The organism is Ornithinibacillus californiensis (assembly GCF_001038485.1).
Lineage (GTDB): Bacteria > Bacillota > Bacilli > Bacillales > Amphibacillaceae > Ornithinibacillus > Ornithinibacillus californiensis.
This window is the reverse complement of sequence record NZ_LDUE01000068.1, coordinates 1-83,485: the sequence shown is the minus strand read 5'-3', so window position 1 is coordinate 83,485 and position 83,485 is coordinate 1. Positions and strand designations below refer to the sequence as shown.

Sequence of the window (83,485 nt, the reverse complement as noted above, 5' to 3'; positions counted from 1 at the left end):
CAACATACTTAAACCTGATTCAAAAATGAAAGTGAAGAAGCTCGGTTTTTGATACGGATTCAATGATCCCTGAGGCTGATCGAGCTTTCTTTCACTTCTCACTATAACTCTAAAAAGAAAAATAGTGGGCAAAATCATCCGTCGATGATCTTACCCACTAATCTTAGTATGTTTTTTTGTCTAAAATTTAATTTTGAAAATTCATAATCTCATCAAAAAGTGTTCCCAAAAGTTCTAAGATAATATATAATCGGAATAATTTTTAAAGGCGTTGGGGGGATAGAGGTGGAGGATTGCTTTATTTGTAATAAGCATGCAGGAGTGGTTGAAACTGCAGGAGTGACGATTTATGAAGATGAATTGGTCTATGTTGGCCATATCGATAAGAACGGTGAGCCAAACTATTTAGGACATATTATGATTGATTTAAAAAGGCATGCATCGACACTCGGTGATATGACAATAGAAGAAGCAGAAAGATTTGGCTTAACGATGGCACGAGTGAGCAAAGCATTAATGCAATCTGAAGGAGCCGAACACGTTTATTCATTAGTATCAGGAAACTCAGTTCCCCATCTACATATGCATTTAGTTGCTCGCTATCCCAATACACCAGAAGATTATTGGGGACCGATGGCTGTTTATGATTGAGAAGATGCTCCAATGGGTAATAACAGAGAAGTAGTCCATCTTTGTAATCGAATGAAAGAATACTTGGAGAGTAAGTGATGGAAAGTCTAAGGAATGTTACCGAATTCTCTTGGGTGGGCAGTCAACAAGATTATGTAGACCAAATTAGCATACAAATGGTAAATCAAGTAGCAGTTGGACGTTTCGGTGGTAATTCAAGTGCGGGACAATATAAGAATGAAGATGGCTGCTTAGTTTGGCTAGATAATCAGGCTAATTGGGAATTTGTTGTCTTGTTAGATGCACATAATTCTGCGGAAAGCGCTGAATTAGTAATAGAGTTATTAAATAAAAATAAATCACGTATCCAGAATCTATTAACTAAATCGTATGAACAAACCATAATCCAAATCGAATCTTTGATAGTTAGTTTATTTAAAGATGAGGAATTCCTATTGAATTGTAGTAAAGTTCAAGGTGAAACAGCATGTTTAATTATTCTTCGAAAGGACAAATATCTTTGGTGGTTTTCCATTGGGGATTGTATATCGCATTTATTTCATCCAGAGCTTGCCAGACTTGGTCAGTATCAATTGAATCAACGGCAGTTCTTTGAATGGGTAGGTCAAGTAAATACATTTGCCCAACCTATTCCTTGCTATAGCACTGGTAGAAGGGAACTTCGTAAAGGTAGAAATAAGATCCTGCTAACAACAGATGGATTAATTGAATGTCCTAATGAACTATTTTCATCACCCTCGATGATATATGAGACAATGGATTCTAGTAAACTTAATGAGGGTATTGTGAAGTTACTTGAAACAATAAAAAATAATAATGTAAGAGATAGCACAACCATTATTTCTTGGGATGTAATTATTACGGATGAAGTGACAATCCCAAGTAATGTTTAGTAAAATTTGTACTACAAATATTGTTTAAGTCTTGAGTAATTTGAAAATAATAGACCAAAAATAAAGGAGCTTACTAAAGCTCCTTTATTTTTTCAACAGTATTATTCTATTTAATTAGCTGCATGCATTTAAAGAATTTTAACTTCTAGTTAGATCCTTGTGCAATTTGCTCTAAATTACCATTTTTGTCCATTCGAAATGCAGGAGCTTTAAATGATCCTTGATCTTCTAACACGGTCATCTTTCTTGCACGGTCCATAATTTGAACAAATACCTTGTAATCTTCTTGTATAGTAACTAGCTCTCTTTTAGTTTCAGCTAATTCTTTTTCTAGTTTAGTAATTTGTTCTTTTAACATTGTGTTTTCTTTTTGTGCATGATCAAGAGATACTTTTGATTGATTAGAAGCATAATAGTCTTTTTTTAGCTGTCCTAGAAACTGAATAACTGTTTCTAAAGTAATTGTAGAAGCAACAGCGCCTGTACTATTATTTTCTTCTTCTGGTGGTACAGTTTCGTAGTTTGGTTGAAACGTAACAATAGACGGTCGACTTGCTTTCTTTACTTTTTCAAGTGCCCGTTTCTTTTCTTTACGTTGTCTTTTTGCTAAATCGATAGCATTAATATACTTTTTCCGAATTTCTGCATTCCAGCGAAACCCGCAAGCTGCTGAGGTGCGGTTTAATTTATCGCCAACTTCCTCAAAAGCGTTTAATTGTGTACTACCTTCTCTGATATGACGTAATACAGTTTCTGCGAGTAATAGGTCATCCTCGTGTGACCAAGCATCCTGTCTTACTTTAGTCATGTTCGTTTCATCTCCTTTTTCAGTAACTACTTAATGAATCAATAGATTTAATAACTAGTATTTTTTGTTCATAAAAAGTCAGTTCATTAGATAGACAGTTAAACTCGACTCTTTTGGTAATTTCCTTTTCAATAGTTTAGACGGTAGATGCTATTTTTATACGTTTGAGAAATATAAAATTTGTAGTAAATTTATTGGAAGGGGGGAGTTAGTTTGATTAAAAAAACTAGGCACCAAATAGGTTACCTAGTTTTCTAATAAAATTTGATAGCAGATACAGTTAAGAAAGTAATTTCTTCTATAGACTCTTTTTCTCTTTTAATATTTTTTCATACACTTGTTTCATAGCTTGTTCAAACTTTCCTGTGTCCTTTGGTTTATAGTATTGTTTGTTTTTTATTGAGTCTGGTAAATATTGTTGGTTTACCCAACCACCAGGATAATCGTGGGGATATTTATAATCGACCCCTCTACCTAAGCTGCTTGCTCCCTGGTAATGAGAATCCTTAAGATGATTTGGAATTTCTCCGCTTTTTCCACTACGGATATCTGCTAATGCCGAATCAAGTGCACGATAAGCAGAATTTGACTTAGGTGATAAGCATAATTCTACAATAGCTACTGAAAGAGGGATCCTTGCTTCAGGAAAGCCTAATCGCTCTGCAGCTTGTACCGCTGCTACCGCGCGAGGACCAGCTTGTGGATTTGCAAGCCCAATATCCTCATATGCAATGACAATCATTCTTCTAGCTATAGAATCCAAGTCGCCAGCCTCAATTAATCTACCTAAATAGTGAAGAGCACCATCAACGTCACTACCTCGTATTGATTTTTGAAAAGCTGACAATACATCGTAATGAGCATCTCCATCTTTGTCATGGGAAAAGCTTTTACGCTGCATACATTCTTCAGCAACTTCTAAATCTATCACTATTTCATTATTCGTATTCTTAGGAGTAGATGCAACGGCGAGTTCTAGTCCATTTAGTGCGGAGCGCATATCACCGGCTGAGCTACTAGACAAATGGTTTAAGGCTTCTTCAGTAAGAATAATCTCCTCATTTCCATAACCATTCTCCATATCAGTTATTGCTCTTTGGATTGCTTTTTTAACGTCAATGGGAGTTAAAGCTTTCAGTTCAAATATATGGCAGCGACTTCGAATGGCTGGATTAATAGCGTGGTAGGGATTACTCGTTGTACATCCAATCATCGTAATTAGGTTACTTTCTAGATGAGGAAGGAGAAAATCTTGTTTAGCTTTATCCAGTCGATGAACCTCATCTAAAATTAGCACCAAAGAACCGGACATTTTCGCTTCTTCCACGACAATTTCCATATCCTTTTTCTTATCCACAACAGCATTCAGTGTTCTAACTTGAAGCTTTAGGGTCTTTGCTAAAGCTGTTGCCATTGAGGTTTTCCCCGTACCTGGAGGACCGTAAAGAATCATGGATGCAAGCTTACCAGCCTTAACCATTCTAGATAATATTTTTCCTTCTCCAACTAAATGAGCTTGTCCAATAATTTCATTAATATGTGTTGGCCTCATTCGATAGGCGAGTGGTTGATGTTTCATATTCATCGTCCTTTAGGTAAAATAATAGTTTGATAATCTTAGCCTAAGCGTGATTCGTAAAAAATGCAAGAAGACTAACTTCATGCTATAATACCATGTATTTTAAAGTTAACGGTGATAATGGTATAGTTAATATAGAAATAATACGATTGTTTCGTACGGATAAGAGGAGTAAATAAGATGAAAATATCTACAAAAGGTCGTTATGGACTTACCATCATGTTGGAATTAGCACGTAATTACGGGGAAGGACCGATACCATTAAAAACAATTGCAAAGGAAAATAACTTATCAGAACATTATTTAGAACAATTAGCCGCACCTCTCAGGAATGCTGGGTTAATTAAAAGTGTTCGCGGTGCATACGGTGGGTATATCTTACCTAATGAACCTAAGGAGATTAGCGCTGGAGACATTATTCGAGTTCTTGAAGGTCCAATTGCTTTAGTAGAAGGTATTGAGGATGAAGAGCCCGCAAAGCAGGCGCTATGGAGACGAGTAACAGAAGCGATTAAAAATGTTCTTGATACAACTACATTAGAAGATCTTATTAATCACGAGAAAGATGATCCGTTAGAAGGATACATGTTTTACATTTAACGGTCTGGTGTTAGAAAGGAAGAAGATAGAATGGAGCATATTTATTTAGACCATGCTGCAACTACACCTATGCATAAGAAGGTAGTGGAAGCAATGGTTCCAATTTATGAAGATGTATTTGGTAACCCGTCTAGTGTTCACTCTTTTGGAAGAAAAGCAAGACAGTTGCTAGATGAATCTAGAAGTGTTTTGGCTCACAGCATTCAAGCGAATGAAAAAGATATTATTTTTACAAGTGGTGGGACAGAGGCAGACAACCTTGCCTTAATAGGTATTGCAAGAGCGAATAAGCACAAGGGAAATCATATTATTACGACGACTATTGAGCATCATGCAACCCTTCATACTGCGGAATACTTGGAAAAAGAAGGGTTTGAAGTAACCTATCTTCCAGTATACAAGGATGGCAGAGTATCCATTGAAGACTTAGAAAGTGCCCTCACAGATCGTACGATTTTAGTATCCGTAATGTATGTGAATAATGAGACGGGAATCATCCAACCGATAAAAGAGATTGGGGATGTTCTGAAAAGTCATCAAGCCTACTTCCATACCGATGCAGTTCAAGCATATGGAACATTGAGATTAGATGTGAAAGAACTTGGAGTTGATTTACTATCTACTTCTGCCCACAAAATAAACGGTCCTAAAGGGATTGGTTTTTTATATGCTAAGGAAGGGATAAAGCTTAATGCCCTGCAATTTGGTGGAGAGCAGGAGCGTAAACGTAGGCCAGGTACGGAAAATGTAGTAGGTGTCTTCGGATTCAAGACAGCTGTTGAACTAATGCTTGAAGAAAGGGAAAAACGGAATACTAACTATGAGCATTTTAAACAGCAGTTTCTTCAAGTATTAGATGAAGAAGGAATCGAATTTAATGTGAATGGTGATCTTTCAAACACTATTCCTTCTATAGTAAATATAAGTTTTCCAGGAACAAACGTAGAAAAATTACTAGCAAATTTTGATTTGTCAGGTGTAGCAGCTTCAAGCGGAAGTGCTTGTACGGCAGGATCTGTAGAGCCGTCTCATGTGTTATCAGCAATTTATGGTGAAAATAATCCTTGTACAACGAACTCGATACGCTTTAGTTTTGGTTCGGCTAACACGAATGAGAATGTTGTAGATGCTGCACATCGAATTACAAAAATAATAAAGCGATTAGTAAAGTAAGGTGGTAATGATGAAAGATAACAAAGATATACGTGTAGTAGTAGGAATGAGTGGTGGAGTTGACTCGTCAGTAGCAGCATTGCTCTTGAAGGAACAAGGCTATGATGTAGTCGGCATATTTATGAAAAACTGGGATGATACAGATGAATTTGGCGTATGTACAGCAACAGAAGATTTTGAAGATGTTGTTCGAGTATGTAATCAGCTAGATATTCCGTATTACTCTGTAAACTTTGAAAAACAATACTGGGATAAAGTATTTACGTATTTCCTAGATGAATATAAGGCTGGGAGAACTCCTAACCCAGATGTCATGTGTAATAAGGAAATTAAATTTAAAGCCTTCCTAGATTATGCGGTTGATTTGGGCGCTGATTACCTTGCAACTGGGCACTACGCTCAAGTGCGAGAGAACAATGGAAAATATGAAATGCTACGTGGGATAGATTCCAATAAAGATCAAACGTATTTTCTAAATCAACTCACTAGTGACATCTTAGAAAAAGTAATGTTCCCATTAGGTCACTTACCAAAATCTAAAGTGCGAGAGATTGCAATGGAACATGGATTAGCGACGGCAACGAAGAAGGATAGTACTGGAATTTGCTTTATCGGTGAACGGAATTTCAAGGAGTTCTTAAGTGAATATTTGCCTGCACAACCAGGTCAAATGCAAACGCTTGATGGTGAAGTGAAGGGTAAGCATGATGGTCTAATGTACTATACAATTGGACAACGACAAGGACTTGGTATTGGTGGTTCTGGTGATCCATGGTTCGTCGTAGGTAAGAATTTAAAAGATAATATCTTGTATGTAGAACAAGGATTCAGTAATGATTATTTGTTCTCAGATGAATTAGTTGCAACAGATATGAACTGGATTAACCCAGAAGATATTAAAGATACATTTACTTGTACAGCTAAATTCCGCTATCGTCAGGATGACAGTGGTGTGACCGTAAATGTTTTAGAAGACGGTACTGTAAGAGTAGTATTTGATGAAAGTCAACGTGCCATTACACCAGGTCAAGCAGTCGTATTTTATGATGGTGAAGTATGCCTTGGTGGGGGAACGATTGATAAGATAATCAAACAGAATCACGTATTAGATTATGTAGGATAAGCAAGGTTTTTCTAAAGGAGTAAGAAAATGAATAAAATTGCAGAAGCAGTAGAGTTAATGAAGGATAATAAGTATGAGGAAGCTGCGGATCTATTTAATGAATATATAGAAGAAAATCCAAATGATCCAGTTGGGTTTATCAATTTTGGTAATCTTTTATTACATCTAAGTGATCATGATAGAGCTGTTAATTTTTTTGAAAAAGCGATCACACTAGATAGCAAAGCAGCTACAGCTTTTTATGGATTAGGTAATGTTTATTATGAAAGAGAAGATTTCCCAAAGGCACAACAAAACTTTTTAGAGGCAATTAAACATGGGTTAGAGGAAGCTGACGTCTATTTTATGCTCGGTATGTCGCACCAAAATCAGCAACAATTTAAGCTTGCTCTACCATACTTATTACGAGCAAGTGAGTTAACACCAAGTGATGAAGAAGTCCTCTTTCAATATGGTCTGGCATTAGCACAAAGTGATTTACTAACTGATGCAAAGAAAGTGTTTGAATTAGTTATAGAATTAAACGTTAAACATAGTGATGCGTTATATAATCTAGGAGTTATCGCCATGTTTGAAGAAGATGCGACTAGTGCGATAAATTATTTTAATCAAGCATTAGAATATAATCCTGACCATGTATTAGCAGCCAATGGGAAGCGGGTAGTAGAAGAAGCATTACACTAGTAGTTCGAGAATTGTGAGGGTATTTAGCATGGACAATGGGCAAAAAATAGCAGTAGAAGAGAATTACGTTAAGGGTGAGCTACTTTACACCATTTTTCATAATGATGTAGAGCATTTTTCCATTGCAAAAGTAAAAGTACTAGATACTAATGTAACCTTTGAAGAGAAGGAAATAGTAGTAAAGGGTTATTTTTCACAATTACAGGAAGGAACTGTTTATAAGTTTCTTGGGCAACTAGAAAAGCACCCGAAGTATGGACAACAATATAACGTAACTTCGTATCAGACCTTTCTACCAGATACCAAAGATGGTTTAATTGCTTACCTATCTAGTGACTTGTTCTATGGAATCGGAAAGAGGACGGCCAAAAAAGTTGTTGACTATTTAGGTGAATCAGTAGTTTCAAAAATCTTAAACGATCCTAATGTCTTGGATAATGTCCCCGGTTTAAAAAAGGAATCTATAGCAACTATCGTTAAGACCATTCATGAAAATCAAGGTTTTGAACATGTTGTCGTTCATTTGTCTAAATATAATATTGGGTTAAAGATAGCCCAAAAAGTATATGTTCAATATAAAGATGAAGCAATTAATATACTACAAGACGACCCTTACCGTTTTGTATTTGATATTGAAGGATTCGGGTTTCAAACAGCAGACGAAATTGCCAAGAAGAATGGTATCTCTTTATCCAGTCCTAACCGAATTGGGGCTGGATGTATTTACATATTGCAAAAGAGTGTTCAGGATGGCCATGTATTCTTACCATTAGATCAGTGTCTTGCAGAAATTGGATCCTTATTAAGAGGTCCAGGACAAGAATTAACACAGGAAGAAATCTCAGCTGTTCTTGAAGAGTTAAACAAAGAAAAGAAAGTCATTTTGTATAACGGAAATGTCTATCTACCTACACTTTACTATGCTGAAGATGGCTTTGCTTCCAGTATTAAGCGACTTATTTCAAGTGACATGGAGGATGAGACTACTTTAGCAGATTTGATGAAGATAATTGGCAAAATAGAAGAAGAAGAAATTCTAAGTTATGGAAAAGAACAATTTGCAGCAATCGAGCAAGCATTAAAGTCAAAGCTAATGATCTTAACAGGTGGACCAGGCACAGGAAAAACGACAGTTATAAAAGGTATCATTAAGGCATATGCAGCCATCCATAAAGTTTCCATTGATCCAGATGATTATCAATACAAAAAGGATTTCCCCTTTGTATTAACAGCCCCTACAGGTAGAGCAGCAAAAAGGTTAACTGAATCTACAGGCTTACCAGCTTTAACTATTCACCGATTGCTAGGATGGAATGGTAGTGATGGATTCGAAAAAGATGAACATGAGCAGTTAAATGGTAAGTATCTAATCATTGATGAGTTTTCTATGGTTGATATTTGGCTAGCAAATAACCTATTTAAGGCTATTCCAACCGATATGCAAGTTTTAATTGTTGGGGATGAAGACCAGCTTCCTTCAGTCGGACCAGGACAGGTATTAACGGATTTATTGGAAAACCAACAAATACAAAAAGTAAGCCTTCATGAAGTGTATAGACAAAAAGAAGGATCGAAAATCATTCAACTTGCCCATGGTATAAAAAATGAGACATTTTCTACTGATTTTTTAACCAATGATAAGGATTTCAGCTTTATTAATTGTCGCGAGCATCAGGTGGTTGAGGTTATTACAAAAGTATTTGAAAAAGCCTTAAACAAAGGACTTGATGTTAAAGATATTCAAGTATTAGCTCCGATGTATAAGTCTCAGGCAGGAATTACTGCTATTAATCATGCGCTTCAAGAATTAATCAATCCTAGAAGTAAAGGTAAAAGGGAAGTTAAAACAGCCGATGGTGTATTCCGAATAGGTGATAAAGTCATACAGCTTGTCAATCAACCAGAAGATCAAGTGTTTAATGGTGATATAGGTGAAGTAGTTGCTATTTTTCGAGAGAATGAGAATACAGAAAATGTGGAGCAATTGGTAGTTTCCTTTGATGAACGGGAAGTTGTATATGAGCGGAAAGACTATATTAATTTAATGCTAGCATATTGTATTTCTATTCATAAATCACAAGGAAGTGAATTTCCAATTGTAATCCTTCCGGTTGTATCTGCTTATCATCGAATGCTAAGAAAAAATCTACTATACACAGGGATTACTAGAGGGCAGAAGTCACTAATTCTATGTGGAGAGAAGCAGAGTTTCTATCACGGGATACAAACAATTGATACAAATAAACGCTACACCTCGCTGAAGGAGTTATTGGCAGAGCGACTTGAAAATCTAGATATTCAAGTTGATCATTCGCTAGATGAAGAAGATGAAATTTCTCCTTATGATTTCATGTGATTAGGTATATTTTGGGATAATCGGGAAACTATAACATAATACTAATATTATTTATCAGGAGAGATTAGTATTCATGTTAATGCGATGTCCTAATTGTAGCAGCAAAGATATAGGGAAAATAGGATCACAACAATTCTATTGTTGGAATTGCTTCGTAGAAATGTCTGTATCTGGAAACGAATTAACCGTTCACCAAGTTGAGGCTGATGGTAGCTTAAGTTCACTTAATGATTTATTTACAGAGGAAGAGAGAAAACTAGAATGGTAACCCTTTTGTTTTGGACTTGAATATTCATCACTTAAGGGGTGTATCGAATGCTTCCTCAAAATAAATCAAATAATTTTCTCTATTGGATTATCACTGGAATATTTGTATTTCTGTTTATCTATTTGTTAGTAAAGCTTTTTCCATATTATAAAGCTTTTTTTTCTTTTCTTTGGCATTTAACGGCACCTTTTTTAATTGCTTGTATCATAGCTTACTTATTGTATCCTATTGTCCAAAAGATTCATCAATACAACATTCCTAGAAGTATAGCGATACTATTTATTTACTTATTCTTTTTCGGTGGTGTAGGTTATTTGATCTATCGGGTATATCCAGCTGCAGTGGTGCAATTAAGGGATTTAGACGAATATCTACCACAATTAGTAGCGATGTACCAAGATATCATCTATCAGTTATATGCGTCTACCTCGTTTTTACCTGAAACCGTACATGATAAAATTGATGAAACTATTCGGTCCATCGAGCTTTCTATTGACACGTTGATTGGACAATTAATTGGTGGCGTAACAAAGATTATTGACTTTATAGTGATCATAACAGTAATTCCTGTCCTTGTATTTTATTTTCTAAAGGATTATGAGAAGATTAAAGGATACGTAAAAAATTCACTTCCTAAGAAATATAGGAAATCTTCTAGTAACCTAGTCCATGCAATTGATGAGGGATTAGGTGGTTATATTCGGGGGCAGTTATTAGTCTGTTTGTTTGTTGCTATTACAAGCTACATTACCTTTCAATTTTTAGGGTTGAAGTATGCTCTTTTATTAGCAATATTTATGGGCCTGATGAATATTATTCCATACTTTGGTCCAATTATTGGGGCTGTGCCAGCAGTACTAATTGCTTTGACAATATCGGGGAAAATGGTTCTTTTCGTTTTAATTGGCGTTTTTGTCATTCAATTAATAGAAAGTAATCTCTTATCACCATATATTGTTGGTAGAAGTATTAGAATCCACCCTGTTGCCATTATCTTTGCGCTTTTGCTTGGTGGTAAGTTAGGTGGTGTATTAGGGATGGTACTTGCTGTCCCCACACTAACCATCCTAAGGGTAATTATCAAACATAGTTGGATTATGATTAGACAAAATTGACTTTTTGAATAAAGTTAACTATAATATCGCTATCAATAGTATTTAACACGATGAAGGCACTGAGTACGTGGCAATCGATTTGTAGAGAGAGATTTCCTTAGGCTGAAAGAAATCTTAAATTAGAACCATGGAAAGCTATGCCTGAGTACGGCTAATTCCCGTCGGTTTCAAACCGTTATCATGCTGAAGGTGATGGATAAACAGTCCATAATAAGGGTGGTACCGCGATTAATCTCGTCCCTGCAATGTTGCAGAGAGGGGATTTTTTTATTTGCTAATTTTCTTCTTTAAAAGGAATTAGTAGGTAGTTCACTGAGTTAGGACGCTTTATTAAAAGTAATAGCTGTAAACAAAAAAGGAGGATATAGCATGAAAAAATTAACATCTGCTCAAATTAGACAAATGTACTTGGACTTCTTTCAAGAAAAGGGACATAAGGTGGAGCCAAGTGCATCATTAGTTCCACAAGATGATCCAACTTTATTATGGATAAATAGTGGGGTTGCAACATTAAAAAAGTACTTTGATGGCCGTGTAATACCAGAAAATCCACGTATCGTAAATGCACAAAAGTCTATTCGCACAAATGATATTGAAAACGTAGGATACACTGCTAGACACCATACTTTCTTTGAAATGTTAGGTAATTTCTCCATTGGCGATTATTTCAAAAAAGAAGCGATTGAGTTTGCTTGGGAATTTCTAACGAGTGATAAATGGTTAGGTTTAGATCCAGAAAAATTATCAGTAACAGTACACCCTGAAGATGATGAAGCATATGATATGTGGTTAAATGACATTAAACTTCCTAAGGAAAGAATTATCCGTTTAGAAGAAAACTTCTGGGATATTGGTGAAGGTCCAAGTGGTCCTAATACTGAAATTTTCTATGATCGTGGAGAAAGTTATGGTAACAACCAAGATGACCCAGAATTATATCCTGGTGGTGAAAACGATAGATACTTAGAAATATGGAACCTAGTATTTTCCCAATTTAACCATAATCCAGATGACACGTATACACCACTACCGAAGAAAAATATTGATACGGGCATGGGATTAGAACGGATTGTATCTGTTATTCAAGATGTACCTACGAACTTTGAAACAGATTTATTTATGCCTATTATAAAGAAAACGGAACAATTAACTAACGTGAAATATGGGGCAGATAAAGCGAGTGATACCGCTTATAAAGTTATTGCCGATCATATTAGAACGGTAAGTTTTGCTATAAGTGATGGGGCATTACCTTCTAATGATGGAAGAGGATATGTTCTAAGACGTTTAATTCGTCGTGCAGTCCGTTTTGCAAAGGAAATCGGCATAGAAAAGCCATTTATGTTTGAACTAGTTTCAACAGTTGGTGAAATAATGAAAGATTTTTACCCAACGGTTCTAAAACAACATGACTTTATCCAAAATATCATAAAGGTAGAAGAAGAAAGATTCCATGAAACACTGAATGATGGGCTAGATATTCTTACTTCTATTATTGAAAAAGAAAAAGCTAAAAAATCCACTGTTTTTCCTGGTGAAGAAGTATTCCGACTTTATGACACATACGGATTTCCTAAAGAATTAACCGCAGAATATGTAGAGGAACTAGGATTTACGGTTGATGAGGAAGGCTATGAACTAGAAATGGAAAAACAACGAGAGCGTGCAAGAAGTGCTCGACAAAAAGTAGATTCCATGCATGTTCAGGATGAGGTATTAGGTAAACTAGACATTGTTAGTGAGTTTATTGGCTACGAAACATTAGAGGTTGATACACAAATAGTAGCTATGATAAGAGATGGCGAACTGGTAGATAGTGCAAAAAAAGGAGAAGAAGTGTTAGTCTTTCTTAAAGAAACACCGTTTTACGCAGAAAGTGGTGGTCAAGTTGCTGACCAAGGAACTATCTCTAGTTCAACCGCAACTGTATCAGTGAAGGATGTTAAAAAGTCTCCTAAAGGACAAAATATTCAACGTGTACTTGTCGAAGATGGTGAATTACTGGTAAAAGATACGGTGAGAGCAATCGTAGAGATCGATTCTCGTAATTTAATCATTAAGAATCATACAGCAACCCATTTATTACATCAAGCTTTGAAGGATGTACTTGGTACGCATGTAAACCAAGCAGGTTCTTTAGTAGCACCAGATCGCTTGCGCTTTGACTTCTCACACTTTAGCGCAGTCTCAGCAGATGAGCTAAATCAAATAGAGAAGATTGTTAATGAAAAGATTTGGGAGTCTATTTCACTAGATATTAGCTACAAGAGTTTGTCTGAAGCAAAAGAAATGGGAGCAATGGCTCTCTTCGGTGAGAAATATGGAGAGGTCGTTCGTGTCGTTCAAATTGGTGGGTATAGCCTTGAATTATGTGGTGGATGTCATGTTCGTAATACATCAGAGATCGGTTTATTTAAGATTGTGTCTGAAGGTGGTATTGGTGCAGGAACTCGCCGTATTGAGGCTGTGACTAGTAAACAAGCATATGCATTCTTATCAGACAAAGTAAATCTACTACAGCAGACAGCTCAACTTGTAAAAGTTAGTGATGATAAGGTACCAGAGCGAATCGAGTCACTCTTCCAAGAGATTAAATCATTACAAAAGGAAAATGAGTCGTTAAGTGCTAAGCTTTCAAATCTAGAAGCATCATCTATTATTGACCAAGTAGTAGAAATCGCAGGGGTATCAGTCCTAGCACAGAAAGTAAATGTGAAGGATATGAACCAATTGAGAACAATGGTAGATGAGTTGAAACAAAAACTTGGTTCTGCGATAATCTTGTTAGCTACAGAAAGTGACAATAAGGTTCAGCTTGCAGCTGGTGTATCTAAAGATTTAATTGATAGAGGTTTACATGCTGGTAACTTAATTAAACGAGCTGCACAGCTTTGCGGTGGCGGTGGCGGTGGACGCCCAGACATGGCACAAGCAGGTGGTAAAGATGCTAGTAAAATTAAAGACGCTTTAGAGTTTACGAAAGAATATGTAGAGACTAACTTAAAAGGATAAGCCAACCACTTATCTTGAACTGTATATATTATACTAAGTTGATTGTTTTAAGTTTTTATAAAGAAATTAAACAAACAATATACTCTGAGCGGTTCAAATAGACGGAAAGCGGAGTGTATTTGAACCGCGGTCTGGATACAGGAACTAAAACTCTGTAATATATTTCTAAAATATTATATTAAATCTTTTAAACATGTTAGAATGTATATAGAAACAAATTGTGGAATGAGGTGTCGTGATGAGTTCAATCGATAAAACAATGAAATTCAACTTTTCAGAAGAGCCATTTGATCGAGATATTAAGGAAATTCTGATGACTGTCCATGAGGCACTTCAAGAAAAAGGCTATAATCCAATTAACCAAATCGTCGGATATTTATTATCGGGTGACCCTGCTTATATCCCTAGATATAAAGATGCTAGAAATCTAATTCGCAGAATTGAACGTGATGAAGTGATTGAAGAATTAGTTAAATATTATTTGGAACAGCAGTATAAAGGTCAATAAATGAAAATAATGGGTTTAGATGTTGGCTCTAAAACAATTGGAGTCGCAGTAAGTGATGAATTGGGATGGACAGCTCAAGGCATAACAACGATTAAATGGGATGAAAAAGATATCCAATCTGCAGATAGTCAATTAAAACAAATCATAGAAGAGCATAATATTGAAAAAGCTGTCATTGGGTTACCAAAAAATATGAACGGTACGATAGGAGAACGTGGTGAAGCATCTATGCGTTTCGCAGAACATATAGAAAAGACACACAATCTCCAAACCGTTTTATGGGATGAACGTTTAACGACTATGGCTGCAGAAAGAGTATTACTAGAAGCGGATGTTAGTCGTAAAAAACGTAAAAAGGTAATTGATAAAATGGCAGCAATGATGATATTACAAGGCTATCTTGATCAAAAGTGAAAAGGAGAATTAAATTATGGCAATTGAAGAAAAAGAACGCATTATCATTCCAGACGAAAATGGTGAAGAGCATTTATTTGAGGTATTATTTACTTTCGATGTAGATGACACAGGAAATTCTTACATTGCAGTAGTGCCGGCTGAGCAGCAAGATGACGAGGAAGTAGAAGTTTATGCTTTCCGTTATGATGAAAAAGAAGACGGAGATATTACTTTATTTGCAATTGAATCCGATGAAGAATGGGAAATTGTAGAAGAAATGCTCAATACGCTTGCAGAAGAAGAGGAATTAAACGATTAGCATTATTTTATTCCGATGAGGTTGGGACATAACTCAATCAAGGGTAGTAAAAGACGAACAAGCACTACATTAGCCCCGGAAATATACGGAGACTCCTGTGGGAGGATAGGCATAGGTGAGACCCCGCAAGAGCGTTAGCTCTGAGGAGGCTCACCAGCCGCCCACGGAAAGCGCAGTATATTTCTGGGGCGAGTTATGTGCACTAACAAAATGTTCGATTTTACCTTTGATAGAAATACATTTGTCCCAATCTCTTTTCTTTTGGACTAAAAGGTATTCATATAATAACTTACAAAGATAAGAAAAGGAATTATATAATGCCCTGTTATATTCAAGTAGATTAATCCTAGCGTATCTTGTCTTTTTTTAGTATAATATACCGGATGAGAGGGGGACGATGAATGGCATCAGGTAAAGATAAAGGAAACTTTAAAGATAATTTAATTGCTAGAGGAGAAGAAGCGAGAACTGTTCGTAAAATAGTAGCAATAGTTCTTATCACTCTTATAATTATCCTTGCGGTCAGTGGTATCTCTGGTTATAAGTATGTAAAATCGGCTCTACAACCAGTAGAACCAGGAAATGAGCAAGGTATAGAAATAGAAATTCCTTTAGGTTCTTCCACATCAAGTATTGCTGAAATACTAGAGGAAAATAACTTAATTAAAGATTCGATGATTTTTCGTTTCTATATTAAATTTAAGAATGAATCTGGTTTTCAAGCAGGTAACTATACATTTACTAAATCAATGACCTTTGATGAAATTATAGAATCCCTTAAAAGTGGTCGAATTATTAAAGAACCAGTACTTCGCGTAACGATTCCAGAAGGTTTAACAATTGAGGAAATCGCAGCTATTTACGCAGAAAAATTGCCGATAACAGAAGAGGAATTTCTAGATAAGGTAACTGATCCTAACTATATCAATCAGTTAATCGAACAATATTCTATCTTAACAGAGGATATTCTAAATCCTGAACTTAGATATGCACTGGAAGGTTATTTATTTGCTGCTACGTACGATTTCTATCAAGAAGATCCTTCCGTTGAAGTAGTGATAGAAAATATGTTGAATAAGTCTCAAGCGGTTCTATGGAAGTATATCGATGGTATCAATGAAAGTGGATTGACTATCCATGAGGCTGCAACAATGGCCTCTATTGTCGAAAAGGAAGCTGTTACAGAAGATCAGCGTAAAAAAATTGCGGGGATATTTTACAATCGTCTAGATATTGGTATGCCTCTTCAAACAGACCCGACGGTATTATATGCAATTGGTGGTCATAAAGAAAAGGTGTTATTGTCGGATTTAGAAGTAGAGTCTCCTTTTAATACCTATCATATAAATGGCTTACCTATTGGGCCTATTTCTAATTTCTCAGAAAGCGCATTAGAATCTTCCATAAACCCAGAAGAAACCGCGTTTTTGTATTTCTTACATGATGGGGAAGGGAACATTTATTACTCGGAAACCTTAGAAGAACATAATGCTTATAAAAATCAATATATCAATTAGACAAAGAGGGAGTGTGAATTGTTTTTCACATTTCCCGTTTTTTTGAATTAAATTGGTAAAGACTAGTTATCCTAATAGGATGAGTATAAAAAGAGGGCTAATGATGGAAGAATACTTAACTAACTACTTAATGAAACATCTACCAAGTACAGAACAGTGGGTTAAGGAACTCGAAACCCAGGCGAAAGAAGACCATATACCAATTATGGATCCAGTTGGGATTAATTTTCTTATGCAATTAATTCGGCTTAATAAACCAGGAAAAATTTTAGAAATAGGAGCTGCGATTGGTTATTCTGCATTAAGAATGAACGAAGCAAATCCAGATGCAAGTATTACAACGATTGAGAAAGACGACATAAGATACCAACAAGCTGTTAAGAATATAGCAAATCTCAAAAAAGAATCTAAGATTGAAATCATCCATGGGGATGCTCTAGAAGTGATAAGCAAACTAGGTGAGGATAATCAAACATACAATTGTATCTTTATTGATGCAGCCAAAGGTCAATACAAACGTTTTTTCGAATTATCAATGCCTTTATTAGAAGAAAATGGCATTATTATTTCTGATAATGTATTATTTAGAGGCTATGTCTTAGATCCAAACTTTGAACAGCCACGATATAAAAAGATGGTGGATAAAATAAGGGCATATAATGAATGGCTGGCTAATCATCCAAGCTTTATCACAACAATATTACCTATTGGTGATGGGGTTGCAATTAGTTATAAAAAATAGAAAAGAGGTTGCAAGATGCAAGACAAACCAGTAGTAATTGGGGTTGCGGGTGGAAGTGGAAGTGGAAAGACATCTGTAACAAAATCAATCTGCCAGCGATTTACTGATAAGACAATTCTTGTTATTGAACAAGATTATTATTATAAAGACCAAAGTCATTTACCATTTGAGGAGCGCCTACAGACAAATTATGACCACCCGCTCGCTTTTGATAATGATCTACTCATCAAACATATACATGACCTTTTAGATCATAAACCTATCGATAAACCAGTCTATGACTATAAAGTTCATAATCGCTCTAAGGAAGTTATAAAAGTAGAACCAAAGGATGTTATAATCCTAGAAGGAATCTTAATTCTAGAAGATCCGCGTTTAGTTGATTTAATGGATATAAAGGTGTTTGTAGATACAGACGCTGACTTAAGGATTATTAGAAGGTTATTAAGAGACATTAAAGATCGAGGAAGAACGTTAGATTCAGTTATTGATCAGTACCTAAATGCTGTACGACCAATGCACTTACAATTTATTGAGCCAACCAAGCGATATGCTGATATCATTATTCCTGAAGGTGGAGAAAATCATGTTGCCATCGACTTAATGGCGACAAAAATTGCAGATATCTTGTCAAAAAATAAAGATAAATAGTTTAATCAAAAGTATTGAAAATTAAAATAAAATCTGCCATAGTTATGGTTAGTATACTTTTTAGTTGATGCTGGAGTATTCCTCATCGAAAAATAGTGTTATTTGAAGCAGTAGATAGACAAAGGAGTGTTTTTATGGCTGTTGAAAAAAGTTATTATATGACACAAGAGGGGAAAGAGAAGTTAGAACAAGAACTTCTTTTCTTAAAAACGGAAAGAAGACAAGAAGTTGTTGAAAGAATTAAAGTAGCAAGAGGATTCGGTGACTTATCCGAGAACTCTGAATACGACGCTGCAAAAGATGAACAAGCTTTTGTAGAATCCCGCATTGCACAAGTAGAAAAAATGATTCGTAATGCAGTAATTATTGAACATGATAATGACAATCCAAATATGGTTTCATTAGGTAAATCAGTTACCTTCCAAGAGCTACCAGACGGAGAAGAAGAAACGTATACAATCGTAGGAAGTGCTGAGGCTGACCCATTCGAAGGTAAAATCTCCAACGATTCTCCAATGGCAAAAAGTTTATTAGGCCATGAAATAGGAGAAAAAGTAGGAGTAGTTACTCCTGGTGGAGAGATTCAAGTAAAAATATTAAAAGTAGAGTAGTAAAAGTGAAAGCGGAGTGATAACTCCGCTTTTTTAATATTATTTAATAATTACTGGAATTGGATGATTATTGCTTGTACTTATTCTCATATTTAATAGTAATGAATATATCAATAAAATGAAACATGATAGTAATTAAAGGATATTATTCCTAGCATATAAATTATGGTAATATAATAAGGTATACATAGGGAGGGGAAGATAGAATGAGTGATTTTGATAGATATACTCGTGTAAACAAATTTGAGAAAAGACGTAAAAACACCAAATTAATGACTGTATTACTAATTGCAGCAAGCTTCCTTGTTATTCTATTATTAGGTTTATGGATATTTGGTCCAGAGGACGAACCTACTGATTCTAATGAAATTGCTAGCTCTGATAATACGAATAGTGAAGATAATAATGAGGAAGAGACAGACGTTGCATCGGAAGAAGAATCTACGCAAACGGAAGAGAGTTCTTCACAAACAGAAGAAAGTAATAGTGGCGTAACAGATGAGAGTAACAATGAAACAGAAACAAATGAAAGTACAGATAGCCAAAATGTGGAAACCGAAGTAGCAGATCCTGCAGGGGAAGATGATAATGTCATCGAGGCTTATACAGCTGAATGGCAACCAATCGGTACAGAGCAAGAAGGTCCACACACTACACAATTTGATACGGAGTCTCAAGATTGGTTAGAAATGGAGCAAGCAATCAGAGTAGCAACAGGTCTTACAGAACAAGATATGATTACTTGGTTTATTGGAAATGGTGGACATCAAAAAGCGATAGGTACTGTAACTAATAAGGCAGAAACAGAAATATATCGAGTTTATTTAAGTTGGGTTGATAATGAAGGGTGGCAACCTACATTAGTAGAACTATTAAAAGAAAACGATAAAAAATAAGTTTTACTTGACGTTTAGGAGGAATTACAACATGACGATTGGTATCATCGGTGCAATGGATGAGGAAATTGAAATCATAAAAGAAGAGATGAAAGACAAAGAAGAAACATCTATAGCAAATTGTCTATTCATAAAAGGAAAATTACAAGACAAAGAAGTCGTACTTTTGAAGTCGGGAATAGGTAAAGTAAATGCCGCTATGGCAACAACTATATTAATGGAGCAATTTACACCTGAATACGTCATAAATACAGGCTCAGCAGGTGGTTTTTCTGAGAAACTTGAAGTTGGAGATATAGTCGTATCTACAGATGTCGTACACCATGATGTGGATGTAACTGCTTTTGATTACGAGTATGGACAAGTACCTGGAATGCCAGCTACATTCAAATCTGAACCTTCGCTAGTTGAGAAAGCAATGAAGGCAATCGAACAATTAGATGTTAATGGAGAAGTTGGCTTAATTGCGACAGGAGATTCTTTTATGGAAGATCCTAAACGGGTGAATGAAGTACGTGAAAAATTCCCTTCTATGATTGCAGCCGAGATGGAGGCTGCTGCTATCGCTCAAGTCTGTTTTCAGTATAAGTGTCCGTTTGTTGTGGTTCGAGCACTGTCTGATATAGCTGGCAAAGAATCATCCATATCCTTTGATGCATTTCTTGGTAAAGCTGCACAAAATTCATCTAGACTAATCTTTCATATGCTGAAAAACTGATTCCAAAACGAAAAGAGGCCGGGACATAACTAAATCAAAGGGATATAAAAACGAACAAAGACCATATTAGCCCCGGAAATATACGGAGACTCCTGTGGGAGGATAGGCATCGGTGAGACCCCGCAAGAGCGATAGCTCTGAGGAGACTCACCAGCCGCCCACGGAAAGCGAAGTATATATCCGGGGCGGGTTATGTGCACTAATGATAATGTTCGGATTTACCTTGGATAGAATTACTTTTGTCCCGGTCTCTTTATTTATATACAATCAACCTTTACGTTCATTTCGATAATACTCATGGAAAACCTTCATCAGAGCCCTTTTCTCGATTCGTGATACATAACTTCTAGATATATTAAGTTTTTTTGCAATCTCCCGTTGAGTCATTTCTTTTTTATTATTCAATCCGTAGCGATAAATGATTACCTCTCGCTCGCGTTTATCTAGAATTGAAAAATAATCCTGCATCTTTTCTATTTCCATATTTAATTGGATATATTCAATCACATTTTCATTTTCAGCTTCTAAAATGTCAATAAGACTAATCTCGTTACCCTCTTTATCCTGACCGATAGGATCATGTAGTGATACATCTTTTTTAACCTTTTTCAAAGCACGCAAATGCATCAAAATTTCGTTCTCTATACACCTTGCAGCATATGTTGCAAGTTTGGTACCTTTTCCAACAGAAAAACTCTCAATTCCCTTGATTAAGCCGATTGTACCGATGGAGATTAAGTCTTCCATATCTTCCCCAGTATTTTCAAACTTTTTTACGATATGAGCAACTAACCTTAAATTATGTTCAATTAATTTGTTTCTTGCTTCCTCACTACCGTTTTGCATTTCCTCAATGTATTTCGCTTCGTCCTCTGAAGATAGGGGCTGTGGAAAGGCGTGATTCTTTACATAGGAAACAAAGAATAGTGCTTCCTTTATTAGCAATGCAAGGACACTCATTATTCCGGACAAACACATACACCTCCTGACTAGGCTGGGCTATAGCCTATATAAACACACTATGTCACTTGGGCGTGTCTTGTGTCTGTCCTTCTAAACAAATACAAGCAATAAATTTAAAAAAGACGTCTCCGATAGGAATCCATCAGAGACGTCGATATGATTTATTGTTGTTTTTGCATTGCTTCTTCGTATGCATCTGTTCGATTCTTAGTTAATGGTTTTACCCCACTATTATGAGCAGCTCTACCAATCATATGAGCGGATACGGGAGCAGTTACCATAATAAATAATATTCCTATTAACAATTTACCGCTAACAATATCCTCTTTAACATATAAGAAAATAAATGCTGCGATTAGAATACTGGAAACACCCAGGGTAGAGGCTTTCGTTGCTGCATGTAATCTCGTATATATATCTGGAAAGCGAATAATTCCAATGGATGCAGACAGCGTGATAAATGATCCGAAAAGCAATAATAAGATGATACTAATATTAGCAAGTAGTTCAATCCATGTCCCTGTCAATAATAACACCCTTTTCTACATATTTTGCCGTTGCGAGTGTTCCTAGAAATCCGAGAATCCCTACTAATAAGGCAACATCGTTTAAATATGGCGTGGAAAGGTATATCGCTACCAGCCCCGTTAATGCCATTAAGTTAATTCCTATTGTGTCAAGGCCAACCGCACGATCGGGATTCGTTGGCCCTTTAAATGTACGATAAAGAAGTAACACAAGCGAGATTCCAATTGAAATAGAACATATTATCAACGTATATCTTAATATAGCTTCAGTAAGTTGAATGGCTTCTGTCATCTATCTGGTCACCTCCAGGATAGCTTTTTCAAAGCTATCCTTAATTTCTTTCACCGACTTGTCAACTTCATCGATATCCATTGCATGAATGTAAAGCACATCATTTTTGTCGGATACTGCAACAGATAGTGTACCAGGTGTAAGTGAAATTAAATGGGCTAATAATGTAATTCCCCAGTTACTCTTCACTTCTAATGGTAAAGCAAAAATCCCTGGTTCAATTTCTGGTTTTGGCGTATAAACCAATTTGAGTATACTTAAATTGGATAATAATAATTCTTTAACAAACAAGAGGATCAACTTAAAAATTTTAACTATTCGTATTCCATAAAATCTACCTGGAATAAAACGATTTAGTAGAAGTACTAAAAGAATTCCCCAAATATATCCCGCAATGAAGCTTGCAAATGTATATGATTCACTAAGGAACATCCACATGATTGCAATGATTAAATTAATAATTATTTGAAATGCCATGGCCCATTACTCCTTTAACACAGAATCAATATAAATTTGAGGATCTAATAAATACTCCGCAATTCCTTCGATGGAAGGATAAACAAATTCAGCTCCGACTCCAAGAAATACGGATACAGCAAGTAAACCGGCGATTGGAAGTATTAACCCTAACGAAGCCTTCTTCGTATAGTTTTTCGTATCGTCCTTTTCTCCCCAAAATCCTCTAATGAATATCTTCATCACAGAGTATAGAATGAGTAGACTCGATAGTAACGCTATAATGGTAATTACAATCTCATCAGCAGTAACGGCGCCTTTTAGTAATAATAACTTTCCAATAAACCCGCTAAAAGGGGGGATACCTGCTAGGATAAAAGCTGAAATGAAAAGAAGCCAACCAATTACAGGGTAATGGTGTATTAATCCTTTCATTTTAGTTAAGTCTGATGTACCTGCTACATATGCAATCACACCAACGAGTAAAAAGAGAGCGGACTTAATAATCATATCGTGAATTAAATAGTAAATCGATCCACTTAGAGCATCTTGATTGAAAATACCAATTCCCATAATGATAAAGCCGATAGCAGGGATTATATTGTAGCTGATGATAAGCTTTATATTATTCGTTGATAAGGCGCCAATAACTCCAAACAGCATAGATAGTCCCGCAATCCAAATGAAAGCTTCATGTGTGATTTCCATTCGATGAACAAAGATTAAGGAGAAAACACGCAAAATCGAATATATCCCCACCTTAGTTAAAAGCGCACCGAATAGGGCGGATACAACCGGATTTGGAACGATATATGGTCTTGGTAACCAGTAGTAAAGCGGAAATAATGCTGCCTTCGTTCCAAACACAAAGAAGAGAAGGACTGCAATGGTTGTTAAAATCCCATCCTGTTCTACTTCTGCGACTCGTTCGGCTATTTGAGCCATGTTTATTGTACCAACTGCACCGTATAATAGCGCAACTGCAGTTACAAATAACATGGAAGAAAATAGATTGATCAGTACATATTTAATGGATTCACGTAATTGAACTCGATCGCCACCTAGTACGATTAGTGCATAGGAAGCCATCAGCAGTACTTCAAAGAAAACAAATAGGTTAAATAAATCACCAGTTAAAAATGCACCAGACACACCAGCTATTAACATGAAATAGAAAGTGTAAAAGTAATGTGTCTCCTGTTTTAAGGTTAATGAGTGTGGTGCGTAAAATACAGCCGCTGTTGCAATGATATTCGTTGTTAAGATAAGAAGAATGGAAAGCTTATCTGCAACCAATATAATTCCATAAGGTGCTACCCAATCACCAGTTTCTAAGATGATTGTTCCGTCTGTAAACACAGAATACGTCACTATCATCGCTACAACCAAGCTTATTATCGTTAATAGTTTGGTAAGCGCACGAGTAATTTTCACTCGAGAGTTTGTAAACGCAACAATGATACCGGCTAACATGGGGATGATTATTGGTAATATTGTTAAATTACTCATTTGGTTCACCCCTCATTTCTTCGATGTTATCTGTCTTGTTTTCTTGTGCTGTTCGGTAAGCTAATACAAGTAACAGACTTGTAATACCGAAACTTATTACGATTGAAGTTAATATTAAGGCCTGTGGTAAAGGATCAGTATAATCTGTTACAGCATCATCTAAGATTGGAGGCTGTCCTCTTTTTAATTTCCCCATCGTCAAAATGACAAGATGAGCACCATGGGAAAGTAAAACAGTTCCAATGATAATACGTAATAGTTGCTTTTGTAATAAGTTATAGATAGCTGTTGCGAATAATATTCCAGCTAAAATGAGAATGATATATTCCATATTATTCAGCCTCCTTATTCTTTCTAACTTTAATGAGGCCATAGATGGCTAATGCAGCAATACCTAGAACTGCGATTTCAAATAACGTATCAAGTCCACGCATATCTACAAGAATAACGTTAACAATATTATGTCCTCCACCTAATTTATAGGAGGTTTCTACGAAGTATTCAGAGATTGTGTTAAACCAATTTGAACTATGGGCTGCAATCCCAGTCAGAGTAATCAATACACCCATACCTATAGCAAGAATAGTATTTGTTGCTGATGTCGTAATAGTTTCATTTCTCTTTCTAAGCTCAGGTAAGTGATAATAGGCAAGTAAGAATAGAGCCATAGAGATAGTTTCAACAACTAGTTGTGTTAAAGCTAAATCAGGTGCACGGAAGATGACAAAAAGAATAGATATTCCAAAGCCAACAATACCTGTAATAATAATTAATGCCAGCTTATTATTAACAAAGATGGTTGCTAAAGCTGCTAACACCATAATGAATACTACCGCTAAGTCGATTATTTCTACTTCAGCTAAGTTATCAAAGCTAATATTAGTTAAACCACCTGTAGTAAACATAATGATAAACGTCACAGCAATGATAGTTAGTAAAATAATAGACATATATAATTTTAAAGAACCAGTCATATAAGAGTTAGTAATTCCTGCAGAAAAGTCATCTATCTTCTGGATTAGTTTGTCGTATACCTTATTAAAGCTTCGTTTACCAGGAAGAACATGATAGATATTGCTCCATTTTTTTCTTGTTAAAAATAAGACGATACCTATTCCTACTACGACTAGGGACATCTGAAATGCCAGTGAATCAAATCCATGCCAATAGTGAATGTGATATGGTTTAATCTCGCTGTTTAGGATTCCTTGTGCAGCGTGAGCTATTAATGTTCCATTCGTTAAATTAGGGAACAGGCCAATAATAATGACTCCTAATACAAGCACGATAGGTGAGATTAACATTCCAATTGGTGCTTCATGAGGTTTTTTCTTCAATAAGTCGAATTTCTTTGGACCTGTAAATGCACCAAAGAATAGGTACATGGAATAAACAAAGGTAAAAATACTACCAAAAACAGCTAAATATGGAACAGCTGTTGACAAGAAGCTAGCTAGACCATTCGTCGTTACACTTAACTCTGTGGTTGCTCCGAAGAATAATTCCTTACTATAAAACCCATTTAAGAACGGTAGCGGAACTCCTGCCATTGAGAATGTTCCAAAGAGAGCAAGCGTTCCAGATATAGGCATAATCGTAAATAAACCACCAAGTTTACGAATGTCTCTAGTACCGGTTTCATGATCAATAATTCCAGCAACCATAAAGAGACTACCTTTAAAGGTGGCGTGATTCAGAATATGGAATACAGCAGCAAAAATAGCAGCCTCTGTCCCAAACCCTAGCATGGCCATGATCATACCAAGTTGACTGATCGTTGAAAAAGCAAGAATTCCTTTTAAATCGGTTTGTCTGACTGCCATATAGGAACCCCAAATTAAGGTTACTATACCTATCAAACTAACACTAATAAAGAACCACTCATAGGCTACAAAGATAGGTAAGAATCGTGCGACTAGATAGATCCCTGCTTTAACCATTGTAGCGGAATGTAAGTATGCACTAACAGGTGTTGGTGCTTCCATCGCGTCAGGTAGCCAAATGTGAAATGGAAATTGTGCTGATTTAGTAAACGCACCTAATAAGATTAGAACTAATATTAAAGGTAAGTAATTGCTATTCAGGATAATGTCTACTTGATCAATCATCGAACGAATACTTGTTGTCCCTGTTATTACTGTTAGTAATACTAGACCACCTAGCATACTCAACCCGCCAAATACAGTAATAAGCATTGACTTTTGCGCTCCATAACGAGAACGTTCCCTATGGTGCCAATAACCAATTAATAAGAATGAGGAAATCGATGTTAATTCCCAAAAGGAATAAAGAACAAAGACATTATCAGACAATACTACTCCTAGCATTGCAGACATGAACATGAGTAAATAAACATAAAAATGCCCTAACTTTTCTGTCTTATGTAAGTAATAAATGGAATAAAACACTACAAGAGTACCAATTCCACTTATTAATAGTACAAATAATAAGCTAAGACCATCTAAATAAAAATCAAAGTTAATATTTAGGGAAGGAATCCAGTTATATGTATGACGTACAGGAGAAAAGTCATTCCCGATATAACGAATAAAATAAAGGAAGATTCCTAAGGGGATAAATAAAACGAATATACCTGTATGCACTTTATGTTTAGCCTTGCTTATAAGGGGGATAAATAAAGCGAGTACAAGTGGAATTAATACTGCAAAAATCATCTATGCTACGACCTCCATCAAATTTAGTTAAAAATAGCATAATAATATTTATTTAGGCTATTGTTTATGTTTATTACATGTATATCTATTTTAATATATAAATGGTAAAGTAACAAAGTGATATAACGTTACATATAAAAAATAGCTTATCATATAACAATTAGGAGAAAAAATAAAAACCCTTATCAACGAAGGCGTGATAAGGGTAAATTACATATGAACTAAACTATTATTTGTCGATTTTGTCGAATTAACTGGTGTATCTTATTTTCTGGCTTAAACCTCTACGATATATTTCATCTTCAATAAGTGAAACAAAATCAGGGCTTAATCTTAATTCATTTGCTTTATAGTACGATTCAATTAATAATTCATCAGACAAATGTTCCATAATCGCAGCCCTCCTGATCTATTCTTTCTTAATTATTATTTACTAGATTTATGATAGTTATAACGTATCACGAAATATAAGTAAGGACAAGATGTCAGTTATCTACAGCGACCTGTAGATAACTTGTGCATAAATGTGATATTTTTATGATGAACCTAGTTATTATACTGTTGATAATGTGAATATACTTATCCACAACGCGAGAAATGAGGGAATTTGTCGAACGATTTTTGCATTTTCAACCTGGAAATTACATATTTCTACCTTCTCCAACATATATATGGTATTTTAGTATGCATAGGTTCGTATTTCTACTATATATATTAACCGAAAATACTTTTGTATAAACATAGTATACGTTACTATAGTAGACGTTAGATAAGTAAAATGAAGAGGTGTGTCTGTTGTTAAAACGATTTTTACCAAATGAACATGTCAAGAGAATCTTTGATATTAAACCTCAAGATTTAAAAGAAAGAGGCATTAAGGGGATTATTACGGATTTAGATAATACATTAGTTGCATGGGATGTAAAAAGTGCTAGTCCAGAGGTAATTGAGTGGTTTAAACAGATGAAGGATAATGGCATTAAAGTGACGATCATGTCTAATAATAAGGAAGAAAGAGTTAAAATGTTCTCAGAGCCACTGGGTACTCCGTTTGTGTTTAGTGCTAGAAAACCATTAAGACGAGCATTTTTAACAGCTGCAAAACAAATGGAACTTAATAAAGAAGAGATTGTTGTTATTGGTGACCAGCTATTAACAGATGTTTTAGGTGGAAACTCTGCAGGGTTATATACCATACTAGTTGTCCCTATTGTGCAGACAGATGAAAAAATAACACAATTTAACCGTAGAATAGAGCGGAAAATAATGAATTACTTTCGTAGAAAAGGCTTGATTAGTTGGGAGGAATAATGTTGGAATCTATCCATTGTATAGGCTGTGGTGTGGAAATTCAAACTGAAAATCCAGAAGGACTTGGATATACACCTAAATCATCATTAGAAAAAGAAAGTATTCTGTGTAAAAGATGCTTCCGATTGAAGCACTATAATGAAATTCAGGATGTGTCCATTCATGATGATGATTTTCTCAAAATGGTGAGTTCGATTCGGGATCAGAAGGGCCTTGTTGTACATATTATTGATATTTTTGATGTAAATGGTACGTTAATTAAAAGTTTACCTAGAATTGTTGGTAATAACCCTATCATATTAGTTGGAAATAAAATGGATTTATTGCCAAAATCCACGAATCAAAATAAACTAATTCAGTGGTTACGTTCTTCTGCAAAAGAGTATGGACTGAAAGTACAAGATGTCTTCCTAATCTCCTCTGTAAAAGGTAATGGAATTGAGGAGTTAACAAATCAAATTGAAGTATATCGTGAACAGCAAGATGTGTATATTGTAGGTACTACTAATGTAGGAAAGTCTACATTTATAAACCGCCTAATCAAGCAATCTGTTGGTGAGAGTGATGTTATCACTACTTCTTATTTCCCTGGTACAACATTAGGGTTTATTGAGATTCCATTGGATGATCAATCAGCGCTAATTGATACTCCTGGAATTGTTAATCATGAGCAAATTGCTCATTACGTATCAGATAAAGATTTAAAAGTCATTACACCAACGAAAGAAATTAAACCAAGAGTGTATCAGTTAAATGCCCAACAAACATTGTTTTTCGGTGGCTTAGCACGGTTAGACTTTATTAAAGGAGATAGGCAGTCGTTTGTATGTTATTTTTCAAATCAGCTTCCTATTCACCGGACTAAACTAGATAAGGCTGATGAATTATACGAGAGCCATTTAGGAGAGTTATTATCACCACCAGATGATGAATCGATTAAGCTTTTACCGCCGTTTACTACGAGTTCCTATCGAATAAATGGTGAAAAGACAGATATTGTATTTCCTGGATTAGGGTGGGTTACAGTTACCGGTACTTGTACAGTTGTAGCACATAGTCCGAAAGAGGTTGCAGTATCTATTAGAAAGTCCTTGATTTAGGAGGGATAGATTGGAAGGAAAATTAGGTTTAGTTGGATATCCGATTAAACATTCTCTATCTCCATGGATTCATCAAAGGTTTTTAGAAAATACAGAGACAATAGGTACTTATTCTATATTAGAAGTACTAGAAAATGAATTAGAACAAATGGTACAAACTATTAGAAAGAATAGTTATAAAGGGTTTAATGTAACTCTACCCTATAAACAAAAGATAATTCCGTTTCTAGATGAACTAGATCCGCATGCTAAAGAAGTTGGTGCAGTCAATACTGTATTAAATCGCAATGGCAAGCTAATCGGATATAATACAGATGGAATTGGCTACCTCCGCTCATTGACGAATCATTATCCAGCATTTGTTGAGGATAGACAAAAAAATGTTCTTCTACTAGGAGCCGGGGGGGCAGCTAGAGCGATATACTATGCTTTAAACCAGTCGGGGTTTCAGTTTATCGATATCGCAAACCGGACAATAGAAAAGGCTCAATCAATTGCAGATTTAAAAACACCGGTATCGAAAACGAGTGTTCTGACACTCAGCGAAGCGGAAAAGAACTTAGATAAATATGACTTGATCATTCAAACGACGAATGTTGGAATGAAGCCAAATGAAGATGAAGTTCCCATACGACTAGAAAAACTTCAAGAAAATGCGATAGTGAGTGATATTATATATCAACCAATATGGACGAAATTATTAAAAGAAGCTAAATCACGGGGCGCTAGTGTTCACCATGGTCATTCTATGTTGCTATATCAAGCACAATACGCATTTGAGATTTGGTTTGGAAGGTTGCCAATTATAACAAATATGGACATTCAATTAAAACAATTACTAGAAGGGTGATACCATGCTAACAGGTAAGCAAAAACGATTTCTACGCTCAAAAGCACATCATTTAAATGCAATTTTTCAAGTGGGAAAAACAGGAGTCAATGAAAATATGATTGTACAAATAAATGAAGCATTAGAAAAAAGAGAATTAATTAAAGTAAGTATTCTGCAAAACTGTTTAGACGATAAAGATACTGTTGCTGAAGAACTTCAATCTGGGACTGGAGCAGAGATTGTTCAAATCATTGGTAATAACATCGTTTTATATAAGGAATCAGAAGAAAACAAACAGATTGAGTTACCTTAAGGAATAAAAAAAGGGGTCATTTGATGAATCGTATTGGTATTTTAGGTGGAACGTTTGATCCGCCCCATATCGGACATTTAATTATAGCCCAAGAAGTTGCTAGTCAACTTGCGTTAGAACAGGTTTGGTTTATACCGACGTATGAGCCGCCGCATAAAAGTGTTGCTACCGTAAATGTAGATAGCCGAATAAATATGCTTCAATTAGCGTTGGCTAATAATGAGCGATTTAAGTTAAACACAATAGAAATAGAAAGATCAGGGAAATCCTTTACGATTGACACGATGGAATCATTAAAAATATCTAATCCTGAAACAGAGTTTTATTTCATAATCGGAGCAGATATGGTGGAGTATTTACCAAAATGGTACAAAATTGATGAGTTAATTGAAATGGTTCAATTTGTTGGGGTGAAACGCTCGGGGTATAAATTGGAAAGTTCTTATCCCATACAATTAGTGGATATCCCATTAATCGATATTTCATCAACTCTGATTAGAAAAAGAATTCAGCAAAATGAACCGATAAAATACCTTGTTCCGGATTCGATATATACTTATATTAAGGAGCATGGTCTCTATGAAAAAAAATGATGCAATTAATGCAGTTGAGCCTTGTTTAACAAAGCCACGATTTGAACATACGTTACGCGTAGCCGAAACAGCAGTAAAACTGGCAGAAGTACATCATGTATCTTCTGAAAAAGCGGAATTAGCTTCTATTTTTCATGATTATTGCAAATATCGTTCGCTAGATGAAATGAGGAAAATAATCGAAACAAGTTACCTACCGAATGACTTGCTCTTATATCATCATGAATTATGGCATGGACCGGTAGCATCCATCAAGATTGAGGAAGAGTTTGGAATAACAGATGATGAGATTAAATCTGCTATTTATTATCATACAACTGGAAGAGCTAATATGAGTGATTTAGAACTTATTGTATTTATTGCTGATTATATTGAACCAGGAAGAAGCTTTCCAGGATTAGAAGAAGTACGTAATATGGCGAAGCACGATCTGATAAGAACGGCTTGGATGATATCTAGAAATACCATAAATTATTTAATGGAAAAGCAAAATGGGATTTATCCTGATACATTTCATGCATATAATGATTTAACCAGACTTTTACATGGAGGTAGTAAATTTGAAAAATAATCCTTTGGAAATATTAGAACTAGCAGCAGAAGCATGTGATGATAAAAGAGCTGAAGATATAATTGCACTTGATTTAGCCCAAGTTTCTTTAGTAGCTGATTATTTTCTGATTTGTCATGCAACAAATGAACGTCAAGTTCAAGCGATTGCTAGAGCAATTAAAGATAAAATGGAAGAGGAAAATATTTCTGTAAGACGTCTTGAAGGGTTCGATCAAGCAAGATGGGTGTTGGTAGACTTAGGTGATGTAGTTTGCCATGTATTCCATAAGGATGAGAGACAATATTATAATTTGGAGCGTTTATGGGGGGATGCTGCCCATGTTCCGCTTGAGGTGGGTCAGTAACGAATGGCTTATCAATTAATGGCTGGACTTTATGATCAATTTATGGGAGATGCTCCATATGATCAATGGGTTAAATTAACGGAACGAATTATTAAGCAATACGATTTAAAAACACCGCGAATAATTGATTTAGGCTGTGGTACTGGTGAGATTACCATTAAACTGGCTAAAAACTACTCGATAACTGGTATAGACTATTCATCTGATATGTTAACGATTGCTGAGCAAAAAGCGAGTGTGAAGAATCTTAAGATAGACTGGGTTCATCAAGACTTGGTTGACTTAGAAGGTCTGGTAGGATTTGATGTTGCAATTAGTTATTGTGATGTCATCAACTACATCACTAGCATAGAAAGTCTTCAGAAAGTATTTACTAATGTTGCTAAAGCATTGAATGAGAATGGTATACTTGTATTTGATATTCATTCGGTTAAACATGTGGAGGAAGAGTTAGTTGGAAATACATTTTCTGATGTAACAGAAAGTAGTGCTTATATTTGGAATTGCTTTCCTGGAGACCATGAAGGTGAGATGTTCCATGAGCTGACTTTCTTCCAAAAGAATGGGGAAAGTTATTCTAGGTTTGACGAGACTCATCATCAACAAACTTTTGCTGTTCACGTATATAAAGAATTGTTAAATAATGCTGGTTTAGAAATATTAAATATTCATGCAGATTTTTTATTAGAAAATAATTTTTCTGAAAGTAACGCAGAACGAATCTTTATTATTGCACAAAAAAGGACGAGATAATTAACTTATCTTGTCCTATTCTTTTTTTGCCAGGATTTTTTCTTTTAGGTATGATGTAGAACAAAAGGGAAATGAGGTGTGTTCGTTTTGCAGGAAATAATAAAGAAAAATATTATTATTGGATTAATAATTATTGCTGCCATCGTTATCTTTCTTATAGTTCGGGAAGATAATCATGAACAGACAGCAACCTTAATCCCTGTTGAAGCGGATAATGCCATTGAAATAAATAGTATGTCTGATGTAAAGGTAAGCAAAATACTAGTTGATATAAAAGGCGAAGTGAAACAACCAGGTGTTTATGAAATGGATGACAACGCTCGCGTTCAGGATGTCGTGTTGTTGGCGGGTGGCTTTACAAAGGAAGCTGATCAAAACCAGATTAACCTTGCTCAAAAAGTTTTTGATGAAATGATTATCATCGTACCTAAAATGGGCCAGGAAGGTTCGCAGAGTGCGACACAGGCACAAACTAGTAAAATAAGGATTAATTATGCAACTGTTGAAGAGATTCAGAAGTTACCTGGTATAGGTCCCTCTAAAGCGAATGCTATTGTAGAATATCGTGAAGAAAATGGGTATTTTAAAAAAGTAGAAGATTTACTGGAGGTTTCTGGAATAGGTGAGAAAACATTAGAGGCACTTAAAGAAGAAATACAAGTTCCTTAAGTAATTGACGATATATTTAATAGAAAGGTAAACTAGGTTTAAAGAGAGGGGAGTTAAGATAATGGAAAGAATATCATGGAATCAATATTTTATGGCGCAAAGTCAGCTTTTAGCCCTACGAAGTACATGTACAAGACTTATGGTCGGAGCAACAATCGTCCGTGATAAGCGTATTATTGCAGGTGGCTATAATGGTAGTGTATCGGGGAGTGTTCATTGTATCGATGATGAATGTTATGTTATTGATGGTCACTGTGTACGTACTGTTCATGCAGAGGCAAATGCTCTCCTCCAATGTGCTAAGTTTGGAGTGCCAACGGAAAACGCCGATGTTTATGTAACGCATTATCCTTGTTTACAATGTACCAAGCAACTAATTCAAAGTGGCATAAAGAATGTCTATTATGCAGAGGATTATAAAAATCACCCATATGCTGTCCAGTTATTTAAAGAAGCGGGAGTAAGGACAGAAAAAGTGGAATTAGATTATTTATCATTTGATTTAAATTATAAAGAAAAATCTCAATTAATTAAGGAACTATTAGAAATGGTAGATGAGAACGATTCAAGAGAATTCACTTCTCTCAAAGAGAAGGCTACTGAACTATTTAAATTATAGAGGCCAAACAATGAAAGGCTACTGGTATATTCCTGCTCTCTCTGTAGTTTGCAGTGGATTAACGATTGTATTTGATTCCATTTTGTTTTTTGTTGTTTTAGTATGTTGGCTCAGTTATTTATATAAATCTAGACGGTTAGAGAAGTTAGTTATCCTTATTTCTCTAGCCTCTTATCTATTTTTTCTTCTATATATCCCTCCCATCCAACTACTAAATATTAATCATGCCCCTCAAGAAATGAATCTAATAGGTGAAATAATAAGTCCTATTTCTTTATCCGAAACCCTATTACGGTTTGATATTCAAGAGGTTGAAACTAAGCATAAAATCCGAGTATCCGTGTTTAGCCCAAACAACAGTCATTCTGCGCTTACAACTATTCAATCTGGTGCAATGTGTAATTTCCAGGGGGAAATAACGATACCTGACGGAAGTGGAAATCCAGGACAGTTTGATTATCAAAAGTACTTAGCTTCAATGGGGATTTATTACGAAATGATTTCTACTTTGGATGAGATTACTTGTTCAGAAGAAAACAAGATAAACTGGATTTATCAGGTGAGAGGATTGATCAAAGGTCATATTTCTGAACAAATTTCTTTGGTAACTAGCGGGTGGATTAATGCATTAGTACTAGGGGATGATAGCCAGATTGATGATCAAACAACAGAATTATTTCAGAGGTGGGGATTGTCACATTTATTAGCAATTTCGGGTCTTCATATCGGGCTAGTTGTTGGGCTTCTCTATTTATCAACTGTTAGGATTGGATTATTTACTAAAGAAAAGGCTCAGTTATTAATTCTCATGTTCTTACCGGTGTATGCGGTTCTTGCTGGCGGTGCTCCATCCGTCTGGCGAGCGAGCTTAATGGTGATAATTGTAATTCTAATCCAGAAATTAAAAGTTAAGCTAACCGTAACAGACATAATCAGTATTACTTGCTTAGCTCTAATAATGGCAGATCCTTATATTATTTATCAGATAGGGTTTCAATTATCATTTATTGTAACGTTTGGGATTATTTTATCTAAACAATGGCTTTTGGAAGGAAATCTACTTACACAAATGTTAAAGTTAAGTTTTATTTCACAGTTTATGATCATGCCATTACAATTCCTCTATTTTTATCATCTAAACCCACTATCGGTTCTCCTCAATGTTATTGTTGTACCGTATTTTACATTTTTTGTTATCCCACTCATGTTTGTTTTAGTAATTATTGCACCATTACGATTCATACAAGAACCTTTGGACATACTTTTTTCTGTCATCCATGAGAATATTTTTGTTGGTTTTATTGAAATAGTGGATCAAATAGCCTATTTTCCCTGGTATACCGGTAGCTTTCCCCTCCTAACTATCATCATCTATTATGCTTTATTAATAGCCATGATGGGGATGATTCAGAATGGAAGATTAAGACAAGCTTTTATATATGGTATTTCCATAACTCTGTTGTTACTGATATTAGTGATAAGGCCATATTTATCAAGCTATGGCAGTGTAACTATGCTCGATATAGGACAAGGAGATGCCATAGTAATTGAGCTGCCATTTCGAAAAGGGGTATTTTTGGTTGATGCGGGTGCTAAGGTAGGATTTGGAGAGCAGGAGTTATCAGATGCTAATTATAGAAGAATTATCAAACCTTTTCTCCAATATAAGGGTATACAGAAGATTGACGCGATATTCATTAGTCATGAGGATGGTGATCATGCTGGAAGTGTGCATCACATCTTGGAAGATTTTTTTGTGGAAAATATAGTTGTAAGTGAGTATTTCCAACTTGATGAAGATTTGTTACATGCGAATACTAAGAGTAAATTAATAAGGGTAAAAGCAGGACAAACCCTTGATATAAAAGGAAAGAGGTTTACTATTCTTTCTCCCCGGGTAGATAAAAAGGGCAGTAACGAAAATTCACTTGTTTTTCTTTCGGAGTTTGGGAAACAGAATTGGTTATTTACAGGTGATATCGATAAAGAGACAGAGCGTCAAATTCTTCAAACGTTCCCCGAATTAAACATTGACATCTTGAAGGTTGCGCATCATGGAAGTAACACATCCTCAGATTCATTATTTATCTCAAAAACTCAACCAAACTATGCTTTAATTTCTGTTGGCAAAAATAATCGGTATGGTCATCCCTCAACTGATGTACTGGAATTATTGAAAAAACAAAAAGTTAAAACGTTGAGAACAGATGAGTCAGGAGCAATTACATATCGATTTACTAAAAATAGTGGAACTTTTTATTTATTCAAGCCATAGTCTATAAATAGACCTAGTAAAAAAGCAAAAGAGACCGGAAATTTTACCAGTCTCTTTTGCCTGCACCACACTTATGTACTTAAGAACCAATTACACTAATTGTTACACCTATAAAGAATATTAAAAGAAAGAAAACTAAAGAAAATCCGAACCCTTTAATGGAGTCTACAACATCGTTATTTTTTGATTGCGGATTCTTTTCAAATTCATTCATAGCTAACCCTCCCATATCAACCTTTAGTATAAATTAAATACATAAAAAAATCCACCAATGATACAAAAATGTCATAAATAGATTATGCATAACCAAAATTAGAAAGACTTGACAACTATACTTTTGGCTAGAAGGGTCATGCTATAAATAAAGGAAAACATCGCTTAACATATTGTTCCTAGGGCATTATGTTAAACGTTCATATAGATAGGGAGGGAAATTCTTATCCCAAATTTCCCTCTCGGTTTTTCTTGCTATTCACTCAACAACGGATTACCATAAAATATATACCTATTGTGGAGTGAAGAGCATGATTTATACAGAGGCAGTAAAACAATTAAAGAAAAATATCCCAGAAGTCATTTTATTATATGGTTCTGAAAATTATTTTATCCAGAAAATCAAGGATTTATTGGTTAAAAATGTTTTAGACGAGGAAGAGAACTTATCTACATATGATTTAACGGAAACGTCTATCCAAGAAGTAATCGCAGATGTAGAGACGTATCCTTTCTTTGGTGAAAGGAAGTTAGTGATTGCTACAAATGCAGTCTTTCTAAAAGCTAAATCAGACAAGTTGTCATTTGAACATCAACTGCCTGTATTAGAGCAATACTTGCAAAAACCTGTAGATTATACGGTTCTTGTTCTTATTGCGCCGTACGAAAAGATTGATGATCGAAAAAAAATCAGTAAGCAACTGAAAGAAAAAGGGCTTGTAGCGGAATGTAATCCAGTTAAAGAATACGAACTGAAGAATTGGATTATGAATTTAGCAAAGCAGCTGAACATTTCAATTGCAGATGAGGCTTTTCCTATATTCGAGAATGAACTTTCCACAGATCTAAAGATTATTGAAAGTGAGTTAGAGAAAATATCTTTTTATGTTGGAGAAGGCGGTACTGTAACAAGACAGGTTGCTGAAGAGTTGGTATCTCATACGATTAGTAGTTCGGGCATTAGATTAGTGGATGCAGTGATGGATGGTGACTTGGCAAAAGCTATTTCTATCTATAAGGATTTAGAGAAAATGAAGGAAGAACCAATAGCATTGATTGGGCTGTTAGCTTTTCAATTCCGAACTATCTTACGTGTCAAGTTACTGAAGCAAAAAGGTTATAGTTCTGGTCAAATGCAAAAACAATTAGGTGTTCACCCGTATGTTATTAAGATTGCGTTAAGTCGTGAAATAAAGCTTCCCGTTAAGAGATTGGAATATATTATGGATCAACTTACGGAAACGGATGCGATGATTAAGCAGGGGAAAATGGAAAAAGAATTGGCATTTGAGTTACTACTTTTTAATCTAATAAAGCAATAAAAAAACGATCCTGTTAAAGGGATCGTTTTTTCAATTAGGCACCAAGTCCGTTAACTCTTTTAGTTAAACGACTCTTTTGACGAGTACCTGCATTTTTATGGATAAGACCTTTTTGTACAGCTTTATCAATTTTCTTGATCGTAGCAGTTAATGCAGTTTTTGCATTTTCAACATCATTTGCTTCAACAAATTTTTCAACTAGCTTTATTTGTGAACGCATTTCAGATTTGTCTGATTGGTTTTGAGCACGCTTTTTATTGTTTACATCAACACGTTTAATTGCGGATTTAATATTAGCCATTATTTCACCTCCTAGAAACACAAACGTTCATTACACTGAACAAGAGACATTGTACCAAAGTTAGCGCTTGTTTTCAATAAGAAAATTATTTTGAGCTAATAGAAAAATTTACATTACTTTCCTTATCTATTAAAGAAATGACTAATGTAGTGAATGCTCTTTTTATGTAATATTGTATGTTTTTACTGAAAATGTTAAGGCTAATGCTATAGATTTGTGAGATTTTAAGATGCCAGAAAGGATGCGTTTTATTTTGGATATGAAGGAAATGAACGAGAACCAATTGCAGGTTCGTACTGATTTAGCCGTAGAAGCAAAAGATATGTATGTTGAAAAAGAAACACCACCTGAAGATCAAATAAAAGGTGTACAGCTCAAGGATCGAGAGGAAGATGGAATCAAGATCTCTTATGTTGAAATCGATCAGGAAGGTGCAGAATTATTAGGTAAAAAACCAGGATCTTATGTAACCATCTATGCTGATGGTGTGAAAAAACAAGATACAAAGCGCCAAGAAAATGCCGCGAAAATTTTAGCGCGGGAAATAGAGAACTTATTAGAGAAAAATAATATTAAGAAGGATGCAACTGGACTTGTTGTTGGCCTTGGAAATTGGAATGTGACACCAGATGCCCTTGGGCCTATGACAGTTGAGAAGGTATTGGTAACTAGTCACTTGTTTAAGCTTGAACATCAATCTGTGTCTGAAGGATATAGACCAGTGGGAGCGGTAACTCCTGGCGTAATGGGTGTCACGGGGATTGAAACGAGCAATATTATCTTTGGAATTGTGGAAAAGTTTAAGCCTGATTTTGTCATTGCAATTGATGCTTTAGCTTCGAGGTCGATTGAAAGAGTTAATGAAACGATTCAACTTTCAGATTCGGGAATTCACCCTGGTTCAGGTGTTGGAAATAAGCGTAAGGAACTAAGTAAAGAATCCCTTGGTGTACCTGTTCTTGCTATCGGTGTACCAACTGTAGTAGATGCTGTAACAATAACAAGCGATACCATTGATTATATTCTTAAACATTTCGGTAGGGAATGGCGTGAAAAGGACCGTCCTTCGAAAGCATTAGCCCCGGCAAATATGAATTTTGGTGGGAAGAAATATACGGAGGAAGACATGCCGGATGCCGAAAAGAGACAAACATTCTTAGGTATAGTAGGTAATCTATCAGATGAGGAAAAAAGAAAGCTTATTTCGGAGGTGTTGACCCCTACCGGCTATAATATGATGGTTACACCAAAGGAAGTAGATGGTTTTATGGTAGATATGTCACATGTACTAGCGAATGGCATTAATGCTGCATTACACGAAGCAGTAGATGTAGATAATTTTGCTTCGTACTCCAGATAACTAAGGAATAAATCTATTAAATTTTGTGAAAAATGAGAGTATCGGTTCTACCTTCCGATAATTCGTCATAGATTTTACTATAGACGAACTAGGAAGGTGGAACATTATGGTCGGACCTCATCATTATAAGAATAAACGCATTTATTTTTTATTGAAGAAAAGTGCCTTATATTTAATAAGTATTCTATTATTATTTTTATTCATTGGAATTTTCACTTCAATATCACCCGCTCTGCGCCTATCGTCTAACACATTGACGAACTGGACTAGTGAAATAGAGAGTTCGACATTTATGTATTTGTTAGGGTTGGAAAACCGTGTATTTATGGAAGGACTTCCGCCAGATACAGAAATGCCTAAATTGTCTTCAACGCTTTTTCAAATTGCTACAAGTATTAAACCGGATGATCCTAGAAGTTTATTGGGTAATGAACTACCAGGCTTCTCGATTTATGATAGTGAAATTTTTATAGCTGGTGAGGGAACAAATTACACAAATCTGCCGATAGAATCTTCACCACCACTTGAAGAAGTGCTAAAAGAGCGTGAGGCAGTAGTAGATGAAGAAGTTGACAAGGATGAATCAAAAACACCAGATGAAGACATGCCTTCTACAGGAGATAAAAAAGTTGTGTTTGTCTATAACACTCATAACTACGAGTCGTTTTTACCACATCTCCCGGATGTAACTAATCCCAATCTTGCTCAACATAGTGAAGTTAATATTTCGTTGGTTAGTGAGCGCTTCTCCAAGACGTTGGATCAATATGGTATTGGTAACGTGCTTGATAAGACAGATACTATGAAGTTGCTTGATGAAAAGAACATGGAATATTGGCAATCCTACGATGCGATTCGTAATAATGTTCAAGAAGTATTTTCAAATAATAATAATATTCAATATGTATTTGATTTTCATAGGGATTCACAAAGAAAATCTATAACTACTAAAGTTATTGAAGGTAAATCATACGCAAAAATTGCTTTTGTTATTGGTGGAGAAAATAAAAATTATGAAAAAAACCTCGAAATAGCCAGCAAGCTTCATAAATTCATGCAGGAAAAATACCCAGGCCTAAGCAGGGGTGTACTACCACCTAAGAAAGGAACGGGTACAGATGGGGTATTTAACCAAGATTTACATGAAAATGCCCTAACAGTTGAAATTGGTGGTGTTGATAATAATCTTGAGGAATTATATCGTTCAGCGGAAGCCTTGGCAGAAGTATTTAGTGAGTTTTACTGGGATGCCGAAAAGGTAAGTTCCGATTAAAGGGAGGTTCTAGAAATGTTTAAATTTGTATCTGTGATGCTGCTGTTAGTTATATGTTTCTTAGTTGGGGCAATCGTAGGGATTGACTATAATGGTAAGGCCGTGGAATCTATAAAACCTACTGCCATACAAGAAGTAACGGAAACGCAAGCACAGGTTCAACAAACGGTTAATGAAACTGTACAAGAACCTGAGGTTGTAAATCAACAAGTAGTTGCACAAGAACTTTCCAATTCTAATCCGGATCACTTAAGCCAAAAAACAGCATCCTTTCTGGAAGTAATCGTACAAGGGTTTTATGATCTAATAGTTCAAATTCTATATCAAATTTCTCAATTGTTTTTCTAACAAATGAGGGGGTTGGGACATAACTAAAATCAAATGAATTAAAAATGAGAACAATCACCATATTAGCCCCGGAAATATACGGAGACTCCTGTGGGAGGATAGGCATCGGTGAGACCCCGCAAGAGCGATAGCTCTGAGGAGGCTCACCAGCCGCCCACGGAAAGCGCAGTATATTTCCGGGGCGGGGTATGTGCACTAATAATGATGTTCGGATTTAACCTTAATAGAATTACTTTTGTCCCAGTCTCTAAATTTTAATTGAAGATACTCAGATTTGAGCGATGATTTTATTTTTATGCCTCGTATGAACAACTCTTTCTTGAAACTATAGGTTCCAATTGCTATAATCATCCTAGCAATCATCGAATTTTTACTATAGTAAGTATTAAATTTGTACTTTTACTGTTTAATGGTAAAGGCAATAGGAGTGAACACCACGTATGGCAAGAAAACAAGAAAATGTACGTAATTTTTCTATCATAGCCCATATTGACCACGGTAAGTCTACGCTGGCTGACCGTATTTTGGAAAATACACAAACTGTTACAAAACGTGAAATGAAAGAACAATTGCTTGATGCAATGGATTTAGAAAGAGAACGCGGAATTACAATTAAATTAAACGCAGTACAGCTACATTATAAGAGTAAAAGTGGAGAGGATTATACATTTCACTTAATCGATACACCAGGACATGTCGATTTTACATATGAAGTATCTAGAAGTCTTGCAGCTTGTGAAGGTGCTATTTTAGTTGTAGATGCAGCACAAGGAATTGAGGCACAAACTTTAGCTAACGTTTATTTGGCATTAGATAATGATTTGGAAATCATACCTGTTATTAATAAGATTGATTTACCTAGTGCTGATCCAGAGCGAGTGAAAAAAGAATTAGAAGAAGTTATCGGCATTAATCCGGATGATGTTATATTAGCATCAGCTAAAGCGAATATAGGTATTGAAGATATCCTAGAAAGAATAACAGAGGCTGTCCCTCCACCTGTAGGTAACCCCGATGAACCGTTAAAGGCATTGATCTTTGATTCATTATATGATTCGTACCGTGGCGTAATTGCATATGTCTGCATTAAGGAAGGCTCTGTTAAGGTTGGCGATAGGATTAAAATGATGGCCAATGGTAAAGAGTTTGAGGTTAATGAAGTTGGCGTATTTACTCCAAAGCCATTACCGCTTAAAGAGTTAAATGTAGGAGATGTTGGATATATAACCGCATCGATTAAAAATGTTGGTGATACAAGTGTAGGAGACACGATAACCCTAGCTAATAATCCAGCGGTTGAACCACTGCCAGGCTATAGAAGATTAAATCCGATGGTATATTGTGGTCTTTATCCAGTCGACTCTAATAAATATAATGATTTACGTGAAGCACTAGAACGGTTAGAATTGAATGATTCAGCTTTACAATATGAAGCAGAAACTTCACAGGCATTAGGATTTGGATTCCGCTGTGGCTTTTTAGGTCTGTTACATATGGAAATAATCCAAGAACGGATTGAGCGTGAATTTAAGATTGATTTAATCACAACTGCACCTAGTGTAATTTATGAAGTAGAACAAACAGATGGAGAAGCAATCATTATCGATAACCCGTCGATGATGCCCGATCCTCAAAAGATACAAGAGGTTCGTGAACCATTTGTAAAAGCAACGATTATGGTGCCGAATGAGTACGTTGGAGCAGTAATGGAAATTGCCCAGAAGAAACGTGGACAATTCATTGATATGGAATACTTGGATGACATACGTGTAAATGTAATCTATCATATTCCATTATCTGAAATTGTATATGACTTCTTTGACCAATTAAAATCAAATACAAAAGGTTATGCCTCCTTCGATTATGAATTACTAGGTTACCGACCATCTAAGCTTGTGAAAATGGATATTTTACTTAATGCTGAGACAATTGATGCTTTATCATTCATCGTACATAGGGATTTTGCTTATGAACGTGGAAAACAAATCGTAGAAAAGCTAAAAGAATTAATTCCTAGACAACAATTTGAGGTGCCGATACAAGCAGCTATTGGTAATAAAATTGTAGCTAGATCTACAATTAAAGCAATGCGTAAAAATGTTCTAGCGAAATGTTATGGTGGAGATATTTCACGTAAAAGAAAACTACTTGAGAAACAAAAAGAAGGTAAGAAGCGGATGAAAATGGTTGGATCTGTTGAAGTTCCGCAAGAAGCATTCATGGCAGTGTTGAAAATGGATGATGAATAGTGAAGGAGAACGGAAGAACTTTTTAGAAGTTTTTCCTTTTCTTTTTTAGAAATGGGTTCTATCACGATCCACAGCCACTTTCATTTCAACCAATATAACAAAGTTTATGACTTACTTAAGAAAAACAATTAGAAGGCATACTATTAAAGTATTAGTTAGGAGATACGACTTATGATTCAGTCTGTATATATTCATATTCCGTTTTGCCAGCATATTTGTCATTATTGTGATTTTACGAAGTTCTTTTATAATGAGCAGTTGGCTACGGAGTATTTAGAGGCGTTATCCAATGAGGTCAATGTGCAGGTTTCAGGGGAAAAGAATCCTGTGAAGACAATTTTTATTGGAGGAGGTACGCCAACAGCCTTAACGCATTTACAATTAAAAAAGCTCCTTTCTTTAATTTCGGATAAATTTGATGTGTGGAATTGCGAGGAATACACAATCGAAGCGAACCCAGGTGACTTCGATGAAGAGAAGGCTAAGCTATTAAGAGAATATGGTATTAATCGTGTCTCGTTAGGTGTACAAGTCTTTGATGATGTAATGTTAAAGGAGTTAGGCAGAGCACATCGAATAGAGGATGTATATAAAACTGTTGACCTATTAAAACAACAAGGACTAAATAATATTAGTTTGGACATGATTTATTCTTTACCAAACCAAACTGCGGAACACTTTGAGCGTACAGTGAAAGAAGCACTTTCTTTTGATTTACCTCATTATTCGGCGTACTCCTTGCAAATCGAACCTAAAACAATTTTCTATAACCGATATAAAAAGGGGAAACTCCACCGTCCTGCACAAGAAGAAGAAGTTAAAATGTATGAGATCTTAAAGAAGAATATGAAACAAGCCGGTTTGAAACAATATGAAATTAGTAATTTTGCTAAGCCTGGATTTGAAAGTAAGCATAATTTAACCTATTGGAACAATGATTATTACTATGGATTTGGTGCTGGGGCGAGTGGATACCTACCTGGAAAAAGAACACAAAATATCCGACCATTACCAGCCTATATCAAACAGGCAATGGATGATGGAAAACCAGTATTAAGAATCGACACAATAGGATTAAAAGAGAAAATTGAGGAAGAATTATTTTTAGGATTACGTAAACTTAGTGGGATAAACAAAAATGACTTTCAATCCAAATTTGGATTTTCTCATGATTTACTCTATTCAAATGAGATAATGCATCTTAAGCAAAAAGGATGGTTAATAGAAGATGTTGAAACAATTCATCTGACTGAGGAAGGTATCCTCTTTGGAAATGAAGCATTTGAATATTTTCTTTTAGAAGACAACGATTTAGAGGCAATTGCATTGACAAAAAAATAAGGATTTGATAATTTATTATTAGAATTAGCACTCAAGTAATGAGAGTGCTAACAGAGGTGATCATTAAATGTTATCAGATAGGCAATTAATGATTTTGCAAGTTATAATTGATGATTTTATTGAATCGGCTCACCCAGTTGGATCACGTGCTATTTCAAAAAAAGATGAAATATCTCTTAGTGCTGCATCCATACGTAATGTGATGTCTGACCTAGAAGAAATGGGTTATATCGAGAAAACTCATTCTTCTTCAGGTCGTGTACCTTCAGAGAAAGGTTATCGTTATTACGTAGATAATGTCATTGCACCGACAGTTGGGAAAAGCAATCTATATCTTATGAAAGATTTAATACGGGATGAATTTGTTGATTTTGAAAAGCTCGTTCAAAAATCTGCTGAGGTGTTATCTGATTTAACCAATTATACTTCCATCATTTTAGGTCCAGAGGTTTTTGAGACTAAAGTAAAACAACTGCAAATTGTGTCAATTTCAGAGTATTCAGCTGTTGCAATCCTTGTAACAGACTCAGGTCATGTGGAGCATCGTTCATTCACTATTCCAGCTGAGATTAGTGCCTCCGATTTAGAAAAAATCGTCAATATACTAAATGAACGACTAAAAGGAGTTTCCCTTGCCCAGCTTCCTGAAGTAATCACAACAGAAGTAATATCTTTAATGCGAATCTATGTACGAGATTTCGAAAAATCCTTTAAATATCTTCAATCGGCGTTCTTTCAGGATCAACCAGTCAAGTTATATATTGGTGGTAAGACTAACCTGTTAGCACAACCGGAGTTTAATGATATTAACAAGGTTCGTTCATTCTATCAGATGATGGAGAATGAAGACCGGGTTGTGAACTTACTTAAAACACCCCAACATGGTATAAAAGTGACGATTGGGAATGAGAATGAGTTCGATGAGATAAAGGACTTTAGTCTAATTACTGCGTCTTATCAATTAGGCGCGGAACAAATGGGTACAATTGCATTATTAGGACCTACTCGTATGGAATATCGAAAAGTTATTACATTACTGAATGCTTTATCAAATGAAATGACAGATGCATTGTACTTATGGTATAAAAACAACGGATAGTATAGTAAAAAAATGGAAAGCTTTATGCATGTAATGTATTTTGGAGGTGCCCGACTTGGAAGAAAAGGACGTTACAGGTAACGAAGAAGAAGTTATCTTAGAAGAAGAACAGGATAATGTTCAAGAAAGTTCTAATGATTCTAATCAAGTAAACGAAGAAGAAACATCTGAAGTAACCAATGAAATTGAGGCAGAATTGGATAGCCTACAAAAGGAAAAAGAAGAGTTATATCAGAGATTATTAAGGACACAAGCTGAATTTGATAACTTCAAAAAGCGTTCGCTAAAGGAAAGAGAAGCAGAACGTAAGTACAAAGCACAAGATGTAGTGACAGACTTATTACCTGCAATTGATAACTTTGAGCGTGCCTTACAAGTGGAGGCAACAGATGCTAACAAAGGTCTTTTAGATGGGATTTCAATGGTTTATAGACAAATTGTTGATGCACTCAAAACGCATCATGTTGAGCCAATTGAATCTGTTGGACAAGAATTTGATCCTAATATTCATCAGGCAGTAATGCAGGTAGAAGATGATAATTTTGATGCAAATGTTGTTGTAGAAGAATTGCAAAAAGGATATATGATTAAAGATCGTGTTATCCGTCCAGCTATGGTGAAAGTAAATAAATAAACAGACGTAGATTCAAGGAGGAAATAAAACTATGAGTAAAATAATTGGAATTGACTTAGGTACAACAAACTCATGTGTTGCAGTTATGGAAGGTGGAGAAGCGGTTGTAATCCCTAATCCAGAGGGGAATCGCACTACGCCATCAGTTGTAGCTTTTAAAAACGGTGAAAGACAAGTTGGGGAAGTAGCAAAGCGTCAAGCGATTACAAACCCAAATACGATCCAATCAATTAAGCGTCATATGGGTACAGATTACAAAGAGACTATTGAAGATAAAGATTATACTCCACAAGAAGTATCAGCTATTATTCTTCAACACCTAAAATCATACGCTGAAGATTATATTGGTGAAAAAGTAGAAAAAGCGGTAATTACGGTACCTGCATACTTTAATGATGCAGAACGCCAAGCAACAAAAGACGCAGGTCGTATAGCAGGTCTTGAAGTAGAACGTATTATTAACGAGCCTACTGCTGCAGCACTTGCATACGGCATTGAAAAGTCAAATGAAGACCAAACAATCTTAGTTTATGACCTTGGTGGAGGTACTTTCGACGTATCCATCCTTGATATCGGCGATGGGACATTTGAAGTTATTTCAACAGCTGGTGATAATCGCCTAGGTGGAGATGACTTTGATGATGTTATTATTGAACATTTAGTAGCAGAGTTTAAAAAGGAAAATGGAATTGATCTTTCTAAGGATAAAATGGCGATGCAACGTCTAAAAGATGCCGCTGAGAAAGCGAAGAAAGACTTATCAGGTGTTTCACAAACTCAAGTGTCGTTACCATTTATTACGGCTGGAGAAGCTGGACCATTACATTTAGAAATGAACTTAACACGTGCTAAGTTTGAAGAACTATCTTCTGATCTAGTAGAGCGTACGATGGTACCAACTCGCAAGGCGTTACGTGATGCAGATTTAACTGCTAGTGATATTGATAAAGTTATTTTAGTAGGTGGATCCACACGTATTCCTGCTGTTCAAGAAGCAATTAAACGTGAAATTGGTAAAGACCCATCTAAAGGTGTAAACCCTGATGAAGTTGTAGCACTTGGCGCTGCTATCCAAGGTGGAGTATTACAAGGTGATGTGAAAGACGTTGTTTTACTAGATGTTACACCACTTTCATTAGGTATTGAAACAATGGGCGGAGTATTTACAAAACTAATTGAGAGAAATACGACTATCCCTACTAGTCATTCTCAAGTTTTCTCTACAGCTGCAGATAATCAGACAGCAGTGGATATTCATGTACTTCAAGGAGAACGTGAAATGGCACAAGATAATAAGACACTTGGCCGTTTCCAATTAGCTGATATCCCACCAGCACCAAGAGGAGTACCACAAATTGAGGTTTCTTTCGATATTGACGCTAATGGTATTGTTAACGTACGAGCGAAAGATATGGGTACGAACAAAGAGCAATCAATTACAATCAAATCTTCTTCTGGTCTATCTGATGAAGAAGTAGATCGCATGGTAAAAGAAGCAGAAGAAAATGCAGATGCAGATAAAAAACGCCGTGAAGAAGTAGAATTACGCAATGAATCAGACCAACTAATCTTCACTACGGATAAAACATTAAAAGATTTAGCTGACAAAGTGTCTGATGAAGAAAAACAAAAGGCAGAAGCAGCTAAAGAAGAGTTGAAGAAATCATTAGAAGGTACTGACCTTGACGATATCAAGGCTAAAAAAGAAACTCTACAAGAACAAGTACAACAATTATCCGTTAAACTTTATGAGCAAATGGCACAACAGAATCAAGCTGGTCAGGAACAAGCTGAACCAAACTCAGCAGAAGACGTTGTAGATGCAGATTACCAAGAAGTGGATGACGAAGATAAAAAATAAGTAAATATAGGTAATAAAAAAGTCAAAGTCAGGACCTTCTTGGCTTTGACTTTTTGGCTTGGTGGTTCTCAGTAGAAGAAAGCAAATCTGGTATCTTCTCGGAGCAGCCAGTATTCACGTAGACTCCTTGAAAAAGAAAACCACTTTTTCTGCGTGCGATGAGTCGCTTTCGAAGCATTCCTTGTCCTGCGGGAGGATAGGCATAGGTGAGACCCCGGAGTGCGTTTGCACGAGGAGGCTCACCAGCCGCCCGCGGAAAGCGAAGTGTATACTGGCTGCGGACTAACTATTAAAAACAAAATCTAAGAAATCAACCTTTCTCTATAAAAGAAAAACAACGGTGAACCATTTGCCAGTGTATTATTGTTAATGTTATGATTTACTCTATGTGAAAGTGATTCGGGAGAGTGATACAGAGTGTCGAAACGAGATTATTATGAAGTTTTGGGTGTCGATAAAGGTGCATCCAAAGAAGAAGTTAAAAAAGCATATCGCAAATTGGCTCGGGAATATCATCCAGATGTAAATAAAGAGCCTGATGCAGCTGATAAATTTAAAGAAGTAAAAGAAGCCTATGAAACACTATCCAATGAACAAAAGCGGGCACAATATGATCAATTTGGTCATGCAGGAATGAATGGTGGCCAAGGTTTCGGAGGATTTGGTGGTGGAGCACAAGACTTCGGTGGCTTTGGTGATATATTTGATATGTTCTTTGGTGGTGGAGGTGGTCGAAGAAGAGACCCTAACGCACCACAACAAGGTGCAGATCTACAATATACAATGGTTCTTGACTTTGAAGAAGCAATCTTCGGTAAAGAAGCAGATATTACGATACCTAAAGATGAAGAGTGTAATACTTGTCACGGCTCTGGAGCTAAGCCTGGTACTAAACCAGAAACATGTACACACTGCCATGGCTTGGGACAATTAAATACTGAACAAAACACACCTTTTGGTCGTGTTGTAAACCGTCGAGTTTGTCATTACTGTAGTGGTTCTGGAAAAATGATTACAGACAAATGTACAACATGTAGTGGAAAAGGAACCGTTAAAAAGAATAAGAAAATCCATATCAATATTCCGGCTGGAATTGATGAAGGTCAACAAATTCGTGTTGCGGGTAAAGGTGAACCAGGTAAGAATGGTGGTCCTGCTGGTGACTTATATGTTGTCATTCAAGTTCGTAATCATGAGTTCTTTACTAGAGAAGGAGATCACATCTTCTGTGAATTGCCTCTAAACTTTACACAGGCTGCTCTCGGTGATGAAGTAGAGGTACCGACAGTTCATGGTAAAGTTAAACTTAAAATACCTGCAGGAACACAAACTGGAAAAGTATTTCGCCTGAAAGGAAAAGGCGCACCAAATGTCAGAGGGTATGGTCAAGGCGATCAACATATTAAAGTTCGTATTGTAACACCAACAAAGTTAACGGACCGCCAAAAGGAATTGCTACGTGAATTTAATGACATTGCTGGTTATGAGAAAACAGAAGAACAAGATGACTCTCTATTCCAGAAGTTTAAAAGAGCATTTAAAGGGGATTAAGGGTTACACCTAATTCCCAATACATAACTAATTATCCGATCAGGAACAATAGACAATAACATAAATGGAAAAGAGTGAGATTCATTTGAAATGGTCAGAAATGTGTATTCATACAACTAATGAAGCGATTGAACCGATTTCAAATATACTACATGAATTAGGTGCTAGTGGTGTTGTTATTGAAGACCCGTTAGATTTGGTAGTTGAAAAGGATGCTATGTTTGGAGAAATATTCGAACTAGATGCCAAAGATTATCCTGAAGAAGGGGTTTATATTAAGGCTTATTTGCCATTTAACAGTTTTCTTGGTGAAACTGTAGAAGAAATTAAACAAGCAATAAATAATTTAATCATGTTTGATATTGATTTGGGGCCAAATCAAATTTCCTTAAGTGAAGTCAATGAAGAAGATTGGGCAACAGCATGGAAAAAATATTATAAACCAGTACAGATTTCGGATAAGATTACTATAACTCCAACTTGGGAAGAATACACACCTAAATCTAGTAATGAAATCGTTATTGAATTGGATCCTGGTATGGCATTTGGTACGGGAACTCATCCAACCACTGTTTTAAGTATTCGCGCATTAGAGAAGTATATAAGTGGTCAGGAGACGGTAATTGATGTTGGATGTGGATCAGGAGTTCTTAGTATTGCATCAGCATTACTCGGGGCAGAGGAAATATATGCCTATGATTTGGATGAAATAGCAGTTAAGAGCACACAGTTAAATGCTAAAGTAAATAAAGTCAATCCATCTATTCACACAAAACAAAATAATTTACTTAATAATGTGGATATAAAAGCTGATATTATAGTTTCCAATATTCTAGCAGAAATCATTGTTCGATTTATTAAAGAAGCATGGGAAAATCTTGTTGACGGCGGCTACTTCATTACATCAGGTATTATTCAAGCAAAACAACAAATTGTATTAGATCAGCTTGAAGAACAAGGTTTTGAAATTATTGAAATCAATGAGTTAGAAGATTGGGTTTCTGTAGTAGCAAAGAAAAAGTAGGTGCATGTGATGCAGAGATATTTTATCCCAGAGGAAAATTGGAATAATGATATGGTAGTTATTGATGGAGACGATGCTCATCACATTATACGAGTGATGCGAATGCAAATCGATGATAAAATTATTTGTAACCCACCTCATTCTAAAGCAGCAATATGTAAAATTAAACAGATTGGTAATGACACTGTTAGTGCTGAGGTTGTAGAATGGATGGAAAAGGATGCAGAGCTTCCAGTTCAAGTCACTATTGCACAAGGATTACCTAAGGGTGATAAGATGGATTGGATTTTGCAAAAAGGGACTGAACTGGGTGCATCAGCATTTATTCCCTTTCAGTCTGATCGTTCTGTTGTTAAATGGGACGCAAAAAAAGCAGAAAAAAAATTGATGCGCTATGCAAAAATTGTAAAAGAAGCAAGTGAGCAAACCCATCGCAACCAATTACCAGAAATTAAACCAGCAATGAGTTTAAAACAGTTAATTGAAGAGAGTACTACATATCAAGTACGGCTAATTGCGTATGAGGAAGAAGCCAAAACCGCATCTTTCCAGTCTTTTGCAAACATCGTTAGTAAACTAAAAGCAGGAGATAAGATTCTTATATGTATAGGGCCAGAAGGTGGCTTCTCTCCCGTAGAAGTAGATTCATTAAAAGAACATAGCTTTTTGCCAGTCCGTTTAGGTCCAAGAATATTAAGGACTGAAACAGCGGCTCTATATGCACTTGCTAGTATTTCGTATCACTTGGAAGAATTGGAGGGCTTGTAATGCCAACAGTTGCATTTCACACATTAGGTTGTAAAGTAAATCATTATGAAACAGAAGGTATTTGGCGCATGTTCATGGAACAGGGGTATGAACGTGTGGATTTTGACCATGATTCCGATGTCTATGTAATCAATACATGTACAGTAACAAATTCTGGTGACAAGAAGAGTAGACAAACAATAAGAAGAGCTGTACGTAAAAATCCGGATGCGATAGTTTGTGTTACAGGTTGTTACGCGCAAACGTCTCCTGGTGAGATTCTTGAAATACCTGGGGTAGACGTAGTTGTCGGAACCCAAGACCGGAAGAACATGATTAAATACATTGAAAACCATAAGACAACGAGAGAACCGGTTAATGGCGTATCAAACATAATGAAAAACCGAGTATTTGAAGAGATGGATGTCCCTGAGTTTTCTGATAGAACGAGGGCCTCGTTAAAAATTCAGGAAGGTTGTAATAACTTTTGTACGTTCTGTATTATCCCTTGGTCTAGAGGGTTATTACGCTCGAGAGATCCAGAAAGTGTAATTAGTCAAGCTCAAAAACTAGTCGAAGCAGGTTATAAAGAAGTTGTTCTAACCGGTATTCACACAGCAGGATATGGTGAAGATTTAAATGATTATAACTTTGCTAGACTGCTATTAGACCTCGAGTCTAAAGTTGATGGACTGGAACGTATCCGTATTTCATCTATCGAAGCAAGTCAAATTACCGATGAAGTTATTAGTGTATTAGACAAATCAGAGAAGATTGTTCGTCACCTTCATATTCCATTACAATCTGGTTCAGACACGGTATTAAAACGAATGAGAAGGAAGTATTCTACTGAGTATTATTACCAAAAGGTAGAAAAAATCCGAAAGGCTTTACCTGATCTCGCAATAACTTCTGATGTGATTGTAGGTTTCCCAGGTGAAACAGAAGAAGAATTCATGGAAACATATAACTTTATTAAGAAAGTCGGATATTCAGAATTACATGTATTTCCATTTTCACGCAGAACAGGTACTCCTGCTGCAAGAATGGAAGACCAAGTTGATGAGGATATCAAAAATGAGCGGGTGCAACAAATGATTGACTTGTCGGAAGAACTTGCCAAAGAATATGCTTCTCGTTATGAAGATGAAGTTTTAGAAGTTATACCAGAAGAACGTGTTCTTGATGAGGATAATCCACATATGCTAGTTGGATATACGGACAACTATCTTAAAGTGAGGTTTGAAGGTACACAAGATATGATTGGTAAAATCGTACGTGTAAAAATTAATAAATCTGGCTATCCATATAATGAAGGTACATTTGTACGTATCATGGACAGTGCAACACACGGTAAAATAAAAATGAATGCCTAGTCGGAAGACTGGGCATTTTACTTAACGACTAAAAAAATTTATAATAGATAGCTTTTTATTTTGGAAGATGCTATGATTGTCAAAGAGGTACGTACAACTAAAGAAGGGAAGAATCATTATGATTACTAATTTAGAAAAATATATTGACCATACACTTTTAAAGCCAGATACAACAAAAGAAAGTATTTTGAAAATTGTTAAAGAAGCAAAGGAATATGAATTTGCTTCCGTATGTGTAAATCCACACTGGGTTTCATTATGCTATGATCATTTAAAAGATACTTCTGTTAAGGTTTGTACGGTAATTGGTTTTCCTTTAGGTGCAACTTCTACACCAACAAAAGTTTTCGAAACGAAACAAGCCATTTCGGATGGTGCAACAGAGGTCGACATGGTGATTAATGTCGGCGAACTAAAAACAGGTAATGATGAATTTGTTAAACAAGATATCCAGGCAGTTGTTAATGAAGCAAAAGGACAAGCCTTAACAAAAGTAATCATTGAGACGTCACTATTGACAGAAGATGAGAAGGTTCGTGCTTGTAAACTTGCTAAAGAAGCTGGTGCAGATTTCGTAAAAACTTCAACTGGTTTTTCCGGTGGAGGAGCTACTGTAGAAGATATTACGTTAATGCGCAAAACAGTCGGACCAGATATGGGAGTAAAAGCTTCCGGAGGGGTAAGAGATTTGGCTGGTGCAGAAGCAATGATTAATGCAGGAGCAACCAGAATTGGTGCAAGCGCAGGAGTGGATATTATTAACGGAAACAAAGGCACGTCAGATTATTAATACCAATTGTATTACTAGAATTAAAATAATCAGTTGACCGATGTTTCTAGTTATATTATAATTACAAAAGGCATGTGATATGTACATATGCCTTTATAATCTGTTTTTTTGCTTCGGAGGGAGGGAAATTAGCATGTCAAATACAACTCGCGTTCGTAAAAACGAGTCTCTTGAGGATGCTCTTCGTCGCTTTAAACGTAGTGTAGCAAAAAGTGGGACACTACAAGAATATCGTAAGCGTGAACACTATGAAAAACCTAGCGTTAAGCGTAAAAAGAAATCTGAAGCTGCTAGAAAGCGTAAATTCTAAAGTAGGTGCTCTGAAGTGTCTTTACTATCACAGTTAAACGACGATATGAAGCAAGCGATGAAGAATAAAGACAAAGAAAGACTTAGTGTTATTCGAATGGTTAAAGCTTCATTACAAAATGAATCGATTAAACTTGGTAAGAATGAGTTATCGGAAGATGAAGATATAACAATTTTATCAAGAGAATTGAAACAAAGAAAAGATTCCCTCCAAGAATTTAAATCAGCTGGACGCGATGATCTTGTTGAAAAACTTGAAACGGAAATCAAAATAATTCAAGCGTATATGCCTGAACAGCTTTCTGATGAAGAGCTTTCAGCGATTGTTCAAGAAACGATTCAAGAAACTGGTGCATCTTCAAAGAAAGATATGGGTAAAGTGATGAGTGCGATTATGCCTAAAGTAAAAGGTAAGGCAGACGGCTCTAAAATTAATAAATTAGTTCAAGAACATTTGAATTAAGTATACCCTTTAAACCCTTGCTATTTAAGCAAGGGTTTTTAATTTACCCAACTTAAATAATATTACCCATTAACTTATCTCATTTCCCTACCTTTCACATAGATAACTATGGTACTATTTATGTATATTAACATGTCCTTTTTTAACTTTTTGAAACCTAAGTAAACTATAAGACGTATAAACTAATGTATGAAAAGGGGGTGTAATAATTGCAGAAAAAACATTTACTATTTTATAGTTCATTATTCATTATCCTATCTTTATTTTTGCCTTCTAGTTTTAGCTACGCTAACGACCAGGGCGGAGGAAAACTAATCTATGTTATTCCTATTGAGGATGATGTTGAACGGGGATTGGAAGCCTTCTTATCTAGAACAACAGAAGAAGCACTTGAAGCAGGAGCAGATCATATTATCTTTGAAATTAATACTCCTGGGGGAAGTGTCGAGGCTGCAGATAATATAGGAACAATTATTGCCAATCTAGATATCCCTACAACCTCTTATATTATAAGCCAAGCATTGTCAGCAGGATCGTATATCGCCTTACATACAGATAACATTTATATGACTCCACGGGCAACGATGGGGGCTAGTGGTGTTATCAATTCGGATGGTACTGCGGCAGATAAAAAAGCACAATCTGCTTGGTTAAAAGCAATGACAAGTGCTGCCGAATCCGGTGGAAGAAACCCTCTCTATGCTGCGGCCATGGCTGATTCGAGTATTGATTTACCTGAGCTTGATGCGGGAGAAGGGGAGTTTTTAACTTTAACTCCACAAGAAGCATTAGAGGTTGGTTACACAGAAGGTATCGTGTCCGATAGAACCGAATTGCTTTATGAATTAGGGTTATCCAAAGGCACGGTTATTCAAACTGATCCAACACTTGCAGAGAATATTGCAAGATTTATTACAAACCCAATTGTGGTATCTATTCTACTATCATTAGCAGGTCTTGGATTAATTGTTGAACTTTATTCACCAGGATTTGGTGTGCCAGGAAGTATTGGACTTATATCTCTAGTTCTCTTTTTCTATGGGCATGTCGTAGCTGGACTTGCTGGAATGGAAGCTATTATTATTCTTTTAATAGGGCTAGCATTGATTATTGCGGAATTTTTTGTACCAGGTGGTATATTAGGTTTATTAGGTGTAGGGGCAATTATTGGGTCGTTATTCATGTCAGGAGCAAATGTAGGAGATATGATGATGAGTGTTTCCATTGCCTTTATTGTTGCAATTGTTGCCGCTGTAATATTATTTAGAAGAATAGGTCTTGATAAAGGTGTGTTCCGCCATGTCATTCTTAGAGACCGTACTACAACAGAGTTAGGTTATGTTTCGAATGAAAATCGTCTTGACTTAATTGGAATGGTTGGAATAACGGTAACTGCCCTTAGGCCTTCTGGAGTTGCTGTTGTTGGAAATGAACGCGTCGATGTAGTATCTGAAGGTAGTTTTATCCAGAAAGATACTAAGGTAAAAGTAGTAAAGGTAGAAGGAGTACGTGTTATTGTAAGAGAATTATAAGGTTAAATTATTAACCTATAATATAAAAAATTGTTCTAGGAGGATATATATGAGTGAAGAAATTATTTTGCCTGTGATACTAATCGCAGTAATCTTGATTGCTGTAGCAATCTTATTTACATTCATTCCTGTAACGCTATGGATTAGTGCATTAGCTGCAGGGGTAAGAGTTGGGATTTTACAATTAGTAGGGATGCGTTTACGTCGAGTAGTACCTAGTCGCGTGATTAACCCTTTAATCAAAGCACATAAAGCTGGTCTTGCAGTAACTACTAACCAACTGGAGAGCCATTACTTAGCTGGTGGTAACGTAGACAGAGTTGTTAATGCCTTAATCGCTGCACACCGTGCAAATATTGAATTAACTTTTGAACGTGCTGCTGCAATTGACCTTGCGGGGCGTGATGTACTTGAAGCTGTACAAATGAGTGTTAACCCAGAAGTAATTGAAACACCGTTTATCGCAGGGATCGCGATGGATGGTATCGAGGTAAAAGCGAAAGCTAGAATCACCGTACGTGCTAACATTGACCGCTTAGTCGGGGGGGCTGGTGAAGAAACAATCATTGCCCGTGTTGGTGAAGGTGTTGTTAGTACAATTGGTAGTTCAGAAACACATGCAAAAGTACTAGAAAACCCAGATATGATTTCACATACTGTACTTGCTAAAGGATTAGATGCTGGTACAGCATTTGAAATCCTGTCAATTGATATAGCAGATGTTGATATCGGTAAGAACATTGGTGCAATGCTACAAACTGACCAAGCTGAGGCAGACAAAAAGATTGCACAGGCGAAAGCAGAAGAGCGTCGTGCTATGGCAGTTGCTCAAGAACAAGAAATGGTTGCACGTGTTCAAGAAATGCGCGCGAAGGTTGTTGAAGCAGAAGCGGACGTACCACTTGCTCTTGCTGAAGCATTGAGAACTGGAAAATTAGGTGTTATGGATTACCTAAACTATGAAAACATAAATGCTGATACAGATATGCGTGATTCTATTGGCAAACTATCTAAAGAAGATAATGACGATGAAAAGTAATATTCTTTATTATAAAATGAAGAGGGGGAAATAGATGGATGGTCTAATTGAAGTTATTGGGTTTGCCGCTGTAATTATCTTTGGGATCTTAAAATCATTGAGTGGTAATAAGACAGAACAAGATCAGCAACGTAAACCTGACCGACCCAATCAAGTGCCAAAGCCAACACCTACCCCTTCAGGAGGAAGGTCTAAACCTAAACAACCGGTTTATGAGTCTAATCCTTCTAAGGTTTATGCTGAAGAACAGCAACGAAAACAAATGGAGCAACTTGCTAGCCGCATGAATACTCAGGTTAATGTATCTGTTGGAGATATTAGCCAACAGGATCTATCACTGGGAACGGCGATACAGGATGAGATTAAAAACCATTCCTTAGATGCAACCAATGAAAATATGGAGCAATTTAAGAAAGACGTAAAAACCGGACTAAACTCAAAAGGATTAGTTCAAGGGATTATTATGTCTGAGGTACTTGGTCCTCCTAGAGCTAGGAAACCATACCGGAATGTTATTACTGAAAGAAATAGAAATAGGAATCGATAATGAAACCCAAAAGCATCTAACTGATGCTTTTGGGTTTTTTAGTTCTTATCTGTTTCATTTTTTCATAAATATGTATGTGAGAGGGGGCTCACATTTGTGAAAAAACTACATCAACGATTACGACCATGGCTAGTAAAACATCTAGCATTGCCTTCTGATGTTGTTATGGAGTTGCCTAGAATGACCATAATCGGACAACTACATGTTTATATTGAGAATCATAAGGGTCTTTCCGTATTTACGGATAATGAACTAAGACTTAAAACAACTAAGGGTTATATTCAAATAAAAGGATCATCATTTGTGCTAAAGATGATGTTACCTGAAGAAATATTATTGGAAGGGAAAATAACTGAGGTTAAATTTATTCCAAGATAAAAGATGGTAATCGGGAGGATGTTATGAAACAGATTCAAGGATCTTATATAAAGGGGTATGTACGGATAAAAGTAACTGGTCATATGCCTGAACTGTTTTTTCAGGAGTGTACAGACAGAGGTGTAACGGTATGGAATATTAAACGGGATGGAAAAAAAACATGTAGTGGAAATGTAAAACTAGCAGATATTTCCGAAATAAAAAAGTTAAGGCGAGAAACGAAGTATAAAATATCGTTTACCCAACGGAGAGGGTATCCTTTTTTATTTCACCGTTTCTTAAGAAGAAAAGAATTTGTGCTGTCTCTCGTGATGAGCATTATAATGATATTATTCATGTCTAATATTATATGGAAAGTGGAAGTGACAGGGGAGTTACCTATTGAAATAGAAGAAAAAATATCGAAGCAATTGAATGAATATGGCGTTCATCCAGGTGCGTGGCTCTTTACCATTGAGTCGCCTGGCGTCATTCAACAGAAGCTTACGAATGATATTCCAGAATTACTTTGGGTTGGTGTGCGTCAAAAAGGGACAACCTATCAACTCGAAGGCGTAGAAAAGATTGTGATCAAAGAGGAAAAAGTTGAAGGTCCAAGAAATTTAATAGCCACCAAAAAAGGGGTTATTAAACGTATGTATGTGTCTAAAGGCTTACCTAAAGTTGAAGTTAATGATTATGTAAAACCGGGACAAGTTCTCGTTTCTGGCGTTCTAAATGAGGTACAAGATACACAAGTAAATGATGACAAAGAGAATAAAAAAGAAAAGAAGAAATCAGTTTTAGTACCTGCTGAAGGAGAAATTATTGCGAGTACTTGGTATGAGGTTGACGTGACCATTCCACTTAAGCAGAATTATGAATTACTTACTGGTCAACAAGAGAAAAAATATTACTTAGGTATAAAGGATTTTAAGTTTCCGATTTGGGGGTTTAAATCACCAGAATATGAGGCTGTTCATCATGATACTCTAGAGACACCTATTAAATTTATAAAATGGAATTTGCCACTTAGAATAATTGAAACAACTCTCAGTGAAAAACAATTTCATGAAATCGATAGAACAAAAGAGCAGGCAATACAGGCAGGAATAAAACAAGCCAAAGAAGAACTACAATTACAGCTTGGATCAGAAGCAACTATCGTGTCGGAAAAAGTTTTGCATGAAACGATTGAGAATGGTAAAGTTAAATTAGAATTATATATTACAGTTGAAGAGAATATAGTAGAAGCACAACCTATAACTCAAGGAGATTGAACATGCCAGAAAATTTAAACGCAATTGATATTGAACTAACTAGTCCGGAAGAGGCTCTGGAGCTTTTTGGTAATAATGACAGATATTTAAAACATATTGAAGACAAACTGAATGTCTCCATTGTAACTAGGGGAGAAAAAGTTAGCGTTTCTGGAACTGATAGTGATATTGCAATTGTGCAAGATGTCCTGTTAACACTGCTAAGTGTCGTGCGTAAAGGAATAACCATTTCTGAGCGTGATATCGTGTATGCAATTGAATTAGCAAAACAGGGTAAAATCAATCAATTCGAAACCTTGTTCGAGGACGTCATTGCAAAAAATGTTAAAGGCAAATCTATACGTATTAAAACGTTGGGACAAAAAAGTTATGTAGATGCTATTAAGAAGAATGACTTAGTTTTCGGTATTGGTCCTGCAGGAACTGGGAAAACTTATCTAGCGGTGGTTATGGCCGTACAGGCTTTAAAAAATGGTCATGTAAAGAGAATCATCTTAACCAGACCTGCTGTTGAGGCTGGGGAAAGCTTAGGCTTTTTACCGGGTGATTTAAAAGAAAAGGTAGACCCTTATTTAAGACCTTTATACGATGCATTAAATGATGTATTGGGTGCAGAACATACTCTGCGATTAATTGAACGAGAAACGATTGAAATTGCACCATTAGCCTATATGCGTGGCAGAACATTAGATGATGCTTTTGTTATTTTAGATGAGGCACAAAACACCACACCAGAGCAAATGAAAATGTTCTTAACTCGATTAGGCTTTGGATCTAAAATGGTTATCACTGGAGATATCACGCAAGTTGACTTACCAAAAGGAGTTAAGTCAGGATTGCAGGTAGCAGATAAGCTATTATCCACTATTAAGGGTATTTCTATCATTTACTTAACGCAAACGGATGTAGTAAGACATCATTTAGTCCAAAAAATTATCGATGCATATGAAAAGAGCAACAAAATTGACTAGCACTAAAGACCCCTATAGGGTCTTATTTCTTTATTTTTCGTAATATTTAAAAAGATAGCGGTTTAACTTTTCGAAAGCGGGGGAGAGAAAAGGTGAATTCATTTAAAGATATTTTAGAATCTATTCTAAAGCTTCGGTCAAAATGGTTGCGAATCCTGATGCCTATATCAGCATTAGGTCTTTATTACTTCTTACTAACATTTAATAATGTTTACACCGAAACTTACGATATTGAACCTTTAACAACTGCTAGAGAGACTATTCGCTCACCCATTACAATTGAAAATCAGGACGAAACCAAAAGAAAGACAAGAGAAGCATCTATTGCTGTGGAGGATCGATTTAGTATATCTGAGGATATTTCAGAGGAACAAATTGGTTACATAGAAGAAATATTTATCGCAATTGATCGATTGGAATCAGAATCCGAGATGAAAGAAGATTCTACTGGGCTTCCAGTTCAGCTTAATAATCGTGAAAAAGTTCAACGACTGAAACAATTAATATCAAATAATATTACTGATAAAGTAGAAGATAGTGTTTTTTTAAGATTAATAGACGTATCGAAGGCGGATAGGGAAAACGGTAAGGATTTATTTATTTCTTATTTGCAGGATGAATATCAAAGTGGCGTAAGAACGGATAATATTAACAGTGCAATATCTAGTATTAAAGAAAACATTCGCTATTCGACGCTTGAACAAAATTTTATAGATGCGTTACAGGAGTTAACCGAGTTTGCTGTCGTTGAGAATTCTTTTTACGATCAGGAGAAAACTGCTGAAGCTAGAAAACAGGCAGCTAGTAATGTAGAGCCAGTTATAATAAATGCCGGGGAAGTTATTGTTAGAGAGGGAGAAACGATAACTCATGAGCTCTATGAGAAATTACAATTAGTCGGCTTATTAAATGATGACCGAAACGTATTTCCGGTCATTGGCTTAGCTATTTTAATTCTATTAATTGGATCAATCATGATTTATGAAATGAATCGGATTGATAATCGAAAAGGTCTAGATAAAGGAAAGATTGCTTCCATTCTGTTAATTAGCTTTTTTGTCGTATCCTTAATGAAGGTAATAAGTCTTTATACTACTCAGGCAAACCAACTATTCTTTATAGTTCCTGTAGCTACGGGTGTATTGCTAGTAAAACAACTAATTACAGAGCGTTTAGCAATCGTGTTAACGGCTTTATATGCTATTCTCGGTGGTGTTATTTTTAACGGTGAAATACCTGGTACACTTAACATTGAAGCAACTGTATATTTCTTTTTCTCGCAATTTGCTGCAATAGTATGTTTAATGAATGTTAAGGATCGCCTTTCCATTGTTCGATCGGGTATTGGCATGTCTATTGTTAATATTGTCACTATACTATTATTTGTATTCTTGTCCTTTGAGAAATATTCATTAGGTGATGTAATCGTCCTATCGAGTTTTGGATTAGCCTCAGCATTTTTATCTGCTGTTCTGACTATAGGTTTACTTCCGTTTTTCGAGACAGGTCTGGGAATACTTTCAGATATTAAATTACTGCAGTTGTCTAGTCCAAACCAACCACTACTTAAGAAAATATTAACAGAAGCGCCTGGAACATATCATCATTCCATCATGGTAGCTAATTTAAGTGAAACGGCTTGTGATGCAATAGGTGCAAACGGTCTTTTAGCTAGGGTTGCTGCCTATTATCATGACATTGGAAAGACGGTAAGACCACATTATTTTATCGAGAATCAATTGTCTATTAAAAATCCACACGATGTAATCTCACCAGAACAAAGTGCTGAAATTATTATTAGACACCCGTATGACGGAGCAGAGTTACTTAAAAAGAATAAAATGCCAAAAGAAATTATCGATATCGCTATGCAACATCATGGAACTACATTATTGAAGTATTTTTATTACAAAGAGAAAGAAACTAATAAAATGGTAAGTGAAGAAGATTACCGTTATCCTGGTCCAAAGCCACAAACGAAAGAGGCTGCAATCATTTCGATTTGTGATTCTGTAGAAGCGGCGGTAAGATCGTTGAAAGAACCAACCGAAGAAAAAATTGATGAAATTGTCTCCAATATCGTTAATGACCGCTTAATGGATGGTCAATTAGACGATTGTCCACTTACTATTAAAGAGGTAAAGATTATTCATCAAACGATATGCGAAGCTTTAAAAGGTATCTTCCATTCACGAATTCAATACCCTAATAAGGAGGCTAAATAATGGAAATAGATTTTCAAGATAATACAGACTTGGTACCTGAGAGTCACTTTGAATTAATCAAAGGTTTGCTAGAATTAACAGCGAAGAAAGAGGACGTATCAAATCATGCAGAAGTTTCTGTGACATTTGTTAATAATGAAGAAATCCAAGTAATCAATCGAGACTATCGGAATATAGACAAACCAACAGATGTTATCTCCTTTGCGTTAGAAGAACAAGTAGATGGAGAAATGGACATTGTGGGTGAAGATGTTCCTATAGCATTAGGAGATATAATTATCTCTGTAGAAAAAGCGAAGGAACAAGCGAAAGACTATAACCACTCTTTTGAACGTGAGTTAGGATTTCTGGCAGTACATGGTTTTCTCCATTTATTAGGATATGATCATATGACAGAAGAAGATGAGAAGAAAATGTTTCAAAAACAAGAAGAAATATTAGGGGAATATAATCTTGGAAGATAAAAAGAAAGCTATAGGTTTTACATATGCTATAAATGGTTTATTAGAAGTTATTAAGTCTGAATGGAACTTCCGCCTTCACTTGATTTCGGCAATTATCGTCATAATTGCCGGAATCTATTTTCGTGTTGATACTGTCGAATGGATTACCATAGTAATTGTAATTGGGCTAGTTATGACGGCTGAAATCGTAAATACTGCAATAGAAGAAGTTATTAACTATTTAAAGCCAGAAATACATCCTACAGCGAAAAGAATCAAAGACATTGCAGCTGCAGGAGTATTTACAGCGTCTATAACCGCTCTCATAGTTGGACTTATCATTTTTATTCCAAAGATATTCTAGAGAATGTACACGAGGGAAATAAACCTTTCGTACATTCTTTTTATTTTTTACTAGCTTGCCATATCAATTATTTATGATGATAATTATCGAAGGATACATTCTTTTTAAAGGTTTTGTCGATAACATGAAACAAGAAAGATTTTGTAGTATAATAGACCAAACAAAGAATGAAAATAATGGAAACTAACTTCTTGGAGGAACTACATGGACACTAATTATAAATCAGGTTTTATATCTATTATTGGTAGACCAAACGTTGGAAAATCTACCTTTATGAATAAAGTAATTGGCCAAAAAATAGCTATTATGAGTGACAAGCCACAAACAACTAGAAATAAAATACAGGGTGTATTAACTCAAAACGATGCTCAATTTATTTTTATTGACACACCTGGTATCCACAAACCTAAACATCGCTTAGGTGATTTTATGGTGAAAATTGCGGAAAACACCTTGAATGAAGTAGATGCTGTTCTTTTTATGATTAATGCTGATGAAGGATATGGTAGAGGAGATCAATTTATTATGGATCGACTAGAACGGGTCAAGAATCCTGTATTTCTAGTAGTTAATAAAATTGATCTAGTCCATCCGGACAAGCTATTTCCACTTATCGAGCAATATAAAGATAAATATGATTTTGAAGAAATCATTCCTATATCTGCACTACAAGGAAACAATATTGATCATCTGTTAGAAGTGCTGAAAACACATTTACCTGAAGGTCCACAATTTTACCCGGCTGATCAAGTAACAGACCATCCGGAACGTTTTGTTATGAGTGAATTAATAAGAGAAAAAGTATTGCATCTTACTCGAGAAGAAGTTCCGCATTCGATTGCAGTGGTTATTGAAAATATCGAAAAGCGAGAATCCAACGCAATATTTATTCAAGCTGTCATTGTTACAGAAAGAAAATCACAAAAAGGGATCCTAATTGGAAAACAAGGAAGCATGCTTAAGAATGTAGGTAAAGCTGCTCGGAAGGATATAGAAGCTTTACTAGGTTCTAAAGTGTATTTGGAGCTATGGGTTAAGGTACAAAAGGACTGGAGAAATAAACAAACCCAATTATTTGAATACGGTTTCCGCGAGGACGAATATTAGAGTTGGAAAATTTTTTAACTAATTGTTTCTGACTGTGTGGAAAAGATAAGGTTATCCGGAACATTGGTTGCCGAATCGAGCAATACGTGTATCCAGATTAGATTAGTAAAACAAGAGTTCAAACTAACTAAAAGATACTTTTAAAGTATAAGGAAAGGTGTGTTTTCTTGTGATCGACTTAGTATGGAAATTATTTAGTCAAACAGGAAATGTGGAGACCTATTTACTGATGAAAGAGTTAGAAAGTGAACCTCAAGGGCTGGATGAAGACATGGGCTCTGTAAATAATCTGGAAAGCTTACCGGTAGATTCAAATATGTAGCATGCAGTAAAAAAAGGGGAAATAATGTATGCTAGAAAAAATAGACGGAATAATAATAAAAACCAAAGACTATGGTGAAACACATAAAATCGTCACGATATTCAGTAAAAAAATAGGGAAATTTTCTGCTATAGCTAGAGGTGCAAAAAAACCTAAAAGTCGAATGGCTGCTGTTACGCAGCCATTCATTTATGGCCAATTTTTTGTGTACATAAACAAAGGGTTAAGTACCATACAACAGGGAGAAATATTGGATTCGTTTCGAAATATTAGAGAGGACATTATCAAAACTGCACATGCAGCATATTTAGTAGAATTAACGGATAAATTACTTGATGAAAATGTCCCTAATATGGAAGTTTATACTCAATTATTTAAAACGATGGAATGGATTAACGAGAATGATGATGTTGATATCCCTGTTATGATGTATGAAATGAAACTTTTTCGCACTGGTGGTTTTGCACCTACTGTTCATCAATGTACTAACTGTGGTGAGAAAGGGGCACCATTCAGCTTTTCTATTGTGGAAGGTGGACTATTATGTCAGAAATGCCAACATATTGACCCTGATTCCATAGAACTCCCAAACGCTGTAGTTAAACTATTGTTTCTATTCTCCTCGGTAGGCTTGGAGAGAGTAGGTAATGTCTCAGTTAAGGATGAGAATCGTTTGTTATTAAGAGGATTAATAGATGCTTATTATGAACGGTATGGCGGTTATTACTTAAAGTCACAAAAGTTCTTAAAACAGATCGATAAACTTAAATAATATCTTAAAGTTGACAAATACTGTTAATATAAAGTAATATGATACATATTTGATAAGGAAATGTGATGATAGAGAAGAGTACTTTCTATTTTCAATCGGAAGCGAGTCCAGGTTGGTGTAAGCTGGACATTGGAAAAGTTGGGAATGGCGCTCTGGAGCATAGTAAATAAAGTGGCTTTATTCAGAGAATAAAGCAAATAGGGTGGAACCGCGGTCTTAAACCCGTCCCTATGTCTATAATACATTTATAGACATAGGGACGGGTTTTTCATTATTTAAATTTATACGGAGGTAGTTAACATGAATATACAGAATATGATTTTAACCTTGCAGAAGTTTTGGTCTGAACAGAATTGTATATTAATGCAAGCATATGACGTAGAAAAAGGTGCTGGTACAATGTCACCAATGACATTACTACGTAGTTTGGGGCCGGAGCCTTGGAGGGTTGCCTATGTGGAGCCTTCGCGAAGACCTGCAGATGGTAGATATGGTGAAAATCCAAATCGTTTATACCAGCATCATCAATTCCAAGTTATTATTAAACCATCTCCAGACAACATACAAGAACTGTATCTAGAGTCGTTAAAAGCATTAGGTATTAATCCTTTAGAACATGATATTCGTTTTGTTGAAGATAACTGGGAAAATCCAACACTTGGAGCAGCAGGTCTAGGTTGGGAAGTATGGCTTGATGGAATGGAAATCACGCAATTTACTTATTTCCAACAAATTGGGGGACTAGAAGCAAATCCAGTCACTGTAGAATTGACGTACGGTATAGAGCGCCTAGCATCCTATATTCAAGACAAAGAGAATGTGTTTGATCTTGTATGGACAGATGGCTTTACGATCAAAGATATATTTAAACAACCTGAATATGAGCATTCGAAATACACGTTCGAAGAGTCAGATGTAGATATGCTATTTCAGTTATTTACGATGTATGAATTAGAAGCACAGAAAACGATGGAAAAGGGGCTCATATTCCCTGCTTATGATTATGTACTGAAATGTTCTCATACATTTAATCTGTTAGATGCACGGGGCGTAATCTCCGTTACAGAACGTACTGGTTATATCTCAAGAATCCGAAACCTAGCAAGAAATATTGCAAAAGCCTATGTAGAAGAAAGAGAACGATTAGGATTTCCAATGCTGAAGAAGGAGGAACAGTAATGGGAAAAAATGTACTTTTTGAAATAGGATTAGAAGAACTCCCAGCAAGGTTTATTGATGATGCTGAAAAGCAATTGGAAGATAAGACTAAAAAGTGGTTAAAAGAACAGCGAATTTCATATACAAATATGGAAACTTTTTCTTCTCCAAGAAGATTAGCAATACTGATTCATGATATGGATGAAAATCAAGCCACTATAGAGGAAGAGGCAAAAGGACCTGCTATTAACATTGCAGAAGATGAAGCGGGCAATTGGTCTAAAGCTGCGATTGGTTTTACAAAAGGTCAAGGTAAAACCGTTGAAGATATTTATACGAAAGAGGTTAAGGGTACAACTTATATCTTTGTTAATAAAATAATAGAGGGAAAACAAACAAAAGATATATTACCAGAATTTAAAACCATTATTGAGTCCATTCAATTTGGTAAAAATATGCGATGGGGTAAACAAACAATGCGTTACGCTAGACCAATCCGTTGGCTAGTTGCCCTACACGAGGATGAGATTATTCCTTTTGAAATTGCTACTGTCGCTACTGGAAATGAAACCTACGGACATCGGTTCTTAGGTAATAAGTTGATACTAAATAATCCGCTAGCATACAAACAACAAATGAAAGAAAGTTTTGTAATTGTCGATTCAGCTGAACGAGAGAAAATGATACTTGACGGAATCCAAAAAATAGAAGAACAAACTAATTTCAATATTCCAATTGATGAAGATTTACTGAATGAAGTCCGAAATTTAGTAGAATACCCTACTACTTTTGTTGGTTCTTTCGAAAAAGAATTTCTAGATTTACCAGAAGAAGTATTAATTACATCCATGAAAGAGCACCAACGATATTTCCCGGTTAAATCAAATACTGGAGAACTTCTCCCTTATTTTGTTGGTGTGCGTAATGGAAATACTGAAGCGATAGATACAGTGATTAAAGGAAATGAAAAGGTTCTAAGAGCTAGATTGTCAGATGCTCAGTTCTTCTATGAAGAAGATCAAAAGAACTCGATTGATTATTACCAAGATAAGTTAAAGAATGTGGTATTCCAAGTGAAGCTCGGTACTATTCATGAAAAAGTAACTCGTGTTGTGAGTATAGCTAAGAGAATTGCAGAAGCATTGGATCTTGACTCAACTATTACTGCTAATATTGAACGAGCTGCTGAAATTAGTAAATTCGATTTAGTGACGAATATGGTTAATGAATTTACCGAGTTACAGGGTATCATGGGGGAAAAATACGCTCAAATTTTTGGTGAAGATTCTTCCGTAGCAACTGCTATTAGAGAGCATTACATGCCTACAAGTGCTAGTGGTGATTTACCAGAGACTTTAGTTGGTTCAGTTGTTAGTGTTGCAGAAAAACTTGATACGATAGTGGGCTGTATCGGAGTTGGACTAAAGCCGACTGGCTCTCAAGATCCTTATGGATTACGCAGACAAGCAACCGGAATTCTACGCATTGTTAATGAAAGAGAGTGGAAAATTCCAGTAGCTGAGATTTTAGATATGGTAGTAGAAATGTATAAATCACTTAATCTTGAACATTTCAATCAAGAATCAGTTTCACAGGAACTACATGAATTTGTACAGCAAAGAGTAGCTTTCGTTTTGAAGGAAAGAGGAATTGAACAGGATATCATTCTAGCTATAACAAATAATGAAATTGGTGTCATGTCAGAGATCTTCAAAAAGGCTAGTATTTTATCTGCAAAACGAAATGATGAAAGCTTTAAACCAATTCAAGAAGCATTAGTTAGAGTTTTAAATTTAGCAGAAAAGACAAATGAAACAGAAGTAAATCCTGCTTATTTTGAAACGGAATCAGAGCGAGAACTATTTCATGCTTACCAAGAGGTTGGTCATAATTATCAGAAGTACTGTAATAAAGAAGATTATGACAAAGCTTTTTCTGAGTTAGAAAAATTAGCGCAGCCAATTCACCAATTCTTTGAAAATAACATGGTAATGGCTGATGATGAACAATTAAAAACGAATCGTTTAGCATTATTAAATCGAATTGCTATATTATTGAATAACTTTGCTGATCTACAAGCAATTGAATGGAAACAGCATTTTTAATAATTGATAACCTAATTTCCTTTTCCTGTGTAAATAGGCTATAATATTATTAAACAGTATGTCTTTTTTTAAACCGTTGGGTGGTGTGGAATGGTGGAATTATCCAATCGACAAGAGAAAATAATAGAGATAGTAAAAAATAACGGTCCAATTACAGGTGAGCATATTGCAGAGAAACTGAATTTAACCCGCGCGACATTACGGCCTGATTTAGCTATTTTAACTATGGCTGGATTTTTAGATGCAAGACCAAGAGTGGGCTACTTCTACACCGGGAAAACTGGATCGGAATTGTTAACGGAAAAAATTAAAAAATATAAAGTATATGAGTATCAATCTGTACCAATTGTAGTACAAGAGAGTTCTTCTGTTTATGATGCGATTTCAACAATGTTCTTAGAAGATGTAGGCACACTATTTATTGTTGATGAAAATTCATGTTTAACAGGAGTTGTTTCTCGTAAGGATTTGTTACGAGCAGCAATTGGAAAGCAAGACTTAAACGCTCTTCCAGTTCATATCATTATGACTAGAATGCCTAATATTACGATCTGCAGGAGAGAGGATTTGTTGATTGACGTGGCTAAGAAATTAATCAACAAACAAATTGATGGACTACCAGTTGTCAAAGATACTCCAAAAGGATTAGAAGTTGTTGGAAGAGTCACGAAAACGACGATTACAAAAGTGTTTGTGGAACTAATAACAGATCACCATATCTAACCCTAGGGGGATGATGCGAATGAATACGAATAAACCAGTTTTTATTTTATCGGATTCTGTAGGGGAAACAGCTGAATTAGTAATAAAAGCTGGATTGAGTCAGTATACGCAGAATTATGAGATTCAACGAATTCCATATGTTGAGGATACAAAGACGATAGATGAAGCATTAAACCGTGCTAAGGATGAAGACGGAATTATTGGGTTTACATTAGTTGACCCAATTCTACGGAGTTATTTAAATAAAAGGGCCGCCGATTTATCAATTGAAGCAATAGATATTATGGGTCCAATGATGGAATCAATGGAAAAGTTCTATGGAAAGAGACCTCGACAAGAACCAGGATTAGTTCACAAATTAGATGAGGATTACTTTAAAAAAGTAGAAGCAATCGAATTTGCGGTAAAATATGATGACGGTCGTGACCCAAGAGGAATTTCTCGAGCGGATATCATTTTAATAGGTGTGTCTAGAACTTCTAAGACACCTTTATCTCAGTTTCTTGCTCATAAACGAATAAAGGTTGCCAACATCCCAATAGTACCTGAAGTTGAGCCACCTGAAGAGTTGTTCATGGTAGACCCGAAGAAATGTATAGGTTTACGCATCGATCCAGTTAAACTCAATGACATTCGGAAAGAAAGATTGAAAGCATTAGGTCTAGGGGACCAGGCTACCTATGCAAATATCAAACGAATTCATCAGGAATTGGATTATTTTGATAAAATAGTGGGTAGAATTGGTTGTAGAGTTGTTGATGTTTCGAATAAAGCAGTAGAAGAAACAGCCAATCATATCTTACGGTTGATAACTGAATAATTAAGAGTTAAAAGGAGCATTGCCAATTGGGGTGCTCCTTTATTACTGGTTTTTAGTGATATTTTAAAAAAACAAAGCATATTTTAAATTGTTTAATAGTAATTCTTGAGAAAATGTATTATAATTAAATTTTGTGTAAAAATAGTTGATATTGTATAGAATAGTACACATACACAAAATAAGATATTCTGAAAAATAAAACATTCATTTTAAAGAAGGAATCTGGAACTTTTTGTAGAATAGTATTATTAGACTAAATAAATATACACTAGTCCAAAAAGAGTTAAGGATTGAGAAAAGCCTTAATGTGAATCATGATTACTTCAATATCCTTCTAAGAGATTTACATAATAGAAGGTATTTTTTTCGACTAACCTAAAAAACTTGTCGAAATATGAAGGATTTTATTAGGGGAATATCGAATTATAATATTTATATAAAATCCTAAAAAATCTGGTGGTTTATATGGCGAACCAAATATCGGAAGAGTTAATTGAACAGATTCGAAATGCAAATGATATTGTAGATGTAATTGGAGAATATGTTCAATTAAAGAAACAAGGAAGAAACTATTTTGGACTTTGTCCATTCCACGGGGAAAAATCACCTTCCTTCTCTGTGACGCAAGAAAAGCAAATATTTCATTGCTTTGGCTGTGGTAAGGGAGGAAATGTTGTAACCTTCTTAATGGAAATGGAGAGCTTTAGTTTTTTTGAAGCTATCAATCACCTTGCAGAGCGTTCTAGTATTGAGCTACCTAGTAATGCTATGAAACAAGAATCGACCCTTTCCAAGGAAAGTCAACAGGTACTATCTGCTCATGAATGGCTAACAAAGCTTTATCACCATCTTATTCGTTATACGAAGGATGGTAAGACAGGTTTTGAATATCTTCAGGATAGAGGCATTACAATTGAGGCAATAGATACGTTTCAATTAGGATTTGCACCAAATACTAAGGATTTTATAGCAACATTCCTACAGAAAAAAGGCTTCCATGAACAAATGCTTGTAAAATATGGCTTGTTAATCCGCAGCCAAGATGATACTGTAACTGATCGATTTCGAGGGAGGGTTATTTTCCCAATTAGAAATCACTTAGGAAAGACAGTTGCATTTGGTGCAAGAGCTATGGAAGGTATGGAGCCAAAGTACTTAAATAGTCCTGAAACTGATCTGTTTCAAAAAGGAAAGATTCTATACAACTTTGATTTAGCTAAGAAACATATTCGAAAGCAAAATGAAGTTGTCTTATTTGAGGGGTATATGGATGTAATATCCTCCCATCAAGCAGGTGTCCCAAATGGAGTAGCTACAATGGGGACTGCATTAACTGAAACACAAGCAAAGCTACTCAGAAGATATGCAGAAACAGTTATAATTTGTTATGACGGTGACAATGCTGGAATTGAAGCCACATATAAAGCGTCAAAGTTGTTACTCCAACTAGGGTGTCAGGTTAAAATAGCCAACCTCAAAAACAACCTCGACCCAGATAGCTTTATAAAAGAATTTGGTGGCGAAGCTTTCAAGCGAGAGATTATTGAAGCAAGCCAGACATTTATGAGTTTTTATATGCGGTACTTAAAGAGAGAGTATAACCTAAGTCTTGAGGGGGACCGCATAAAATATTTAGAGGAAGTTCTTAAAGAACTTGCCAAATTAGAAAGCTCTGTAGAAAGAGAGTTTTACGTTAAAGAATTAAGTGCTGAATATAATATCTCAGTAGATTCTTTACTTGAAGAAGTGAACCAATATAGACAAAAATCAGGTTCTGACAAGGATAAGAGGGAAAAAGACAGATATACTAATAAAGTAAAAATGTCAAGTGGTAAATTATTGCCAGCTTTCCATAACGCAGAGAGACAATTGTTAGCTTATATGCTTCAGAACCGATCAATTGCTGATAAAGTCCAAGAGGAAGTAGGAATATCATTTAATATTGATGATCATAAAATTATAGCCACACATCTGTATGCTTACTATGAAGAAGATAATCCTGAGGATGTTAGTATCTTTATTGACCGCATTACGGATGAAAAAATTAGAAAGTTGGTTATAGAGCTTGCATTGATTCCTACTCAGACAGATATTAGTGATAAAGAAATAAATGACTATATACAAACTATACTGAATGAAAGTAGTACTGGGGTAAGTATTAAACAGCTAAAAGAGGAACAGAGGCTAGCTGAACAACAGCAAGACCCGATTAAAGCAGCTCAGATTGCGCTGAAAATTATAGAATTACAAAGACAAGTAAAACATTTAAATTGATTTAAGTAGTATGGAAGGAGGGGGACTCATGGCTGAGAATAAACCTTCACAAACGAAAGAAAATGAGCCTGAGTTAACTTTAGAACAAGCCAAAGAACAGCTTGTTGAAATTGGTAAGAAAAGCGGTGAACTTGCATATGAAGTAATCGCCGATCGTTTATCGCATTTTGTAATCGAACCCGATCAAATGGATGAATTTTACGAGCACCTTGCTGATCAAGGAATTGATGTAATAGGTGAATCTGAAGATGATCCCAAAATGAAAGAAATTGAGAAAGAAGAAGAGTTTGATATCAATGACTTAAGCGTTCCACTAGGTATAAAAATAAACGACCCAGTGAGAATGTACCTAAAAGAAATTGGTCGAGTAGATTTACTATCCGCAACAGAAGAAATCGAATTAGCAACCCGCATTGAAAAAGGTGATGAAGAAGCCAAGAAAAGACTTGCGGAAGCCAATTTACGTCTAGTAGTAAGTATTGCTAAGCGATATGTAGGTAGAGGAATGCTATTCCTAGACCTTATACAAGAAGGTAACATGGGTTTAATCAAGGCAGTTGAAAAGTTTGATTATCGTAAAGGTTTTAAATTTAGTACGTATGCCACTTGGTGGATCCGACAAGCGATTACCCGTGCAATTGCGGACCAAGCAAGAACGATTCGTATACCGGTCCATATGGTTGAAACGATAAATAAATTAATTCGTGTTCAGAGACAATTATTACAAGACCTTGGGCGAGAACCTACACCAGAAGAAATTGGTGAAGAAATGGACCTTACTCCAGACAAAGTTCGGGAAATCTTGAAAATTGCTCAAGAACCTGTCTCATTAGAAACACCTATTGGTGAAGAAGACGATTCCCATTTAGGTGACTTCATTGAAGATCAAGAAGCTGTCTCACCTTCTGACCATGCAGCATATGAATTATTAAAGGAACAGTTAGAAGATGTATTAGATACATTAACTGACCGTGAAGAGAATGTCCTTAGGCTTCGTTTTGGTCTTGACGACGGACGTACACGCACGCTTGAAGAAGTTGGTAAAGTATTTGGTGTAACTCGAGAAAGAATTCGTCAAATAGAAGCGAAAGCACTCCGCAAGTTAAGACATCCAAGTCGAAGTAAACGATTAAAAGACTTTCTAGATTAATTAAGGTAGGTCATTGGTCACTATTACGGGCAATGACTTTCCTTCTTTTTTTAGCTGTTATGTAGCTTTTTATCTGCATTGGGGTGATGAAAATTGGCAGATGACCGCACCAATACTATCGTTAAAGAGATAAAGTATTGGAAGGAACATAGATTACTTCCGGAAACACAATGTGATTTTTTATTGGCTTTATATACGCAGGGTGAAGATAACAATGAATCCGCGGATAACAAAAAGAATACTTTTCTTTATATCCAATTGATTTTATTAACATTGATGGTACCGTTTTCATTTCTTGTAGTTTATTTTACTCAATTTGATATCATTTTGCAACTTAGTATTTTAGTTCTTTTTTCGGGATATGCAATTTGGACGTCACGTTATTTATATACGAGAAGGATAAACTACGTACATTTATCTATAATAGTTTTACTTGTTTTGTTATTAATGATAACGGATCTTATTACTAACATACTTCAACTAAATCAATACGTGACAATTTTTATGTTTTCTCTTAACTTTTTAGGCTGGTTTGTCTTAAGTCGTAAATTAAAGTATAATTATTTATTAATTTCTAGTATTGTAGCTATCATTATTTTTTTGTTCGTAAATTTTTCACATCTTTTTTCTTTTAACTAAAGAGATTTTCATATAGAATAGATATAGCTTTGTGGAATAATTTTTATATTCCGGGGATACATAAGGAGGAAATACTAATGAAACGAAACCCATTAATCCCATATGCATTAATTGCTATAACTGGGATACTAGTAGTAATTGTAATCGCTTTTGTCGGCATCAACCAACGTGCAGAACTTGCTGGTGATGACCACGGACAAGCAGAAGAGGAAATTGTGGAAGATCCAACAGCTATCTATGAAGCTAACTGTCTAATGTGTCATGGGGCTGATCTAGCAGGTGGGGGAGGCCCAGCTTTATCTGCTATTGGTGCTGAATTATCTTTAGATGAAATTAAAGAAATAATTACCAATGGTACAGATAATGGAATGCCTTCATTTAATGGAAAGCTTGCTGAACAAGAAATTGCTATTATTTCTGAATGGTTAAGCGAGAAAAAATAATTAGTTGCGGGGGAAAGCTTTCTGCTATATACAGAAAGCTTTTCTTTTATATTTCTAACTATATTGGAGGTTACTCATGGCGGAGGATATTAAACTGTCAAAACGGCTGTTAAAGGTTGCATCTTATCTACCAACGGGAGCAAATTTTGCTGATATAGGTTCCGATCACGCTTATCTTCCATGTTATATTTGCAAGAAGGACCCTGAAGCTCGGGCAATTGCAGGGGAAGTCAATGAAGGTCCATTAGCTAGTGCTAGAGAGACCATTAATTTGTATAGCTTAGATAAAGTAGTTGATGCGAGACTTGGCGATGGATTATCTGTATTACAACAAGACGAAGTTAATCAGGTAGTAATCGCTGGAATGGGCGGATCGTTAATTCGCTCCATCTTGGAAAGTGGCAAAGAAAAGCTTGGAAAAGTAAATTTAATTATTGCGCAACCAAACATTGACGAAAAGAATGTGAGAAGTTGGTACGTAGAAAACGGTTTTAGTATATACGATGAAGCTATTTTAGAAGAGAATGGGCATATTTATGAAATCGTTGTAGGTAAAAGAAGACCAGATTCAAATCAGTTGACTGAACGAGAACTTCTTTTCGGCCCAATTCTGTTAGAGGAGCGAAATCCTTTATTCTATAAAAAATGGCATTCTGAATATGAGAAACTGGGTCGAATTATTAATCAGATGAAAAATGCTAAGGTGCAAGATATTTCGAAAATCAATAAATTTCAAGAGCAATTAGAATGGATTAGGGAGGTATTGGAAGATGGCCCAAACAACTAATTCCGATATTTTCAAAATAATAGACGCTTGGGCACCGACATCGTTTGCTTATGATTGGGATAATATAGGGTTGCAAATAGGTTCTCATACTAAACCTGTAAAAAAAATTATGGTTACGTTAGATGTTCTTGAAACGGTAGTAGATGAAGCGATTGAGAATGAGGTAGATCTAATCATTGCTCATCACCCTTTATTTTTTAAGCCGCTAAAACAAATTAACCTGGACCATTGGCGTGGAAGACTAATTAAGAAATTGATTGACCATGATATCACAGTCTTTGCAGCACATACTAATCTTGATGTTGCTACAGGTGGTGTTAATGATATGTTAGCTGATTTATTGGGACTAGAGAACAAAGACATATTAGTGGAAACTAATCAGGAATCCCTATATAAAATAGCTATTTATGTGCCCGAAACACATGTAAGTGCAATTACCAATGCGCTATCTAACGAAGGAGCAGGGCATATTGGTAATTATAGCGATTGTACATTTCAAACGAATGGGACAGGTACATTTCAGCCATTAAGTGGTTCGAATCCCTTTATTGGAGAACTAGATAAGATTGAAAGTGTACAAGAAGTTAAGGTTGAATCAATTGTTAAGAATTCAAATTTATCGAATACGCTAACTGCCGTCATTAATGCACATCCGTATGAAGAAGTTGCATACGATGTATACCCTTTAAATAACAAAGGGGAATCTTATGGATTAGGGCGAATAGGGACTGTTAAAGAAGTAATTAGCCTTAAAGAATTTATAGAACACGTGAAAAAAGTATTTGAAGTAGATAAGGTTAGAGTCTCAGGCAACCTAGATAGTAAGGTAAAAAGAGTAGCTATTTTAGGTGGCAGTGGAGAAAAATATATGCACGCAGCTTTACATAAAAAAGCCGATGTGTATATTACTGGCGATATGACTTTTCATTTTGCACAAGAAGCAATTGAAATGGGAATTTCTGTTATCGATGCTGGGCATTATATAGAACAAGTGATGAAACAAGGTACAAAAAAGTATTTAGAAGAGAAGATAAGCCAAGAAGCAACTTTGGACAAATCGATTGAAATTATGGTATCCAAAAAGAATACGGACCCGTTTCAATACAGATAGTTTATAGTTTTGGAAGGTATTAAAGGAGAATTTCTCATGAATAAAACATTTAAAACGTTATCATTTAATCCAGTCATGATGGAGGTCATAGAAAAGCTTGAATTCCATCAACCAACGGAGATTCAGGAAAAGGTTATTCCAGCTATTAAAAAAGGGAAAAGTGTTATTGGACAATCCCATACAGGATCAGGTAAAACACACTCATTTCTTCTTCCAATTTTTAACAAGTTGGTAGAAGAACAAAAAGAAGTTCAAAGTATTATCACTGCTCCGACAAGAGAACTCGCATCACAGCTATATGATGAAGTAAAAAAGATAATTAAGCTTGCAGGAAAAGAAGAAGTTTGGAAAGCAAAACTGTTAGTTGGTGGAACTGATAAGCAAAAGATGATGGATAAATTAAAAGAACCACCACACATCATCGTTGGTACGCCTGGACGAATTCTGGACCTAGTAAAAGAGGAAGCTATTTCTATTTACTCTGCTAATTCATTTGTTATTGATGAAGCAGATTTAATGCTTGATTTAGGCTTTATTGATGATGTAGATCAATTATTAGTTCGCTGTAAACAAAATATTCAATTAATGGTATTTTCTGCAACTATTCCACAACGATTAGAACACTTCTTTAAAAAATATTTAGAAAACCCATTACATGTAAAGATAGCAAATGAATTGTCTCCAGAAACAATGGAGCACCGATTAATCGCCATAAAGCATCGTGAAGAAGATGACATAATTTTTGAGATTTCGAAGGCGATTAATCCTTACCTCGCTATCATTTTTACAAATGGTAAAGAAAATGCTAATAAGTTACATGAAAAATTATTAGATAAAGGTTTAAATGTGGGAATGATACACGGGGGATTAACCCCTCGCGAACGTAAAAGAGTATTAAAGGAAGTACAAAGCCTCAAATATCAATATATCGTTGCAACAGATTTAGCATCCAGAGGGATTGATATTAAAGGAGTAAGTCACGTTATTAATGCTCAACTTCCGAAAGAAGAGGAGTTTTACATCCATCGCGTAGGAAGAACTGCTAGAGCAGGCATGGAAGGTACGGCTATAAGCTTGTACAGAGAAGATGACCTGAAGTTAATTGATAAACTGGAACAAAAGGGACTTGAATTTATTTTTTATGATGTTAGAAATGGTGAATGGAAAGATGCAAAGTCTTGGAACGAACGTAACCTTCGACTTAAAACAACTACCAATGTAGAAAAAGAAGCTTGGAAACATGTTCGTAAACCGAAAAAGGTAAAACCAGGCTACAAGAAAAAGATGAAAAAACAGCAAGAGTCCATCAAGAAAAATATTATTAAATCTAAAAATAGAAAGAGATAATGGGGAGAGAGAAATCGTAATGCTAAAAATCGGATCACATGTATCAATGAGTGGGAAGAAAATGCTCCTAGCTTCTAGTGAGGAAGCTGTTTCATACGGGGCAAATACTTTTATGATTTACACTGGAGCACCTCAAAATACGAGAAGAAAACCTATTGAAGAATTAAACATTGAAGAAGGAATTAAACACATGGCTGATAATGGTATTGATAATATAGTTGTACATGCACCGTATATCATCAATATCGGAAATACGACAAAGCCAGAAACCTTTGAACTAGGTGTTAATTTCCTAAGAAGTGAAATTGACCGAACAGAAGCAATTGGTGCAAAGCAAATTGTTCTTCATCCTGGTGCTCACGTAGGTGCTGGTCCAGAAGAAGGAATAAAAAGAATCATTGAAGGTTTAAATGAAGTATTGGATAAAAATGATAAAGTTCAAATTGCATTAGAAACGATGGCTGGAAAAGGTTCGGAAATTGGTAGAAACTTTGAAGAATTAGCCCAGATAATCGATGGAGTAACCCATAATGATAAGCTATCGGTATGCCTTGATACTTGTCATATTCATGATGCTGGTTATGACATAGTGAATGATTTTGATGGTGTTCTCGAACAATTTGATAAAATTATTGGCGTCGATCGTATAAAAGTGGTTCACGTTAATGATTCTAAAAATGTGCGTGGAGCACAGAAAGACCGACATGAAAATATCGGATTTGGCCATATTGGGTTTGATGCATTACATTACATCGTTCATCATCCGCAGTTAGCTGAACTACCAAAAATATTAGAAACACCATATGTTGGCCTGGATAAAAAAGATAAAAAACCTCCATATAAATTCGAAATTGAAATGATACGTAATGGATCATTCAAACCGGAGCTTCAAGAAGTAATTCTAAATCAATAAATAAAAAGGCTACCTTAAAGGTGTATATAAACCTTTAAAAGGTAGCTTTTTTAATTAAATAAGTGCTCTAACCCATACGATTTTATCAGTTCTTGAAAAAGTTGATTAGCTTTTATTGCTGTTTCACGATCCGTAATCTCACTTAAATCTTTAAGCATCTTTTCTCGTTCTTTCCTTTCAAAAGGGTTCACTCGATTTCTACGTACATAATTCGATATTTCTTGTGCTTGTTGTCTTGAAATTGTAAATCCATATTCCTGAGAGTAATGGAATACATCACTAGGGCTAATTTGTTTCATTTTACTTAGAATTATTTGCTTAATAAAGATGGACATATTAATACCTCCTTCTGCTTATCACTATATGCTTAGGGAAGTTAATTTTCAACTTGTTTTATAAAGTTTGTTCCGAAATGGGTTAATTTCCATGGCAAAAAGTAACATGATAGAAATCCTTGTTTCTTCATAAACTAGAACTGCACCTCATCATTAAAGAAGGAGGTCAATTATATGGACGATTACAATCGTACAAATGATGTTGAGAATGCTCCAAAGCATGGTGAAGAGGATTATACTGCACGTCATACAGATGGAATCTACAGTAGTCGTGATGAAGAAACGGCTGCCGAGTTAACCGCAGATGATTACCGCAGAAATGTTACAGTTAATAATGATCAAACAGAGGCCAATACTTCTATAGGTTGGATTGCCCTGGCATTATCAATTGCATCATTCTTCTGGGCACCTATCCTTCTAGGTGGTGCAGGGATTATAGTAGGGTTCATCGCACGAAATCGCCATGCCAATACACTAGGTAATATTGCAATTGCTGCTGGAGCAATCTCCATTTTAATTACACTGTTTATATTGCCATTTGTATAAACGATGAGGCTAGGTCAATGACCTAGCCTCATTTTCCATTTGTATATTTTGGAAAAAAATAAAAGCGATTGTTCTGAAGATTATTCGGTTCGGTGTTAGGATTTAGTGTTGAAAAATCGGTAATTATTTCATCAATATTAAAATTATTCAAGGTCGGGTTGAGTCTTTCGATAATTGATATTACAGTATCACCTGGTACGATTTTGATTTTTACTACATCATATTCGGAGTCCGGACTGGAAGTAACCTCATTGGTAGTTTTTTCCTTATAAGGGTTAGATAAGTCTGTTCCAGAATATAAGTCTTTATAGATACTGATGAGAAATAGTATAATGAAAATATTAACAATTAACTTTTTCATAATTTACTCCTTATTATGAAACCCTTTTTATTCGTTATACGTATATAAAGAAAGATTACCTAAGAGAGGGAGAAGCATATGGAAATATTTTCTCAGGAATGGATTGCAATAGTAATTACAGGGTTGGCAACTTTATTTCTAATCGGTGAAGTGTTAGTTAATATGAGGGGGATATTTGCTTTATTAGGTATCGGATTTATTACTGTTTATTTCTCAGTATATTTAGAGACTAACTCCCTTATTCTTATGCTTATCATTTATTTTGTAGGAATTGTCCTAATTATTATTGATGGTAAAGTACTGAATGATGGAACATTGGCTGTAATTGGTACTGCGAGTATGCTCGTAGCTGTAGCATTACCAGCACCAAATTTTGCTACAGGAACATATGCTGTACTGGGTGTATTATTAGGTGCAATGGGGTCCATGTTCTTCCTTAAGGTATTTAAGCATCGAGATATGTGGAATAAAATTACACTAAAAGATAAATTAACAAGTGAAGCAGGCTATAATTCTTTAAATGCTGAATATAAATCCTTATTAAGTCAAGAAGCTATAACGCTTAATGATTTACGCCCCGTAGGAACAATAAGGGTGGGAAATAAAGATTATAGTGCAGTATCTAATGGTCAATGGATACCTAAAGGTACTCGGGTGGTCGTAACTCAAGTTGATGGTACGAAGATATTAGTAGAACAGATAAATAATTCTTAAGGGCCCACCTTAGGAATTTTTTTTTTGTAATTACACACAATAGTTTTATAGATAGTTAATTCTTCTTTTGTAAATTTTATGTAAAGTTTTTAATAATTGCTTTACAAAACGTGTTCTTTTTTCAATAATGGTTAGGGTGTGTCTTAACAAGAATACATAAGATAACTTAAAAGGGGCGAATATCCATTGGAACTAGACGTACAGAAATTGATTTTTGAATTCATCGGTGGTTTAGGTATTTTTCTATTAGGTATTAAATATATGGGTGATGGATTACAAAAATCAGCTGGAGATCGTTTACGCGACATTTTAGATAGATTTACAAGTAATCCATTCCTTGGAGTTCTGGCTGGTATCGTAGTAACGATCTTAATCCAAAGTAGTTCAGGTACAACTGTATTGACCGTTGGACTTGTTAATGCAGGTTTTATGACCCTGAGACAGGCAATTGGGGTAATTATGGGTGCCAATATTGGTACGACTGTTACTGCATTTATCATTGGGATTGATATAGGAGAATATGCCTTACCGATTGTAGCTGCAGGTGCGTTTTTAATTTTCTTCTTTAAACATCAAAAGGTTACTGCGGTAGGACAAGCAGTGTTTGGATTTGGTGCTTTATTCTTAGGTTTAGAATTAATGAGTAGTGGTATGAAGCCTTTACGTTCTCTAGAGGCGTTCCAGGAGTTAACACTAAGTATGAGTGAACATGCTGTACTTGGTGTAGTGATAGGTACACTATTTACCGTAATTGTGCAAAGCTCTAGTGCAACCATAGGAATATTGCAAGGATTGTTCTCAGAAGGTGCTATAACACTTGATGCGGCATTACCTGTATTATTCGGGGATAATATCGGTACCACCATTACAGCTGTATTAGCCTCCCTTGGTGCTACTATTGCGGCTAGACGCGCAGCTGCAGTTCACGTGACATTTAATTTAGTAGGTACAACGATATTCCTGTTACTACTGCCAGTTTTCACTAAATTTGTAGTATTCTTGCAGTCTTCACTTTCTCTAAATGAAGAGATGACTATTGCATTTGCTCATGGAAGCTTTAACATTTTTAATACCGTTGTACAGTTTCCATTTATTGGCGCACTTGCATGGATGGTTACGAAGATCATTCCTGGAAAGGATACAACGATTGAGTATAAACCTAAGCATCTAGATCCTATTTTCATTCAGCAATCTTCAGCTCTTGCATTAGATCAGGCGAAGAGCGAAATTGTTCGCATGGGTGAGTATGCACACCAAGGATTAGAAGAAACAAATTTATATTTATCAACAAATCAGATGAAACATTCCGACATGGCCATGCAAATTGAAGGTGCATTAAACAGTCTAGATCGAAGTATTACGGATTATCTAATAAAGATATCTTCAGGTTCATTGTCTGAGTTTGAAAGTGCTAAGCATACTGTATTAATGGACACGGTTCGTGACATTGAGAGAATTGGTGATCATTTTGAGAATATAATTGAATTAATTGATTATAAAATTTCTAATAAAGTACTCATTACAGAGAAAGCCCAAGAAGATCTGAACAATATGTTTGATTTAACCATGTCAACTGTGAAGCAAGCGATCAAAGCATTGGAAAAAGATGATCGCGAAGAAGCTCTTGCTGTTGTTCAGAAAGAAGACCAAATTGATAAAATGGAACGCAATTACCGTAAGAAACATATCATTCGAATGAATGAAGGGGATTGTAGTGTTTCAGCAGGAATTGTGTTTGTGGATATTATTTCAAACCTAGAGCGTATTGGAGACCATGCAGTTAATATAGCTGAAGCTGTCTTAGATGATCACTCATAAATCGTTTATTAATAATATTAGTAATTTGTTCTCGCACAGTAATTAACTTTACTGTGCGAGTTTATTATAAAGTAGAGGAGGAAACTTAAAATTAATTTTGTTTTTTATGATTTTTTGATTGATATTTATAATTAAAGGTGATATAGTAAATATTGTCGTTTTTGATACATAACTCTTTTAAAAAAAAGTGATTGACACGAACTGCTGAATATGATAAATTATATCTCGTGCCACTTAATTAGAAAGACAAGCAAGCTTCAAAAAACATGTAACAAATTAAACTAACATTATTCCACAGTAGCTCAGTGGTAGAGCAACAAGCAAGACATCCACCGAATATGCTACGAGTAACACCGAAGCATATACTACCTTGAATAGGCTAGAAGATGCAGGTGTCCAACTTCTTGGAATAAGCTTTCAAAAACATACGTAACAATTAAAATCAACATTATTCCACAGTAGCTCAGTGGTAGAGCAATCGGCTGTTAACCGATCGGTCGTAGGTTCGAATCCTACCTGTGGAGCCAATCTTAAAATGGCGGCGTAGCTCAGCTGGCGAGAGCGTACGGTTCATACCCGTGAGGTCGTGGGTTCGAT

Annotated in this window: 85 protein-coding genes, 1 tRNA gene, 1 pseudogene and 2 other annotated features; of the genes and pseudogenes, 73 read left to right on the top strand and 14 right to left on the bottom strand. The window is 35.6% G+C overall.

The genetic code is table 11. The features are described 5' to 3' along the window. Window positions 1–285 precede the first annotated feature (285 nt). Together TE34_RS18955 and TE34_RS18950 are read left to right on the top strand one after the other, a co-directional pair. Window positions 286–729: pseudogene (locus TE34_RS18955) on the top strand (HIT family protein). Then, window positions 729–1,544, top strand: a complete 816-nt coding sequence (locus TE34_RS18950) for a protein phosphatase 2C domain-containing protein (RefSeq protein WP_047986382.1) — start codon at window positions 729–731, stop codon at window positions 1,542–1,544. Before TE34_RS18955 ends, TE34_RS18950 begins: the two are co-directional and overlap by 1 nt. 145 nt (window positions 1,545–1,689) lie before the next feature. On the opposite strand, the gene TE34_RS18945 is transcribed toward TE34_RS18950, so the two are convergent. Together TE34_RS18945 and TE34_RS18940 are read right to left on the bottom strand one after the other, a co-directional pair. After that, on the bottom strand, window positions 1,690–2,352 hold the full coding sequence (locus TE34_RS18945) for an RsfA family transcriptional regulator (RefSeq protein ID WP_047986381.1): 663 nt from the start codon (window positions 2,350–2,352) through the stop codon (window positions 1,690–1,692). Between the two features lie 298 nt (window positions 2,353–2,650). Next, complete coding sequence (locus TE34_RS18940; RefSeq protein WP_047986380.1) at window positions 2,651–3,931, bottom strand: replication-associated recombination protein A; 1,281 nt, start codon at window positions 3,929–3,931, stop codon at window positions 2,651–2,653. Between the two features lie 180 nt (window positions 3,932–4,111). Between TE34_RS18940 and cymR the strand changes: the two genes are divergently transcribed. The 17 genes from cymR (at window position 4,112) to mtnN (ending at window position 20,620) form a co-directional block, all read left to right on the top strand. Beyond that, the gene (gene cymR, locus TE34_RS18935; protein ID WP_047986379.1) at window positions 4,112–4,531 is read left to right on the top strand and encodes a cysteine metabolism transcriptional regulator CymR; all 420 of its coding nucleotides are present in this window, start codon (window positions 4,112–4,114) and stop codon (window positions 4,529–4,531) included. Window positions 4,532–4,561: 30 nt separating this feature from the next. Beyond that, the gene (locus tag TE34_RS18930) at window positions 4,562–5,704 is read left to right on the top strand and encodes a cysteine desulfurase family protein (protein ID WP_047986378.1); all 1,143 of its coding nucleotides are present in this window, start codon (window positions 4,562–4,564) and stop codon (window positions 5,702–5,704) included. A gap of 10 nt (window positions 5,705–5,714) precedes the next feature. Continuing rightward, entirely contained in the window at window positions 5,715–6,827 is a 1,113-nt protein-coding gene (gene mnmA / locus TE34_RS18925) for a tRNA 2-thiouridine(34) synthase MnmA (protein ID WP_047986377.1), read from the top strand. 27 nt (window positions 6,828–6,854) lie between these two features. Continuing rightward, a complete protein-coding gene (locus tag TE34_RS18920) occupies window positions 6,855–7,511 on the top strand; it encodes a tetratricopeptide repeat protein (protein ID WP_047986376.1) in 657 nt (218 codons plus the stop codon). Between the two features lie 28 nt (window positions 7,512–7,539). Further along, window positions 7,540–9,867 (top strand): SF1B family DNA helicase RecD2, encoded by a 2,328-nt coding sequence (gene recD2 / locus TE34_RS18915; RefSeq protein WP_047986375.1) that lies wholly within the window; start codon window positions 7,540–7,542, stop codon window positions 9,865–9,867. Window positions 9,868–9,940: 73 nt separating this feature from the next. Then, the gene (locus TE34_RS18910; RefSeq protein ID WP_047986374.1) at window positions 9,941–10,135 is read left to right on the top strand and encodes a hypothetical protein; all 195 of its coding nucleotides are present in this window, start codon (window positions 9,941–9,943) and stop codon (window positions 10,133–10,135) included. 47 nt (window positions 10,136–10,182) lie between these two features. Beyond that, window positions 10,183–11,250 carry an AI-2E family transporter gene (locus TE34_RS18905; RefSeq protein WP_047986373.1) on the top strand — a complete coding sequence of 356 codons (1,068 nt, stop codon included), beginning with the start codon at window positions 10,183–10,185 and terminating at the stop codon, window positions 11,248–11,250. 41 nt (window positions 11,251–11,291) lie between these two features. Continuing rightward, window positions 11,292–11,495, top strand: a binding site (T-box leader). Between the two features lie 124 nt (window positions 11,496–11,619). Continuing rightward, a complete protein-coding gene (gene alaS / locus TE34_RS18900; RefSeq protein ID WP_047986372.1) occupies window positions 11,620–14,262 on the top strand; it encodes an alanine--tRNA ligase in 2,643 nt (880 codons plus the stop codon). Between the two features lie 238 nt (window positions 14,263–14,500). Next, entirely contained in the window at window positions 14,501–14,770 is a 270-nt protein-coding gene (locus TE34_RS18895; protein WP_047986371.1) for an IreB family regulatory phosphoprotein, read from the top strand. Continuing rightward, a complete protein-coding gene (gene ruvX, locus TE34_RS18890; RefSeq protein ID WP_047986370.1) occupies window positions 14,771–15,184 on the top strand; it encodes a Holliday junction resolvase RuvX in 414 nt (137 codons plus the stop codon). Window positions 15,185–15,200: 16 nt separating this feature from the next. Continuing rightward, window positions 15,201–15,485 carry a DUF1292 domain-containing protein gene (locus tag TE34_RS18885; protein ID WP_047986369.1) on the top strand — a complete coding sequence of 95 codons (285 nt, stop codon included), beginning with the start codon at window positions 15,201–15,203 and terminating at the stop codon, window positions 15,483–15,485. A gap of 401 nt (window positions 15,486–15,886) precedes the next feature. Continuing rightward, window positions 15,887–17,002, top strand: coding sequence for an endolytic transglycosylase MltG (gene mltG / locus TE34_RS18880; RefSeq protein ID WP_047986368.1), 1,116 nt, complete (start codon window positions 15,887–15,889; stop codon window positions 17,000–17,002). A gap of 103 nt (window positions 17,003–17,105) precedes the next feature. Then, entirely contained in the window at window positions 17,106–17,744 is a 639-nt protein-coding gene (locus tag TE34_RS18875; protein ID WP_047986367.1) for an O-methyltransferase, read from the top strand. Window positions 17,745–17,759: 15 nt separating this feature from the next. Further along, on the top strand, window positions 17,760–18,395 hold the full coding sequence (gene udk, locus TE34_RS18870) for a uridine kinase (protein WP_047986366.1): 636 nt from the start codon (window positions 17,760–17,762) through the stop codon (window positions 18,393–18,395). 134 nt (window positions 18,396–18,529) lie between these two features. Next, window positions 18,530–19,006 (top strand): transcription elongation factor GreA, encoded by a 477-nt coding sequence (gene greA / locus TE34_RS18865; RefSeq protein WP_047986365.1) that lies wholly within the window; start codon window positions 18,530–18,532, stop codon window positions 19,004–19,006. A 206-nt stretch (window positions 19,007–19,212) separates the two neighbouring features. Beyond that, window positions 19,213–19,902 carry a YrrS family protein gene (locus TE34_RS18860; protein WP_047986364.1) on the top strand — a complete coding sequence of 230 codons (690 nt, stop codon included), beginning with the start codon at window positions 19,213–19,215 and terminating at the stop codon, window positions 19,900–19,902. A gap of 31 nt (window positions 19,903–19,933) precedes the next feature. Then, complete coding sequence (mtnN, locus tag TE34_RS18855) at window positions 19,934–20,620, top strand: 5'-methylthioadenosine/S-adenosylhomocysteine nucleosidase (protein WP_047986363.1); 687 nt, start codon at window positions 19,934–19,936, stop codon at window positions 20,618–20,620. Between the two features lie 267 nt (window positions 20,621–20,887). On the opposite strand, the gene sigK is transcribed toward mtnN, so the two are convergent. The 8 genes from sigK to sda all read right to left on the bottom strand — a co-directional run bounded on the left by sigK (window position 20,888) and on the right by sda (window position 27,433). Continuing rightward, complete coding sequence (gene sigK / locus TE34_RS18850; protein ID WP_047986362.1) at window positions 20,888–21,592, bottom strand: RNA polymerase sporulation sigma factor SigK; 705 nt, start codon at window positions 21,590–21,592, stop codon at window positions 20,888–20,890. Between the two features lie 152 nt (window positions 21,593–21,744). Further along, window positions 21,745–22,110, bottom strand: coding sequence for a monovalent cation/H(+) antiporter subunit G (gene mnhG, locus TE34_RS18845; protein WP_047986361.1), 366 nt, complete (start codon window positions 22,108–22,110; stop codon window positions 21,745–21,747). Continuing rightward, the gene (locus tag TE34_RS18840) at window positions 22,091–22,402 is read right to left on the bottom strand and encodes a monovalent cation/H+ antiporter complex subunit F (RefSeq protein WP_047986360.1); all 312 of its coding nucleotides are present in this window, start codon (window positions 22,400–22,402) and stop codon (window positions 22,091–22,093) included. Before TE34_RS18840 ends, mnhG begins: the two co-directional genes overlap by 20 nt. Next, on the bottom strand, window positions 22,403–22,879 hold the full coding sequence (locus TE34_RS18835) for a Na+/H+ antiporter subunit E (protein WP_047986359.1): 477 nt from the start codon (window positions 22,877–22,879) through the stop codon (window positions 22,403–22,405). Between the two features lie 6 nt (window positions 22,880–22,885). Then, the gene (locus TE34_RS18830; protein WP_047986358.1) at window positions 22,886–24,367 is read right to left on the bottom strand and encodes a Na+/H+ antiporter subunit D; all 1,482 of its coding nucleotides are present in this window, start codon (window positions 24,365–24,367) and stop codon (window positions 22,886–22,888) included. After that, window positions 24,360–24,698: a Na(+)/H(+) antiporter subunit C gene (locus TE34_RS18825; RefSeq protein WP_047986357.1), complete on the bottom strand. Its 339-nt coding sequence runs from the start codon at window positions 24,696–24,698 to the stop codon at window positions 24,360–24,362. The genes TE34_RS18830 and TE34_RS18825 overlap by 8 nt, the downstream gene beginning before the upstream one ends. A gap of 1 nt (window position 24,699) precedes the next feature. Continuing rightward, window positions 24,700–27,042, bottom strand: a complete 2,343-nt coding sequence (locus TE34_RS18820) for a Na+/H+ antiporter subunit A (protein ID WP_047986356.1) — start codon at window positions 27,040–27,042, stop codon at window positions 24,700–24,702. A 250-nt stretch (window positions 27,043–27,292) separates the two neighbouring features. Further along, window positions 27,293–27,433, bottom strand: coding sequence for a sporulation histidine kinase inhibitor Sda (sda, locus tag TE34_RS18815; protein WP_047986355.1), 141 nt, complete (start codon window positions 27,431–27,433; stop codon window positions 27,293–27,295). A gap of 404 nt (window positions 27,434–27,837) precedes the next feature. Here sda and TE34_RS18810 point away from each other — a divergent pair, with 404 nt between their 5' ends. The 11 genes from TE34_RS18810 (at window position 27,838) to TE34_RS18760 (ending at window position 36,424) form a co-directional block, all read left to right on the top strand. After that, window positions 27,838–28,353: a YqeG family HAD IIIA-type phosphatase gene (locus tag TE34_RS18810; protein WP_047986354.1), complete on the top strand. Its 516-nt coding sequence runs from the start codon at window positions 27,838–27,840 to the stop codon at window positions 28,351–28,353. Continuing rightward, entirely contained in the window at window positions 28,353–29,453 is a 1,101-nt protein-coding gene (gene yqeH, locus TE34_RS18805; protein ID WP_047986353.1) for a ribosome biogenesis GTPase YqeH, read from the top strand. Before TE34_RS18810 ends, yqeH begins: the two co-directional genes overlap by 1 nt. Window positions 29,454–29,463: 10 nt before the next feature. After that, entirely contained in the window at window positions 29,464–30,303 is an 840-nt protein-coding gene (gene aroE, locus TE34_RS18800) for a shikimate dehydrogenase (RefSeq protein ID WP_047986352.1), read from the top strand. A gap of 4 nt (window positions 30,304–30,307) precedes the next feature. Then, entirely contained in the window at window positions 30,308–30,598 is a 291-nt protein-coding gene (gene yhbY / locus TE34_RS18795; protein ID WP_047986351.1) for a ribosome assembly RNA-binding protein YhbY, read from the top strand. 23 nt (window positions 30,599–30,621) lie between these two features. Continuing rightward, on the top strand, window positions 30,622–31,191 hold the full coding sequence (locus tag TE34_RS18790) for a nicotinate-nucleotide adenylyltransferase (protein ID WP_047986350.1): 570 nt from the start codon (window positions 30,622–30,624) through the stop codon (window positions 31,189–31,191). Next, window positions 31,178–31,762, top strand: a complete 585-nt coding sequence (gene yqeK, locus TE34_RS18785; protein ID WP_047986349.1) for a bis(5'-nucleosyl)-tetraphosphatase (symmetrical) YqeK — start codon at window positions 31,178–31,180, stop codon at window positions 31,760–31,762. Before TE34_RS18790 ends, yqeK begins: the two co-directional genes overlap by 14 nt. Further along, window positions 31,752–32,108 carry a ribosome silencing factor gene (gene rsfS / locus TE34_RS18780; RefSeq protein WP_407944379.1) on the top strand — a complete coding sequence of 119 codons (357 nt, stop codon included), beginning with the start codon at window positions 31,752–31,754 and terminating at the stop codon, window positions 32,106–32,108. Before yqeK ends, rsfS begins: the two co-directional genes overlap by 11 nt. Before the next feature lie 3 nt (window positions 32,109–32,111). Further along, a complete protein-coding gene (locus TE34_RS18775) occupies window positions 32,112–32,861 on the top strand; it encodes a class I SAM-dependent DNA methyltransferase (protein ID WP_047986347.1) in 750 nt (249 codons plus the stop codon). 87 nt (window positions 32,862–32,948) lie between these two features. Then, complete coding sequence (locus tag TE34_RS18770; protein WP_047986346.1) at window positions 32,949–33,530, top strand: helix-hairpin-helix domain-containing protein; 582 nt, start codon at window positions 32,949–32,951, stop codon at window positions 33,528–33,530. A 61-nt stretch (window positions 33,531–33,591) separates the two neighbouring features. Further along, window positions 33,592–34,149 carry a ComE operon protein 2 gene (locus TE34_RS18765; protein WP_047986345.1) on the top strand — a complete coding sequence of 186 codons (558 nt, stop codon included), beginning with the start codon at window positions 33,592–33,594 and terminating at the stop codon, window positions 34,147–34,149. Window positions 34,150–34,159: 10 nt separating this feature from the next. Continuing rightward, the gene (locus TE34_RS18760; protein WP_047986344.1) at window positions 34,160–36,424 is read left to right on the top strand and encodes a DNA internalization-related competence protein ComEC/Rec2; all 2,265 of its coding nucleotides are present in this window, start codon (window positions 34,160–34,162) and stop codon (window positions 36,422–36,424) included. A gap of 79 nt (window positions 36,425–36,503) precedes the next feature. Here TE34_RS18760 and TE34_RS20855 read toward each other — a convergent pair whose 3' ends face one another. Beyond that, window positions 36,504–36,638, bottom strand: a complete 135-nt coding sequence (locus TE34_RS20855) for a YqzM family protein (RefSeq protein ID WP_047986343.1) — start codon at window positions 36,636–36,638, stop codon at window positions 36,504–36,506. Window positions 36,639–36,948: 310 nt separating this feature from the next. Here TE34_RS20855 and holA point away from each other — a divergent pair, with 310 nt between their 5' ends. Continuing rightward, window positions 36,949–37,959 (top strand): DNA polymerase III subunit delta, encoded by a 1,011-nt coding sequence (gene holA / locus TE34_RS18750; protein WP_047986342.1) that lies wholly within the window; start codon window positions 36,949–36,951, stop codon window positions 37,957–37,959. 34 nt (window positions 37,960–37,993) lie between these two features. Here the strand turns inward: holA and rpsT are convergent, their stop codons facing one another. After that, window positions 37,994–38,260 (bottom strand): 30S ribosomal protein S20, encoded by a 267-nt coding sequence (rpsT, locus tag TE34_RS18745; RefSeq protein WP_047986341.1) that lies wholly within the window; start codon window positions 38,258–38,260, stop codon window positions 37,994–37,996. A gap of 259 nt (window positions 38,261–38,519) precedes the next feature. On the opposite strand from rpsT, the gene gpr reads away from it, so the two are divergent. The 38 genes from gpr (at window position 38,520) to TE34_RS18555 (ending at window position 79,114) form a co-directional block, all read left to right on the top strand. Then, window positions 38,520–39,620: a GPR endopeptidase gene (gene gpr / locus TE34_RS18740; RefSeq protein ID WP_407944380.1), complete on the top strand. Its 1,101-nt coding sequence runs from the start codon at window positions 38,520–38,522 to the stop codon at window positions 39,618–39,620. Between the two features lie 106 nt (window positions 39,621–39,726). Then, window positions 39,727–40,893, top strand: coding sequence for a stage II sporulation protein P (gene spoIIP / locus TE34_RS18735; RefSeq protein ID WP_047986340.1), 1,167 nt, complete (start codon window positions 39,727–39,729; stop codon window positions 40,891–40,893). A gap of 15 nt (window positions 40,894–40,908) precedes the next feature. Then, window positions 40,909–41,241 carry a hypothetical protein gene (locus TE34_RS18730; protein ID WP_047986339.1) on the top strand — a complete coding sequence of 111 codons (333 nt, stop codon included), beginning with the start codon at window positions 40,909–40,911 and terminating at the stop codon, window positions 41,239–41,241. A 440-nt stretch (window positions 41,242–41,681) separates the two neighbouring features. Beyond that, window positions 41,682–43,490, top strand: coding sequence for a translation elongation factor 4 (lepA, locus tag TE34_RS18725; RefSeq protein WP_047986338.1), 1,809 nt, complete (start codon window positions 41,682–41,684; stop codon window positions 43,488–43,490). 171 nt (window positions 43,491–43,661) lie between these two features. Beyond that, the gene (hemW, locus tag TE34_RS18720; protein ID WP_047986337.1) at window positions 43,662–44,831 is read left to right on the top strand and encodes a radical SAM family heme chaperone HemW; all 1,170 of its coding nucleotides are present in this window, start codon (window positions 43,662–43,664) and stop codon (window positions 44,829–44,831) included. Between the two features lie 67 nt (window positions 44,832–44,898). Further along, a complete protein-coding gene (gene hrcA / locus TE34_RS18715) occupies window positions 44,899–45,930 on the top strand; it encodes a heat-inducible transcriptional repressor HrcA (RefSeq protein ID WP_047986336.1) in 1,032 nt (343 codons plus the stop codon). A 55-nt stretch (window positions 45,931–45,985) separates the two neighbouring features. Beyond that, the gene (gene grpE / locus TE34_RS18710; RefSeq protein WP_047986335.1) at window positions 45,986–46,564 is read left to right on the top strand and encodes a nucleotide exchange factor GrpE; all 579 of its coding nucleotides are present in this window, start codon (window positions 45,986–45,988) and stop codon (window positions 46,562–46,564) included. A 31-nt stretch (window positions 46,565–46,595) separates the two neighbouring features. Further along, on the top strand, window positions 46,596–48,425 hold the full coding sequence (dnaK, locus tag TE34_RS18705) for a molecular chaperone DnaK (protein ID WP_047986334.1): 1,830 nt from the start codon (window positions 46,596–46,598) through the stop codon (window positions 48,423–48,425). 417 nt (window positions 48,426–48,842) lie between these two features. Further along, entirely contained in the window at window positions 48,843–49,976 is a 1,134-nt protein-coding gene (gene dnaJ, locus TE34_RS18700) for a molecular chaperone DnaJ (RefSeq protein WP_047986333.1), read from the top strand. Window positions 49,977–50,061: 85 nt separating this feature from the next. Next, on the top strand, window positions 50,062–51,000 hold the full coding sequence (prmA, locus tag TE34_RS18695) for a 50S ribosomal protein L11 methyltransferase (RefSeq protein ID WP_047986332.1): 939 nt from the start codon (window positions 50,062–50,064) through the stop codon (window positions 50,998–51,000). 9 nt (window positions 51,001–51,009) lie between these two features. Further along, entirely contained in the window at window positions 51,010–51,768 is a 759-nt protein-coding gene (locus TE34_RS18690; RefSeq protein WP_047986331.1) for a 16S rRNA (uracil(1498)-N(3))-methyltransferase, read from the top strand. Further along, entirely contained in the window at window positions 51,768–53,123 is a 1,356-nt protein-coding gene (gene mtaB / locus TE34_RS18685) for a tRNA (N(6)-L-threonylcarbamoyladenosine(37)-C(2))-methylthiotransferase MtaB (protein ID WP_047986330.1), read from the top strand. The genes TE34_RS18690 and mtaB overlap by 1 nt, the downstream gene beginning before the upstream one ends. 118 nt (window positions 53,124–53,241) lie before the next feature. Then, window positions 53,242–53,913: a deoxyribose-phosphate aldolase gene (gene deoC / locus TE34_RS18680; protein WP_047986329.1), complete on the top strand. Its 672-nt coding sequence runs from the start codon at window positions 53,242–53,244 to the stop codon at window positions 53,911–53,913. 133 nt (window positions 53,914–54,046) lie between these two features. Next, window positions 54,047–54,223 carry a 30S ribosomal protein S21 gene (gene rpsU, locus TE34_RS18675; RefSeq protein WP_026906232.1) on the top strand — a complete coding sequence of 59 codons (177 nt, stop codon included), beginning with the start codon at window positions 54,047–54,049 and terminating at the stop codon, window positions 54,221–54,223. Between the two features lie 15 nt (window positions 54,224–54,238). After that, entirely contained in the window at window positions 54,239–54,685 is a 447-nt protein-coding gene (locus TE34_RS18670; RefSeq protein WP_047986328.1) for a GatB/YqeY domain-containing protein, read from the top strand. A 209-nt stretch (window positions 54,686–54,894) separates the two neighbouring features. Further along, window positions 54,895–56,217, top strand: coding sequence for an NfeD family protein (locus tag TE34_RS18665; RefSeq protein WP_053075139.1), 1,323 nt, complete (start codon window positions 54,895–54,897; stop codon window positions 56,215–56,217). 49 nt (window positions 56,218–56,266) lie between these two features. Then, a complete protein-coding gene (gene floA / locus TE34_RS18660) occupies window positions 56,267–57,256 on the top strand; it encodes a flotillin-like protein FloA (RefSeq protein WP_047986327.1) in 990 nt (329 codons plus the stop codon). Between the two features lie 34 nt (window positions 57,257–57,290). Further along, the gene (locus TE34_RS18655) at window positions 57,291–57,803 is read left to right on the top strand and encodes a hypothetical protein (protein WP_047986326.1); all 513 of its coding nucleotides are present in this window, start codon (window positions 57,291–57,293) and stop codon (window positions 57,801–57,803) included. 96 nt (window positions 57,804–57,899) lie between these two features. Continuing rightward, window positions 57,900–58,181 carry a sporulation protein YqfC gene (gene yqfC, locus TE34_RS18650; RefSeq protein ID WP_047986325.1) on the top strand — a complete coding sequence of 94 codons (282 nt, stop codon included), beginning with the start codon at window positions 57,900–57,902 and terminating at the stop codon, window positions 58,179–58,181. A gap of 23 nt (window positions 58,182–58,204) precedes the next feature. After that, on the top strand, window positions 58,205–59,440 hold the full coding sequence (gene yqfD, locus TE34_RS18645; protein ID WP_047986324.1) for a sporulation protein YqfD: 1,236 nt from the start codon (window positions 58,205–58,207) through the stop codon (window positions 59,438–59,440). Between the two features lie 2 nt (window positions 59,441–59,442). Then, window positions 59,443–60,411 (top strand): PhoH family protein, encoded by a 969-nt coding sequence (locus tag TE34_RS18640; RefSeq protein ID WP_047986323.1) that lies wholly within the window; start codon window positions 59,443–59,445, stop codon window positions 60,409–60,411. Between the two features lie 92 nt (window positions 60,412–60,503). Then, window positions 60,504–62,636 (top strand): HD family phosphohydrolase, encoded by a 2,133-nt coding sequence (locus TE34_RS18635; protein ID WP_053075138.1) that lies wholly within the window; start codon window positions 60,504–60,506, stop codon window positions 62,634–62,636. Beyond that, entirely contained in the window at window positions 62,636–63,100 is a 465-nt protein-coding gene (ybeY, locus tag TE34_RS18630; RefSeq protein ID WP_047986322.1) for an rRNA maturation RNase YbeY, read from the top strand. Before TE34_RS18635 ends, ybeY begins: the two co-directional genes overlap by 1 nt. Next, window positions 63,090–63,443, top strand: a complete 354-nt coding sequence (locus tag TE34_RS18625; RefSeq protein ID WP_047986321.1) for a diacylglycerol kinase family protein — start codon at window positions 63,090–63,092, stop codon at window positions 63,441–63,443. Before ybeY ends, TE34_RS18625 begins: the two co-directional genes overlap by 11 nt. Before the next feature lie 204 nt (window positions 63,444–63,647). Beyond that, window positions 63,648–64,550 carry a GTPase Era gene (era, locus tag TE34_RS18620; RefSeq protein WP_047986320.1) on the top strand — a complete coding sequence of 301 codons (903 nt, stop codon included), beginning with the start codon at window positions 63,648–63,650 and terminating at the stop codon, window positions 64,548–64,550. Between the two features lie 169 nt (window positions 64,551–64,719). Beyond that, window positions 64,720–64,872 carry a YqzL family protein gene (locus TE34_RS20850; protein WP_084710782.1) on the top strand — a complete coding sequence of 51 codons (153 nt, stop codon included), beginning with the start codon at window positions 64,720–64,722 and terminating at the stop codon, window positions 64,870–64,872. A gap of 28 nt (window positions 64,873–64,900) precedes the next feature. Further along, window positions 64,901–65,644 (top strand): DNA repair protein RecO, encoded by a 744-nt coding sequence (gene recO, locus TE34_RS18615; RefSeq protein ID WP_047986319.1) that lies wholly within the window; start codon window positions 64,901–64,903, stop codon window positions 65,642–65,644. 56 nt (window positions 65,645–65,700) lie between these two features. Beyond that, window positions 65,701–65,877, top strand: a binding site (T-box leader). Between the two features lie 67 nt (window positions 65,878–65,944). Next, window positions 65,945–66,823: a glycine--tRNA ligase subunit alpha gene (glyQ, locus tag TE34_RS18610; RefSeq protein ID WP_047986318.1), complete on the top strand. Its 879-nt coding sequence runs from the start codon at window positions 65,945–65,947 to the stop codon at window positions 66,821–66,823. Next, window positions 66,823–68,907, top strand: coding sequence for a glycine--tRNA ligase subunit beta (glyS, locus tag TE34_RS18605; protein WP_047986317.1), 2,085 nt, complete (start codon window positions 66,823–66,825; stop codon window positions 68,905–68,907). The genes glyQ and glyS overlap by 1 nt, the downstream gene beginning before the upstream one ends. 90 nt (window positions 68,908–68,997) lie before the next feature. After that, complete coding sequence (locus TE34_RS18600; protein ID WP_047986316.1) at window positions 68,998–69,630, top strand: helix-turn-helix transcriptional regulator; 633 nt, start codon at window positions 68,998–69,000, stop codon at window positions 69,628–69,630. A 19-nt stretch (window positions 69,631–69,649) separates the two neighbouring features. Continuing rightward, entirely contained in the window at window positions 69,650–70,450 is an 801-nt protein-coding gene (locus TE34_RS18595) for a pyruvate, water dikinase regulatory protein (protein ID WP_047986315.1), read from the top strand. A gap of 465 nt (window positions 70,451–70,915) precedes the next feature. Beyond that, window positions 70,916–72,724: a DNA primase gene (gene dnaG, locus TE34_RS18590; RefSeq protein WP_047986314.1), complete on the top strand. Its 1,809-nt coding sequence runs from the start codon at window positions 70,916–70,918 to the stop codon at window positions 72,722–72,724. 28 nt (window positions 72,725–72,752) lie between these two features. Continuing rightward, window positions 72,753–73,874, top strand: a complete 1,122-nt coding sequence (rpoD, locus tag TE34_RS18585) for an RNA polymerase sigma factor RpoD (RefSeq protein ID WP_047986313.1) — start codon at window positions 72,753–72,755, stop codon at window positions 73,872–73,874. A 716-nt stretch (window positions 73,875–74,590) separates the two neighbouring features. Then, a complete protein-coding gene (locus tag TE34_RS18575; protein WP_047986311.1) occupies window positions 74,591–74,956 on the top strand; it encodes a c-type cytochrome in 366 nt (121 codons plus the stop codon). Between the two features lie 76 nt (window positions 74,957–75,032). Beyond that, window positions 75,033–75,743: a tRNA (adenine(22)-N(1))-methyltransferase gene (locus TE34_RS18570; RefSeq protein ID WP_047986310.1), complete on the top strand. Its 711-nt coding sequence runs from the start codon at window positions 75,033–75,035 to the stop codon at window positions 75,741–75,743. Further along, complete coding sequence (locus tag TE34_RS18565; RefSeq protein WP_047986309.1) at window positions 75,727–76,854, top strand: Nif3-like dinuclear metal center hexameric protein; 1,128 nt, start codon at window positions 75,727–75,729, stop codon at window positions 76,852–76,854. Before TE34_RS18570 ends, TE34_RS18565 begins: the two co-directional genes overlap by 17 nt. A 36-nt stretch (window positions 76,855–76,890) precedes the next feature. Continuing rightward, window positions 76,891–78,201: a DEAD/DEAH box helicase gene (locus TE34_RS18560; protein ID WP_047986308.1), complete on the top strand. Its 1,311-nt coding sequence runs from the start codon at window positions 76,891–76,893 to the stop codon at window positions 78,199–78,201. 19 nt (window positions 78,202–78,220) lie between these two features. Further along, window positions 78,221–79,114 (top strand): deoxyribonuclease IV, encoded by an 894-nt coding sequence (locus TE34_RS18555; protein ID WP_047986307.1) that lies wholly within the window; start codon window positions 78,221–78,223, stop codon window positions 79,112–79,114. Between the two features lie 50 nt (window positions 79,115–79,164). Here TE34_RS18555 and TE34_RS18550 read toward each other — a convergent pair whose 3' ends face one another. After that, window positions 79,165–79,449: a DUF2624 domain-containing protein gene (locus TE34_RS18550; RefSeq protein WP_047986306.1), complete on the bottom strand. Its 285-nt coding sequence runs from the start codon at window positions 79,447–79,449 to the stop codon at window positions 79,165–79,167. Between the two features lie 174 nt (window positions 79,450–79,623). Here TE34_RS18550 and TE34_RS18545 point away from each other — a divergent pair, with 174 nt between their 5' ends. Beyond that, entirely contained in the window at window positions 79,624–79,995 is a 372-nt protein-coding gene (locus TE34_RS18545) for a DUF4190 domain-containing protein (RefSeq protein ID WP_053075137.1), read from the top strand. A gap of 28 nt (window positions 79,996–80,023) precedes the next feature. Here the strand turns inward: TE34_RS18545 and TE34_RS18540 are convergent, their stop codons facing one another. Next, on the bottom strand, window positions 80,024–80,356 hold the full coding sequence (locus TE34_RS18540) for a hypothetical protein (RefSeq protein WP_047986305.1): 333 nt from the start codon (window positions 80,354–80,356) through the stop codon (window positions 80,024–80,026). Window positions 80,357–80,434: 78 nt separating this feature from the next. Between TE34_RS18540 and TE34_RS18535 the strand changes: the two genes are divergently transcribed. The 3 genes from TE34_RS18535 (at window position 80,435) to TE34_RS18525 (ending at window position 83,415) form a co-directional block, all read left to right on the top strand. Beyond that, window positions 80,435–81,070 carry an NfeD family protein gene (locus tag TE34_RS18535; RefSeq protein ID WP_047986304.1) on the top strand — a complete coding sequence of 212 codons (636 nt, stop codon included), beginning with the start codon at window positions 80,435–80,437 and terminating at the stop codon, window positions 81,068–81,070. 186 nt (window positions 81,071–81,256) lie between these two features. Beyond that, window positions 81,257–82,888 (top strand): Na/Pi cotransporter family protein, encoded by a 1,632-nt coding sequence (locus TE34_RS18530; RefSeq protein WP_047986303.1) that lies wholly within the window; start codon window positions 81,257–81,259, stop codon window positions 82,886–82,888. Between the two features lie 452 nt (window positions 82,889–83,340). Continuing rightward, window positions 83,341–83,415: transfer RNA gene (locus tag TE34_RS18525), tRNA-Asn, on the top strand. Window positions 83,416–83,485 lie beyond the last annotated feature (70 nt).

Coding starts and splice junctions, on each gene's coding strand:
- TE34_RS18550 (WP_047986306.1), bottom strand. CDS start 79,449: ATGTCCATCTTTATTAAGCAAATAATTCTAAGTAAAATGAAACAAATT.
- TE34_RS18930 (WP_047986378.1), top strand. CDS start 4,562: ATGGAGCATATTTATTTAGACCATGCTGCAACTACACCTATGCATAAG.
- cymR (WP_047986379.1), top strand. CDS start 4,112: ATGAAAATATCTACAAAAGGTCGTTATGGACTTACCATCATGTTGGAA.
- TE34_RS18945 (WP_047986381.1), bottom strand. CDS start 2,352: ATGACTAAAGTAAGACAGGATGCTTGGTCACACGAGGATGACCTATTA.
- dnaG (WP_047986314.1), top strand. CDS start 70,916: ATGGCGAACCAAATATCGGAAGAGTTAATTGAACAGATTCGAAATGCA.
- udk (WP_047986366.1), top strand. CDS start 17,760: ATGCAAGACAAACCAGTAGTAATTGGGGTTGCGGGTGGAAGTGGAAGT.
- greA (WP_047986365.1), top strand. CDS start 18,530: ATGGCTGTTGAAAAAAGTTATTATATGACACAAGAGGGGAAAGAGAAG.
- yqfD (WP_047986324.1), top strand. CDS start 58,205: ATGAAACAGATTCAAGGATCTTATATAAAGGGGTATGTACGGATAAAA.
- spoIIP (WP_047986340.1), top strand. CDS start 39,727: ATGGTCGGACCTCATCATTATAAGAATAAACGCATTTATTTTTTATTG.
- mltG (WP_047986368.1), top strand. CDS start 15,887: ATGGCATCAGGTAAAGATAAAGGAAACTTTAAAGATAATTTAATTGCT.
- TE34_RS18895 (WP_047986371.1), top strand. CDS start 14,501: ATGAGTTCAATCGATAAAACAATGAAATTCAACTTTTCAGAAGAGCCA.
- TE34_RS18775 (WP_047986347.1), top strand. CDS start 32,112: ATGGCTTATCAATTAATGGCTGGACTTTATGATCAATTTATGGGAGAT.
- TE34_RS18790 (WP_047986350.1), top strand. CDS start 30,622: ATGAATCGTATTGGTATTTTAGGTGGAACGTTTGATCCGCCCCATATC.
- TE34_RS18940 (WP_047986380.1), bottom strand. CDS start 3,931: ATGAAACATCAACCACTCGCCTATCGAATGAGGCCAACACATATTAAT.
- deoC (WP_047986329.1), top strand. CDS start 53,242: ATGATTACTAATTTAGAAAAATATATTGACCATACACTTTTAAAGCCA.
- TE34_RS18600 (WP_047986316.1), top strand. CDS start 68,998: ATGGTGGAATTATCCAATCGACAAGAGAAAATAATAGAGATAGTAAAA.
- TE34_RS18570 (WP_047986310.1), top strand. CDS start 75,033: ATGGCGGAGGATATTAAACTGTCAAAACGGCTGTTAAAGGTTGCATCT.
- mnmA (WP_047986377.1), top strand. CDS start 5,715: ATGAAAGATAACAAAGATATACGTGTAGTAGTAGGAATGAGTGGTGGA.
- TE34_RS18875 (WP_047986367.1), top strand. CDS start 17,106: ATGGAAGAATACTTAACTAACTACTTAATGAAACATCTACCAAGTACA.
- TE34_RS18820 (WP_047986356.1), bottom strand. CDS start 27,042: ATGATTTTTGCAGTATTAATTCCACTTGTACTCGCTTTATTTATCCCC.
- TE34_RS18560 (WP_047986308.1), top strand. CDS start 76,891: ATGAATAAAACATTTAAAACGTTATCATTTAATCCAGTCATGATGGAG.
- TE34_RS18860 (WP_047986364.1), top strand. CDS start 19,213: ATGAGTGATTTTGATAGATATACTCGTGTAAACAAATTTGAGAAAAGA.
- TE34_RS18540 (WP_047986305.1), bottom strand. CDS start 80,356: ATGAAAAAGTTAATTGTTAATATTTTCATTATACTATTTCTCATCAGT.
- TE34_RS18885 (WP_047986369.1), top strand. CDS start 15,201: ATGGCAATTGAAGAAAAAGAACGCATTATCATTCCAGACGAAAATGGT.
- TE34_RS18655 (WP_047986326.1), top strand. CDS start 57,291: ATGGATGGTCTAATTGAAGTTATTGGGTTTGCCGCTGTAATTATCTTT.
- rpsT (WP_047986341.1), bottom strand. CDS start 38,260: ATGGCTAATATTAAATCCGCAATTAAACGTGTTGATGTAAACAATAAA.
- TE34_RS18830 (WP_047986358.1), bottom strand. CDS start 24,367: ATGAGTAATTTAACAATATTACCAATAATCATCCCCATGTTAGCCGGT.
- TE34_RS18555 (WP_047986307.1), top strand. CDS start 78,221: ATGCTAAAAATCGGATCACATGTATCAATGAGTGGGAAGAAAATGCTC.
- TE34_RS18825 (WP_047986357.1), bottom strand. CDS start 24,698: ATGGAATATATCATTCTCATTTTAGCTGGAATATTATTCGCAACAGCT.
- gpr (WP_407944380.1), top strand. CDS start 38,520: ATGAAGGAAATGAACGAGAACCAATTGCAGGTTCGTACTGATTTAGCC.
- TE34_RS18535 (WP_047986304.1), top strand. CDS start 80,435: ATGGAAATATTTTCTCAGGAATGGATTGCAATAGTAATTACAGGGTTG.
- sda (WP_047986355.1), bottom strand. CDS start 27,433: ATGGAACATTTGTCTGATGAATTATTAATTGAATCGTACTATAAAGCA.
- TE34_RS18595 (WP_047986315.1), top strand. CDS start 69,650: ATGAATACGAATAAACCAGTTTTTATTTTATCGGATTCTGTAGGGGAA.
- TE34_RS18840 (WP_047986360.1), bottom strand. CDS start 22,402: ATGACAGAAGCCATTCAACTTACTGAAGCTATATTAAGATATACGTTG.
- TE34_RS18910 (WP_047986374.1), top strand. CDS start 9,941: ATGTTAATGCGATGTCCTAATTGTAGCAGCAAAGATATAGGGAAAATA.
- floA (WP_047986327.1), top strand. CDS start 56,267: ATGAGTGAAGAAATTATTTTGCCTGTGATACTAATCGCAGTAATCTTG.
- yhbY (WP_047986351.1), top strand. CDS start 30,308: ATGCTAACAGGTAAGCAAAAACGATTTCTACGCTCAAAAGCACATCAT.
- alaS (WP_047986372.1), top strand. CDS start 11,620: ATGAAAAAATTAACATCTGCTCAAATTAGACAAATGTACTTGGACTTC.
- TE34_RS18950 (WP_047986382.1), top strand. CDS start 729: ATGGAAAGTCTAAGGAATGTTACCGAATTCTCTTGGGTGGGCAGTCAA.
- ybeY (WP_047986322.1), top strand. CDS start 62,636: ATGGAAATAGATTTTCAAGATAATACAGACTTGGTACCTGAGAGTCAC.
- TE34_RS18905 (WP_047986373.1), top strand. CDS start 10,183: ATGCTTCCTCAAAATAAATCAAATAATTTTCTCTATTGGATTATCACT.
- yqeK (WP_047986349.1), top strand. CDS start 31,178: ATGAAAAAAAATGATGCAATTAATGCAGTTGAGCCTTGTTTAACAAAG.
- mtnN (WP_047986363.1), top strand. CDS start 19,934: ATGACGATTGGTATCATCGGTGCAATGGATGAGGAAATTGAAATCATA.
- TE34_RS18690 (WP_047986331.1), top strand. CDS start 51,010: ATGCAGAGATATTTTATCCCAGAGGAAAATTGGAATAATGATATGGTA.
- holA (WP_047986342.1), top strand. CDS start 36,949: ATGATTTATACAGAGGCAGTAAAACAATTAAAGAAAAATATCCCAGAA.
- TE34_RS18545 (WP_053075137.1), top strand. CDS start 79,624: ATGGACGATTACAATCGTACAAATGATGTTGAGAATGCTCCAAAGCAT.
- era (WP_047986320.1), top strand. CDS start 63,648: ATGGACACTAATTATAAATCAGGTTTTATATCTATTATTGGTAGACCA.
- dnaK (WP_047986334.1), top strand. CDS start 46,596: ATGAGTAAAATAATTGGAATTGACTTAGGTACAACAAACTCATGTGTT.
- rpoD (WP_047986313.1), top strand. CDS start 72,753: ATGGCTGAGAATAAACCTTCACAAACGAAAGAAAATGAGCCTGAGTTA.
- recD2 (WP_047986375.1), top strand. CDS start 7,540: ATGGACAATGGGCAAAAAATAGCAGTAGAAGAGAATTACGTTAAGGGT.
- TE34_RS18765 (WP_047986345.1), top strand. CDS start 33,592: ATGGAAAGAATATCATGGAATCAATATTTTATGGCGCAAAGTCAGCTT.
- hemW (WP_047986337.1), top strand. CDS start 43,662: ATGATTCAGTCTGTATATATTCATATTCCGTTTTGCCAGCATATTTGT.
- glyS (WP_047986317.1), top strand. CDS start 66,823: ATGGGAAAAAATGTACTTTTTGAAATAGGATTAGAAGAACTCCCAGCA.
- TE34_RS20855 (WP_047986343.1), bottom strand. CDS start 36,638: ATGAATGAATTTGAAAAGAATCCGCAATCAAAAAATAACGATGTTGTA.
- TE34_RS18575 (WP_047986311.1), top strand. CDS start 74,591: ATGAAACGAAACCCATTAATCCCATATGCATTAATTGCTATAACTGGG.
- TE34_RS18565 (WP_047986309.1), top strand. CDS start 75,727: ATGGCCCAAACAACTAATTCCGATATTTTCAAAATAATAGACGCTTGG.
- glyQ (WP_047986318.1), top strand. CDS start 65,945: ATGAATATACAGAATATGATTTTAACCTTGCAGAAGTTTTGGTCTGAA.
- TE34_RS18760 (WP_047986344.1), top strand. CDS start 34,160: ATGAAAGGCTACTGGTATATTCCTGCTCTCTCTGTAGTTTGCAGTGGA.
- recO (WP_047986319.1), top strand. CDS start 64,901: ATGCTAGAAAAAATAGACGGAATAATAATAAAAACCAAAGACTATGGT.
- rpsU (WP_026906232.1), top strand. CDS start 54,047: ATGTCAAATACAACTCGCGTTCGTAAAAACGAGTCTCTTGAGGATGCT.
- TE34_RS18920 (WP_047986376.1), top strand. CDS start 6,855: ATGAATAAAATTGCAGAAGCAGTAGAGTTAATGAAGGATAATAAGTAT.
- hrcA (WP_047986336.1), top strand. CDS start 44,899: ATGTTATCAGATAGGCAATTAATGATTTTGCAAGTTATAATTGATGAT.
- lepA (WP_047986338.1), top strand. CDS start 41,682: ATGGCAAGAAAACAAGAAAATGTACGTAATTTTTCTATCATAGCCCAT.
- mtaB (WP_047986330.1), top strand. CDS start 51,768: ATGCCAACAGTTGCATTTCACACATTAGGTTGTAAAGTAAATCATTAT.
- TE34_RS18835 (WP_047986359.1), bottom strand. CDS start 22,879: ATGGCATTTCAAATAATTATTAATTTAATCATTGCAATCATGTGGATG.
- ruvX (WP_047986370.1), top strand. CDS start 14,771: ATGAAAATAATGGGTTTAGATGTTGGCTCTAAAACAATTGGAGTCGCA.
- TE34_RS18640 (WP_047986323.1), top strand. CDS start 59,443: ATGCCAGAAAATTTAAACGCAATTGATATTGAACTAACTAGTCCGGAA.
- yqeH (WP_047986353.1), top strand. CDS start 28,353: ATGTTGGAATCTATCCATTGTATAGGCTGTGGTGTGGAAATTCAAACT.
- TE34_RS18730 (WP_047986339.1), top strand. CDS start 40,909: ATGTTTAAATTTGTATCTGTGATGCTGCTGTTAGTTATATGTTTCTTA.